At 37.0% G+C, this 115,343-nt stretch carries 126 protein-coding genes (2 of these 126 running past the window's edge); 49 read left to right on the forward strand and 77 right to left on the reverse strand.

What is annotated here, in order from left to right; genetic code table 11:
• From R2Q84_RS14420 to R2Q84_RS14430, 3 genes are all read right to left on the reverse strand, one after another.
• Positions 1 to 784 carry the 5' end (the start) of a SusC/RagA family TonB-linked outer membrane protein gene (locus R2Q84_RS14420; RefSeq protein ID WP_316817269.1) on the reverse strand. It extends 2,741 nt beyond the left edge of the window, so 784 of the gene's 3,525 nt are visible here — the first part of the coding sequence; its start codon is at positions 782 to 784; its stop codon lies beyond the left edge, outside the window.
• A gap of 229 nt (positions 785 to 1,013) precedes the next feature.
• On the reverse strand, positions 1,014 to 2,192 hold the full coding sequence (locus R2Q84_RS14425) for a FecR family protein (RefSeq protein WP_316817270.1): 1,179 nt from the start codon (positions 2,190 to 2,192) through the stop codon (positions 1,014 to 1,016).
• An 83-nt stretch (positions 2,193 to 2,275) separates the two neighbouring features.
• Complete coding sequence (locus R2Q84_RS14430; RefSeq protein WP_316817271.1) at positions 2,276 to 2,836, reverse strand: RNA polymerase sigma factor; 561 nt, start codon at positions 2,834 to 2,836, stop codon at positions 2,276 to 2,278.
• 324 nt (positions 2,837 to 3,160) lie between these two features.
• Between R2Q84_RS14430 and R2Q84_RS14435 the strand changes: the two genes are divergently transcribed.
• The gene (locus R2Q84_RS14435) at positions 3,161 to 4,873 is read left to right on the forward strand and encodes a HAMP domain-containing sensor histidine kinase (RefSeq protein ID WP_316817272.1); all 1,713 of its coding nucleotides are present in this window, start codon (positions 3,161 to 3,163) and stop codon (positions 4,871 to 4,873) included.
• Positions 4,874 to 4,938: 65 nt separating this feature from the next.
• Here R2Q84_RS14435 and R2Q84_RS14440 read toward each other — a convergent pair whose 3' ends face one another.
• The 13 genes from R2Q84_RS14440 to R2Q84_RS14500 form a co-directional block, all read right to left on the reverse strand.
• Positions 4,939 to 5,520, reverse strand: a complete 582-nt coding sequence (locus tag R2Q84_RS14440; protein WP_316817273.1) for a DUF4199 domain-containing protein — start codon at positions 5,518 to 5,520, stop codon at positions 4,939 to 4,941.
• Positions 5,521 to 5,528: 8 nt separating this feature from the next.
• Positions 5,529 to 6,200, reverse strand: a complete 672-nt coding sequence (locus R2Q84_RS14445) for a hypothetical protein (protein WP_316817274.1) — start codon at positions 6,198 to 6,200, stop codon at positions 5,529 to 5,531.
• Positions 6,201 to 6,367: 167 nt separating this feature from the next.
• The gene (locus R2Q84_RS14450) at positions 6,368 to 6,724 is read right to left on the reverse strand and encodes a hypothetical protein (RefSeq protein WP_316817275.1); all 357 of its coding nucleotides are present in this window, start codon (positions 6,722 to 6,724) and stop codon (positions 6,368 to 6,370) included.
• Positions 6,725 to 7,165: 441 nt separating this feature from the next.
• Positions 7,166 to 7,579: a phage holin family protein gene (locus R2Q84_RS14455; RefSeq protein WP_316817276.1), complete on the reverse strand. Its 414-nt coding sequence runs from the start codon at positions 7,577 to 7,579 to the stop codon at positions 7,166 to 7,168.
• A gap of 49 nt (positions 7,580 to 7,628) precedes the next feature.
• Positions 7,629 to 8,072 carry a lysozyme gene (locus R2Q84_RS14460; RefSeq protein WP_316817277.1) on the reverse strand — a complete coding sequence of 148 codons (444 nt, stop codon included), beginning with the start codon at positions 8,070 to 8,072 and terminating at the stop codon, positions 7,629 to 7,631.
• Complete coding sequence (locus R2Q84_RS14465; RefSeq protein ID WP_316817278.1) at positions 8,073 to 10,115, reverse strand: hypothetical protein; 2,043 nt, start codon at positions 10,113 to 10,115, stop codon at positions 8,073 to 8,075. It abuts the gene before it with no gap.
• Complete coding sequence (locus R2Q84_RS14470) at positions 10,115 to 12,595, reverse strand: tape measure protein (protein ID WP_316817279.1); 2,481 nt, start codon at positions 12,593 to 12,595, stop codon at positions 10,115 to 10,117. Before R2Q84_RS14470 ends, R2Q84_RS14465 begins: the two co-directional genes overlap by 1 nt.
• Before the next feature lie 56 nt (positions 12,596 to 12,651).
• Positions 12,652 to 12,933, reverse strand: coding sequence for a hypothetical protein (locus R2Q84_RS14475; protein WP_316817280.1), 282 nt, complete (start codon positions 12,931 to 12,933; stop codon positions 12,652 to 12,654).
• 20 nt (positions 12,934 to 12,953) lie between these two features.
• Positions 12,954 to 13,337 (reverse strand): hypothetical protein, encoded by a 384-nt coding sequence (locus R2Q84_RS14480; protein WP_316817281.1) that lies wholly within the window; start codon positions 13,335 to 13,337, stop codon positions 12,954 to 12,956.
• Positions 13,338 to 13,361: 24 nt separating this feature from the next.
• On the reverse strand, positions 13,362 to 13,781 hold the full coding sequence (locus R2Q84_RS14485; protein WP_316817282.1) for a phage tail tube protein: 420 nt from the start codon (positions 13,779 to 13,781) through the stop codon (positions 13,362 to 13,364).
• Between the two features lie 160 nt (positions 13,782 to 13,941).
• Positions 13,942 to 16,455, reverse strand: a complete 2,514-nt coding sequence (locus R2Q84_RS14490; protein WP_316817283.1) for a phage tail tube protein — start codon at positions 16,453 to 16,455, stop codon at positions 13,942 to 13,944.
• 1 nt (position 16,456) lies between these two features.
• On the reverse strand, positions 16,457 to 16,897 hold the full coding sequence (locus tag R2Q84_RS14495; RefSeq protein WP_316817284.1) for a hypothetical protein: 441 nt from the start codon (positions 16,895 to 16,897) through the stop codon (positions 16,457 to 16,459).
• Between the two features lie 263 nt (positions 16,898 to 17,160).
• Positions 17,161 to 17,610: an HK97 gp10 family phage protein gene (locus R2Q84_RS14500; protein WP_316817285.1), complete on the reverse strand. Its 450-nt coding sequence runs from the start codon at positions 17,608 to 17,610 to the stop codon at positions 17,161 to 17,163.
• Positions 17,611 to 17,702: 92 nt separating this feature from the next.
• On the opposite strand from R2Q84_RS14500, the gene R2Q84_RS14505 reads away from it, so the two are divergent.
• Positions 17,703 to 18,692, forward strand: coding sequence for a HEPN domain-containing protein (locus R2Q84_RS14505; protein WP_316817286.1), 990 nt, complete (start codon positions 17,703 to 17,705; stop codon positions 18,690 to 18,692).
• A gap of 5 nt (positions 18,693 to 18,697) precedes the next feature.
• Here the strand turns inward: R2Q84_RS14505 and R2Q84_RS14510 are convergent, their stop codons facing one another.
• The 6 genes from R2Q84_RS14510 to R2Q84_RS14535 all read right to left on the reverse strand — a co-directional run bounded on the left by R2Q84_RS14510 (position 18,698) and on the right by R2Q84_RS14535 (position 23,900).
• The gene (locus tag R2Q84_RS14510) at positions 18,698 to 19,783 is read right to left on the reverse strand and encodes a hypothetical protein (RefSeq protein WP_316817287.1); all 1,086 of its coding nucleotides are present in this window, start codon (positions 19,781 to 19,783) and stop codon (positions 18,698 to 18,700) included.
• Positions 19,783 to 21,303, reverse strand: coding sequence for a hypothetical protein (locus R2Q84_RS14515; protein ID WP_316817288.1), 1,521 nt, complete (start codon positions 21,301 to 21,303; stop codon positions 19,783 to 19,785). Before R2Q84_RS14515 ends, R2Q84_RS14510 begins: the two co-directional genes overlap by 1 nt.
• A 5-nt stretch (positions 21,304 to 21,308) precedes the next feature.
• Complete coding sequence (locus tag R2Q84_RS14520; RefSeq protein WP_316817289.1) at positions 21,309 to 21,683, reverse strand: head-tail adaptor protein; 375 nt, start codon at positions 21,681 to 21,683, stop codon at positions 21,309 to 21,311.
• Positions 21,683 to 21,970 carry a head-tail connector protein gene (locus R2Q84_RS14525; RefSeq protein WP_316817290.1) on the reverse strand — a complete coding sequence of 96 codons (288 nt, stop codon included), beginning with the start codon at positions 21,968 to 21,970 and terminating at the stop codon, positions 21,683 to 21,685. Before R2Q84_RS14525 ends, R2Q84_RS14520 begins: the two co-directional genes overlap by 1 nt.
• A 73-nt stretch (positions 21,971 to 22,043) precedes the next feature.
• The gene (locus tag R2Q84_RS14530) at positions 22,044 to 23,141 is read right to left on the reverse strand and encodes a phage major capsid protein (RefSeq protein WP_316817291.1); all 1,098 of its coding nucleotides are present in this window, start codon (positions 23,139 to 23,141) and stop codon (positions 22,044 to 22,046) included.
• 15 nt (positions 23,142 to 23,156) lie between these two features.
• Positions 23,157 to 23,900: an HK97 family phage prohead protease gene (locus R2Q84_RS14535; RefSeq protein WP_316817292.1), complete on the reverse strand. Its 744-nt coding sequence runs from the start codon at positions 23,898 to 23,900 to the stop codon at positions 23,157 to 23,159.
• A gap of 79 nt (positions 23,901 to 23,979) precedes the next feature.
• On the opposite strand from R2Q84_RS14535, the gene R2Q84_RS14540 reads away from it, so the two are divergent.
• Positions 23,980 to 25,008, forward strand: a complete 1,029-nt coding sequence (locus tag R2Q84_RS14540; protein WP_316817293.1) for a hypothetical protein — start codon at positions 23,980 to 23,982, stop codon at positions 25,006 to 25,008.
• 7 nt (positions 25,009 to 25,015) lie between these two features.
• Here the strand turns inward: R2Q84_RS14540 and R2Q84_RS14545 are convergent, their stop codons facing one another.
• The 5 genes from R2Q84_RS14545 to R2Q84_RS14565 form a co-directional block, all read right to left on the reverse strand.
• On the reverse strand, positions 25,016 to 25,255 hold the full coding sequence (locus tag R2Q84_RS14545; protein WP_316817294.1) for a hypothetical protein: 240 nt from the start codon (positions 25,253 to 25,255) through the stop codon (positions 25,016 to 25,018).
• Positions 25,256 to 25,267: 12 nt separating this feature from the next.
• The gene (locus R2Q84_RS14550; RefSeq protein WP_316817295.1) at positions 25,268 to 26,950 is read right to left on the reverse strand and encodes a phage minor head protein; all 1,683 of its coding nucleotides are present in this window, start codon (positions 26,948 to 26,950) and stop codon (positions 25,268 to 25,270) included.
• A 33-nt stretch (positions 26,951 to 26,983) separates the two neighbouring features.
• Entirely contained in the window at positions 26,984 to 28,333 is a 1,350-nt protein-coding gene (locus R2Q84_RS14555; RefSeq protein WP_316817296.1) for a phage portal protein, read from the reverse strand.
• Positions 28,334 to 28,402: 69 nt separating this feature from the next.
• Complete coding sequence (locus tag R2Q84_RS14560) at positions 28,403 to 29,704, reverse strand: terminase large subunit domain-containing protein (protein WP_316817297.1); 1,302 nt, start codon at positions 29,702 to 29,704, stop codon at positions 28,403 to 28,405.
• Positions 29,704 to 30,111, reverse strand: a complete 408-nt coding sequence (locus tag R2Q84_RS14565) for a terminase small subunit (protein ID WP_316817298.1) — start codon at positions 30,109 to 30,111, stop codon at positions 29,704 to 29,706. Before R2Q84_RS14565 ends, R2Q84_RS14560 begins: the two co-directional genes overlap by 1 nt.
• 458 nt (positions 30,112 to 30,569) lie before the next feature.
• Between R2Q84_RS14565 and R2Q84_RS14570 the strand changes: the two genes are divergently transcribed.
• Positions 30,570 to 30,851: a hypothetical protein gene (locus tag R2Q84_RS14570; protein ID WP_316817299.1), complete on the forward strand. Its 282-nt coding sequence runs from the start codon at positions 30,570 to 30,572 to the stop codon at positions 30,849 to 30,851.
• A 9-nt stretch (positions 30,852 to 30,860) separates the two neighbouring features.
• The gene (locus tag R2Q84_RS14575; protein WP_316817300.1) at positions 30,861 to 31,067 is read left to right on the forward strand and encodes a hypothetical protein; all 207 of its coding nucleotides are present in this window, start codon (positions 30,861 to 30,863) and stop codon (positions 31,065 to 31,067) included.
• A 35-nt stretch (positions 31,068 to 31,102) separates the two neighbouring features.
• Here the strand turns inward: R2Q84_RS14575 and R2Q84_RS14580 are convergent, their stop codons facing one another.
• From R2Q84_RS14580 to R2Q84_RS14590, 3 genes are all read right to left on the reverse strand, one after another.
• Positions 31,103 to 31,471 (reverse strand): hypothetical protein, encoded by a 369-nt coding sequence (locus R2Q84_RS14580; protein WP_316817301.1) that lies wholly within the window; start codon positions 31,469 to 31,471, stop codon positions 31,103 to 31,105.
• Between the two features lie 4 nt (positions 31,472 to 31,475).
• Complete coding sequence (locus tag R2Q84_RS14585) at positions 31,476 to 31,679, reverse strand: hypothetical protein (protein WP_316817302.1); 204 nt, start codon at positions 31,677 to 31,679, stop codon at positions 31,476 to 31,478.
• Between the two features lie 64 nt (positions 31,680 to 31,743).
• Positions 31,744 to 32,211: a hypothetical protein gene (locus R2Q84_RS14590; protein WP_316817303.1), complete on the reverse strand. Its 468-nt coding sequence runs from the start codon at positions 32,209 to 32,211 to the stop codon at positions 31,744 to 31,746.
• An 84-nt stretch (positions 32,212 to 32,295) separates the two neighbouring features.
• Here R2Q84_RS14590 and R2Q84_RS14595 point away from each other — a divergent pair, with 84 nt between their 5' ends.
• Positions 32,296 to 32,436, forward strand: coding sequence for a hypothetical protein (locus R2Q84_RS14595; protein ID WP_316817304.1), 141 nt, complete (start codon positions 32,296 to 32,298; stop codon positions 32,434 to 32,436).
• A gap of 143 nt (positions 32,437 to 32,579) precedes the next feature.
• Here the strand turns inward: R2Q84_RS14595 and R2Q84_RS14600 are convergent, their stop codons facing one another.
• From R2Q84_RS14600 to R2Q84_RS14610, 3 genes are all read right to left on the reverse strand, one after another.
• Entirely contained in the window at positions 32,580 to 32,747 is a 168-nt protein-coding gene (locus tag R2Q84_RS14600) for a hypothetical protein (RefSeq protein ID WP_316817305.1), read from the reverse strand.
• Positions 32,748 to 32,810: 63 nt separating this feature from the next.
• Positions 32,811 to 33,305 carry a hypothetical protein gene (locus tag R2Q84_RS14605; RefSeq protein WP_316817306.1) on the reverse strand — a complete coding sequence of 165 codons (495 nt, stop codon included), beginning with the start codon at positions 33,303 to 33,305 and terminating at the stop codon, positions 32,811 to 32,813.
• Positions 33,306 to 33,444: 139 nt separating this feature from the next.
• A complete protein-coding gene (locus R2Q84_RS14610; RefSeq protein WP_316817307.1) occupies positions 33,445 to 33,957 on the reverse strand; it encodes a hypothetical protein in 513 nt (170 codons plus the stop codon).
• 169 nt (positions 33,958 to 34,126) lie between these two features.
• Between R2Q84_RS14610 and R2Q84_RS14615 the strand changes: the two genes are divergently transcribed.
• On the forward strand, positions 34,127 to 34,366 hold the full coding sequence (locus R2Q84_RS14615; RefSeq protein WP_316817308.1) for a helix-turn-helix transcriptional regulator: 240 nt from the start codon (positions 34,127 to 34,129) through the stop codon (positions 34,364 to 34,366).
• Here R2Q84_RS14615 and R2Q84_RS14620 read toward each other — a convergent pair.
• Entirely contained in the window at positions 34,363 to 34,635 is a 273-nt protein-coding gene (locus R2Q84_RS14620; RefSeq protein ID WP_316817309.1) for a hypothetical protein, read from the reverse strand. The two genes, R2Q84_RS14615 and R2Q84_RS14620, sit on opposite strands and share 4 nt — an antisense overlap.
• A gap of 124 nt (positions 34,636 to 34,759) precedes the next feature.
• The gene (locus R2Q84_RS14625) at positions 34,760 to 35,671 is read right to left on the reverse strand and encodes a hypothetical protein (RefSeq protein WP_316817310.1); all 912 of its coding nucleotides are present in this window, start codon (positions 35,669 to 35,671) and stop codon (positions 34,760 to 34,762) included.
• A gap of 671 nt (positions 35,672 to 36,342) precedes the next feature.
• On the opposite strand from R2Q84_RS14625, the gene R2Q84_RS14630 reads away from it, so the two are divergent.
• A complete protein-coding gene (locus tag R2Q84_RS14630) occupies positions 36,343 to 36,525 on the forward strand; it encodes a hypothetical protein (protein ID WP_316817311.1) in 183 nt (60 codons plus the stop codon).
• Positions 36,526 to 36,694: 169 nt separating this feature from the next.
• Here R2Q84_RS14630 and R2Q84_RS14635 read toward each other — a convergent pair whose 3' ends face one another.
• The gene (locus R2Q84_RS14635; protein WP_316817312.1) at positions 36,695 to 37,249 is read right to left on the reverse strand and encodes a hypothetical protein; all 555 of its coding nucleotides are present in this window, start codon (positions 37,247 to 37,249) and stop codon (positions 36,695 to 36,697) included.
• Positions 37,246 to 37,554, reverse strand: a complete 309-nt coding sequence (locus R2Q84_RS14640) for an SHOCT domain-containing protein (RefSeq protein WP_316817313.1) — start codon at positions 37,552 to 37,554, stop codon at positions 37,246 to 37,248. Before R2Q84_RS14640 ends, R2Q84_RS14635 begins: the two co-directional genes overlap by 4 nt.
• Positions 37,555 to 37,622: 68 nt before the next feature.
• Here R2Q84_RS14640 and R2Q84_RS14645 point away from each other — a divergent pair, with 68 nt between their 5' ends.
• From R2Q84_RS14645 to R2Q84_RS14660, 4 genes are all read left to right on the forward strand, one after another.
• Positions 37,623 to 38,123, forward strand: coding sequence for a hypothetical protein (locus tag R2Q84_RS14645; RefSeq protein WP_316817314.1), 501 nt, complete (start codon positions 37,623 to 37,625; stop codon positions 38,121 to 38,123).
• Positions 38,124 to 38,484: 361 nt separating this feature from the next.
• A complete protein-coding gene (locus R2Q84_RS14650; RefSeq protein WP_316817315.1) occupies positions 38,485 to 38,910 on the forward strand; it encodes a hypothetical protein in 426 nt (141 codons plus the stop codon).
• 20 nt (positions 38,911 to 38,930) lie between these two features.
• Complete coding sequence (locus tag R2Q84_RS14655; RefSeq protein WP_316817316.1) at positions 38,931 to 39,287, forward strand: hypothetical protein; 357 nt, start codon at positions 38,931 to 38,933, stop codon at positions 39,285 to 39,287.
• 147 nt (positions 39,288 to 39,434) lie between these two features.
• Positions 39,435 to 39,770, forward strand: coding sequence for a hypothetical protein (locus R2Q84_RS14660; protein ID WP_316817317.1), 336 nt, complete (start codon positions 39,435 to 39,437; stop codon positions 39,768 to 39,770).
• 12 nt (positions 39,771 to 39,782) lie between these two features.
• On the opposite strand, the gene R2Q84_RS14665 is transcribed toward R2Q84_RS14660, so the two are convergent.
• The 4 genes from R2Q84_RS14665 to R2Q84_RS14680 all read right to left on the reverse strand — a co-directional run bounded on the left by R2Q84_RS14665 (position 39,783) and on the right by R2Q84_RS14680 (position 46,154).
• Positions 39,783 to 41,174, reverse strand: a complete 1,392-nt coding sequence (locus R2Q84_RS14665) for a hypothetical protein (RefSeq protein WP_316817318.1) — start codon at positions 41,172 to 41,174, stop codon at positions 39,783 to 39,785.
• 73 nt (positions 41,175 to 41,247) lie between these two features.
• Positions 41,248 to 42,510 carry a dihydroorotase gene (locus R2Q84_RS14670; RefSeq protein WP_316817319.1) on the reverse strand — a complete coding sequence of 421 codons (1,263 nt, stop codon included), beginning with the start codon at positions 42,508 to 42,510 and terminating at the stop codon, positions 41,248 to 41,250.
• Positions 42,507 to 44,555 carry a BatA domain-containing protein gene (locus R2Q84_RS14675; RefSeq protein ID WP_316817320.1) on the reverse strand — a complete coding sequence of 683 codons (2,049 nt, stop codon included), beginning with the start codon at positions 44,553 to 44,555 and terminating at the stop codon, positions 42,507 to 42,509. The genes R2Q84_RS14670 and R2Q84_RS14675 overlap by 4 nt, the downstream gene beginning before the upstream one ends.
• A gap of 21 nt (positions 44,556 to 44,576) precedes the next feature.
• Entirely contained in the window at positions 44,577 to 46,154 is a 1,578-nt protein-coding gene (locus tag R2Q84_RS14680; protein WP_316817321.1) for a L,D-transpeptidase family protein, read from the reverse strand.
• A gap of 222 nt (positions 46,155 to 46,376) precedes the next feature.
• Between R2Q84_RS14680 and R2Q84_RS14685 the strand changes: the two genes are divergently transcribed.
• The 13 genes from R2Q84_RS14685 (at position 46,377) to hisIE (ending at position 61,496) form a co-directional block, all read left to right on the forward strand.
• Entirely contained in the window at positions 46,377 to 46,946 is a 570-nt protein-coding gene (locus R2Q84_RS14685; RefSeq protein WP_316817322.1) for an RNA polymerase sigma-70 factor, read from the forward strand.
• Between the two features lie 84 nt (positions 46,947 to 47,030).
• Positions 47,031 to 48,122: a FecR family protein gene (locus R2Q84_RS14690; RefSeq protein WP_316817323.1), complete on the forward strand. Its 1,092-nt coding sequence runs from the start codon at positions 47,031 to 47,033 to the stop codon at positions 48,120 to 48,122.
• 220 nt (positions 48,123 to 48,342) lie between these two features.
• Positions 48,343 to 51,723, forward strand: coding sequence for a TonB-dependent receptor (locus R2Q84_RS14695; RefSeq protein WP_316817324.1), 3,381 nt, complete (start codon positions 48,343 to 48,345; stop codon positions 51,721 to 51,723).
• Between the two features lie 57 nt (positions 51,724 to 51,780).
• Positions 51,781 to 53,313 carry a RagB/SusD family nutrient uptake outer membrane protein gene (locus tag R2Q84_RS14700; RefSeq protein WP_316817325.1) on the forward strand — a complete coding sequence of 511 codons (1,533 nt, stop codon included), beginning with the start codon at positions 51,781 to 51,783 and terminating at the stop codon, positions 53,311 to 53,313.
• 299 nt (positions 53,314 to 53,612) lie between these two features.
• Positions 53,613 to 54,464, forward strand: a complete 852-nt coding sequence (gene hisG / locus R2Q84_RS14705) for an ATP phosphoribosyltransferase (protein ID WP_316817326.1) — start codon at positions 53,613 to 53,615, stop codon at positions 54,462 to 54,464.
• 193 nt (positions 54,465 to 54,657) lie between these two features.
• Entirely contained in the window at positions 54,658 to 55,947 is a 1,290-nt protein-coding gene (gene hisD, locus R2Q84_RS14710; protein ID WP_316817327.1) for a histidinol dehydrogenase, read from the forward strand.
• A 126-nt stretch (positions 55,948 to 56,073) separates the two neighbouring features.
• On the forward strand, positions 56,074 to 57,141 hold the full coding sequence (gene hisC, locus R2Q84_RS14715; RefSeq protein ID WP_316817328.1) for a histidinol-phosphate transaminase: 1,068 nt from the start codon (positions 56,074 to 56,076) through the stop codon (positions 57,139 to 57,141).
• A 21-nt stretch (positions 57,142 to 57,162) separates the two neighbouring features.
• Positions 57,163 to 58,296 (forward strand): bifunctional histidinol-phosphatase/imidazoleglycerol-phosphate dehydratase HisB, encoded by a 1,134-nt coding sequence (gene hisB, locus R2Q84_RS14720; protein ID WP_316817329.1) that lies wholly within the window; start codon positions 57,163 to 57,165, stop codon positions 58,294 to 58,296.
• Entirely contained in the window at positions 58,296 to 58,889 is a 594-nt protein-coding gene (gene hisH, locus R2Q84_RS14725; protein ID WP_316817330.1) for an imidazole glycerol phosphate synthase subunit HisH, read from the forward strand. The genes hisB and hisH overlap by 1 nt, the downstream gene beginning before the upstream one ends.
• A gap of 1 nt (position 58,890) precedes the next feature.
• Positions 58,891 to 59,640: a 1-(5-phosphoribosyl)-5-[(5-phosphoribosylamino)methylideneamino]imidazole-4-carboxamide isomerase gene (hisA, locus tag R2Q84_RS14730; RefSeq protein WP_316817331.1), complete on the forward strand. Its 750-nt coding sequence runs from the start codon at positions 58,891 to 58,893 to the stop codon at positions 59,638 to 59,640.
• A gap of 3 nt (positions 59,641 to 59,643) precedes the next feature.
• Complete coding sequence (gene hisF / locus R2Q84_RS14735; protein WP_316817332.1) at positions 59,644 to 60,399, forward strand: imidazole glycerol phosphate synthase subunit HisF; 756 nt, start codon at positions 59,644 to 59,646, stop codon at positions 60,397 to 60,399.
• A 3-nt stretch (positions 60,400 to 60,402) separates the two neighbouring features.
• The gene (locus tag R2Q84_RS14740; protein WP_316817333.1) at positions 60,403 to 60,915 is read left to right on the forward strand and encodes a GNAT family N-acetyltransferase; all 513 of its coding nucleotides are present in this window, start codon (positions 60,403 to 60,405) and stop codon (positions 60,913 to 60,915) included.
• Positions 60,906 to 61,496, forward strand: coding sequence for a bifunctional phosphoribosyl-AMP cyclohydrolase/phosphoribosyl-ATP diphosphatase HisIE (hisIE, locus tag R2Q84_RS14745; protein ID WP_316817334.1), 591 nt, complete (start codon positions 60,906 to 60,908; stop codon positions 61,494 to 61,496). Before R2Q84_RS14740 ends, hisIE begins: the two co-directional genes overlap by 10 nt.
• Positions 61,497 to 61,579: 83 nt before the next feature.
• On the opposite strand, the gene R2Q84_RS14750 is transcribed toward hisIE, so the two are convergent.
• Genes R2Q84_RS14750 through R2Q84_RS14765 form a run of 4 tightly spaced genes read right to left on the reverse strand, consistent with a single transcriptional unit; the run spans position 61,580 to position 64,289 of the window.
• Complete coding sequence (locus R2Q84_RS14750; RefSeq protein WP_316817335.1) at positions 61,580 to 62,293, reverse strand: hypothetical protein; 714 nt, start codon at positions 62,291 to 62,293, stop codon at positions 61,580 to 61,582.
• Positions 62,290 to 62,673, reverse strand: coding sequence for a GntR family transcriptional regulator (locus R2Q84_RS14755; RefSeq protein WP_316817336.1), 384 nt, complete (start codon positions 62,671 to 62,673; stop codon positions 62,290 to 62,292). Before R2Q84_RS14755 ends, R2Q84_RS14750 begins: the two co-directional genes overlap by 4 nt.
• Before the next feature lies 1 nt (position 62,674).
• Positions 62,675 to 63,451, reverse strand: a complete 777-nt coding sequence (locus R2Q84_RS14760) for a hypothetical protein (protein ID WP_316817337.1) — start codon at positions 63,449 to 63,451, stop codon at positions 62,675 to 62,677.
• Positions 63,452 to 63,458: 7 nt separating this feature from the next.
• Positions 63,459 to 64,289, reverse strand: a complete 831-nt coding sequence (locus R2Q84_RS14765) for an ABC transporter ATP-binding protein (RefSeq protein ID WP_316817338.1) — start codon at positions 64,287 to 64,289, stop codon at positions 63,459 to 63,461.
• Between the two features lie 155 nt (positions 64,290 to 64,444).
• Here R2Q84_RS14765 and R2Q84_RS14770 point away from each other — a divergent pair, with 155 nt between their 5' ends.
• Positions 64,445 to 65,344 (forward strand): WD40 repeat domain-containing protein, encoded by a 900-nt coding sequence (locus tag R2Q84_RS14770; RefSeq protein WP_316817339.1) that lies wholly within the window; start codon positions 64,445 to 64,447, stop codon positions 65,342 to 65,344.
• A gap of 25 nt (positions 65,345 to 65,369) precedes the next feature.
• On the opposite strand, the gene R2Q84_RS14775 is transcribed toward R2Q84_RS14770, so the two are convergent.
• Positions 65,370 to 66,152, reverse strand: coding sequence for a C40 family peptidase (locus tag R2Q84_RS14775; protein ID WP_316817340.1), 783 nt, complete (start codon positions 66,150 to 66,152; stop codon positions 65,370 to 65,372).
• A gap of 127 nt (positions 66,153 to 66,279) precedes the next feature.
• Between R2Q84_RS14775 and R2Q84_RS14780 the strand changes: the two genes are divergently transcribed.
• Positions 66,280 to 66,735: a universal stress protein gene (locus tag R2Q84_RS14780; protein WP_316817341.1), complete on the forward strand. Its 456-nt coding sequence runs from the start codon at positions 66,280 to 66,282 to the stop codon at positions 66,733 to 66,735.
• 171 nt (positions 66,736 to 66,906) lie between these two features.
• On the opposite strand, the gene R2Q84_RS14785 is transcribed toward R2Q84_RS14780, so the two are convergent.
• A complete protein-coding gene (locus R2Q84_RS14785; protein WP_316817342.1) occupies positions 66,907 to 67,257 on the reverse strand; it encodes a 4Fe-4S dicluster domain-containing protein in 351 nt (116 codons plus the stop codon).
• 77 nt (positions 67,258 to 67,334) lie between these two features.
• Between R2Q84_RS14785 and R2Q84_RS14790 the strand changes: the two genes are divergently transcribed.
• The 7 genes from R2Q84_RS14790 (at position 67,335) to R2Q84_RS14820 (ending at position 74,202) form a co-directional block, all read left to right on the forward strand.
• A complete protein-coding gene (locus R2Q84_RS14790) occupies positions 67,335 to 68,354 on the forward strand; it encodes an acyl-CoA reductase (protein WP_316817343.1) in 1,020 nt (339 codons plus the stop codon).
• Between the two features lie 34 nt (positions 68,355 to 68,388).
• Positions 68,389 to 70,335, forward strand: a complete 1,947-nt coding sequence (locus R2Q84_RS14795; protein ID WP_316817344.1) for a gliding motility-associated C-terminal domain-containing protein — start codon at positions 68,389 to 68,391, stop codon at positions 70,333 to 70,335.
• A gap of 47 nt (positions 70,336 to 70,382) precedes the next feature.
• Complete coding sequence (locus R2Q84_RS14800) at positions 70,383 to 70,586, forward strand: hypothetical protein (RefSeq protein WP_062547218.1); 204 nt, start codon at positions 70,383 to 70,385, stop codon at positions 70,584 to 70,586.
• 3 nt (positions 70,587 to 70,589) lie between these two features.
• A complete protein-coding gene (locus R2Q84_RS14805) occupies positions 70,590 to 71,273 on the forward strand; it encodes a cell division ATP-binding protein FtsE (RefSeq protein ID WP_316817345.1) in 684 nt (227 codons plus the stop codon).
• 128 nt (positions 71,274 to 71,401) lie between these two features.
• Positions 71,402 to 72,016 carry a nucleotide exchange factor GrpE gene (locus R2Q84_RS14810; RefSeq protein ID WP_316817346.1) on the forward strand — a complete coding sequence of 205 codons (615 nt, stop codon included), beginning with the start codon at positions 71,402 to 71,404 and terminating at the stop codon, positions 72,014 to 72,016.
• Between the two features lie 6 nt (positions 72,017 to 72,022).
• Positions 72,023 to 73,192 carry a molecular chaperone DnaJ gene (gene dnaJ / locus R2Q84_RS14815; protein WP_316817347.1) on the forward strand — a complete coding sequence of 390 codons (1,170 nt, stop codon included), beginning with the start codon at positions 72,023 to 72,025 and terminating at the stop codon, positions 73,190 to 73,192.
• 104 nt (positions 73,193 to 73,296) lie between these two features.
• Positions 73,297 to 74,202 carry an exopolyphosphatase gene (locus tag R2Q84_RS14820; RefSeq protein WP_316817348.1) on the forward strand — a complete coding sequence of 302 codons (906 nt, stop codon included), beginning with the start codon at positions 73,297 to 73,299 and terminating at the stop codon, positions 74,200 to 74,202.
• On the opposite strand, the gene R2Q84_RS14825 is transcribed toward R2Q84_RS14820, so the two are convergent.
• From R2Q84_RS14825 to R2Q84_RS14890, 14 genes are all read right to left on the reverse strand, one after another.
• On the reverse strand, positions 74,199 to 74,768 hold the full coding sequence (locus tag R2Q84_RS14825; protein ID WP_316817349.1) for a Maf family nucleotide pyrophosphatase: 570 nt from the start codon (positions 74,766 to 74,768) through the stop codon (positions 74,199 to 74,201). The genes R2Q84_RS14820 and R2Q84_RS14825 overlap by 4 nt on opposite strands.
• A 98-nt stretch (positions 74,769 to 74,866) precedes the next feature.
• On the reverse strand, positions 74,867 to 75,274 hold the full coding sequence (locus R2Q84_RS14830; protein WP_316817350.1) for a hypothetical protein: 408 nt from the start codon (positions 75,272 to 75,274) through the stop codon (positions 74,867 to 74,869).
• A 114-nt stretch (positions 75,275 to 75,388) separates the two neighbouring features.
• Complete coding sequence (locus tag R2Q84_RS14835; protein WP_316817351.1) at positions 75,389 to 75,916, reverse strand: HAD-IIIA family hydrolase; 528 nt, start codon at positions 75,914 to 75,916, stop codon at positions 75,389 to 75,391.
• A 3-nt stretch (positions 75,917 to 75,919) separates the two neighbouring features.
• Positions 75,920 to 76,162, reverse strand: coding sequence for a Fe-S cluster assembly protein IscX (gene iscX / locus R2Q84_RS14840; protein ID WP_316817352.1), 243 nt, complete (start codon positions 76,160 to 76,162; stop codon positions 75,920 to 75,922).
• A gap of 25 nt (positions 76,163 to 76,187) precedes the next feature.
• Positions 76,188 to 76,520 carry a 2Fe-2S iron-sulfur cluster-binding protein gene (locus R2Q84_RS14845; protein ID WP_316817670.1) on the reverse strand — a complete coding sequence of 111 codons (333 nt, stop codon included), beginning with the start codon at positions 76,518 to 76,520 and terminating at the stop codon, positions 76,188 to 76,190.
• A 42-nt stretch (positions 76,521 to 76,562) separates the two neighbouring features.
• Positions 76,563 to 77,321 carry a Rossmann-like and DUF2520 domain-containing protein gene (locus R2Q84_RS14850; protein WP_316817353.1) on the reverse strand — a complete coding sequence of 253 codons (759 nt, stop codon included), beginning with the start codon at positions 77,319 to 77,321 and terminating at the stop codon, positions 76,563 to 76,565.
• 80 nt (positions 77,322 to 77,401) lie between these two features.
• Positions 77,402 to 79,873: a heme lyase CcmF/NrfE family subunit gene (locus R2Q84_RS14855; RefSeq protein ID WP_316817354.1), complete on the reverse strand. Its 2,472-nt coding sequence runs from the start codon at positions 79,871 to 79,873 to the stop codon at positions 77,402 to 77,404.
• A gap of 6 nt (positions 79,874 to 79,879) precedes the next feature.
• Positions 79,880 to 80,332, reverse strand: coding sequence for a cytochrome c maturation protein CcmE (locus R2Q84_RS14860; RefSeq protein ID WP_316817355.1), 453 nt, complete (start codon positions 80,330 to 80,332; stop codon positions 79,880 to 79,882).
• 174 nt (positions 80,333 to 80,506) lie between these two features.
• Positions 80,507 to 81,928 (reverse strand): Glu/Leu/Phe/Val dehydrogenase, encoded by a 1,422-nt coding sequence (locus R2Q84_RS14865; RefSeq protein ID WP_316817356.1) that lies wholly within the window; start codon positions 81,926 to 81,928, stop codon positions 80,507 to 80,509.
• Positions 81,929 to 82,076: 148 nt separating this feature from the next.
• Positions 82,077 to 82,295 carry a CcmD family protein gene (locus tag R2Q84_RS14870; RefSeq protein WP_316817357.1) on the reverse strand — a complete coding sequence of 73 codons (219 nt, stop codon included), beginning with the start codon at positions 82,293 to 82,295 and terminating at the stop codon, positions 82,077 to 82,079.
• 2 nt (positions 82,296 to 82,297) lie between these two features.
• Positions 82,298 to 82,957 carry a cytochrome c biogenesis protein gene (locus R2Q84_RS14875; protein WP_316817358.1) on the reverse strand — a complete coding sequence of 220 codons (660 nt, stop codon included), beginning with the start codon at positions 82,955 to 82,957 and terminating at the stop codon, positions 82,298 to 82,300.
• A gap of 90 nt (positions 82,958 to 83,047) precedes the next feature.
• Positions 83,048 to 84,130: an efflux RND transporter periplasmic adaptor subunit gene (locus R2Q84_RS14880; protein WP_316817359.1), complete on the reverse strand. Its 1,083-nt coding sequence runs from the start codon at positions 84,128 to 84,130 to the stop codon at positions 83,048 to 83,050.
• Between the two features lie 71 nt (positions 84,131 to 84,201).
• Positions 84,202 to 87,474, reverse strand: a complete 3,273-nt coding sequence (locus R2Q84_RS14885; RefSeq protein WP_316817360.1) for an efflux RND transporter permease subunit — start codon at positions 87,472 to 87,474, stop codon at positions 84,202 to 84,204.
• Between the two features lie 12 nt (positions 87,475 to 87,486).
• The gene (locus R2Q84_RS14890; protein WP_316817361.1) at positions 87,487 to 88,860 is read right to left on the reverse strand and encodes a TolC family protein; all 1,374 of its coding nucleotides are present in this window, start codon (positions 88,858 to 88,860) and stop codon (positions 87,487 to 87,489) included.
• A 153-nt stretch (positions 88,861 to 89,013) separates the two neighbouring features.
• Between R2Q84_RS14890 and R2Q84_RS14895 the strand changes: the two genes are divergently transcribed.
• Entirely contained in the window at positions 89,014 to 90,033 is a 1,020-nt protein-coding gene (locus tag R2Q84_RS14895) for a sensor histidine kinase (RefSeq protein ID WP_316817362.1), read from the forward strand.
• Positions 90,030 to 90,719, forward strand: coding sequence for a LytTR family DNA-binding domain-containing protein (locus tag R2Q84_RS14900; RefSeq protein WP_316817363.1), 690 nt, complete (start codon positions 90,030 to 90,032; stop codon positions 90,717 to 90,719). Before R2Q84_RS14895 ends, R2Q84_RS14900 begins: the two co-directional genes overlap by 4 nt.
• Before the next feature lie 89 nt (positions 90,720 to 90,808).
• Here R2Q84_RS14900 and R2Q84_RS14905 read toward each other — a convergent pair whose 3' ends face one another.
• Together R2Q84_RS14905 and R2Q84_RS14910 are read right to left on the reverse strand one after the other, a co-directional pair.
• Positions 90,809 to 91,279 carry a hypothetical protein gene (locus tag R2Q84_RS14905; protein WP_316817364.1) on the reverse strand — a complete coding sequence of 157 codons (471 nt, stop codon included), beginning with the start codon at positions 91,277 to 91,279 and terminating at the stop codon, positions 90,809 to 90,811.
• 24 nt (positions 91,280 to 91,303) lie between these two features.
• The gene (locus R2Q84_RS14910) at positions 91,304 to 91,840 is read right to left on the reverse strand and encodes a dihydrofolate reductase family protein (protein WP_316817365.1); all 537 of its coding nucleotides are present in this window, start codon (positions 91,838 to 91,840) and stop codon (positions 91,304 to 91,306) included.
• Positions 91,841 to 91,920: 80 nt separating this feature from the next.
• Between R2Q84_RS14910 and R2Q84_RS25250 the strand changes: the two genes are divergently transcribed.
• The 5 genes from R2Q84_RS25250 to R2Q84_RS14930 all read left to right on the forward strand — a co-directional run bounded on the left by R2Q84_RS25250 (position 91,921) and on the right by R2Q84_RS14930 (position 95,500).
• On the forward strand, positions 91,921 to 92,319 hold the full coding sequence (locus R2Q84_RS25250; protein WP_410478428.1) for a DUF4258 domain-containing protein: 399 nt from the start codon (positions 91,921 to 91,923) through the stop codon (positions 92,317 to 92,319).
• 58 nt (positions 92,320 to 92,377) lie between these two features.
• Positions 92,378 to 92,839: a GNAT family N-acetyltransferase gene (locus R2Q84_RS14915; protein WP_316817366.1), complete on the forward strand. Its 462-nt coding sequence runs from the start codon at positions 92,378 to 92,380 to the stop codon at positions 92,837 to 92,839.
• 25 nt (positions 92,840 to 92,864) lie between these two features.
• Positions 92,865 to 94,094, forward strand: a complete 1,230-nt coding sequence (locus R2Q84_RS14920; protein ID WP_316817367.1) for a TlpA disulfide reductase family protein — start codon at positions 92,865 to 92,867, stop codon at positions 94,092 to 94,094.
• 640 nt (positions 94,095 to 94,734) lie between these two features.
• Positions 94,735 to 95,301 (forward strand): DUF6934 family protein, encoded by a 567-nt coding sequence (locus R2Q84_RS14925; protein ID WP_316817368.1) that lies wholly within the window; start codon positions 94,735 to 94,737, stop codon positions 95,299 to 95,301.
• 22 nt (positions 95,302 to 95,323) lie between these two features.
• Entirely contained in the window at positions 95,324 to 95,500 is a 177-nt protein-coding gene (locus R2Q84_RS14930; RefSeq protein WP_316817369.1) for a hypothetical protein, read from the forward strand.
• Positions 95,501 to 95,525: 25 nt separating this feature from the next.
• On the opposite strand, the gene R2Q84_RS14935 is transcribed toward R2Q84_RS14930, so the two are convergent.
• Genes R2Q84_RS14935 through R2Q84_RS14945 form a run of 3 tightly spaced genes read right to left on the reverse strand, consistent with a single transcriptional unit; the run spans position 95,526 to position 97,871 of the window.
• A complete protein-coding gene (locus tag R2Q84_RS14935) occupies positions 95,526 to 95,861 on the reverse strand; it encodes a gamma-glutamylcyclotransferase family protein (protein ID WP_316817370.1) in 336 nt (111 codons plus the stop codon).
• Between the two features lie 9 nt (positions 95,862 to 95,870).
• Positions 95,871 to 96,530: a heme exporter protein CcmB gene (locus R2Q84_RS14940; protein ID WP_316817371.1), complete on the reverse strand. Its 660-nt coding sequence runs from the start codon at positions 96,528 to 96,530 to the stop codon at positions 95,871 to 95,873.
• A 15-nt stretch (positions 96,531 to 96,545) separates the two neighbouring features.
• Positions 96,546 to 97,871 carry a polysaccharide lyase 6 family protein gene (locus tag R2Q84_RS14945; RefSeq protein WP_316817372.1) on the reverse strand — a complete coding sequence of 442 codons (1,326 nt, stop codon included), beginning with the start codon at positions 97,869 to 97,871 and terminating at the stop codon, positions 96,546 to 96,548.
• A 153-nt stretch (positions 97,872 to 98,024) separates the two neighbouring features.
• Between R2Q84_RS14945 and R2Q84_RS14950 the strand changes: the two genes are divergently transcribed.
• A complete protein-coding gene (locus R2Q84_RS14950; RefSeq protein WP_316817373.1) occupies positions 98,025 to 98,540 on the forward strand; it encodes a DUF421 domain-containing protein in 516 nt (171 codons plus the stop codon).
• A gap of 5 nt (positions 98,541 to 98,545) precedes the next feature.
• Here R2Q84_RS14950 and R2Q84_RS14955 read toward each other — a convergent pair whose 3' ends face one another.
• Both R2Q84_RS14955 and gldC read right to left on the reverse strand, forming a co-directional pair.
• Positions 98,546 to 98,971, reverse strand: a complete 426-nt coding sequence (locus R2Q84_RS14955; RefSeq protein ID WP_316817374.1) for a hypothetical protein — start codon at positions 98,969 to 98,971, stop codon at positions 98,546 to 98,548.
• 6 nt (positions 98,972 to 98,977) lie between these two features.
• Positions 98,978 to 99,313, reverse strand: a complete 336-nt coding sequence (gene gldC, locus R2Q84_RS14960; RefSeq protein ID WP_316817375.1) for a gliding motility protein GldC — start codon at positions 99,311 to 99,313, stop codon at positions 98,978 to 98,980.
• Positions 99,314 to 99,363: 50 nt separating this feature from the next.
• Between gldC and R2Q84_RS14965 the strand changes: the two genes are divergently transcribed.
• Complete coding sequence (locus tag R2Q84_RS14965; RefSeq protein ID WP_316817376.1) at positions 99,364 to 99,495, forward strand: hypothetical protein; 132 nt, start codon at positions 99,364 to 99,366, stop codon at positions 99,493 to 99,495.
• Between the two features lie 118 nt (positions 99,496 to 99,613).
• On the opposite strand, the gene R2Q84_RS14970 is transcribed toward R2Q84_RS14965, so the two are convergent.
• Positions 99,614 to 100,936, reverse strand: coding sequence for a DEAD/DEAH box helicase (locus R2Q84_RS14970; RefSeq protein ID WP_316817671.1), 1,323 nt, complete (start codon positions 100,934 to 100,936; stop codon positions 99,614 to 99,616).
• An 82-nt stretch (positions 100,937 to 101,018) separates the two neighbouring features.
• Between R2Q84_RS14970 and R2Q84_RS14975 the strand changes: the two genes are divergently transcribed.
• From R2Q84_RS14975 to R2Q84_RS14990, 4 genes are read left to right on the forward strand one after another with little or no spacing between them, the layout of a single operon-like run.
• Positions 101,019 to 102,353 (forward strand): dihydroorotase, encoded by a 1,335-nt coding sequence (locus R2Q84_RS14975; RefSeq protein WP_316817377.1) that lies wholly within the window; start codon positions 101,019 to 101,021, stop codon positions 102,351 to 102,353.
• Between the two features lie 18 nt (positions 102,354 to 102,371).
• Entirely contained in the window at positions 102,372 to 103,457 is a 1,086-nt protein-coding gene (locus R2Q84_RS14980) for a DUF3810 domain-containing protein (protein WP_316817378.1), read from the forward strand.
• Between the two features lie 55 nt (positions 103,458 to 103,512).
• Positions 103,513 to 105,378 (forward strand): molecular chaperone DnaK, encoded by a 1,866-nt coding sequence (gene dnaK / locus R2Q84_RS14985; RefSeq protein ID WP_316817379.1) that lies wholly within the window; start codon positions 103,513 to 103,515, stop codon positions 105,376 to 105,378.
• Between the two features lie 39 nt (positions 105,379 to 105,417).
• Positions 105,418 to 106,374, forward strand: a complete 957-nt coding sequence (locus R2Q84_RS14990; protein WP_316817380.1) for a zinc dependent phospholipase C family protein — start codon at positions 105,418 to 105,420, stop codon at positions 106,372 to 106,374.
• Here R2Q84_RS14990 and R2Q84_RS14995 read toward each other — a convergent pair.
• The 6 genes from R2Q84_RS14995 to R2Q84_RS15020 all read right to left on the reverse strand — a co-directional run bounded on the left by R2Q84_RS14995 (position 106,371) and on the right by R2Q84_RS15020 (position 112,094).
• Complete coding sequence (locus R2Q84_RS14995; RefSeq protein ID WP_316817381.1) at positions 106,371 to 107,078, reverse strand: DedA family protein; 708 nt, start codon at positions 107,076 to 107,078, stop codon at positions 106,371 to 106,373. The two genes, R2Q84_RS14990 and R2Q84_RS14995, sit on opposite strands and share 4 nt — an antisense overlap.
• Before the next feature lie 101 nt (positions 107,079 to 107,179).
• Positions 107,180 to 107,896: a DUF4397 domain-containing protein gene (locus tag R2Q84_RS15000; protein ID WP_316817382.1), complete on the reverse strand. Its 717-nt coding sequence runs from the start codon at positions 107,894 to 107,896 to the stop codon at positions 107,180 to 107,182.
• A gap of 82 nt (positions 107,897 to 107,978) precedes the next feature.
• Complete coding sequence (dnaN, locus tag R2Q84_RS15005) at positions 107,979 to 109,103, reverse strand: DNA polymerase III subunit beta (protein WP_316817383.1); 1,125 nt, start codon at positions 109,101 to 109,103, stop codon at positions 107,979 to 107,981.
• Positions 109,104 to 109,137: 34 nt separating this feature from the next.
• Positions 109,138 to 110,814 carry a gliding motility-associated ABC transporter substrate-binding protein GldG gene (gene gldG, locus R2Q84_RS15010; RefSeq protein ID WP_316817384.1) on the reverse strand — a complete coding sequence of 559 codons (1,677 nt, stop codon included), beginning with the start codon at positions 110,812 to 110,814 and terminating at the stop codon, positions 109,138 to 109,140.
• Positions 110,808 to 111,536 carry a gliding motility-associated ABC transporter permease subunit GldF gene (gene gldF / locus R2Q84_RS15015; RefSeq protein ID WP_316817385.1) on the reverse strand — a complete coding sequence of 243 codons (729 nt, stop codon included), beginning with the start codon at positions 111,534 to 111,536 and terminating at the stop codon, positions 110,808 to 110,810. Before gldF ends, gldG begins: the two co-directional genes overlap by 7 nt.
• 39 nt (positions 111,537 to 111,575) lie before the next feature.
• Positions 111,576 to 112,094 (reverse strand): hypothetical protein, encoded by a 519-nt coding sequence (locus tag R2Q84_RS15020; protein WP_316817386.1) that lies wholly within the window; start codon positions 112,092 to 112,094, stop codon positions 111,576 to 111,578.
• Between the two features lie 326 nt (positions 112,095 to 112,420).
• On the opposite strand from R2Q84_RS15020, the gene R2Q84_RS15025 reads away from it, so the two are divergent.
• Positions 112,421 to 113,062 (forward strand): DUF6266 family protein, encoded by a 642-nt coding sequence (locus tag R2Q84_RS15025; RefSeq protein ID WP_316817387.1) that lies wholly within the window; start codon positions 112,421 to 112,423, stop codon positions 113,060 to 113,062.
• A gap of 86 nt (positions 113,063 to 113,148) precedes the next feature.
• Here the strand turns inward: R2Q84_RS15025 and R2Q84_RS15030 are convergent, their stop codons facing one another.
• Positions 113,149 to 113,667 (reverse strand): hypothetical protein, encoded by a 519-nt coding sequence (locus R2Q84_RS15030; protein WP_316817388.1) that lies wholly within the window; start codon positions 113,665 to 113,667, stop codon positions 113,149 to 113,151.
• A 145-nt stretch (positions 113,668 to 113,812) separates the two neighbouring features.
• Positions 113,813 to 114,520, reverse strand: a complete 708-nt coding sequence (locus R2Q84_RS15035; protein WP_316817389.1) for an ATP-binding cassette domain-containing protein — start codon at positions 114,518 to 114,520, stop codon at positions 113,813 to 113,815.
• A 172-nt stretch (positions 114,521 to 114,692) separates the two neighbouring features.
• On the opposite strand from R2Q84_RS15035, the gene R2Q84_RS15040 reads away from it, so the two are divergent.
• Positions 114,693 to 115,343, forward strand: partial view of a glycine--tRNA ligase gene (locus R2Q84_RS15040; protein WP_316817390.1) — the beginning only. Its footprint extends 834 nt past the window's final position; only the first 651 of its 1,485 coding nucleotides appear in the window; the start codon lies at positions 114,693 to 114,695; its stop codon lies beyond the right edge, outside the window.

The raw sequence follows: 115,343 nt of genomic DNA on the forward strand, positions 1-115,343 counted from the left end.
AACCATCCAATACAATTAAGGGTTGTTTTACGGCATCAAAAGTAGAGACCCCTCTAATGGTAAGCTCTCCACTTTGCGAATTGTATACCAGACCAGGAACCTTGCCCTCTAAACTTTCCAGGAAATTACCTGTAACAGCAACTCGTTGCTGATATTGCTCCTCGTTCAAAGTTGACGCAGCACCAGTAATCTGATCTTTTTTAATTTTCTGATAACCTGTACTCACTACGCCCACCTCTTCCAAATTTGCGTTGGCAGGCTCAATACTGATATTCATGATCGCTTTTACCGGAACTTCTTTCGTTTTATATCCTAAGTAAGAAATTACCAATACCGCCTTTTCATCAAGACCTTTTAATAAAAAACTTCCATTAACATCAGTAATGACCAGCTTATCCTGACTTTTAACTTTTACTGTCGCGCCTGGCAATGGCCTTCCCTGCTCATCTGTCACTTTACCCCGAACATCAATTGTAGCAAAAAAAGAACTCACCCTATCCACTATTGTTTGTTCTTTCATCGCAACAATTACAGCATCTTTTTTTAAGGTATAAACCAATTGCTGATTGGCAAACATTTGCTCCAAAACTGTTTCCAATCGCTGTTGCTTTACATTAATGGTTACTGGTCTGGCCATTTTCAGCATTTCATCTGAGTAAAGAAAATCATAACCAGTTTGTAAGCGTAATTCATTAAACAACTGCAACAATGGAGCATTCTTTGCCGATATCGTAACTCTCTGCGCTGCACTCTTAGCGCTTACCTGTACAAATAAGGCGGTCATTATGATGATGGTTAACCTCATAATACGTATTAATTGGCCCTTTCGATAGGTTTTAAACCTATGATGGGTTAGATCATAAAAATTCATAAATTTGTTTAGTTTGGGTTGTGTTGATAATTATTGTTTAGTCGCAATTCTGTTGACTGTTTCCCGAACACTAAGCCAGGGGCCTCTCACCGCCTCTGGTTTTTGTTCCTCATTTTTTTGGTATTCGCCTATTCTGGTAAATTTATTTCACTATAATCTTCCTCCCTTCCACTTTAAATGTCACCAATTTTGTTGATTCCAACATTTCGAGTACATCAGCCACATTCTTATTTCGGCTAATGGTACCACCAAAGCGATCTTTACTAAGCTCTCCCTCATATACAACCTCTACATCATACCAACGTGAAAGCTTACGCATAATAGAAGAAATAGATTCACTGTTGAACTTAAAATATCCATTTTTCCATGCTAATGCCTCTTCGGTATCCGCGGGTATAATATTCATTGCTCCATCTGCCAAAATAGACTGCTGACCAGGTTTAAGAATGCCGAATACCGGGACAGTCTGAGCCGGGGCTACAAAACCGACCCTGACACTTCCTTCCAGCAAAGTGGTTTTTATCCGATGCTCATCAGTATAGGCATTCACATTAAAATGCGTACCCAATACTTCAATTTTCTGCTGTCCGGCTTGCACAACAAAAGGATGCGACTTATCTTTTTTCACCTCAAAATAAGCTTCACCATTTAACTGGACTTTACGATGACTAAGGCCGGAAAAAACAGAAGGAAAACTAATACTGGAAGCTGCATTTAGCCAAACCTTGCTCCCGTCTGGAAGCACAACTTTGTATTGTCCGCCTTTCGGGGTACTTACCGTATTTAAATGTCCATCATCACCCGCCGTACCTGTTCTCCCTTTTATTTCGTATACCAATTGTCCATCAGCTGCTTTGGTTATACTTAACCCGGGCTCCTTCACTAACTGCCCATTTAGAGCTGCTGATAAATCTATCTGTCTGCCATTTGCCAAAGTTAAAACCGCCGTATTTTTCCCAGCAGTTATATTTCTGCCATCGGCCAGGTTATCCTTAAAAAAACCAACTGTTCCTGTGGTATAAAAATACATTGAGCTACCAGCAACAAGAAGTATTGCCGCAGCTGTAGCGATACGGTACCAAAGACGGCTGCCAATATTTTTATAGTGTACAGGACTACCATCAAAATCAATTTTCGCCTGTATACGCTCAAACAATCTGGATTTAACCTGTTCAGCGTTTTCCGGCTCTGAAGTAAAGACTACTTCGGCTTCCTCATCATTCGTCAAAGCAGACCAGCCATGCAGCTGCTTTTTCTCTTCAGAAGTTGCTTTTCCCTCTAAAAACTTTTTTGCTAAACCTGTTGCTTCCTCTTTGTTCATAACCTAAAATTGGGCGTTTGAATGTATAGAGTATGGATGAAGCAATTTACCCTTAGTGCAAAATAAAAATATTTTAAAATATGCTAAAAAAGCAGGTGCATCACATCTCCCATATTACCTCTAATGGTTTTTAGCGCTTTTGTTAAGTGTGCTTCTGCAGTTTTCTTTGAAATATTTAGTTCTTCAGCTACATCTGCCAACGCCCTATCCTCCAATTTAACATACTGAAATACCAGACGGCACTTCTCCGGCAGTTGATTAGAGAGGTTTTCGACAATCTCCAATAACAATTTATTTTCCAAATCAGTGTCAATTGAAGCAAAATCTGTCAAAGTTGTCTGATAGGCCATTTCGTTTACCTTGTCTTTCTTATCCTTCGCTACATGCCGATAAACTTCATACCTAACCATTGCTGCCAGGTAAACAGGCAAAGACTGAATTTCAAGTATCCTCCGCTTTTTCCAAAGCAGTACAAAAACATCTTGCACAACCTCTTCAGTAGCTTCCTGTGATTTTAAAATCCTATGCGCTATATAATATAGCTTGTCCCAATACCGATTGTAAATTTCCTTATACACGCCATCTTCTCCATTTTTTAACATGGCAGTCAACTCACTATCACTAAAGGCTGTATAAATAACCATAAGATCTCCGCACTAAATTTAGACAATTCATATAGCAATCCTAACGATTTATTAAAATCTCTACGTAACTCCACATACCAATAGGCTTTCCGCTACTGCTCCGTTCCAATTCTACTCCTTGCTCCTCCATACTTCTGCACCCAACTTCTACATCCTGCTGAAACACCCTGCTTCTACATCCCGCTAAAACACCCTAATTCTGCATCCTGCTAAAACAAAAATCAGTTTCTCAGAAGAGGCCTCAGGCGCTTTTGCTTTTTTCAGCAAAAGATGCCAGACTCTGAAGAGAATACTTATTTTTGTTCCCTCTATCACATGCTATAAATGAAAGTAACCTATACCAAGACGCTCGCACGAAAAGTAATACTAACATTCCTTGCATTTGTCATTATTCTTGCAGTGGCAGCTATTTTTGTCCGTAGCTCTATTACTAAAAAACTAGAAGACATTTCTAAGTTAGCCAGCAGTGTAGAACATCGACTAAAACCAGAACAGGCACTCCTATTACTTCACCAGGCTGAAGATGATTTTCAAGAGTCATTGTTAGACATTAACGGACCAAAAAGCAACGACTATAAAGTAAAGCTAACACTGGCTTTTAACAAAATAGACACCTTATTAAAAACAAACACCGATACCACACAGTTAACTGCTGCGCAAAGCGATCAGGTTCGGGTATGGTATAAAAAGAAGCTGGAATTATCGGACCGCCTTTTTAACCTGAAACATAATTTTGACTCCCTTCTTACTGTTTATGCTGCTTTTAATAATCAAAGTGATTCAAAAGCTATAACAGAAACCAGTACTAATTTCAATACCAGAAAAAAGAAAACGAATAGCAAAACTGATACCATAAGAAAAGAAATATCAAAAGAGAAAAAAGGTCTATTCGGGAGACTAAAAGATGCCATCTCCAATAAAAATGGTACAGCAAGTGGCGTCGTAGAAATCAACCATAACAACAATACAAATATTGCTGACCAGATTACTCAAAAAATTATAATAAAAGACAGGGCTGACAATGCACAAAAGCTAAAACAGCTGCAGGAGCATAACGTAAAGCTGCTTGCTATGCAACGAGAGCTGATCTCGTTAAACACACACATCAGTAGTGAACTGGAACGGATTGTAAATGACTTGAAGGACCTTAATTACAAAATGGCAGATGAACTGAAGGGAATGGCATTTAAAAACTACCAGGAAACTACCTCTCTTCTTAACAAATTTTATCTGACTGCCTTATTCCTGGTATTACTGTTTGCAACCCTGCTTATCATCTTTATCAGACAGCTAAACAAATCTGAATTACTCCTGTTAAAGGAGAATGACAGATCTGTAAACATTGCAAGACAAAAAATGGAACTACTGACACACATGACCCATGAGATCAGAAATCCATTAACGGCCATCAAAGGTTTCATCCATGTATTTGGAAAAACGGAACTTACACAAAGGCAAACAGATATGCTACAATCCATTAAGGGTTCGTCAGAAATGTTGCTACGAACATTGAACGATACCCTCGATGCTGCAAAAATGGAAAATAGCGAACTAAAAATAGAAAGTGACCCCTTCAACCCATATACAACCATTAAAGAAGTGATCGAAAGCATGAGTTATAGTGCCACAAAGAAAAAACTCGAACTCATTTACAACTTTACAGGTGATAAAGAAGCTATTTTGCTTGGAGACGGTTTCAGACTGAAACAAGTGATGGTCAACTTGCTAAGCAACGCCATAAAATACACTAACGAAGGTCAGGTTACAATCAACGCTGAATTGTTAAAAGAAGATACCCGCCTGCAAATAGACGTTACCGATACCGGCATGGGTATTAGTGTTGATCAACAAGCAAATCTGTTCTCGCAGTATTATCAGACCAACTCTTCAAAAGGACAAATAGGAACAGGGTTGGGGCTTTTTATCTGTAAACAACTGGTAGAAATGCAAAAGGGAAAAATTAGTGTTAAAAGTGAATTAGCTTTGGGCACAACTTTCAGTTTCTTTATTCCTTATTTAGAGAAAGAGAACGCATAACATTTATCTTTACCTGAATACAAAAAAAGGAAGCTGGCGCTTCCTTTTTTTGTATGTTATAAATACTAGTTATCCTTGGGATATAAAGGCGCTTCCCTCTTAAATAAAGCGGCAAAAAGCAAAGCAACCACAAATACTATAATTATTCCAATAACATGTCCTTGTATAGTCTGCATTATTGTCCCCTGATTTTTTTGTTCAAAATCACGGTTCATATCTTCAACCTTTTTATCGATTAAATCTTCGTCCATGCCCTGACCTTTCATCATTTCGGTTGTCGCGTTAACCACCGTAGTTTGAATTCTCGTAGTCATATCTTTTTCAATAAACTTATTGAAAAACACATTGCCAATATTAGATATAACATAGGTAACCAAAAACATGATAAAAATACCTGAAGCGGCCTGCCGGAAATTCCAGTATCCTCCTATTTTCTTTCTCAAGTCAAAACAGAAAAGAACTGCTATAACAAGAGGAATAATTAAGCCTACTCCTATAGGAATAAGAAAAACAGACATCATCGATTCACTACCAACCAACAGATAGGCAGAAAGTATTCCGACAACCAATGAGAGCAGCCCTAATCCTATTCCATTTTTTGCGGCTTCTGGTTTTAAATTCTCTAAAGTTTTTACGTTAGCTTCCATAACTTAATTTAAGCAATATTAAATGCCGCAATCAATGAATACACGGCAATATCAAATTCTTTATTGTTACTATATGTGCCCAAGTCTTTAATCACTTCTTCATTGGCTTTTGGCTGATGGAAGAAAACCATGAACGGCACAAAAAGCTCTTCCATTTCTTCACCTAGCTCAATCATGCCAGCATGACTACAAATATCCTCAACACTGCTATCAACCAATTGCTGGTTGCTGATCAGATCTTCATAGATATGAAATTCATCCTGAAACTCATCTTCCTCAACCAATAAGAATTCTTTTAAGAAATCGTCCAGTTCGGGTTTAATTTTTTCATCATGACACTCATTAATATATAACAACAGATTTAACAGCTCTGTTCCCCTATCAATTGTGTCCTCCTCAATATCGGCCCATTCTTCCGAATCCAAATAGTCTTCTTCCAGTTTTTTCACATCATTGGCGAAAAAGTTGATCATCAACAAATCAAAGAAAACCTCTCTTAATTCGTCAAAGGCCGGATACTCATCAAAGACAGCGTCAAATTCTGCTACCTTCTCTAAAAAGCCCAAATCTTTACTAAACACTTCAATTAAATTGTCTTTAAGTTTAACTGAGTCTTTTCCTGATGCTGTTGCAAACTTATCCAGTGATGCGGTCAGCGCAGCCTTTACATGATTATCCATCTTATTTTTATAAAATTATTTTTTAACACCACCTTTTAAATATGTTTAAAGGCGGTTTTCGCTTTTTAAAAAGTTAAAAAATCACATACTTTTTCCCTTTTTTTTCCCTTTTTTACTTAAGAAATATTAGAATTAGATTTGATTTCAGGTGTAAAGTTAAAATAAAACTAAACAACTTTAGACAACAATTCATATTGAACCTTAACACTATGAATTGCACCATCAAAGTGAAACTTATAAGTAATCAGAAAAACCTTAATCCTATTAAATTGGATTAATGAAAATATCTCAAATTCCATCTTATTAAGTAGACCGACACAATAAACATGTAAATGAGGTCGAATGAACCTTTCTCTATATGATGAGTTAAATAAATTCAGGTTAACATCTATTGTTGCTGTTTCGTAAGTATAATTAAATAGTCTATTACCTTCGAGATTGTTAGAGATGTAATTGTTATGGCGCACAAAATCGGTTAACCTGTAGCCTACCTGATATTCCATATGCTTTTTATTATCTCTCATTACACCAACAAAATTACTAATATTTTTAGCAAAACATAAATTGTTGAAAAATGTATATTTGTGATTTCTCCTATTAATTGCTCGAATATGAACCTAGAAGAACTACAATTAGATTGCCAACAAAAGGCCAAAAATCTACAAACTGCTTTGGACTCAGTAGTTAATTATAATTTCCAATCTATCTTTTTGCTACAAAATTATATCCAGTGTAAGAAAGAAAGCATTCAGTCTGTTGAAAAACTGATCGAATATATGGAGGCCAATGAATAAGAAAGGGGCGTAAACATGCCGTTTACAACCCCTTAAATTAACGCTCTCACGATAAAGATAAGAATTATTTTATAAAATCAAAAAACCCCACACTAACCAAGTGCAGGGTATGCAACGGTTTCCTCAAACCGTCAAATTTAACGCTAGTCTAATATAGCATTATAAAATTAACTAACCATTATTATCAGAATTTTCCTTTTCAACCTTCATTATTTTTGCTTTAAAAAGTGCTATTACCTGATCCTTAACAGCTATCCAAATATCACGACCAGTAAGGATTGATATATTTTCCATCAGCGATTTAAACTCGGTTAAAGTGATATAACCTGATATAATTTTGGTCAATAATAATGAATCTGGTGCAATCATAACCTTATCAATCTGATATGCTGCAATGATCCCAACGCTGTAGTAAACGAATTTAATAATGGATAATCTAAGCTTTGCAGCAGTTATCTTTTCCTTCAATTTTATAGCTTTTCCAACACCTGAAAAAAGATCAAATGCCAATAGTAGATAGACAGTGATTAGTATACTGTGTATCGGTGTAATGTATATTATGATGAAGGCCAGAGCCTTCATCATGTATGAAATCGCTTGTTTTATAAGGTCGATATAGAACATTGATGAGAGGTTAATTTGTTATATATAATGCGTATTCACGCTTACGTCTGGCTAATAAAATAGGTTTACCACCTGCATTTTTCCATACACATAACCACTTTTCAATTTCAGGTAATGGTGATTTAGTATTAATCTTTTTCACCAGTGTCGATGATGCAAACGCAGCACAACCAATATTAAAACACAATGAAACAAGTGCATTAAACTGGTTTTGTGTTAACACAACTTTGATTGATCTATTAACAGCTTCTTCGTAAAGCTTAATAATTTCTTTAAAAATTAAGTCGCATTCTACCTGTGTGATTTTGTCACCTTCTTTTACCTTTCTACCTGTATTTGGAAAAAATGTAAACCCAACACCAATAGTCCATACATCTGCACTACATTTGTATGCATTTAATAATACTCCTTCTTCTTTATATATAAAGTCCTTTCCTTGTTTGTTAATGTTCATTTATAATATGTAACTACCACCTCTACGTGGTCTTCCAGGGTTTTTAACTGGTGCATCACCACCAGTAGCACCACCAGAAGTTGATCCAAAAAACTTTTGTTCATAAGCGGTATATTCACCGTCTTTGAAGTTTTCAAATCTTTTGTATTTATCTGACAATGAGTCAGCATCATTTAATAATTCAAAAAAATCTACTCTATGAGTGTCAAATTTTAAATCACTATTTACCTTGTAAGGCATGTGTAGACCTTGTAAGGTCTCAATTTCATAAACTTTGGTGTAGTCGAATTCACCAAAAAAACTGCCTGAAAATAATCTAAATGGGGTTCTATATTGATTTAAAATGGATTGAATACCTATTTGTAGTAATGCTTTATTTTCGGCTTTACCATCTCTATACCAAATCTTTGTATATGTTCTGCCCGTTGGAGTATTTATTAAAATTTGATTAGATAATCCTGCATTATTAAATTCAGAAAAAAATGGATTAAAATCTTCATACGTTTCATTGTTATTTTTAATACTATTAATCTGATAAGTATCTCCATTTGATCTTGCTGCTACACCTGCTTTGATTGTAGGTGTAAACTCCCTGATGTAACAGGCACTACTATCAGTACCAGTAAGAAAGTAAGAAGGCATTAAACCAAAAGTTATATCTGTTGTACCTAGTGGCAATAACACCTCAACCTCGTCAACTTCCCAAGATATTTCATCATCAATCGGTAACCTACCTGCACCGAAGTAACTAAACTTCACATTGCTTGGAGTAGTAGTAAACCAAGCATCATAACCAACAACACCACTTTCAGTATAACCACTAGAATTCAAGTAATGTACAGATGTAGGCGTTGTAACCTTCACAATAAATCGTGTATTACCTCTATGTGCTACTTTGATGTTTAAACTATCCTGACCAGTAGACAAACCACCTTGGAATGAAGTCTTTACAGGAGTTAACATGTTTGTTGAATAACTGATATCTGCATCAGCTACCCTATCCTTAATCCACAATGCATCACCACTGCGTGATATAGGTACTTTAGCAATATCGACAGTACCTAACTTATTGAAGTACAAAGGAACATTAGCAGTATCATCCCAATGCCTTAAATAATTATTTATCACTAAGTTAAGTGGTGGGATTATTGAAGATTCTGTCTTTACCTTATTATATGCAGCAGCAAAAGTTGAGTTCTGGTCATTATTTATGAAACTTAATAATCCATTTCTTTCAATTTTACCCCTGATATTTTCTGTTGAAAAAACTGGCAAAATCGACTGTTCACCGTTGAAATTGATATTGTAAGTGCGTCTACTTATAGTTTCATTTATTTTGTAATTAATCCGTTCAATATGATATTTACCTCCTTTATAATAAATGTAACATTGGAATAATTCTAAGATAGACCTGATAACTTCATCACATTTTTTAACATTTAATTCATTCTTCAAAAAAACAAATGGATTAACAGTTAATGAATTAAATGCTTCATTTGTAGCCACGTTTCTGTCAATCCTAGCTTCAAATACATCATTAGATGTCACTAACTCGGCACCATTATTAAGTAAGCTTAAACAGTTTATAATGACCTCTACGAACGTCATATTATTTAAAAATATTGAACCATTTTCTTGTGCAAAATCAATTAGTTTCAAATCTCCCAAACCATCAGTAGCACGTAAAGACATTGGATAAGGAGCAGATGCAAAAGGCTCATTATAATTATCCTGAATAATATAACCCTGCCAATGCAGTTCATCATTTAATAGTATCTGCACAAGAAAATCATTTTTATCTGCGTACATTATTTCAGCAAACTGACCATCGTATTCACTAAAAAAATTAAGGACACATTCAGAACCCCTAATGATTTCAAATTTATTTTCTGATCCATTTGTATAGTTTATCTGAATTGGATTACCACCCATACGTAAATCGTAGATAGCAGAATCATATTCCTTTTGCAGGATATAAATTTTGTAATCTAATCCCTTGATAGATGTAAACTCACATTTATATTTTATACCATATCCTACCATTAATTCGTTCTAAAATCTCTTTTGTTGTGGTTGTTCAAAACAGCCACTAATGCATCGCCTCTAACAATAAATTCCGCTGTACCTCCACCGAAGCCACCAATATCACTCAACATGCCTTTAAGGTTATTTAATGGTGTTACTACCTCAGGATTTCCCCTACCTGCACTTGGATATTCGCCAAAAACAGCATTTGTTGGTGAACTAACTATACCACCTTTAGCAAATGGAGTTCTGCCAGAATCACCTGTATCACCACCAGTAGCTTTAGCAATACTTCCTTTTACCATTGCTCCTAATGTCATCAATGCAACACCTGCTGCAATTGCTGTGAATGGGTTTTTAAATGCTGCTTTGATTCCAAGCATAGCAACACCAGTAGAGATTGCAATCTTTCCAATTTGTTGTGCCATATCACCTAGAATTCCTATCAGTCCTGACACAACACCACCCATTGTCATAGTACCAGATGCCATCTGACCAACCATATCAGCAAAGCCAGAACCCATTGAAGCAATCCCCTGATTTAATGAACCTGTAATACCCTGATTCATTTCATCCATAAGCTGCAACACTTTGATTTTTTGATCGGAAATAGTTTGCACAGCATCACCTACCCTAGTTGTAGCATCAAATTTTGCTTCTGGTCTTTTTTGACCTTTTTCTAAAGGTGCAACGGCTGATACAGTTTTGTTATAGGTACCTAAAAGGTTATTATTTTGTTGTAGAGTTTGTAATTTCTTAATTGCTTCTGATGCAGGATCGACCCCATTTTTAATCAGGTTATTAATTGCTTGCTGATATTCATCAATACGCTTCTTTGCCTTATCATCAAAAGATGTCCCAAATAGAGAATCTATTTGTTTTAGACCAACTTCTAAATCTTGATAGACCTGAGCAATTTTATCTTTATTCTTAGAATCAGCTTTAGAAGTAGCTTTTGTATCAGTTTTTTTAGTTGATGTAGATGTTTCACCAACCCCTAATAACTCCTTTTTGAAGTCCTTAACAGTTTCCGTTGCCTTTTGAACTGGAATTTGCAAAGCATTAAACATTTTGGATATTCTGCCATTGGCGTTTTCTGCTCCTGCTGCAAGACTATCAGCACCAATCATTTTAAAGAAGGCTGCCATAAGATTTCCAACCTGTAGAACTGAACCTTTGATCACTGATAGAATACCATTCCATAATGAAGTGGTTAATGTTTTAACACCTTCCCATACACCTGACCAATCACCTTTAATAACTGATGCAAAGATTTTTACATAACCAGAAATCACACCTAACACTGTACTTATTACACCTTTAACAACGTCAAATGCACCACTTACAGAAGCTATAACATTGGTTCCAATTGTTTTCCAAACAGATATTAAAGTGGCCTTAACGGTGTTGAAAATGAATTTTAGATTATCCCATAATTCATTAGCATAACCCACTACTTCATCCCAAAATACTGAACCTTCCCCTGATGTAAAATAAGCTGATACAGCATCCCAATTCTTAACAATCATTACAGCAGCACCTGCAATAGCTACTACCACTAAACCAATTGGACTTATCAACGCAGCAAATCCTGCAATTAGTGCAGGTAAAACTGTAGACATTAATGCACCTAAACCAACTAATATTGGTGGTATTACGATTGCAAGACCTGCAAAAATTAATGTTGCTTTTTGAACTTCAAGTGATAAGTTTTTAAACCAATTTGTAATAGATGATATACCATCTACTATCTTATCTGATAAAGCAGATATATCGAGATTCTTATTAATGATCTCTCCAACCTCGGCCAAATTAGTGAATACACCATCTTTCAAATTTTCGAATGCAGCATTTACCCCACCAGCTACAGGGGGTAATTTCGATAAGCCATTAACAATAGCATCAACTACCTGAGCAGATGAAACACCCATTTCTTTTAACTCATCAGAACGTGCTGAACCAAAAGCTTCTTTTAATAATGGGGTTACTTGTGGAATTGCATCTTTAATGATGTTAAGGTCTTCACCTAATGGAAAATCTGTGTTTGCTAATTGAGCTAAACCATAGGTTGCTCTTTCAAATTGCTCTCTGCCACCACCTACCGTTGCAACTGCATTACCGAACGCACGAATACTTTTTTCAGCTTTTTCCGCAGTAAAACCAATAACCTGTAAATTGATAGAGCCTTTGGTTACTTCCTGTAATCCAAGTCCAGGCAATTTAGCCAGTTCAGTTAATCTTTTAAATTGCTTTTCAGTTTCTGCTGCTGAACCCGTAACAGCAGTTAAGCCATTCTTAAGAGATTGGATATCACCAAAAGCCTTTATAGCAGCTCCACCTAAAGCAGCCAGAGGTAAACTAACATAAGTAGATAAATCACCACCTATATCTTTCAGTTTATCACCAGTTTCTTTAAGTCCAGATTGTACTGATTTAATAGCATTTTGAAATGCTGAGATATCTGCACCAAATACATAATTAAGATTTTCGTTTGCCAATGTGAGCGTTATAAAAAAAGCCCCCTATCTGTTTAGGGATAAGGAGCTTGAGAGTGTTATTCCTTGCGGTATTTTGCCACTGCACGATCAAATTCTTCTCGTGTTGGAGTGGGCTTTTTCTTTGTTATCAATTTGTCAGATGGTAAGGCAAATAGTTGTTCAGGTGTGATATGTTTATCTTTTGGCATTTGAACATTGATTAAGAGTGATGCAAGCATTCTAGTTCTTAACCATTCACGCTCATCTTTGCCCATATAAGCTTTAGCTACATAATGATATTCGTTGTAGGTTAATCTGTAAAAATCTATAAGACTTAAACCGATTTCACCCACTGCCATACCTTGCAGCTCATCGAATGTTAAGCTTTTTTTTTATCTTCTGGTTCTTTGTCCATCTCATCAGTAGATGCAGATAATGCCTGACCACTAATCTGTGTTTCCAGAAATGCTTTAAAAATTTTCTCGTATTCAGATTTGTCAACATCGCCAAAGTCATTGTACAATTTGTAGTAGTTAACCTGTGAGTTATCACCATTAATCAAATTGTAATTACTAATTCCTGCCCATAATAGATCAACCATTAAGTCAAATGATTTCACTGGATCGGTATCTACTCCTGTAAACAATTCAGATAGATCATTTAAGGTGATACCTCTTTTTTCAGTAAGTAATTTGATTGCATACATCCCGAATTGAGCATTCTCTTTTTTACCACCAATATTTATTTCTAATAATCCTTTCATATTTCTCTCTCTTATCTTGAATTATTAGGCTGTAGCTATATTCAGTTTACCGCTGCCTTTAAGACTTAATTTGTAAGTAACACCATCTTCCATTGGAGCTTCGATGTCTAGTGATTCGATATATGCAGTACCTGAGTATACCATTGTGGTACCTGAAACGACTGTTGAAGGTTTGAATGAAACATGCAGGGGTGATCTGGTATCGAATGCAGCTACGAATTGTTTGATATTTTCATTCCAAACTCCTAACCCATCAGCATCCACAGACCAAGATTTAGTTGTTGGAATACTTTCTGTGTAACCTTCGTTAGTTTTTGTTGTGGCATCAGCCATATTAGTACTCAAAGAGATTGAGCAATTACGTGAATATCCTAAAGCTGTAGCAGTTTGACCTGTACCTAGATACACAAGTAGATCAGAGCCATTTAAAAAATTGTTTGCCATTATTTATTGTAAATTTTTATTTGTTTTTAGGCTCCCACATGTGGAAGCATTTACAGATAAATAGCTTGCTAAATGGCTTTTACAGATAGATAAAACTTAATATTATTAGTTTATTAAGGCATAAAAAGGGACTTATTCAGGGCTGTTCAATTCTTATATTTTAAATTACTACCCAAACATTATCAGGCTGATAATATTGAAACCTAATTACTCCACCTGATGTAAGATTAATTGAAACCACTTCGGTATTTGTTGTAGTTAAAATGCCTCTTCCAGTTGTTTCCGCTGCTGAAATGGTAATGGTTGATGAGCTTCTATTTTTTACCGTTTGCATTTGCCCATCATCAGGATATGTATACAAATTACAGTTACCTGTAACTATTGCTAAACCAACATCAGACAAAGAACCACTATCAGCTAAAACACTTGTTTGCAAATTTTTAGCTCGTATATAATTAGTAAAATATCCATAACCTCCAATTTCAATATCGCCAGTTCCGTTTATTTTATTTTTCGAAATTGCCATATGTTGACCAGACAAATCTCCTACTCTAAGACCTGCACCATATATAGGATTTTGTTGACCGTTATACCCCAGAAGTACACTATCATCATCCATTTCAATCAGGATATTACCACCTGCATCTAAAATCCTAATATTGTTGTTAACACTATCTATTTCAACCCTTTTTCCAGTAGTTGATGTTTTCAGATTTTTAGTGATAATATTTAATGCCTCAATGTATTCTGCCTTTAATAAAGCAATTCTTGCATACATTACATCAAGACTGAATGACATAATATTACCATTCTTAACGATAGTTACACCTGAATTTCCAACCTCTTGAATGTCAGTGAATGCCATTGATTTCAAATTGGAAACTAATGCATTATGCAAGTCAGTAGCAGCCATACCATATAACGCAGCAGCGTTGGCCTTATTCGTTGCATCGTCTTTTGCAGCCTGTAAGTTATTTTCTGCTTGTGTTATTCTGGCCAGTTCTTCTGCTGTAACAATACCATCAGCATGTGCAATGGCAGTTTCTTCTGCCAAAATTCTTTGTGCATTAGTATACTCAGATGCAGCTAATATTGCAGCCTGTTTTGCTGCTTCACTTTTTGCAGTGGCATCAGCTTTTGCTAACAATAATGTTGTGGTATTAGCAACATTCACTACCGTTGTTGCTGATGCAATAATGGCATTATTGTTTTTAGTTATGTTGCTGTAATAGTCCTCGGGTGCAGGTGTATAGTCTAAAACCTTGTTACCTTCTACTACCATTATATTTTTTAGCTGTACACCACTCACAGATACAGCACCAAATGGTGTAGGAAAACTATATGGAAAACCTGATGATAATGAAGTTGAACCAGATGATGAGGTTAATACCCTACCATACAATATTGGATTATCTAAACTCTTTGTAACCGCTGTATATCTAGTCCAACCAGATGTAACTAAGAATTCCTTGCTTTCAGATGCATCAAATTGAAGATATAATGTATTAAAGGGGTCAATTGATCTGGCGTAAAATGATAAACCTAAATCACTATTTATAGGATAATTACCATTTTGTATTGTTTGATTAGTGGTCTGACTAATTGTTATAACCTTTTCACCATTCAAATGATAATTTCGAGAACCAATTTTGATGTTATTAATTTTTGCATCATTGATATTTTTCATCAGAATGATACGTTGATCGTAGTACGCCCTAAACCAATCTCTTAATTCAAATCCTTCAATATCACTGGTTGTAACCATTGAAACCAAAAGTGGTTCTACATACAATTCCAACTCATTATATGATACCTCATAATTAATTGTGTCCAATAAATATTGAGATGCTTGTTCTAATAATTTGGGTTTCTCATCCTGAATTATCTGCCATTCCTTTAATACATTAAGCTTTTCAGCAGGTGATAATTTGTTATCATTTGCGATGTTATAAAGCAATTGATTTGCGGTATCAGCAGCACTTTGTGCATTGGATATTAAGGCATCAGCTTGTGATTTAGTATAGAATCCAGATAAGTCAATAATTGGTTGTGGTACTTGGAAAGATGTTGAATACTCGTTACCATCCTTAAATTTTAGCTTTAATGTAGTTATGTCATCAGCAGTGGAAAACTTGATTTCACTAACAATTTTGTTGTTAGCCTCATTCCATTTAGCCTTATCTGCATCAGTAATACCATAGGCAGCTGATCCCCTGAATACAGGATCAGATTCTGTTTTAAGATATCCTGATTGTTCTGGTGATCCCTCATCTGTGAAACTTAGATTTCCAATACCCTTTAATGATCCAGAATAAGATACTATTTCACCATCATTAGCAGTTTGATCAATGCTCTGAATATGAACCTCACCATAAAATGCATGTGTGAAATTATCCTGTAAAACACCAAATCTGATAAAGAATGGCTCACTATTTTGGAATTTATTAACGAAATATGATGAATTAAAATCATCACCGTAACTTACTAAACCTTCAAATTCAATACTCCAATCCTTTAATCCTACTATAAATTCAGACCAAGAATCTGAATTCTTTGTGGTAACATCAGTTAGACTATTATTTATTTTGATAGCACAATTCGTGCTGTAAGCTACTGGTTCATTGTCTATGTTATAAAGCAAGAACTCACTACCTGTAAGTATGTTTCTCTGCATATTATAACTGTTGGATGTTATTATTGAAGGTGATCAGCTTACGGATCACATAACCACCATTAGATTCACTCTCTATGTATCTTGTGGATTCTAGTTTACTGGTGTAGATATTCCAATCTGTATCAGAATAGAAATTATCTCTAGTTAATATTTTCTGAAAAATCAGATTACTGATGTCATCGCACAACTTTTTACCCCCATTCGAATTAGTGAATCTTGTAACTATGTCAATTACAATTGACGCTTTAAAACCGTAACCAGTGGTATTAAGAATGGGGGTTAAAGTGATGTTAGAGAGGATAACAAATGGAGCTACCGCATCATCAGGTACCCGATCATATACAGGTATAGTTTTACCTGTAATTACAGATAACTGATTGTATAGCTTATCATAATAAGCCTTGCGGTAAGTATTGGAAGGGTCTAAAGCGTGTATATTCATTACCCATAAATAGCTCTGAAACATGCATATTAGCTCTGAAATAACTTAATAATATTACTATATTTATGTATGGAAACATTTAATCAAAAAACTGCTATTAGTCAATTAATCCGCAATATTATACTCTGGGGAAGTTTGGAAGTACTCTTTTTGAAATATGTAATAAATGCACCTTGGGTACTGATTATAATATTTGTAATGATTTTTATTGTTGCTCAAATCATTAAATTTTTTATAAAAAAATATCAAACAATTAAATACGGTTAAGGCTTCTTCAAACTATTCTGTAGCTTTCTTTTTAAGTTTTCCAATTCACTTTTTAACGCAGGATGGAAATATGGTGATGGTTTAATATTAACCAGTCTTTTGTCGTCTCCTTTAAAATTCCACGCATAATCTTCAAAGCCTGATGGCACATCTACGTTTTGCCCAGTACCATATTCAATATATGGTGCGTAATGCTTATTAAATCCGACCTCTGCACCCATTCGATCTGCTCTATAAAGTATATACCCAGACTGAGCAATACCACCTACTGAATCTATAAACCCTGTTGCAGCTAAATTTTCTTTTGCTTTACGTTCGATATTTATGGCTGTTTCAGCGATGGCTTGTTTAACTGCGGATTCATTATGTTTTGCTAATTTGGCTAAGTTATCTAATGACCTGTCTAGGCCATTTATTCTTATGTTGAAATCGTTTCTTGTTCTCATTCATATAAATAGTATGGAATTATATAAATTGCGAAATAGCACTATAAACCAAAATTGCTTTGTAGTAATAATATTTTAATTTAAAAAATGATATGAATGTTAGAATAATTGTACCGATGGAAAACTTCGCCTTGGATCAAGACACCATCATCGAATTTGGTCAATTCCGAATTTTTCACGGCTCCAGAATCAAAAGTGATTTAGAGAAAGATAAAATTTTTATGGAGAAGGTTGGGACTAAGTCCGCTGAGAGAGTAGTCAACAGGTACATAATTTTTTATGACGGCAATATCTTTGACCTTACGGATAACAAAGATTTAACTCCCGAACAGATATTCAAAACCATACTTCATCAATTAACGACCTGCTTTGCATTTTTGTGGGCGATTAAAGATAACTGTGTAACACTGAATTCATTTTTTATGCACATGTACGAGAAAGATGATGTTAGTATTATGAGGACAAATCTTACATTCTCAACCTACAGTGGTGAGTTAGTAAATAAGCCTTTTTCTAATGAAGATTTGAGTCTATTCGGTTTACTACATCCAAAGTTAGGAACTATAATGAGTTGGACTGACGAACAAATCAAACAGATTGAAACTCAAAATCCTCAGGATTCAATAATTACTACTCCTGCCAATTTCTTAGAATATAATAAGAGTAGAGTAGCCCGAGCAATGGACTTTATATTATTAGCAAGATCAATCAGCTTTTTAATTAGCAAGATTAGTTTCAACATAAGTGCATTCGAATGCCTATTTACTTCATATCCAACTGAAGTTACACACAAAGTCTGTGAAAGGGCTTCAATTTTTATTGGGGGAAATGCTGATGAAAAAATTGCAAATTACGAAGCAATTAATGAAGCTTATACTGTCAGATCAAAGTATTTGCACGGCAATATAATAAAACACACTAGAGATAAGCTTATTGCCTTAAGCGCCAAAACAGACGAACTATTAAGGTTTTGTATCGTAAAAATAACAAATGAAAATGATGAATTGTTCCAGATGCCAGAAACAGAAGGAAACATCAAAAAATTTGAAAACCATTTTAAAAATATGCTATTCAATCAATAAAAACATTACCAACTCTTATTTTGTTTAAACACATTCACTAACCCTGTAGTAGAATTGAATGAAGCACTATCACCATCTGTTGTAACACTTGCAATTGTTGCATCAGATGTGATGTTGTAACTTAAATCTTTCCATCTATTTTTAACGTCTAATCCCGTTAAATCCATTGATATAGTAAGCGTATCGCCTGATAATACCTGATTAATCGGCTGAACCTTCATCTCATCATATTCCAACCATTCACGTGTTGAAGAAACTAAAAACTCATCACCTGAATTCGCTACAAGGAAATCTACTAAATCTTGAAATGCTGTAGCATTGATTGTATGTGATCCAACCCTAAAAAACTTACCTGTTGCTGCCTTTAATGTAGTAACCATATTTTGAAGACTGGTTAAACTACCAGACCAATTATCAGTAAAATCCCTTCTTAATGGTGCAAACCCAGATGGAACATTAGACCATTGCCCTGGAGGGGCATACATCCATTCTGCTGTAAATGAATCAAAAGTACCTTGTGACGTACTATATAAATATCCTAAATCTCGGGCGGCTGTAGCGTGACCTGCATAATTTGTGGGCACAGCCTTACTTCTAGTCCAATAATTCAATAAATTCTTTATATATGTTTGCATTCTTTGGGTATTCTCTAATGGCGTTACAGATGCACCGAAGCCTACAGGATCGTGAAAATAACTATGATCAGACATTTCCCATCCTGCTGTTATCATAGCTAACATGTTGGCTTTACTCACTCTACCATCGCCACCTGCATAGGTGTATTCTAATCCAGATGTTTCATTTGCTCCATTAAATGCAAGTGTACCCGAGTAATTAATATTGTTGCCACAACCATCTGTGTAAAAAGCATTATTAAGAATATTTAATCCTGTTACAGCCCCACTAGTGGCATCATCCCACTCAAATGCCCAATGATTCTTTTTATTGAACTTTCTATTTGCAATAGTTGCTGTAGCATTGGAAGGAGCAGAAACAAACTTAATAGTTGTAGTAATTCCAGTAATAATAGGTTCTGGATCAGGAGGTACTACTATAGTACCCCCGATCGTATAATACCTTGCTACCTTCATTATTTAGCTATATTTGTCTGTTCAACAACGACTAATGACACCAATGCACCATAGTTACCTGATACTCTATTAAATGCAATGTCAACTGCTGATCCAGTTATATTATTGAAAACAATAAACTCAGGATCATTCAGCCCGTTACCTGCAACACCGAATGTCGCCAACACCGTAGTACTTGATGTTTTATTTTTTGTAACGCCATTAATCGTGGCACCACGTGTAGTACCAGTTGTATCACTTGGCATAAGCACATATATTTGATAGAATTTTGTAGGGTCTAAACCTGATAATCCAATACTTGCATTAGTACCTCCATTAATCGTCCAAGCAGTATTAACTACATTATTTGGAAAAACACCTGTATTACCCCCACTAGCCTGCGCCCCTGAAATCTCCGCAGTTTGACCTGCAAAGGCACCTTTTTGTTGGAAAACAATTGATGATGCAGCATTAGTATCATCAATAAATGATGTTGATGTAAAGCCTGATGGTGACTGGATAACTGATTGTGTAGGATTGAAACTATTGTAATATGGAGCGCTGTTAGCAGGTAAATTTCCATACTGAGATGCTAAATTAATTCTAAATGTTTTCTCCACTAAATAAGTTCCACCACCAGTGCTAGTATATGCTGTAGCATTAAATAACCAAGCTGACACATTACGACCAGAAGCAGCCTTAATCCTTACACCTACTTGTCCTGCTGATTTTGCTATGTCTCCAACGTTCACTGGCTTAACGGTAACATTATTCACTGTTACACCACCATCTAAAGTATATTCATAATCATTTACTGATGTATATGTTGGGTTATTTGTCCAGTCTGCCGTGTTATTTACATCATCTACAATAAATGCTGTTGGTGCAGATGGTGTAGTTGCTCCTGCTGTATTGGTTGTGGCACTTGTACCCGCATAATTGGAATCATTATATCCATTAGCTGTAGCTTTGACTCTGTAGTAATATGTAGTAGAAGCCGTTAACTCACTGTTATTGTATGATATTGCACTACCTGTATATATTGTCGAAGCATCACTATAATTACTTACCGATGCTCTCTGTAACATGTAGCTAGTAGCATTTGTAATTGCTCCCCAAGATAAATTTATTTGTGTTGTAGATGCTGCTGTAGCAGTTAACGAAGGAGTTGATAATGTTGGTGTAACAGTACCACCAGTACCAGTTAAGCCTAATGACATTAAATAAGAGGTCTTTATTCCAATGCTTCCATCTTCTAATAATTCAAATTGGTTAGTAGATAGGATTGCATTTGGTAGCTGATTAAGTGGTATGATACCCGCAACCAAATCAGCTTTAGTTGCTAATGCACTTACATTAGCTTTACCTGCTAAGGCACTGACATCAGCCTTTAAATCTAAAGCAGTGATATCTGCTTTTAAATCCAAAGCTGCTGCATTAGTATTGATTACATTCTTTATTTCATTAGCATCATCTGCGTTCCAAAGATTGGGATCGTAATTGTCCTCTTGTGATTTGTCTATATATGTTATGAGAGCCATTAATTTTATTGGTAATTTTCATAAGGGTTTTCATTTTTGAAAACCTCTATGTTATTGTCTGATTCCGAAGCAATCAGCTTTATTTCTTTATTTAGTTCATCGACATTTATAATGCTGTGAATTGTTAAAGACTTATCTTTTAGTTTAATCTGGTGGGATTTAAGAATGGACATATCTGATCTATACCTTAAGTATATTTCAAATAGTCCTTCCAGGACTATTTGTCCTTGTTGATTAGTTTTGGTTTCATCCTTTGTTACCACACATGCATAATCTTCAAAATCTAATTCATAACTACCATAAGAACCACCTTGACCATTGGAAACATTATTTTCTTTCCAGAACTGAATCAGTTGGCTATATTTCTTTGCATTTTTCATTAGTAGATTACAACCTTCCTGTATTGATTAAGAATTGAAATAGTACCATTACTAAGGATTAAACCACCGTTTTCTGCATCTAAATAGTTTTCCCTATGCATGTAATTTGTAGCAATATCTTTTAATAGTGCTAAATCGATCAGCTTCGAATCAATCATCCCATCTTGCCCAATTAATTTGGATGCTTGTACCTCCGCAGCATCAATTAATAGTTGTATTAATTCATCTTCTGTAGTATTTGTGGGATGAATATTTAAGTATTGCTTTGTTAGATTAAGTGTTATCATATTTTTTGGTGTAAATAAAAAAGGTGATGGATATTTCCACCACCTTCATTGAGTATAATAATCAGGTCAATGATTATGATTTTAGTTTTGCCATTGCTGATGTGAAATCCCCTGCAACGAATGCACCATTGTGATATACAGGTAATGCTAAACGCTCTTCTGCAACGATGGTAATTAAACCTTTTTTAGCATTTTCACCATCTGATGGGTAGTAAGAGATTGCAACACCTTGGCGCTCTTTAATCTCTGCTCCATCACGGAATGATCCAACTAAGAATTTTCCTTCGGTAATAGCATTTGATTCTACAATTGGAACACCTGCAACGCTCATGTTACCACTTGGAAATAAATATTCACCAGTGCTTGATTTTGCTAATTCTAATTTTGTTTTGTCTGTTGGATTTACCATAATGGCTGATGCTGTGTAATCAGCTTTAGCAATCATATTGATAGCAACCCTAAGTACATCGTATTGATTTGGAGTTGAACCTGTACCCAATGTCAAAGTAGTTCCACTAAATTGAACAGCAGTTACCGCTACACCTTTGATATCACCAGTACCATACAATAATTCTTGGTCTTCTTTCTCTGCTAATTTCGCAGGTATCCTATTTTGTAGATAGCTTGAAATTCCTGAAACATCATTCAACATCTCTTTTGAGATAATTAAGTGAGTAGAGATAGTTTTTACTAATGCAGTTTCTTGGTTGATAGCAAAGCTAGATTCACCAGATATAACACCTTCTTCTTTTATAGCTGCACCATTAACATAACCAGATTCCTTTACATACTTAACTGCATCACTCGATGTAGAGCCAATAGCAAATAACTGTCTAGCATTTACTTTACGGTTTGCATAGCCAGTAATACCTTCTCTGTATTCAGGATTGATATCCGCTTGTGGCTTTAATACTGATGCCTTTAATTCAAATTTGAATCCTTTAGCTAATACATCAGGACTAGTTGAACTGAATTGATTTTTCAACTCCTCACCAAAGGTTAATCCTTTAGCAGTGATATCAGCATTCTTTGCTGTTAATTGGTCGAATTGACCTTGTAATGCATCTAATTGAGTTTTTACCTCAGATTTTAATTCTGTATTTGACTTTTCTAAGTCTGTTTTAATTGTAGCACCTAATTGCTCTAATTCATTTTTAATGTTTAATTCCATTATTGGATTGTATTCTTATTTTTTGTTGTATTTATAGCCGTTTAAAAAGGCTGATATAAGTTCTAAATCATTGTTTTTTACCTCTACAACCTCATCTATAACCATCGGGTTATCTGTGTCCAGACTGTCTTCTAACGGGTCTGATTCATCAGCAACTGACTTTTCGGTAAGATTGAGATGTGTGGTTTTTACTTGATTTAGAAATATGTTAAGTTGATCTAAAGTGTCATTGGTGACCTCTGATTTCAACATTTTCATCATTTTATCGCAGTTTTCAACGATTGAATCTGATGCAAACTGGCTTTTGAATCCTGTGAATTGTGCATGTGAATTTGAACCCCAAGTAACTGAGCTAAATTCAAATAGCTTTACTTCTGAAATCTCATTATAAGAACCTCTATTAGTTGATTTAACTGCCTGAAATCCTATCGAATGCTCTTTGATGACACCCTCTTTATATAGATTTAAGACTTCATCACCTAATTGCGTTTTAGCTATTGTAGTTTCAAAATACAAGCCTTTTTCATCCTCTACTAAGACAGTTGGTCTACCCAATAGCTGTACTGGATTGTGTTGATACAGGTGTACTATGCGGTCTTTGTTCTCGAATAGAGATTTTTTGAAACTCCCCTGCTTAATGAGGTCACCATCGGAATCTATAACATTGAATACAGAGGCATAACCACTGATGGTTCGGCTATCAACATCTACCTGTAGGTCAGAAAATTCGTAAGATTTATGTAAGAGTTTTTTGCTCATTTATCTGCGTTCTTTCAGATAAATAGGCTGCTAGACGAGAAATAACAAGATTGAAAACTTAATATTATTATATTTGGAAATGAGCGTAGAGCCAAAAGTAACAACGTATTTATTAGGAGCAGGAGCTAGTGCGCAATGCCTACCAGTTGTTTGTAATATGGCAGCAGGTGTAAAAGAAGTACACGATATATTCTATAACCCCTCCTTCCTTAAATGTAAAAAAGCATTACATCCACAGCTTAAAATTATTTTTAATGAACTTCGCCAGTTAGAGGAAATATGTAAACGAAACTATAGTATAGATACCTATGCTAAAAAGTTGTTAATTTCTGGTAAGACGAACGAGTACGAAAAATTGAAAGACATACTTTCAGTGTACTTTACATTGCAACAAAAAGTTAAGCCATTGGACAATCGATATGATAACTTCTGGGCTGCATTATTAACTAGGAAATACGATCTACCAGACAATATCAGAGTAGTCTCTTGGAACTACGATTCACAAATAGAATTATCGTACCGAGAATTTGCAGGGATAGAATCACTTTCAGAATCTTACTCGAGGTTAAATATGGTTAGTCCACATACTGATCACGATTTTTTTAACACAGAAAAATTTTCAGTAATAAAACTAAATGGGTCAGCAAAATATAAAGAGGATAGTTTTCTAAAAAGTGAGTTTAAATATCTTTCTGAAGACTATTCTAATCAAATTGATGATGAAAATTTCTATGTTGATTTGTTGGAAGCCTATGAAGATTTGGGAACTATTGATAAAAAGCAAAAGAAAAGATTCAATAAAAATGAACTAACTTTTGCTTGGGAACATAAATTTGACAGCCGATTTAATAAAAAAATCAAAGAATCCTTGAAAAACACTACAGTGATGGTAGTAATTGGATATTCATTTCCAATCTATAACAGGAAAGTTGATAAAATGATAATCAATGACTACATGCCAAATTTAGAAAAGGTTTACCTGCAAGCGCCAGATGCAGTTGATCTAGAGGAACGCTTTGTAGCTCTTAATTCTACAATTGACCCAGAACAAATCATACTAAAGAAGGACATTGGGCAGTTTGTGTTTCCAAATGAACTTGATATATAAAATTTTATTAATCCTCAATAATCATATCATTCCACTGCTCTAAGTCACTGGTATCAATACCACCATCTTTCAGGAATTGAATCTTATCTAAGAAAACATCATCTCCCATTTGTTCAGGGAATTTTGAAACATGCTTTATTTTCCCTGATAGAATCTCATTTGGGATACCATTTGGAAATGCTACGCATGCGAAATCATCACCATTAAAATTGATGCACTTACTACAATATTTTATGTCTTTATTCATATTCATAAATACTTACATCTTTGTTAAAGTGAAAAATTTATCAAAATAGTTACTGATATACACAGGTAATTCTGGGTCTTTTGCCATATACATTACAAAGGTCTCACTGAAAAACTCACGATGATTCTCTGATCCATAAGCTGAAACCTTATAAATATCGCCATTTTTTTTGGCAAGTCTATATATTTCAATCTGTTCATTGTTCAATTGCTCAGCCATTTGGATATAGCCCTGTTTAACCTTACGTGCTTCTGATAATACCCTAGCGCCATTAATGCCACCTGCTAGTTGATCGTGCAAAATATGACCAAATTCGTGATGGATTGTGGTTTCCAGATACTTCTCTGCACCATATTCCACTGTCCATCTTTTGTATTTAACATGCTCTTCGTACTCCTTAACTATATTTAACCATCGATAGCTTTTGGTACTTTCATAATTCTTTCTGGCAATTTCCAAATTACTCAGCATTCTTTCCTGATATCCATCTGGAGATGTCTTTTTGAAATTGCTTTTTATAATGTTGTTAGTCTTCCAATATGAGTTTTTGACACTTAGATTCCTGTAATTAGCACTCATCAATGCACTACTTTGTTTAGGGTTATTACCAATCTGCAACAGTGAATCAAAACCAAATCTATTTTTCAGATCAAAAAGCGCCCTGTTCATCTCATTTGCTACATTAACATCCTTTATCCAATTGTAATTTACCTCTTTAGTAATTCCATTATCTACAACCCATTTCGCTGCTTCATCAATGGTTGAAGCAGGTTTAAATACGTTAACATCTTCAATTACAAGAGGTTTATCAAATAATTCGGGCTGTCTTACAATAGGTTTTACAGGCTTGTTAACATGAGTATTTAAACCTTGCTGAACTAACTCACTTGCAGGCACAAATGCAACTGTACATCTGCAATTACATATATTATGTGCTTTAGCCCCTAGTGATGAATCACCAGGTTGCATCATCTTTTCATCACCAACAATAAATGCCTGATCCATTGGAATAGGTTTAGAATCAATCATCCCAATATGTGAATCACGTGTACGATTATCACCACTTCTGGCAATCCATTTTTTGTATAAAACTAAACCACTGCTTTTGGCTGCAAAAATGGCTGCTTTATTACTAGCCACTGCATTTTCAGTTCTGGCAATGAGCAATGCACGTTTCTTAGTATCAATAGCATCAGCCTTTTCCAGAATTAATTTTGCTGTTTGCTTATGTGATAACTGTTCCAATACTGATTGCTCCATCACCTTCCTGATCTGCTCCTTTGTGGTTTTGGTAATACCGCTTACTTTTTTTGCGCAATCCTTTGATTGGGTGAAACGTAAAAACTCTTGTTTCCAGTAGTTGATATGATCTGGTGCAGGTTCTGGAGTAGGTTTATATTGGGATGGTTTCTTGGCTTTTGTTTGTAATATTAAACCTGCATGCTTCTGTTTCCGTAAACTATTATATACCATAGATGCAGCAGCCAGACCAACACTATTATATATATGTATAAGAATATCTAATGTATCCGATTCAGATACCAGTAAATCAACATGTATTGATGGATTATTTAAATATTCTTTTGCTGCCTTGTGGAAAATGTGTTGAAAACCTCTTAAAAGAATCTTATAGCTTAATCTTTCGTGTTTTTTCATCAGGTTACTATAAGCCCTGTAATACTGCTTTTCATTCATAACCTAAATATTATGTGATGGCTTTGAATAACCTTATTGGTAATCAGACAGGTCTTGTTTACCCGTATCTATTATTATTGATTGCTCATCAATTGGCACTAAATTATTAGGAATGTATATTTTATCCATTGCAGGATCAGGAAGAGTACCAAATTTAACAGCAGCTCTCTTCTCATTGGGTGTTAACCAATATTGACGTTCGAGCTGATCAATCAATTCATTAATATTCTGTGCTAATTCTGGCAGAACAGTAATATCAAAATCTATATAATATTGTTTACCATCAGCTTTTGAATATGGACTTACGAACCATTTATTGAGGTTATCTCTTAACTCGGTTAATAGCGGTACACAGGTGTTAAACACCATTTGCTTCGCTGCCTCTGAATAGTTACTATATGTTTTATCATTTGTGTTTCCAAGTAAAAGTGAAGGAAAACTATATATATTACATAAGTCTCTAAGATTAATATCCATCGATTCCAATATCTGTAACTCATCTGATGGTTGTCCAAATTGTGTCCATTTAAGCTCGGATGCTACGATCATTATCTCTCCAGTCTCAGCATTTTTGAACCTATCTTTTAATTGTTGTAATTGATCTGGAGTCTCACTATCAGTTGCAGATAACATACCATAAGCACCTCTATTTGCCATCACATTAGCTTGTGCATTGTAAGCCTCATTATTTAATGACATTACCTTAAGTCCTGCTCTTAGCGGTGACATGCCATATACATTCTGTGATGATGAGAAGTCAGGATTCCAATACTTCAAATGCAAAACATTCTCCTTTTCTAACCTCTGATTGTTACCAATTAGATTATAATATTCAACTTGATTATTACTTGCTACAATGTTCATTAATTGAGCAGGTAAAGGTGTTAAACTGATTATCTTATCTCTATTAACTCCAAATTCTGGTTTAGCTCCATATATGTAACTATTACCCGTCACAAGCTTATAACCCACAACTTCTTTGACAAAATCACTCCATCCTTGTGTTGGATTAGGCTGTTCCAGTATGTTCATAATCGGATGGCTATCCACTTCAACCATTGATGATGTTTTGCATTTGAATGCTTCCACACTCATCAGGTTATTACTGGTAGAGAATGACTTATATCGTTTAAAATCCTTTTGTTTATCCTTTTCTACTGTATATAGATAAAATGGCACTGCTGCAATCTTTTGGGTGATCTGGTTTACTATTGAAAATATTACAGGGTTGGATGTATATCCGTTTGTAATGTACTGAGTACTATTGTCCGTGAACCAGTTAACGCCATTGCTGATCAATGGATATACTACTGGTGCTGTTTGTGCCTTTTGTTGTATTGGCTCAGGTTTATTATTGTAAAAAAATAGGTCTAAAAATCCCACGCTTCATTTGTTTTAATTTCTTTTGTTATCCATCATGTCAATGATGGTATATGTATATAAATAGTCTGCTTACACGAAAAAGAACGGTTGTTTCAATTCGAGGTATTCACGCATTATTAACGAATCTGAAAAATCGGGTGAATGACCAATGATAGATTTGATTACATCCTTAGAAACCACCTCTAATTTGCCTGTATCATTATCTTGATTACAGCGTTTAAGCTGTTCTAACTCAACTATTATATCTTGTTTGTATCGTTGATCTTTTATGTAATAACCACCTGATGATGCTCTTTCACAAAACTTGTAAATGCATTGAGTCTTAAGGTTTTTATAATTTTCATCATTCAATGCCCTGCTACCATTCTTAAATGCTTTTGCTCCTTGTAGAAAACCACCAACAAAGTTTCCAACGCCATCAGCATCGTATACTATTCTGCTTTTCTGGATTCCAAATTGATTAGCCATTGATTCTATTGCATCTATGACTTCTTTACCATTTGATTTGGCTATCACGTTAAACTGTTGAACTACATAACCTTCCCACGCACAGATGATAAATTTATCTGCCCCATCTGTGGCAATGTCACATGTAAGAGCTTTCTTTGTAGGATCAGGGTTAACATGCTTATTGCTGAATAGATCAATGATCTGATCATAGCTTAGTAATGCACTTGGATCATTGTCATATTGCCAGTTTCCAAATAGTAATCTTTGTCTGGTTGCTTCATCAGGATTCTGCTGTAAACTCTTTATGTAATGCTGACTGATATATGGGTTGTCAGTCACTAATGCCTGAATGAATCTCTTATGAGGTTCTAATGTACCATCATTGGATTTTTTGTAGAATTCACTATATACCCAATTTTTAGAGGGGTTACAACTACCCAATAATTTGGGAATTAATCCATATTCATCTAGCTTGTACCTGATCCTTGTTTTTAGAATATTCCAACACTTATCGGTGATCTGGTTGCACTCATCGACTGCTGCGCCTGTTAATTCAATACTACCTAAACTGTCAAAATTGGGGTCTGATGGATAGCTAAATAGGTCTTTAAGTATGATTTGAGAGCCATTGGTAAATGTGATAATATTGGATTGTTGATTATAATTATAGTGTTCACCATTAACCAATTGTAATATCTTACAGACATCAAAAAAAGAGTTTAAAGTACTTTTCTTTAACGCTTCTAGTTTTGATCTACCTAGTAACCATCTTGTTTCTGGATATGTGATACAGTTATTAACTAACCATAGACAGATAATAATACTCTTACCACCACCTGCTGCACCACCATAGATTATCTCAGTAGTAACACTATCCTGTAGTAGATCAAATACCTGTGTTTGTTTAATTGTAAGATTCACTAGTTGGAATCTCCTTCACTATCTGATTTATAAGTTTTTGTAATATTGATTGTAAATGGTTGTCCTGCTGATGTGTGATCAATCTCCTGTTTATCGGACATCCTGTGCTTATTTTTCAGAATGAAAATTGCACCTGCTGCATTGCATTGGTTATTAAGCAATCGGGTAACTAAGTTGGCTTCAATTTTTGACTCAATCCTTTTTATCAGTCGAGAAACTTCATCTACACTGTCGAATTTTGTCTTCCAATCTGCCCAGATATCACTATATAACCCCAAATTGGTTAATGCTACAGCCAGATATACTAATTTGTTTTCCTCTACATCCTCAAAGATTTGCTGTAAATGATCTAAGACGACTTGTTTAGTCCATTTTTCTGCATATTTGTTGCCCTTTTTCGCTGCCATTATCTGATTGTTTACAGATAAATAGCCTAACAATTGTACAACTACATCATAAATATCTTAACCTTATTCAGTTATATAATAGACGACAGGAATCACACACAAACAACTCATAAACAGATAGATAAGAAGTATTTTTCAAAAAAAATAGGATATATCCACAAAATATGCTAAACTTGTGTACCACCGCACCCAGAATGATAGAGCATCACAAACTAAATGTGATAGCTATGGTCAGTTCAGATTTCAATAAATATATTTTACCTGCAATTGTTACTGGTCTGTTTTTAATAGCTAGTCTAATTATTAGTTATTGCTTAAACAAAGATGACAGTAGATTGCTATCCCGAGAAAAAACAGAAACAAGAAATGCTGACGGTACAATTACCAAAAGGGAAATGGAAATTTATAAATAATTTATATATTTAATCGACCTCTAAACCAAAGGTTAACCTCTTATAATGGATATATTAATTACGTATGACGTTAAAACACCCTATGTAGGTGATTCTAAAAACAAAGCTGTTAAGGACGCTATGAAAAAAATAGGTTATTTTGATTCTTTTACGATTGATGGTGAAGAATATTTTTTACCAAACACGTCACTCTGGAAAAAAAATATTACAGCAGCCTCAGCAAAAGCTGACTTATTACGAGTAGCTAAAGAAAATTCCGCTACTATTGAGAGGCTATTTGCAACGCAATTTGTGAACTTCGACTATATAAAGGGAGAAAAATTTTAACAAAAAAATATGGAAAATTTAATAGAAGCAGGGGATAGAGTAAGACACAAAAACCCGCTAATAAATGGCGGTTTAGAAACTACAGTTATTGACGCAGAAAATGGTAAAGCATTATGTGGTTATTTTGATCAGGAACTAACACATAAAGAAAGTTGGTTTGAATTCTCAGACCTCCATCTAATATCAAAATCCGATGGATCTTTTTTTGATATGTGATTATAAAGGGCTGCATCATGATGCAGCCTTTACAACTAAATCAAAGGCTTCAAAGTCACATTGTGGTGCATCTTTAGCTTAACCATAAGTTTCTGAATTTCCTCATAATAAGCCTGATCAACACTGACATAATCCCAACATGTGTAGATGAGCATACAAACCCACTCATTATTCACATGCAAATATTTTGCTATAATATCGCCTGATATATTATAGAACATGCGTCCTAAAAATGCTATCTTGCGCCTAGCTTCACTAATTATCCTTTTACGTGTTCTGCTGAACAATTCATCTCTATTTATCTGGTATTCATATACTATGAAATCGGTAATTAATTCTAATCTGGTTAGCTGTAAATCAGCACTGTAATTTTTTATATTTTTATATTCTTTTAAATTTTTCATTTCTTTAATTATTATTCATCTTATCATAATCAATGGCTTTTTCCCATTGAATATTATCCCCATCGAAGGGTATTTCCTGTACTAATTTCCCTGTAACCTCTAGTCCTTTAATGCTTGCTTGATATTCTGCATCATCCCAACATATTGCATTTATGCGCTCTCCTGACCACTTTTGGCCATCGATGTAATAGTGTGTTGTATACATCATTACTTTGCATTTATTATTGCTGCAATGAATACCACTGCTATTATTATACATCCAATTACTCCCATTACTTATACTTTTTATTAGCTGCGAATAATGGTAGATGAATCACATCTTTTAATACTTTCTGTGTAGTGTAATCGCCTATCGTTACATCGTTCATCCATTGTTGTTGGATGGCATATTTCTCTTTTACATGTGTAAGGTCAAACAGGTAGGATTTACCATCAGTGTAGGTAACAAAGTAGAATGCTTTACCATCATTAATTTCTGCGAAGTCTAACATATTATCTAATTTTTTTAATTCTAGGAATGTAGTACCGTACTCATTTGATGGTATATTTCGGCCTTTAGTTTCGATGAATTTATTCTTTACAATTCCATCTGATGTGGTGGTTGCTCCGCTTAGGTCTACTACAGCGTAACGATCTTCATATTCTGTCCAAGTGGAACCTGAATGAATGGAAATGAATTTATCTCTAGCGTATTTTTCTTGGGCAGCTACTTTTGCTGCTGTATTTTTACTATTATACATAACTTAATCTGTTTATATAAATAGTAAGTAGTTTGGGAAAGTATCAATTTCCGAGAAAATATATTTATCTTTACATCAATGAGCATGCAAGACTATATAGATATTTCAACTGCTATCGTCAATACTGGCGGTATCGGTGGTATTGTATATGGCATATTCAGCTTTTTTAAAAAAGCTTACGATGTTGAAAAATTGCATAATTTATTGTTAAAAAAAACGAATTAAATTCATTACGTTTGCCCCCCGCTTTTCAGAAGTACAAAACCCTGTTTAATAGCATTCTAGGGTAATAAAATTATTAAAACAATAAAGCCCCTGATTCATCATCAGAGGCAGTCAATATTTTTTCATAATTAATTTAAAGCAGATTAATTATTGCTCAATCTCTCCTGTCTTCGCTGCTCAGCAAATTGCTTCATCATATCCAACATTACTGGTTGACTTATAGAATGTTCTTCGCTTTCGAACTGATTCAAATGTTCATCAATGTTTTCGTCTTCTCCCTGCTCCCCTTGTGGTTTGTTTTCTATGTCCATATTTCTGTTTTTTTTTGCAATGTGGAGGAATTTTAAAGCTTTAAAAAATTTATTTTCAAATTATTAATAAACATCATCTTTTTTTGGCTCTTGTTTTACCTTCACCATATTTTCAGCACCACCTAAATATTGAATATCCGATCCAAATGATGCAGCCAGAGCATTCATAGCTTTCCAACTTTCACCCCATAATCCCATCTTTCGATTAACGATTTGCATAAATGGATCGGTATCTTTAACTAATGTATTCAACTCTAAACCTGTGTTGAAATAACCAGATAACTGTATTGAATTATCTTTGCAGAATACCACATAATAAGCCCCTGCACCGTGCTTTGTTACAGGTGTGACACCAGTTTTAATCTGGCAAATATCTTTGTCTGTAGAGGCTATTTCAATGCCTTTTTCAGCTAAGATCAATTTGACTGCTACAAAGTTTTCTGATGCTGTTTTATCATTTTTTATGAGAATTTTATCAGCTCCTTTTGGAGCTTGCTGCTGTGCTTGCACACTGTAACATGCAAACAGCAGGAATAATAATGTATATATCTTTTTCATAATTATAAATATTTAGTAACCGATTCGTTTCCTTTTTTCATAGTAAACTTTATCTGATGTTGCTCCATTAGCTATGTAATAGCAAACTACACCTATAAGTGTCATCACAATAAAGAGCGTTATAAATATTGTCCTCATTTTAATAAGTATTATTTTCATTTTTTGCTACAGGATTAAGCAATATTCCTTCTTCTTTATCAGTGATTTTAAGCCAATCTAATCCATTAATTTTCACCACCGATGCAATGTAATCGGGGTACTGATATTGAAGATTCTGATGCATAATGACGAACAAATTATCTGTAAGATGTGATGGCACATTCAGCTCATAACAGTACCTTTTGTTTAATTTTTCAGGCTCCCTAACATCGATCAATATCCTATTTGAATGGAATGTGCTACCTGCTCCTAATGCTACAGCATATAACTCTGGCAGAGTCTGATTATAACTTATTATTCTTCGCCAGTCAGAAAAATTGGATGGGGTAACCTTTGTATAGCTCTTGTAGCCTGTCTTAAATGCGCTAAAACCATACTTATACTGTGTTACGCTATCTTTCTTGCAGGTTATATTTTTTAATCTCTTTTGGCTGAATGCAGTAAAATTTAGGCAAAGCAATACCATTACGCTAAGAATCGTTATTTTTTTCATTATCAAGTATTTAGATAATGTAAAAATACATAAAAATAACACTTGTGCCTATATTAAAAATAAGAATCACCTCATTAAATCGTTATCTATCTGTTAATCAACATAATAAAAATAGGCACTTGTGTCTATAATAAATTTTATAATTATCGGGTGATTTGTGGTGATGGTAGTGAATGAGAAAAAAAAGAATCCTGAAAAAAATGAGAAACTGATTCAGGTTTTTGGCGAAAACGTGCGTAAATTCAGAAAGGAGCGCAATTTGAGTCAAAAAGAATTGGCTGAGCTGTGTGACGTTGATACCATTACAGTTAGCAGAATAGAGCGTAATATCAGCAACACTACCATTAGCACCATTGCAATCATAGCTGAAGCTTTGAGAATACCACCATCTAAATTACTTGAAGATTAGAGCTTGATTAAAACACCTAAGGTCAGTGGGTATAACCAAATACTTTGATCTTCTTCACTTTCAAGTATATGATAACATATATCACCCTCATTCTGGTCTTTTTTTAAAATATCAGAAACTCTAAAATTAGATGATACGCTTTTTGCTAGGTGAATTGTGGTAATCTTTTTACCATCACCATCAACAGCTATTATTTTTCTTTGTTTATAATTTAATTCCTTGGCTCCAATTTCATTCAGATAATCCAGAATTGGTATATGTTTTCTCATATTCCAATGTAGTAATTTTTATTACTAGTTTTAAATTAAAAGGTGATAAACACATGTTACCACCTTTATTATATATCCTACCTGCACCTGATCACTCTATATTAAAATTGGAAAATTTAAAGTATTAAGCCACTTCAACGTAATTAATATTATCATTGAAATCCCAATGTTTAAGTATCGTAACATTACCATAAAAGATGCTTTCTGGTTTATGCGTATTGCAGTCATATATTTCTTCATAGATTTCTTCCATCGAAACATCTGCATCTTTATTTTCTAATAATTTATTCCAGTTTTTTACAACAAATTTTTCATTGGAAAATGTAAATGAATAATCAATTTCACTAACATTCTCATGAAGCTCCGCTTCATGAGCAGTAATAATATCTGGTGTAACATCTTCTATTTTATTTTTAGAAAATTCATTACTTACTACTGGCTGAAATACCATCTCATTAGAAGCTATTACAGGAGCTGTATCATTCGCCTGACCAGTTGTGTCAACCTTGGACAACAAGCCCTGCAAACGCTCTATTTCAGCTTTTAATTGCTTTATTTCAATATCTTTATTTGATTCACTTTTTGTTGAATTCTTGGCATCCTTAATCCAGTTTGTTGTTTCTCTGTTTTTCACTATACCACCGTCAGCAACATACTTTTGTACCCACATTGGAAACTTTACCTGACCATCATAATAGTTGATTCTGTAGCAGTTTTCATTCTTATAATCGTAAGGTTTCATTAATGAATATGTATTGCTTTTGTATCCAATAGTATAAGACTCTGATATTTTAAGTATAAAAATTTTGTTTACTAATCGATGTAATATCTGACCAAGTTCACCTCTATTTTTGAAGCCGTAAAACCACGTGTGATTAGTACTATTAACCTGATAATTATTATTTTCTTTGTTTATTTTAAAATATAAGAAGTATATTTTTTCTAATCCTGCTTTGGAATATTCTTTACCAAATTCAGCGTCTATTTTGTTTTTAATCTCTTTAGGAATAGAGATAATTAAATTCTTGTGTTGCATTCTATTAATTATTATTATTTAGCTTTTATCCATTTTTTAAATTATATCAGCACTTCAAAAGCTAATGGTGATAGTTTGGATAATTTGAAGTATTCCAAACCACCACCTAATAATTAAAAAATGTAAATCGTTTATTAATAAATACTCCCATAGTTGAAAAGTGATCAAACTATTTTCATTTATTATTTTAAAACTTATAATGCAATAATAAATCAGGTTTCCAAAAAGTCAAGTTGTTTGATATAATTCATTTTAGATATGGGGGTAAAATACCCCCACATTGTATAAATACCAACTATGTTACCCTTCGGGGTTGGAAAAGAAGAAAGCAAGCTTTTACCCACCCATAGACTAAAACAAAACTATGGGGGTAAATAAAAGTACCCTACACATACCTAATAATAGTATTATTAATTTTTATTTTCTCTTTATATAATTAGTAAATAGTAACTAGTAATTAGTTATGTGTAGGGTAACTATGGGGGTAACCTTGTAGGGTAAGTATGGGGGTATAGAAATTATTCATCTTCCAACATCCGTAGGATTAACTTTATTAGTGTTTAGTCGATGTGGGGGTATTTTACCCCTGATACATGTTAAATGAAAAAATTATAAAATTTGTTATCTTTAATGTCACACAATCAGTTGTGCAATTTCTTAATTTCAATATTATGATCAGACGAGAAAAAAAGGACGAAATTAAAGAAACTAAAACTACAATCTTCTGGGAAACAATTTTCAAAGAAAAAATTAAGCCAGAGGATTCCAACGAAGTTGAAAACTACGTAGAGAAAACAATAATCAAAGAAAGGGCTGAAAAGAAAGAAATAAAAAAAGAACAGAGACCGAAATAAATTATAGTTTTCTAGGCATTTCTTCAGTAAGTATTTTGCGGTGATTGAAAAAGTATAAAATTTATAATTCCAACCCCGAAGGGTAACATCTGCTGATGAGTTATTGAAGGTGGAGAAAATGTTTCTCCACTATGTAAGATTAGAGAAGTAATTAATGAATAAAAATTAATTAAACAAGCGTAGCAAGATATCCCAGTAAACCAACTAATACAAATACACCGAGGATCGCAAGTATAATTAATGCTATCTGCTTGTTAGTTACACTAAACGTGGCTTCCAATTCTTCTTTAGTTAATGTTTTTGGCTCTACACATTGAACTGTGGGCTTTTCAACGTATTTTTCTTTTAAAAATTCATTAACAGATTCAATTGAGTTCAAACCACTATTAAACTTGGATTCGGTAACGAAAAAGGCATATTCATTTCTACCATCGACTTTTAATGCCAAAATATTTTCATCGAAAAATCCGTGTCTGAATAATATCGAACTATCACCTACATCCAATAGTAGAGAATCATTGCTTATCAACTCCCACTTTCCCTTTTCAACCTGTCCATCAGTAGTAATTAGCAACTCACTATTTCGTCTAAAAATATACATGTGTTTTTGGCTGAGTAAAGGATTTAATGCTACCCAATGCTTTTCGGCTAACAAAGTAAGGTTAGCTAATTCCTTACTGTACTTACCTAGACGTGGTATTATATCGGATATGTATGTTTTCATTTTAGCAGTCTAGCCTTCTGAGATTGATATTCTTCTTCAGTGATTGCACCACTATCCAATAATTCCTTATATTTTCTCAATTGTTCTGGTGCATCAGCAACTACAAGATTATCAATCTTAGGGAACAGATAAACAACAAGTAAACCCAAAAGATTAAGGAGCAAAGCTAACAACAATCCAAAACCTCCTCCTATTGTTCTAACTGATCCAAGTTTATACCCCCAGAAAGGTACACCAACTAAAAATAAAACTATAAATAAGAGTAGTAAAATCTCACCTCCTCCAAGTCCAAATGCTAATAACATAATAACAGCGATTAATTTAATTAAAATTAAATGTACAGTATAATTTAAGTTTTTACAAAACCTAGTATATGCATTTAGGAAATGGCACTTTCTTTATAATTTATATATGTAGTGGATTAAACATGTATATTTCCAATCAACTTAAAAAAAATATGAACAGTAATATTAACAAATTCAATAATGAGGGCAAAAAAGATAATGAATGGAAAGAATTCGATGGAGATGGCAAATTATTGGCTTCTGGTTCTTACCTCAATGGGAAAAAAATAGGTCAATGGGAAACTTTTAACACCGATGGTACACACATGTGCTACGTTGATTATGACGTTATTAATGCAAAGGCAGAAACCGATAAATATAAAAAATGGTATGACGAGACCTATATTATTATTAAAAGAGATCATACTGATATTTGGCAAAAATATAAAGGGTATGTAACAGTACCCCAAGACAACATGTGCGAAATTGAAGTTACTCCATATGAAGGAAATAAAAACCAACAAAAAGAATATGACACTTATGTTCAACTTGTAAGAGATACTTATCAAAACGTAAAATATAAGGGATAATTAATTCTAACTACACATGTTAACAAATGACCTGCTTGTAGTGGGTCTTTTTTATGCTCTCACCCCCTCCAATGTCATTAAATTGTAAACAGAGCATTAATATTGAAAACAATTAAATTACATATTTCTTATAACGAAACAACAAATTTAATACTCAAAAAAGAGGAAATCATCGTTTAAATCGTTTAATCAGCGAAAAATAAGAGATTATTTTTAAATCTACAAATAAATTGTTACCTTAGAAAGTATTTTAATTAACAATAAAATACACAAATTGCATAATAATTAATTTTGATCTATATTTGTATCAGCAACAAAAACAATTGCAGACTACATATAAGTATAAACAAATTAAGTTATTATGAAAACAGACACAACAACACAAACAGAAAGCACACTAGATGCAATAAAAGATGCCCACCTAAGAATGATAAGCTACCACCGAGGCAGAGGTGTATTATTCATTAATAGATCAAAGGACTGGAAAGATATCGCAAAAGACAAATACGTTAAGGAGAACTTTAATATATATACAGTAAAATGTTCTAAAAGGGATTATTCTATCCATAATATATCAGACTATGATGAAATAAATAAAAGCATTTATGTTATGCACATAGTATTGCAGGAAGAAGAGCTTTCTGGGAAGTCTCAAAAACCTAACGCCCCATTATTCCCAGACGAATTACGATCAAAAGATTATACAAAACCCATTATTTTCTTTACTGGAAGAGGGTTTCCAGAACTGAAACTGGAAGAGGAATTAAAAGAATACTTGTACAACTAAATATTAATCAAATTAAAATTATGAAAACAGAGACTAAACATAACGTCACAATCCTAATTAGGACTTGGAACGCATTCAAACATCAGGTTGCCCTGATCCATAAAAAATATGACAGGGTTAATTACACTGTGTCGGGACAAACCATAACCATCAATGATGCAATCATACAACGAACCGCAAACAGTCTTACATTAAACAATTTAAGCCCTCTACCAATCCTTAAAGAAATATTAAGGATACAGGATCGTTTTAGTGATGGTCATAAGAATATTGAAGAATCATATGAATTTGAGGAGTATGTTTTTGCTGTGGCAACTAGAAATGAACCTGAATTCAGCACTGATGAATTCTTGAAGGAATGGAGAATGAGTTGCTAAAGGGGGTGCCCCTGCAATCACTTCAAATCAAAACCCACACAATGAGCGGATGATAATAGTGCTGTTAGATGCGCTTAGAATCGCTGAAAATGAAGAGAATTATGAAGCATGTGAAATGCTTCTGACAAGATTAAATGAAATAAAAAAATGAATGAACTTATACAATTACCACAATACGATCTCGAAGGAATACGCATACCAGATAGTGCTGTTTACTGGTGGCACAACACCACCAAAGATGAACAAGATAATATCAGGCTGAAAATGCAGGTGGACATGTTGATACAGGCAAATACTGTTATTTCCAATTTAGCAGCAGATTTAAAACCAACTATTAAATTTTTTGGTGGAACAAAAACAGATGAACCAACCCAACCGAAAAAACGCATCAGTAAAAAAGAAAGGGAACGTTTAGAATTTGAAGCGTATGAAAAGCGATTAGAATTAAAGGCCCTGAATGAAATAAAAAATGGGGGTAAATAACCCCCACCATATTTAAAAGTTTGCCTTTTCCCTCTTCTTCTCAAACATCAGATTATGCTTTCTAAGGTAGTTTTCTGTTTCGTCAAATGATTCGTGTCTAGCGTGTTTTTGCATTTTCAATATTACTTCTGCTGCTGTTAAATCCTTACGCCTTATCAATGAATGAAAATATGCTGCAAGCCCATTGTGTTTTAACGCATAGATATTTTTCATAAATAGCCCTTCATATTGAGTACGCAATTTCTCTCTGAAAATATCCCAATTACTATTAAAGGTGCGGTAGTCTGTTGGTAACCAAATCTTAGTCTTATGGGGAAAAAGAAAATCTTTACCCGTGTAGCCATTAGGATATCTAACAGCAATCCACTTTTGTAACGCAACAATTAATGCATCAGGAATGTCCATATCTATTATTTCATTTGGGCTGTGCTTTCTAGCAGCTTTGGTAAGTTTGGCAGGAATTAAAAATTGTTCATTTTCAAAATCCACCATATCTACAGTTACCCTGAATATTTCTGATTTTCTGATTGCAGAATAATAGATGCATTTCCCAATGGTGGAATAATATAATAATTCCATATCATCAGTATCAGCAAAAAATATATCCATTTCCTGTTTAGTCCAAAGTTCAAAAACATCTTTCTTTAAATCAGGTATAATTATTTTTTCAGAATCTCTTTTTATTTTTACTCCAAAGCAAGGGTTAACAGGAATTAAATCTTTGTCTACAAGCACACTAAATAAAGATGATATTGTAGCTTTAGCTGTGGTACAACTTTTGGAAGTCCAGTTTTCAAATATTCTCCTACCTTCCTTTTTACCTTCAGTATATAAATATTTGTCTGAAGGGTTGAAATGTAATTCAATATAGTTTCTGATATCAGCTTTGGTAATTGCCCTTAAATCGGATTCCTTACCAATCAATTTGCAGTAACGCCTGAAGTCATTGTTGTAGATACTTAAATAACCTGCTGCTGTAATTTCTTTACCTGCTGCAATCTTGTTACCAGAATAACCTTTAGCATCTTTAAGCAATTTGATGGCATCATCTAAACTAACTTTAGCTTCTTCAACTTTTTGAGCCTCTTTAAGCTTTACCTCTTCAACTGTGATTCTAAGTTCTTTTGCAAATTTAGGGTCGATACCTTCAGCTAAATCTTTTTTAATCTTTGTAAGTAAAAGTTTACCATTGATACGCTGTTCATCTTCATCACCACGCACCAGACTGATGTCATAATTTTTTAAACCGTTTTCTTTTCGGTAGTGGGTTTTCTTACCTTCAAAAGGTTCATCAAAAGAGATTGCGTAGTAAACATATTTTTTAACGCCAATCTCTTTTTTGTCTTTATCTCTAACAATTTCAGTCTTAATTTTTGGTTCAGAAATCACTTTGAAAGTAGCCATAATATTTTCCCTATTTTTTCCCTTTTTTATAAATTATAGGTCAAATATAGACTAAAACAACAGTACTACACTATTATCCATACGATTGTAATTGTTTGTTATTATATACCAGCTTTACTTTACCGGTTAATTTCTTATTTAATAATGGTGAGTTTGCAGACTTGGACAAATTGTTCTTGGCATTGTAGATCCACTCTTCAGTTGGACTATATACTGTAAAATTAGCCTCAGCTCCCTTTTCTATTACCGGAGCAACTATGCCAAGTACAGTTCGCGGATTGATGGCTAATTTCTCCGCAATCTGCCCCGCATCCAATCCCGCTTTAAGCAATAAAGGCAATACAGTTTGTAAGGCAATAATACCATATGAGGCAATTTCAAACTCCACATCTTTGAATTCAATTTCATGTGGACGGTGTTGCGAACTAACGGCATCAATCACACCATCTTTTAATCCTGCTAACAATGCCTTTACATCAGCTTTACCACGCAATGGGGGTTTTACCTTATAATTACTATCAAAATCGCTTAAAAGCTCCTCTGTAAACACAAGTTGATGGGCTGCCACGTCGCAGGTAATCTTAATTCCATCCTTCTTCGCCTTTTTAATAAGCGCTACCGCTCCTGCTGTAGATATATTGCTGATGTGAATTGGCGCATCATGATATGTTGCCAAAAATATATCCCTGCTGATGTGCATTTCCTCAGCTAAAGCTGGCAGACCTTTCATTCCAAGCAGTACACTATTTTTACTTTCGTTAATCTGAGACTTTCCGGCAATAGATTTATTTTCAGGATATACCATCAATAAACCTTTAAGACCTTTTGCATATTGAAGCGCACGGCTCATGAAGCCATCATCTGTAATCGGTTTTGTGCCATCCGAAAATGCTACTGCTCCGGCTTGCTGCATATCGTACAGTTCGGCAAGTTCTTTACCTTCCAGATCCTGGCTTATTGCGCCAACAGGCATTACATCTACCAAATTACCTTTTGCTTTGTTAATGATATAAGCTACCTCACCTTTAGAGTGAACAACAGGTTTTGTGTGTGGTAAAACTGCCAGGCCTGTAAAACCTCCGGCCGCCGCTGCTGCTGTAGCAGTATAAACGTCCTCCTTTGTTTCAAAACCAGGATCTCCGATCGAACAGTTCAAATCAAAAAATCCAGGAGAGAGTATCAACCCCGCAGCATCAAATGCAGTCTCACCTTTTAAAAGACTTAGTTTACTGTCAATGTCCGTTATCTTACCCTGCTCTACCCGTACATCACATTTCTGCTTGTTAAATTTACTGTTGGGATCGGCAATCGTTACGCCTGTGATGAGAAGATTCATGTTGTCTGTATATTTTTTGTAGGATTAAAAAATCTGATCAATGCTATTTCAATGGCAAAAAAAACAACAGCCAAAATTAGGCAAAGTTTCCATAACTCGCTGCTGTTATTTTTTAACTCCACATTCATAGATAAGGCGTCTTTCTCAGAATTGTAAAACGCAATATTTTGTTTGCCAAATAGGGCTTTAATTTCATTTTCATCTGCATAGTGCATATCCGACTCGGTACGGTCATCATTAAATGCGGCTACGGATAAAAGATCTTCTCCTTTTTTCAGCTCATAAAAACCAGATTTCTTTACCTGGTCGGCCACATACAATAAAGTTTTACCTGGCACCTGTCTGATTTCTGGAATAACTTCAAACCCTTCTGATACGAGTTTTAAAGATTGATTACCCGAAAGGGTTATTCTCGCGCTTTCCAATAAGTTGTCTTTACCCGTGGTATAATAAAGTGGTTGCTCTTTATTACCCGCAAAAGCTATTTTAAACATCAATGGCACAAAAACCGGATGCCTCGCTATATTACCATCTTTATCATTCAATGAACTGGCAGATAAATAAACTTTTCCTGCACCAACATTGTACCTGGCAAAAAGAAACCTGTTAAGCGGTAGTTTTAAAATATTCTCTTTATTAGTTGAACTTCGTTCTACATAACTGAAATACCTGTTAACAACAGGCAGATCAATATTTTGGGGAACATGCTCAAAAACATCTTTAAATATTGAATTTTTAAGATCGATTGTGCTCGCAATAGCCGCGCCTGCATTCAACTCTTGTACCGCCGGTAAAGTTAAACCTGTTAAAAACGGTGTATAAACAGAAGCGTTTGCATCAAGATCAGGAAAAACTACTACAGAACCTCCGTTATCCACATACAATTTTAATTGCTGCGCTAATCCTGATGAAGGCTCTTTTAATCCGTTTAGCACAATCAAACTATAATCTGCAAAAGCAGAATACCTGATATTCGACTCAGGCATTTCAGTAAGCTTAAAGTAAGGATCGGTAGCGAAAAGTGAAGAGATATATCTGTCAGAACTGTTGCCGCTAATGCTGAGCACTTTCAAATCCTGTGCTACCTTAAAACTAAAATTCAGTTGATCATCAAAAGTCAGTGGAAAATCTTTAATAACAATTGTTCCTTTTTGCCAACCGCTGCCCAGTCCACTAAAGGACAAAGTATCTTTTAACGTTTTACCGGCAGCAACATTCACATTTCCTATTGCCTTTTGCTGTTTGTTAATCATTAACTGTAAAGGAACATCGTTGGCATCCTCTTCCCCGTAATTATGTAGCTGAACAACAAATTGCTCTGACTGATTGGGTAAATGAACTGGTGAAAGGCTCCAAACACTATCTACGGATATATTTGGCAGACTATTCGCATTGAGTTTTATCAACGAATAATTGATATCAGCATTGGTTTGCAGTTGCTGCTTACTTACAAATGTCTGTTGAAAATCGGACAACAGATAAGCCACATCATTTCTATTGGCCGAAGGGTCAATTTCGATCCTGTTGATGATTTGTTGGAGTGACCTTGCGGCGGGCGAGATTTTAATCCCGTCCAACAAGCTAATAAATTCTTCTTTACTAACTGCTTGTTGGTGTTTACCTTCAAAATCATTAGTTACTAACTTGAATTGATCGGTCAATGCGTAGGCTCCTGCAATTTCTTTTGCTTTGCGCTTAGCTTCCTCCAGCAGACTACCTTCTTTGTTCAGACTTTCCATACTGTACGAATTATCAATATACAGCGTGACAAGGTTTCCAATTGCCTGATGGTTATTCTGATTTGATGAAGGAATAAAAGGTCTCGCAAAAGCAAAGACAAGAAAAACAATTGCTAATATCCGGCTCAGCAAAACCAGTAAGTGTTTTAATTTTTCTCTGGTTGAGCTTTGCTCTTCAACAGCAGCGAGAAACTGCACATTACTGAAGTAAACTTTCTTAAATTTCCTAAAATTGAATAGGTGTATTACAATAGGAATCGCTATTGCCAGCAGTGCAAAAAGAAAACCTGGATATAGGAAATTCATTAAAAACCAAAGTTAACACTTTTACATGAATTTCTTCATAGCTGTATACAAAGTTTCATCCAAACCATAAACATCAGGTCTGTATTGAATAACGCCATTTTGTGGCCATGCGGTAATATAATTGATAATCAGTGGCACCGGCTTTTTCGTACCAAACCACTTCGGTTTTAATTTAAATATATTTAATGTATCTGCCTTTTTTGCTAGCTTTTTCCTGTAAACCTCCATTTTGGTGGTATCAATAGGTGGCAAATTCACTTCCATTCTCAGGTTATCGTATTGATATTTGTCTTTAACCATCATTTCGGCAAATTCCAAAGGTTTTTCTACCCGCACACAACCATGACTCATCGCTCTGTTTGCACGTGCGAAACCACTTTTATTATTGGTATCATGCAAATATATACTTGATCCATTGTCGAATATAAACTTAAACTTACCAAGCGCATTGCCTTCGCCCGAACCTTGTTTAAACTGAAAAGGAAGTTTCTCACGAGGATATTTACTCCACTGTATGGTATCAGGATCCATTACCTGCTTACCTTTGTAATATACTTTAATATTGTTGTTGGAAAGATAATACGGATCTCTAACTGCCTGCCAGTAAATCTCACTTCTGGCAATGCTAACCGGAATATTCCATATTGGGTTTACCTGTATAGAGTTCAATTTACTGTATAAAATAGGCGTTTCATGATTTTTAGGTTTATCATCAAGACTACCCGATTTGAGGTATGTCTTTAATTTTTCGGTATATCCTTCTTCCTTTGCCGCACCTACACAAACCTTCATATGACTTAATGTATCCTGATTGCTAAACCAGGTTAACGAAAAATCAGGAATATTTACTTCCACATACTCCTCTCCAAGATCGGGTAATTTCCACCTCAATCTTTCCATATTCACTTTTATGGTTCTTAACGCCTGATTATCTCCATTACCTTTCTGCTCCTGTTTTAACATAGCAACTTGCAATTCACGATAATTTGCTGAAGATGGCTGAATATCTTGCAACAATTTTTTAAGATCTGCTGTCGCCAGCACTGCAGTCATACTTGCACTATCAGGCCTTTTTACCGGCACATAATATCTTGAAAGCAGTTTACGTGGATTTAAACTGCCATAATAAACGAAATTATTGTACTTAATTAAACTCTCAGCGGCGTTAAGCTCCAGATCGGCCACCACGGGATAGACTTCTGAAATAGAACTGAATTTATTAGCTGCCAGCTCATCAAGCAACATTTTAAGCTTCTTATAATGGAATACCTTAGGGTTAAAGCCATGTTCCTCGCTCCTGCCGATATAGTCCCTAAGCGTATCTAAAGCACCATTAACAAAATACTTGGTAACCAATTTCGGTTCGTTATTGTGCTGTAAGTAATAAGCTTCAAGTGTATTTGGATTCGAAAAATTGCCTTTTAGCGAATCGAAGTGCTTTTTAAAAATCAGATTATATTCGGCTGTATCAAACTTTTTATAAAGCTTATTGTCAAAATGTTCTGCCAGCACTATTCCAACTTCTGGTGTTTCTTTGAACCAGTTACAGGCATGAAGTGTTAAACAAAAAGGAATTAGTAAAAATAGGAGTCTTTTCAAAATGGTAATATTGGCTGCAAAAATAACGTTATTTCAGATTATTAATGCATTTAATCAAATTAAGTGCCAACTTCCACCTCCCCAACATACAAACCGTCAACTGTCATAAACTGGGATTGTTTTACAGTAATACTGCAATTAGTTTACAATTACTATAAAAAAATAAAAAACGAACTTGGAATTGTAATATTTATGATATATTTATATGTGTACTGAACAACTATGAAAACCTATTCTTGTTTTACGGATTCGGAATTGACGACCTTTATTCATAACGGTGACAGGCAAGCTTTTACAGAACTGTACAACCGGTATTGGGAACAGGTACTGTATTTTGCAATTCAAAAAACCAGTGACATCGGAGTAGCGGAAGATATTGTTCAGGATGTCTTTGTCTCATTATGGAAAAGAAAGGCCGAGCTAGAAATCAGTTCAGAATTCAAAAACTACTTAATTGTTTCTATAAAGTACCGGGTACTGAGATTTTTAAGTAGAGAAAGGACTAAGCGGTTAGCCGAGGAAAGTAATATGCTCGACTATGACGTGCTTGATGATTCTACACAACAGTATCTTGACTTTGAAGAACTTCAGACTACACTTCAGGAAATGATAAGTAAACTTCCTGAACGAAGTGCCCTCATCTATCGCATGAATAAGGAAGATGGCATGAGCCATAGAGACATCGCTAAAGAGATGGGGATGTCGGAAAAGGCCGTTAATGCCAGCCTGGTGAGAACCAAAAAAGTTCTTCGTGCCGGCCTGAACACTTTCCTTACAGGCTTTCTGCTTTAAGGCACAAAAATCATCTTATTTTTTTATTTCTTTTGTGTCATTTGGCTGAGTTGTGATACTTGTTAATATACACCAGTTCAAAAGATGGCAAAAACATTGGATAAGATCAGACTTCAGGAACTCGCTCATAAATATCTTAACGGTAATCTTACCAAACAGGAAAAAGATGAGTTTGATCTTTGGTTTAGTCAAACCACAGATAAACCTATAGAAATCTCCAGCCTGTACGCGGAGGAAGTGGAAGTACACAGGCAGATCATTCTAAATAGGATAAACAGCGAACTTGATGCCACCTCGACTAAAACAATAACCTTATGGAGAGGAATTGCCGCTGCTATATTCATTATCTTTTCTATCGCTGCAGGATTGTGGTATTTCAAATCTGATCAACCTGCTGTCATACCAACTGCGAATGTGCTTAAAAATGATATTGCTCCTGGTAACCGTCAGGCAACATTAACCCTTGCAAACGGTAAGCAGATCTTACTCAATTCAAAAGATAAATCTGTTTACAAACAAATAGCTGATGAGAGATCAGAAAAATTAGAATTCAACACATTAACAACGGCCAAAGGCGAGCAATACCAGTTGATTTTACCCGATGGATCGCATGTCTGGTTAAATTCAGCATCTTCAATTAAATTCCCTGTTAGTTTTGCACCCTCTAAAGAGCGCAGGGTCATCGTTACCGGCGAGGCTTATTTCGAAGTAACTAAAGATAAAATTAAACCCTTCAAAGTGGTTTCAGATGGACAACTGATAACGGTCTATGGAACCCGCTTTAATGTTAACGGATATGAGGATGAAGTTGGAACAAGAACTACACTTGTTGAAGGAAGTGTAGACGTAAACGGAATACGATTAACGCCTGAACATCAAGCCGTAAATGAAAAAGGAGAGATAAAAATAATCCCGGTTGATATTGAAAATATAATTGCCTGGAAAAACGGCTATTTCAGATTTAAGTCTGAAACGCTCGAGAGCATTATGCGAAAAGTTTCAAGGTGGTATGATGTTGATGTAGAGTTCCTGTCTCCCGCACTTAAGGATATTAAATTCGGAGGAGTTATGACAAAATATGTAAATGTATCCAAGGTTTTAGAAATGCTGGAACTTACAGATGAAGCTTCATTTGAACTTAAGGGGAGGACGATAATTATTAAGAATAGAAAATAACCAATTAATTAACCAAATAAAACGAAACGTATGAATAAAAACAGACCCTATCCTTAGCAATTGGAGGTGTATGGTTTTAGGAATTAATCAGAGGCGAACGCACGCCCCTGATTTGTTCTGGCAAACCGAAAACAATTGAAATCAACTATTTCCTGCTAATTAGAAAAGTGTTCATAAGCCTTGGACAGCTAACGCTTTTCGCTATTAACCAAAGAACCAAATGTATAAAAAATATGCTAAAGATTTTTGTATGCCTTATGGCTGCATGCTTAAAATTCTGCTGACAATGAAGTTAACCGTTATTGTTTTAATCGCAGGTATGTTGCAAGTTTCTGCTGCAGGCTTCGCCCAACGCTTTACCTATGCAAAGAAAAACGTCTCGTTATCACAACTCTTTGACGAGATTAACAGACAAACTGGATATGATATTATCTGGTCAGAGAAAAAACTGGATAACATCACGCCCATTAATGTCGATTTTCAGAATGCTACCCTGGAAACAGTGTTTAAAGTGATCCTGAAAAATCAACCTTTAAATTATATCATTAAAGACAAAACCATTGTCCTCCGTGAACGGCCCATTATATCAATCAATGCTGATATGGCCGCAGCTATAGATATCAGGGGAACAGTTCTTGATGAGAACGGTAATCCTTTAATCGGTGCAACAGTAAAAGTAAAAGGAAGCTCAACAACGACTATTACCAATGAAAATGGTACGTTTTCTTTAAAAGGGGTTAGTGAAAATGCCGAACTTATAATTTCATTTTTAGGATATAGTACGAAACAGGTGAAAGTGACCTCCGGGAACATGGTTATCAGTTTATCGTTAATGCTAAACGACCTGGAAACCGTGGAAGTTTCAGTGGGTTACGGCACGCAAAAGAAAGTTAACCTTTCCGGTTCTGTAGCAACGGTATCTGGAAAAACCATAACAGAGCGTCCTGTTCCCAGCGTACAAAACTTATTGCAGGGGCGTATTGCGGGACTAGATGTAGTACAATCGACCGGAGAACCGGGAAGAGACAATGGGGGTACTTTAAGAATACGGGGCTTTGGCTCAACCGGTGCCTCTCCTGCTCCACTTATCCTCGTTGATGGAATAGTAGGGACCATTTCCAATCTTTCGCCTCAGGACATCGAAAACGTAACCGTACTTAAAGATGCCGCTTCAGCATCCATATATGGATCAAGAGCTGCCAATGGTGTAATTTTAGTAACCACAAAAAAGGGTAAAGTAGGCAGCAACGATATAGAATACAGTGGTAACTGGAGCACCAGCGAAGCTACAAAATACCCCGAACTGATCACCAATTCGGTTACTTACATGGAGATGTACAACCAGGCCAGAGCAAGAAGCGGACAGCCAGCCCAATACACCCAGGCACAAATTGATGCTTACAAAAACAATCCTAATAGTGATCAATACCCAAATTTCAACTGGCTCAAACATGTTTTAGGTAAAGGCCCTATACAAAACCACAACCTTAGCTTTTTAGGTGGCAATGAAAAAAACAAGTACAACGTTTCCTTCAATTATCTTGACCAGAAAAGTATAACTAAAGGATATCTTTACAAAAGATATAATGGTCTCCTGGATTATTCTACCCAGGCACATAAGAGAATAGTAGTCGGCACTAACGTTAATTTTTCTTATGAAGATTTTAAAGCGCCTTGGCTAGTTAACGATGATCTATTGTTATTGGCTTATGCATCTGCACCAACGTTTGCACCATATTTACCCGATGGTAGCGGCAGAATAACCAGCAGAGATTACGTTTCAAGTGGAGGAACAAACAGAACCGTGGAGGAGGTGTATAGTACCGGTGGGCAATTTACTAAAAACTACAATGTAAATGCTCAGGCTTATGTGGATGTTGATCTTGCAAAGGGTTTAAAATGGTATTCAAAAGCTGCTTTTACTTTTTTCAACCAGGAGTATAAGCAACGTCAATTTGCTAATCCTTCATTTGCTTTCCAGCCTAATGCAACGGGAAATTATCAACAGGTTAGTAATGGCAACCCTTCCTTTTTCGGTCTCAGACAAAGTTCAGCCAGAAATATTACCAAAGTATTTTACAGCACATTTAACTATCAAAAAACAATAGCAGACAACCATAACATCAATGTGTTGGCGGGGTATGAACAACAGGAAAACAGAAATACAAACCTGGGTGCTAACCGATTTGATTTCCCTAACAATACCATCATGGAGCTGGATGGAAGTTCACCAAAAGACCAGTCACTATTTGGTAATTCTAATGAACTGACTTTACAGTCTCTTTTTGGAAGAGTCAACTACGATTACAAAGGCAAATATTTTTTGGAAGGTAATTTTCGTTATGATGGCACATCACGGGTAGATCCAAGGTACAGATGGGGAACATTTGGTGGTGGATCTGCAGCTTGGCGACTCTCGGAAGAAAGTTTCATAAAAAATAAAATATCCTGGATTGACAATTTAAAACTAAGAGTCTCTTATGGGGTACTTGGTAATCAAGAGATGCGAGATGGAACTACTCCAATTTATTATCCATATCAGGATATACTTGACAATACCACTTATCCATTTTCTTCAAGCACTTTAAGCTCTGGAGTACAACTAACCAGATTAACCCAAAAGAATTTGAAATGGGAAAAAACAGCCATTACTGATGTCGGTTTAGATGTTGACTTGTTCAAAGGATTATTTGGAGCAACCGTTGACTGGTATTATAAAAACACCACTAACATATTGGCGAGACGTACAGATCTACCAGCGAGTGTGGGTCTAACCGCACCTATCGTTAACGCTGGCGCCATGGTGAACAAAGGAATAGAGATAGAGTTAAGACACCAGAACCAAATCGGGGAGTTTAATTATGGAGCCAATTTCATATTTAACAGATACAGAAACAAAGTGACGAAAGTTTTAGCAGAAACTGTAGGGACTTTTGAAGTTGGCCAACCTTATGATAACTTTTTTCTGTACGACTGGATAGGCATTTTCCAAAGTCAGCAGGAAATAGACAATTCCCCAAAACAGCCAAACTCGGGAGCACTTAAGCCCGGGGATCTAAAAATCAGGGACGTAAGTGGAAATGGTACCGTAGGTCCTGAAGACAGGATACGCATCAGTCGTTTCCCAAATTACACCTACTCTTTCAGTGTAAATGGGGGTTGGAAAGGGTTTAATCTTACTGCTTTTTTCCAGGCCGTAGAAGGTCAAAAAGTACAGGTAGCCCAATGGGGATACGAGCCATTTATGCAGGGTTCTGCTCCTCCAACAAGGTTTTTAAATGCATGGTCGCCAACCAATCCAAGCAATACAGTCCCTGCTGTTTACCTTACCGGTTATTCAGGAGTAGCAGGATACACGTCGACCTATTTTCTTCAGGATGCTTCTTATCTAAGACTGAAGAACCTGTACCTTTCTTACACAGTTCCTGAAGCGATCACCAAGAAAATTATGGCAAAAGGAATAACAGTATATGTATCGGGTGATAATTTAATTACATGGACCAAATATGAAGGTAATGATCCTGAAAGAGCTGGATCTGGCAGATTTGCACAGTTTCCTCAATTAAGGATTTATACAGCTGGTTTAAAAATTAAATATTAATCAGCCAGGTAAAAAATAATGATCACATGTATTGTATTCAATAAAAAATTTTATAAAATGAGAGCAAAACAAACCAGCATATACCTAATTATTGTAACAATAATTAGCATGCTAATTTCATGTAAAAAGGACTTTCTCGATAAAAATCCTACAGACAAAATTGCCAGTCAGGAATTCTGGAAAAGCGATGCAGACGTACAAATGGCTTTAGCCGGCGTATACAGACGATTACAAAGTGGCTTTTATGGTAATAGAAAACCATGGCTGGATACTTACTCTGACAATGCGTTAGACAGACATACGTTTTATGGTTTCAATAGCAATTTAACATTAGGTGTCGTAAACCCGACCAATATTCCGGGAGACTTTTACAATGCTCCTTACGCCGGTATTGGGGGATGTAATTTCTTTTTAGACAACGTGGACAAAGCCCCTATTAGCGATGCCGTAAAAACAAGTTACAAAGCTGAAGTGAGATTTATAAGGGCGATGTTTTACTTTGACCTGGTGCAGGCTTACGGAGGAGTTATCTTGTATAAAACTGCCCCACCGACAGTTGACGACGCAAAAATAGCAAAGAGCTCAAAAGAGGATGTTTTGGCTTTTGTACACAGCGAATTGGATTTTGCAATTGCTAATTTACAGGATGTAGCTTACACTGGGCATGCGGTTAAGGCTAGCGCACTGGCTTTAAAAGCCAGAGTTTATCTTTTTCAACAGAATTGGCCATTAGCTGCGAGTACAGCAAATCTGGTTATGACAAGTGCTGGCGGATTTAAAATTTACCAGGGTGGCTATGCAAACTTATTCCTGACCGCAACCCAGCAAGGCAATCCGGAAATTATATTCTCTACCAAATATCTTGCGCCAAACAACCCACAGGGTGGCGAAGGTGTTTTGGTAGAAATAGGTTGGTATGGTTCTATTGCCCCCTATCAGAATTTAGTTGATGACTATGAAATGGCCAATGGAAAAATGATTAATGAAGTTGGTTCTGGCTATGATCCGGCAAACCCTTATAACAACCGGGACCCTCGTTTAAAATTCACAATCAAAGTACCTACAGAAAAATATATCAACCCTGATGGATCAACATTTAATGAATCTGATCCACTTTTGACGACCTATTCACAGAAAAAATATATCGATTTAACTAAACTCCCATTTGACAGGAGTAAGACACCGCTTACCGATCAGAATATCATCCACATTCGTTATGCGGATGTGCTATTAATGTATGCGGAAGCAAAGAATGAGGCAACGGGACCTGACGGGACCATCTATGCAGCTTTGAACGAAATCAGGCAAAGAACGGGTGTTAATCTACCTCCGGTAGATCAAACCGTATATGATACCAAAGACGAACTAAGAGAGTTTATCCTTCATGAAAGAAGAATAGAACTGGCATTAGAGGGACATCGTTATTATGACCTAAAACGTCGGAATTTAATGGAAAGCAAACTTGCACTCGTAAAAAATCCAGGTGGCGTACAACTAAAATTCGGCGAGAAAAACAATGTGTTGCCATTTTCACAAGCTGAGCTGGACAGAAACAAAAAACTGGAACAAAATCAGGATTACCCCAAGTAATAAATCAATCATTTAAACGCTCATTACCACTGGCTAATAAAATAGCCAGTGGTATTTACCCAAATTATCTACTAAAATTGTATAAATTATTTGGATTTGTAATTTCAATCCATATATTTGCAGCTCCTCATAATGCTAGTCATTGTTGATAAGGAACTTAAGATAATATATGAAACACCTTTTGAACCATCATTTACATTTGCACCATCGCCAACTGGCGATGTATATGTAATGTTTTGTACTTCAAAACTTGTTTCCGAAATATTTTCTTGTTCAATCAATAATTCTAAAAGCACTAAGTGAAAACACTAAAAATTGCTATCCAGAAATCGGGTAGGCTAAACGAAAAATCAGTAGAGATCCTTAAAAATTGTGGTTTATCTTTCGAAAACTACAAAAGTTCATTAATATCAACAGTTACAAACTTTCCTTTAGAAATCCTTTTTCTTAGAGATGATGACATCCCGGAATATGTACAGGATGGAATTGCAGACCTGGGTATAGTTGGCGAAAATGTAATTGTTGAATCCGGTGCTGAAGTTACGTATTTACAAAAACTAGGCTTCGGTAAATGCACCTTAAAAATCGCTATTCCTAACGAAAGTCAGATTACAGAAATTGCTCAATTAAGTGGCAAAGCTATCGCTACTTCTTACCCGGTAATCCTTGAAAAATACCTGAAAGAAAATCACGTAAATGCTGAAGTTCGGACGATTTCCGGATCGGTTGAAATTGGTCCCGGACTTGGACTAAGTGATGCGATTTGTGACATCGTTTCGACCGGTGGAACTTTAAAAAGTAATGGCCTGAAACCTTTCTCTGAAGTGATGAAATCTGAAGCCGTATTGATCGGAAAAGAAGGCTCAGATTTGCTACCCGAAGTTCAGGAATTGTTACAACGTATACGCTCTGTACTCCGTGCAAAAGAGACCAAATATGTCGTACTAAACGTGGCAAAAATCAACCTCAAAAAAGTAGTGGATTTATTGCCCGGTGTAAAGAGTCCGACTGTCGTTCCACTGTTTGATGAAGACTGGGTTGCCGTACATTCTGTAATTGCAGAACACGATTTCTGGGAGAAAATCAATAGCCTGAAAGCCGCCGGTGCTGAAGGTATCGTGGTAATGCCAATTGAAAAAATCATCGCTTAATATTGGAATTTTAACGCGGTACTTTAGCTCCCCGTCATCCTGAATTGATTTTGCTTTGCAGCTGCTTCATGGTCGGGATTTCTACAAAGCAAAGAGTGATAAAAAGATCAGATTTGCGAGGTTTTCCAGGTAAAAACCGACTTAAAAGACAAAAAACACCATTAACCAATAGTTAAACCAAAAACATAAAACGTTGAAAATCTATAGTTATAACAACTTAACTAAACAAGAGATTGAATCAATCTGTTTACGACAGTTAGAAGACGACGCTACCATCGGTGAAAGGGTAAAAAGCATAGTCGACCGGGTAAAAGCAGAAGGTGATGCAGCATTATTTGATTATGCATTGGCTTTCGACAAGATCCAGCTTCAACAACTTTTCATCGAAAAAGCAGAAATCAAAAGCATAGCGGAGACCATCCCTGTTGAGGCTAAAACAGCGATTGATACCGCTTACCGGAACATCAAAGCTTTCCATGCTTCGCAACTGCACAGAGAGGATAAGGTAGAAACCATGCCTGGCGTTACCTGCTGGCGTGAAACAAGGGCAATTGATCGCGTAGGTCTTTATATTCCAGGAGGAACGGCTGTATTACCAAGTACGTTTTTAATGTTGGGCATACCAGCTGTATTGGCGGGCTGTAAGGAGATTGTGGTGTGCTCTCCCCCACAAAAAGACGGCAAAACCAATTGTTTCCTGGCCTATGTGGCCGTATTGTTAGGCATTGAAAGGATTTACCTGGTTGGCGGTGCGCAGGCTGTTGCAGCGATGGCTTATGGTACTGAAAGCGTACCGAAGGTTTACAAGATCTTTGGACCAGGGAACCGTTACGTAACCCAGGCAAAGCAATTGGTACAATCGGCTGCAGGCACTGCAATCGACATGCCCGCTGGTCCATCAGAGGTTTTAGTACTTGCTGATGAGACTGCCAATCCGTCATACATCGCTTCCGACCTACTTGCACAAGCAGAACATGGAATTGATAGTCAGACTATTTTAGTCACCACCTCAAGAAAAACAATAGATGATACTTTGTTTCAGATCGAAGCGCAATTAAAGGCTTTACCCAGACAGGACATCGCAACACAGGCCATCGAAAACTCCTATGCAGTGCTTGTAAACAGCCTGGAACAGGGTATGGAATTCAGTAATATTTACGCACCTGAACACTTAATTCTTTCCGCAGAACGTTTCGAACAGCTGATCCCTTTAATCAGCAATGCAGGCTCCGTATTCCTTGGTAATCTGACCCCTGAGAGTGCTGGAGACTATGCCTCCGGAACAAACCATACGCTCCCTACCAGCGGTTTTGCTAAAGCTTATTCGGGTGTATCTCTGGATTCTTTTGTGAAGAAGATCACCTTTCAACACATCACGCCAAGAGGACTAAGAAACATTGGAAACACCGTTGAAATCCTTGCTAACGCTGAAGGTTTGGGCGCACATAAAAACGCAGTAAGCATACGTTTAAAATCATTATAATGAAACAACTAAGACGATTGTCCTCCTGAATTACTTTCAGTACCCTGTATCTGCAAGGTTTTCCTTTCTAATCCAGGACAAAGGCATACGCCGATATGACGATCAATATTAAAATAGACACTGAAAATGGATATTAATAAATTACAAAGAGAAAACATTAAAAACCTTCGCCCCTACTCTACCGCCAGGGACGAATATAAAGGGCAGGCCAGTGTATTTCTGGATGCCAACGAAAACGGTTACGGATCGCCACTTACGGCGACTGATACCGCTGTAAAAAATTACAACCGTTATCCGGATCCGCTGCAACTGGACCTGAAGGATGCCATCGGAAAAATCAAAGGCGTACCCATCGAAAACACGTTCCTTGGCAACGGCAGCGACGAGGCAATTGACCTCCTGTTTCGCGCCTTCTGCGAACCGGGAAAAGACAACGTAATTATCCTTCCGCCAACCTACGGAATGTATGAAGTATCGGCAGGAATCAACAACGTTGAAGTACGTAAAGTGAACCTGCTTCCGAGCTTTCAATTAGACCTGGATGGCATTGCGGAAGCTATTGATGAAAACACAAAACTGATCTTCATCTGCTCTCCAAATAACCCTACCGGGAATTCAATTATACGTACCGATATTGAAACCGTTTTGGCCAACTTTAATGGCCTTGTTGTGATCGATGAAGCTTACATCAATTACGCAAAACAACGTACCTTTATCAAAGAACTAACGGAGTACCCGAACCTGGTTATTTTACAAACTTTTTCGAAGGCATGGGGCCTTGCAGCACTTCGTTTAGGAATGGCTTTTGCAGCACGTCCGGTTATCGATATACTGAACAAAGTAAAGCCTCCGTACAATATCAACCAGGCCACACAAGACATTGCTTTAAACGCACTGCAGAACATTGAGCAGGTGAACGGATGGATCAGAACTACCGTTACAGAAAGAGAAAGCCTGAGCGAAGAACTTGCGGCACTAGCTATGGTGAAAAAGGTGTATCCATCGGATGCGAATTTTATACTAATTGAGGTTGAAAACGCGTTGAATACATACAACTCATTGGTAGACGAAGGTATCATCGTCAGAGACCGCTCTAAAGTCGCGCTGTGCGAAGGATGTCTACGAATTACGATAGGAACCCCGGAAGAAAACAAAATGCTCTTAGAAACGCTTAAACGCTTTCAAACACTTTAATCGACAAACCGAACCTTAACAATGAAGAAAGTATTATTTATAGACAGAGATGGGACTCTGATTACTGAACCTGACGATGAACAGGTAGATTCTTTTGCCAAACTTGAATTTTATCCTAAATCACTGTTTTATCTTGCAAAAATAGCGAAGGAACTGGATTACGACCTGGTAATGGTCACCAATCAGGATGGTCTGGGCACAAATTCACATCCGGAAGAGAACTTTTGGCCGGTACATAACTTTATTTTGAAAACCTTCGCCAGTGAAGGCGTGACATTTACTGAGGTGATTATTGATAAAACATTTGCTCATGAAAATGCTCCTACCCGTAAACCAAATACAGGTTTATTACAGCATTTTTTAGGAGAAGGGTACGACCTGAAGAACTCTTTTGTGATCGGCGACCGCATTAACGACGTGATACTAGCAAAAAACTTAGGTGCAAAAGCCATTTGGTTACGCAACAATGATCTTTTAGGTGCCAACGAAGTATTGGAGAAAGTAGATACACTTGGCAATATCATCGCTTTACAAACTCAGGACTGGGTAGATATTTATACTTTTTTAAGAGCCGGAAGTCGTGTTATAGCACACGAACGCAATACCAATGAAACCAAAATCAGCATCAACATTGATCTTGATGGCACAGGAAAAGCAGATATCCATACCGGATTAAACTTTTTTGATCACATGCTGGATCAGATTGCCCGTCATGGTAGTATTGATCTAAAAATAAAAACAGTTGGCGACCTTCATATTGATGAGCATCACACCATTGAAGATACTGGAATTGCACTAGGAGAAGCCTTTGCGAAAGCTATTGGCAACAAACTAGGCCTTGAACGTTACGGTTTCTGTCTGCCTATGGACGATTGCCTTGCTCAGGCAGCTATTGACTTTGGTGGTCGCGCATGGATAGTTTGGGATGCTGAATTTAAACGTGAAAAAGTTGGAGATATGCCTACAGAGATGTTCTATCACTTCTTTAAATCGTTTAGCGATGCCGCCAAATGCAACCTGAATATTAAAGCTGAGGGCGATAACGAACATCATAAAATTGAAGCTATATTTAAAGCTTTTGCAAAAGCAATTAAGGTAGCGATTAAACGCGACCCCGATAAGTTAGTCTTACCGAGTACAAAAGGGATATTGTAATGATTGGAATAGTAAATTACGGAGCTGGCAACATCTTTTCGCTGACATCAGCGCTGGAAAGATTGCACATTCCCTTTGGTATGGTCAATACAGAGGCTGATCTGGATCAATATACCCACATCATTATTCCTGGCGTGGGGCATGCTGGAGCAGCCATGAGCAAACTGGAGCAAACCGGATTGGTAGCACCAATCAAAGCATTAAAGAAACCCGTATTGGGTATCTGTGTTGGGATGCAGCTACTAACCGAGCATTCTGAAGAAGGAGATGCCACATTAATGGGCATTGTACCTGTACAAACGAGGTTATTCAATAAGGATCAAGGGATTAAAATCCCACACATGGGATGGAATAACATTGAACATCAAAACAATTTGTTATTTAAAGGTGTTAAGAGTGGCACACAGTTTTATTTTGTGCATTCGTACTTTATTGAATATAACGCTACTTTTGACATTGCGACTGCAAACTATGGAATGCCATTTTCTGCAGCCGTACAAAAAGATAATTTCTACGGCGTTCAGTTCCACCCAGAGAAATCTGGTATCGCCGGAGAGCATTTATTAAAGAATTTTTCAAACTTAAAACAGTAAAATGTACATTATTCCTGCAATTGATATTTTAGATGGAAAGGTTGTTCGCCTTACAGAAGGTGATTATAACCAGAAAACAGTATACGATGTTTCCATCGCTGAAATGATAGAGACCTATCGGTCTAATGGCACAGAGTTTATACATATCATTGATTTAAATGGTGCTAAAGGAGATTTTAGCAACCAGGCAGCCCTATTCGAGGTGATTAAAAAAACCGATATGCGGGTTCAGTATGGAGGCGGTATCCGTACCATCAAACAGGTTACTGATCTATTGGATGCCGGAATTCATCGCGTAATAGTAGGTACACAAGCCATTACCAATCCTGATTTCCTACAAGAACTAAGTACTGAAGTCGGCAAAAAATACGATTATGCAAACCGTATTGTAATTGCTATTGATGTTTTGGATGAAGTGATCAAATATTCGGGATGGATGGAGAGTTCACCTATAAAGCTGATGGATTACGTTGATAAATGCCTGCAACTGGGCTTTTTCCGCTTCTTGTGTACCGACATCAATAAAGATGGTAAACTTGGTGGCGCGGCAATGGATTTATACAGAAAGCTACTTGACCATTCACCATTCATCAAACTGATCGCTTCTGGCGGCGTAAGTTCAATGGCTGATATTGAAGAGCTGGCTACACTTGACATCCGCTCTGTAGTAGTTGGTAAAGCTATTTATGAAAACAGAATTACCATCGAAGAGATTAAAGACTGGAATTTAAAGCAAATGACCTCTCTTTAACAGATGCTGAGTAAACGTATTATCCCTTGCCTGGATGTGAAAGATGGGCGTACTGTTAAAGGCGTAAACTTTGTTGACCTGAAAGATGCTGGCGATCCGGTTGAACTGGCCTGGCAATATGCACAGCAAGGTGCCGATGAACTGGTTTTCCTGGACATCACTGCTACGCATGAACGTCGTGGTACAACCATTGAAATGGTAAAGTCTGTTGCACGACAATTGAACATTCCTTTTACTATTGGCGGCGGTATCACCTCTGTATCCGATGCAGAAGCACTTTTAAACTCAGGTGCCGACAAAATCAGCATCAATTCCGCAGCGGTTAGAAATCCTCAACTGATTGAAGATTTAGCCAAGGCTTTCGGTGTGCAGTTTGTTGTGCTTGCTGTAGACACCAAACTTGTAGACGGTTGCAATATGGTGCACTTAAACGGAGGTAGATTAATCACTGAACTGGAAACTGAAGACTGGATATTGAGAGCTACAGACCTTGGTGCCGGAGAAATTCTCCTCACCTCTATGGATCATGATGGCACGAAAAACGGATTTGATTGTACTTTGCTCGATAAAGTTGCCCGTTCGATTAATATCCCGGTTATTGCTTCAGGAGGAGCTGGGAAAATGGAACATTTTACGGAGGTATTTCTACAAACAGGCGTAGATGCAGCATTAGCGGCATCGGTTTTCCACTTTGGTGAAATTCCTATTCCGGTTTTAAAAGACGAATTAAAAAAACACAATATACCAGTAAGGATATAAATTATGGGAATAGCATTATCATCTGAGAGACTGTTGTTAAGGGAAATGATCATTGCTGATGCGGAGAACTTGTTTCTGCTAAACAGCAACCCCGAAGTAATCCAGTACACGGGCGATGTGATGTTTCATAGTGTTGATGACGCACTCAACCTGCTCAGAAACTATGATCAGTATGAGAAATATAAAATGGGTCGCCTGAGCCTGTTTGATAAAGCCAGTGGTGAATACATTGGTTGGTGTGGTTTAAAATATCTGGAAGAAATAGACCAGGTAGATATTGGTTATCGCCTGCTAAAACAACATTGGGGTAAAGGTTATGCAACCGAAGCGGCACGTGTATGTTTAGATTACGGCTTTAACACGTTAAATTTAGGAGAAATAATTGGCACGGCCATGCTGGAGAATACGGCTTCGATAAATGTATTCAAAAAGCTAGGGATGAAATATGACACAGATGAGCCTTGCGGCGATATGCCCGGGGTCATTTACAAGATTAAAAAATCAGAATGGAAATAGATTTCGAAAAAACACAGGGTTTAGTACCTGTAATTATACAGGATGAACAAACCCTGGAGGTTTTAATGCTGGGTTATATGAACCAGGAGGCCTGGAAAAAAACACAGGCAGAGGGTAAAGTGACCTTCTTTTCGCGCAGCAAGAACCGCTTATGGACGAAAGGCGAGGAAAGTGGAAACTTCCTTTTTGTGAAAGAAACACACATTGATTGCGATAAGGATACCATATTGATTAAAGCGAGTCCCGTCGGCCCAACTTGCCATACAGGTTCCCGCAGCTGCTTTAAAACAAACTATAACCAGAACTTTATTTTTGAACTGGAACAGATCATTAAAAGCCGTTACGCAAACCCTTCAGAGGAATCGTATGTAAATAAACTACGGGAAAAAGGACTAAATAAAATAGCACAGAAAGTTGGTGAAGAAGGTGTAGAAACTGTAATTGCCGCACTAAACGAAACTGACGCTGATTTTGTAAACGAAAGCTCTGACCTGATTTTCCACTTGCTTGTCCTGTTAAGAGAAAAAGGGAAAACACTTGCCGATATAGGTTTGAACCTGGAAGGCAGACACAAGAAGTAACCACAGTAATCGTGGTAAATTATTAATTCTATTAATCAAAACGAGCCTATCATAAATTATGATAGGCTCGTTTTGATTAATAGTTATTTCACCAGCAACTGACGGTCTTTAAGATTAACAGCCACATTTGAACTATCAATAACGTTGCTTACCGTCTTAATGATCTTAGCCCCATCCAAATTCAGTGAGCCATTTGTTCCTACGTTGAAATTCGCGGTATTGACGCTAGTATTATAAGAAACCTTAAGTATTGCCCTTCCCGGATACTGATCTCCTACAGTAGCATTTAAGGTATTAATCCGAATGTTATCCAGGTTTACCGTTAAATCTGAAGAAACCTGCAAATCAAGTTTATCAAGTTTATAATCCTCTACGACCAATTGTCCCCAGGGATGGTCATATTCTGGTTTCATTTCAGTATGTGCAGTCATGATACTGTTCATTTTCTTTGTGATTACAACAACCAGAGGCCCCAGACTTCGTCTTTGATTTTCTATTGCAACATTAAGAAAATCAATGTTCAATACGTCCCCTGAAGCGTCTAGCTTTACATCTTTTTTAAACTTCTCACCAACCCAAACCCCTTCTTTATCACCCTGTAACACTCTTATATTCATCGCATTTGCAGATTGAACATTAAGCTTTTCGATACCCGATAATGGTGTAAATACCATTCCATTGTAGGGATTTCTATAAGATTTAGTATCATACATCCCTTTAAGTTTAAAATTATATGTGATTAAAGATCCTAGTATCACCAATACAGCACCCAGGATTAATATACTACTTGTTTTCATGATTGATCAGATTGAGGGTTAGCTAATGTAAATGCTTCAAAACGTTTTTTAATTTCGTCCATGCTGATGTCTAACAAAGAGAGATTTCTAAAAAATCCAGGCAGCTCTTGCCCTAAAAAACGTTCTTTTCTATAGCTCTTTATTTTTTCCTTTGCACCATTTTCTACGAAAAACCCAATCCCGCGTTTATTCATAATCACACCTTTTCCTTGTAAAAACTCGTATGCACGCATTACGGTGTTTGGATTTACCTGAAGTTCAACGGCAAGATCACGAACTGAAGATATCTTTTCATTTAAACTCCATTTACCAAGTAATATATTTTCACCTGCATAATCTGCTATTTGCAGATATATAGCTTCATTCTCTCTAAACTCCATATTAAACTTGTTTTTCTTTCAATTTAAAATACGCAGCTGTCCACAAACATACTGCACTAACCGAAAGCATCAGCGTTAAAACGAAAGGCATAGAAGTATGAGTATCTATGTAATAGCTTGAGTTGCCTTCTTGAACAAAAAGATGCGAGAATGGCAACTTTACAGAAACCTGATCACCTATAATTAAAGCAACCAATCCTTGATTAATGACGATTAAGATAATCAGCGCTAAAAAAAAGACTAACGCAGTTCCGGTAAAGTGCTGTTTCTTAAAAAATATTGAACCTAGAAAGGCTACTGAATGTAGAAACCAGAAAAACAAAAACACGATATAAAGCTTTGTTTCTTCAGAAGTGATATCTAACAATTTGGTTGGGACTGTTGAGTAGCGGTTGCTAATATTAAGTACAGTTATGTCAACCGCATAAAAGGAAACCACAAAAACAATTTGAAAAATAACAAAAGAATATATCCAGGCCACTAAAAAACGTTCAAATGTTGAGACAGGTAATGTAAGAACAGATATTGCATTACTTTTGTCGCCCAGATTAGAGAATGTTAAACTAGCGAACAAGGCTCCTGAAAAGGTTAGAGAAAAAGCAAAAAAAACTTCCTGCATCTCATTATTCCTCAATCCGCCAAAATAAGCGACCCAACCCAAGGCAACAGACAAAATAGCTACAAATAAACCTGTATACATTAAATAGGATTTATAGTTCTCTTTGGTATGTTTACTAAACAGCCACAAAAAACGCTGCATATTAAAAATATTGTTCATAACTATTTTATTTAAGAATATCGATGATAGATTGATTACCAGAGGTGATAGCATTAAAAAGTAGTTCCATATCTACTTTACCAGATTCACCATCAGTATTTACACTTATAGTATTCACACCTAAGCCCGAATCTCCGGTATACAATACCTGAGCTGCGTTAACCTGTGAAGCGCTGGTAAACTGCAAGCGGTCGGAGATTACATCAAGCCCATTGTTTAACACTATGTCCTGGTCCTGAAGTACAATTAAAGTATCAATCAAACTATCCAGATCCCTCACCTGATGGGTAGATACAATGATACACCTTTCATCAGTTAAGGCCGATGCCAGAATTTTGCGAAACTGAACTTTGGATGGAATGTCCAATCCATTGGTAGGTTCATCTAAAATAATAGTTGCGGTATTGGTAGCCAGACCAAAAGCAATCATGGCCTTCTTTTGCTGCCCAAATGACAAGTCTTTTAGTAAACTATCTGCGGAAACATTGAATTCACCAAGCATTTTAAAAAATGCTCCTTCATTAAATTTAGGATAAAAATGCGCTGTACTTTTCATAAACTGCCTGGCCGTTACATCAGGCAGGAACAATTCTTCGGGGATAAAAAACAGTTCCTGTAAAAAAGAAGGTAAGCGATCGCCAGCTTCATAACCTTTTACCTTACAGCTCCCCTCGATGGGATAAACAAGTCCGGCCAGATTTTTTAACAGTGTTGATTTCCCTGCTCCATTCTTCCCTAATAAACCATAGATATGGCCCGCCTCCAATTTTAAATTCAGGTTCTTAAACAACAATGATTTTTTACTGTAGCCAAATGTCAAATTAGTTACTTCAATCATAATCAAGAGTTTTAGTGTACTAGTTATATAATACACTACAAATGTATTGAAGTATTTATATTATCCAATTTTATTTTAAAATAATTTTACAAAATACGGTACAGGCAGACATTAAATTAATCAGCATCTTTGTGTAAAGCAATACACATTCTCTTATGATCACACACCTACATACCCTTAGTGGACACCAGAACCCAATTTATGCCTTAGCAAATTCAAACAAAATGGGTGCATTTTTTAGTGCCGGTAATGATAAGGGAGTCGTAGAGTGGTCACTCGAAACGATGTCTTTTGCAAAGATCATCCTACCCGTACAAAGCTCCGTTTATGCTTTACACATTTATAAAGACTTGCTTTTTATAGCGCAAAGAAGTGGATTGATCCAGGTATTTGACCTTTTGGAGCAGAAAGTAAAAGCCACATTAAGCCATCACCAAAAGGGTGTCTTTGATGTCAAAACTATTGCTTATAAAAATGAAATCATCAGTACCGGAGAAGATGGCACGGTAGCCGTATGGTCATTAAACGATTTTTCGTTATTATACAACTTTCCAGTTATACAAAACACGGTCCGGACAATTGCTTTAAATAAAAATGAAAAGGAAGTAGCCCTGGGTTGTAAAGATGGGATCATTAGAATTTACAACTCGGAAGACTATGCACTGATCAAAGAACTGGCAGGACATCAGTTTGCTGTTACCGCTTTGCAATACTCACCTGATGATACTTACCTGATTTCAGGCAGCAGGGATGCGCAATTAAAAATATGGAACTTACCTGATTACAACTTACTGGAAACTGTTCCAGCCCATATGTTTAGTGTATACGCCATCGTCTTCCATCCCACACTACCTTATTTTGCCACCTGCAGTCAGGATAAAAGCATTAAACTGTGGGACAGCAGGAATTTTAAACTTTACAAAATACTGAGCCTGGAAAAAAACACACCTGGTCACTCTCATTCTATAAACAAGCTGATATGGAGTTATGATGGCAAATACCTGATTTCGACTGGTGATGACAGACAAGTAATGGTATGGGAGTTGATACCGTAACCATTCCATAAAACTAATATAATTATTATCCAAACCGTTTAATAATCCGTAGTTTATGGGTATACCGACCTAGTTCAGCGTTATAAATCCCCTGGTTATCCATAGGATCTATTCTTACTTTTCCCGAAGCATGTATAATTTCATTGGCATTCAGCATAATTCCTACATGGGTAATATGTCCTGCATCGTTGTCAAAAAATGCCAGATCTCCAGCTTTCACTTCAGGCAAAAAATCGACAGTAGTACCCTGTTCCGCCTGTTGCGATGCATCACGATTGATTTTAATCCCATTTAGCTTAAATACAATTTGGGAAAATCCAGAACAATCAATTCCAAATAATGTTCGCCCCCCCCATAGGTAAGGCGCATTTCGAAAAAAAATAGCTGTCGCAACAACCTTGTCCATGGAAACTAGCGCATCAGGCTGTTGTGGAGTAAATGAAACGTCGAACCTTTCATCCCCCAGGTAACAATGCCCATTTGCATATAGAGGAACATTACATCCTGCCGGTAAATAATACTTACTACCATCGGCAGCAGTAATTCCATTTACAACCTGTGCAGGTGCGAGAAAGTGGTTTTCGTTACACTTGGCAAACTGCTCTGCGCTAAGATCTGCAAGCTGTTTATAATCCATCCAGCCCTCATAACCATCATACGCATTGCGTACCTGCCACCATTTTTCTGTTTTTCTTATGATTTCCACATGATCACCAAATAACAGCTGAGAGATAATCTCTGCCTTATCCGACTGATCTGCCCTTAATGGCGATACAGCAACTCTGCAAATCCCATAATGTTGTTCCATAACGATAAAATCAATGGTATAAAATTAAACTTTTATAAGGTTAATTTGTTATTTTTATGAGTATCATTTACTTTAAATAGTAATGAAATACCGCAGATCACATATATTAAACCTTTAAATCAAGCTCATGAACCTCAAAAAGATTTTAATTGCTGTAGACAATAGTACCTGCTCGGAGAAGGCAGCAAAAACAGGTTACGAAGTGGCAAAAACCTTTGGCGCAGAGGTTGCACTTGTAAATATAATAGAGCCTATTCCGGCTAATATCAACCCTGATTTGACGCTAGCTCCTGTTTTTTTAGAGGCTTATGACAATAGTGAGGAAAACAGTCATATACTATTAAAAGAGATTGAGGGCAAATACAGCCATGGCATTCCAACTACTTATTTAAGTGTAATTGACAGTGCTGCTCATGGGATTATTAAACAATCTGACGAATGGGGATCTGACCTGATTGTAATAGGTACTTACGGCCGTACAGGGATTTATCATTTTCTAATGGGAAGTGTAGCCGAACATGTCGCCCGAAAATCAGCATGCCCGGTCTTAATTGTCCCCAATAAATACGAAGAAAAATCTTAAATCGGGTTTAACTTAAAGACCCTGTTACAGGGGCCTTCGTGGGGCATTAGCGGGGTGTTGATGAGACACTGCCGGGGCTATCGACGCAATAAATACTAGATAACAGTTCAGAAACAACGAAAAAAAGCCAGTTCTATATAGAACTGGCTTTATAAATTATACCTATTAAGCTTAATTTTCCTGATGTAACCAGGCTTTTTTAGCTAATAATTCTTCTTCGGTTTCACGAACATCTTCATCATCAACACAACAATCTACAGGGCATACCGCTGCACATTGAGGCTCATCATGAAAGCCTTTGCATTCCGTACATTTATCGGATACGATATAATAAACTTCATCTGAACCTGCATCCTGAGCAGCTTCTGAATCTATCTCTTTACCTCCAAAATCGATAATACCATTTAAACTGGTACCATCAGAAAATCTCCAGGCCGTGCCTGCATCATAAATTGCATTATTTGGGCATTCAGGCTCACATGCTCCGCAGTTAATGCACTCGTCTGTTATTTTAATAGCCATGTCTTCGTCTAAATCTATTGCTAAGATTACCTTTGCATCAGCAAATATAACACATAAACTTTAAAATCATTGGAATTATGCCAATCCTTAATAACGAAAAACTAATTATTGCATTAAAAAAACTTAGCGACTTCATGATTGAACCCAGCGAGGAGTTCAAAAACCTGATTTCCTCTGCATCAAATAACAATGCTTGGTTTACTGAAGAAGAAGTGAAAAGAGCATTAAATTCTCTTCATAAAATGCTGAACCAGCAAGATTTGGAAACTTGGTTTGCAAACATTAAAATAACTGAAGAACAAAAAAAAGTTGGGTTAATATTAGCTGGAAACATCCCTATGGTAGGTTTTCACGATGTAATTGCAGTTCTTGCCACTGGAAATATAGCATTGATCAAACTCTCGTCATCCGACGATAAATTGGTTCCTGCCCTACTGGCGGAACTGGTTAAAATAGAGCCATTACTTTCAGATCGTATTATATATGTAGAAAGACTCAAGGATTTTGATGCCGTAATTGCCACAGGGAGTAACAATACATCAAGATATTTTGATTTTTACTTTGGTAAAGGTCCTAATATTATCAGAAAAAACAGAAACAGCGTTGCTGTGATTACAGGAGACGAGAGCAAAGAAGAGCTTGCTCAACTAGGTCATGATATATTTGATTATTTTGGATTAGGTTGCAGAAATGTGTCTAAACTATATATCCCGGAAGATTATGACATTAAGAATTTCTTTGAACCATTAGAAGGTTTTAAAGATATCATCAATCATTTCAAATACAATAACAATTACGATTACAATAAATCTATTTACCTGGTAAACCTGAAACACCATTACGATAATGGCTTTTTATTGTTAACAGAGGGCGAAAGTCTATCTTCTCCGCTAGCAGTATTATATTATGAAACCTATACAAATTTAGAACAGGTAGAAAAACTGTTAAAAGATAAAGCTGAAGACATTCAATGTGTGATAAGTAAAGCTCCTTTAAAACTAAAGACCCCTGTATTAGGGTTTGGGAAAAGCCAAAGTCCTAAACTATGGGATTACGCAGATAATGTAAATACGATAGAATTTTTGAATAGCTTATAATTAAGAGTATATTGAGTGGCTAATATAGTTCGTTTTGCAATTCAATAACCTAAGTTACAAGCTCATATTATTTATTACTATTCTCTTTTGTAATACAGGGAAGGCTCAGACTATATTATGTAAGGGTTCCTTAGGTGATCCAATTAAAAAGATAGATTTTGGAAATGGTATCCGTCAACATGGGCCGCCAATCTCTGAAACCTCTTTTAATTTCCAATCAACAGGAACTCCTTCTGATGGATGGTATACCATTGCGAAAAGTACAGTAGGAATGCATCCCGAAAGCTGGCATCAGATTGGCAATCATACAACAAACGATCCTGATGGATATATGATGATTGTAAATGCATCGAATGCACCCAGTGTATTCTACGAAGCTACCATTTCGGGCCTCTGTGCTAATACCACATATGAATTTGCGGCCTGGGTAATCAACCTAATGACCCATACAGGTAATAAACCAGATCTAACTTTTACCATATCAACTGTTCAAGGAGTACTACTGGCTGCCCCATACAATACTGGGAAAATTCCTGAGGGTTCTGCTACGGACTGGTTACATCCTGGCTTCTTATTTACTACCCCTTCAGATGTAAATGAAATTAAAATTAGTATCCGTAATAACGGGGAAGGCGGCGGTGGCAACGATATTGCAGTAGATGACATCACGTTCAGTCCCTGTGGCCCGATAATCACTCCTTCAGTTAATGGCGTAGTAACTGCCGATAAAAATCTATGTATAGGGGATTATAAAAATTTTGTTTTATCAGCGGAGGTAACACCTGGTGTTTATACAAATCCTCAATACCTCTGGCAAGTTATGGGGCCCAATGGACTTTGGCAAGATATGTTAGAGGAAACAAGCTCCCAATACACTAAAAAATTTGAAGGTGCAGCAGTTGGCAGTTACAAATACAGACTTTTAGTTGCAGAAAATGGCAATATCAACTCACCAAACTGCAGGGTAATCTCGCCGCCATTTGAACTCAATGTACAGCCGTTACCTACTCCTACAATCAATGGTCCAACAAAACCAGTATGTATAGGCGAACCAATCCAATTAACTGTTAGCGATGCAAGCAACTATCAATGGACAGGACCAAATGGATTTAGTTCAACAAGCCAATCACCAGTTATTCCTAAGGCTACGGTGGAAATGGCAGGCACTTATTATGTTACTGTAACCAATGAAGCAGGATGCGTGGTTAATAAAGAAATAGAAGTTTTTATTGTTCCTAGGCCTGTAATCACAATCGATGCCGTTACTCCTATCTGCAAGGGTTCATCAGTGACATTAAATGCCAGAGCAGACACTGATATTGGTACGACCTACAGTTGGCTCCCGGACGCAAGTTTATCTGCAACTGACATTCCAAGTCCTGTTGCGACTCCCGAGAAAACCACCACTTATACCGTTTATGTTTCTAATGGTTCATGTAGAACTTCAATGGATGTTACCGTACATGTATTGACTCCTTTACAGGCTAATGCCGGCCCCGATCTAAAAATCATAAAAGGTAACAGTATCAGGCTAAAAGGCTCAGTATCCGGTGAAAACCCAGGAGATGTATTATGGACACCATCAGATTTCCTCGATGATCCCACTAAGCTAAACCCAATAGCTAATCCTCCATTTAGTATGAACTATATTTTAAATGTCACGTCCTCCACCGACTGCGCTCCTGCTTCCGATCAGGTATTTGTTAAAGTGTACGATAAACTGGTCGTACCTAACAGCTTTAGTCCGAATGATGATGGCATTAACGATATATGGAATGTTATCGCCATAGATACTTACGCAAACCCAACTGTAAAAATAATGAACCGATATGGACAATTGATGTTTGAAGGTAAAGGTGATAAGACCGCCTGGGACGGAAAACGCGGAAATGAAGATGTTCCCGTAGGTGTATATTATTATATGATAAATCTGGAAACCGGATTAAAGCCACTCACCGGATCATTAACCCTCATCAGATAAATAGGTCTCATGCCTTATTTCTCATTTTGAAATACTATTTTTGAACGATGTATGTTATAAAAGTAAAAGGCATAGCCAAAATTCCGGATTATGTACAGTTAAGAGATGATAAATTCACCCTACTTGCTTATTTCAGAGTAGACAGACCCGATAAATCATTGGAAAAATTAGGCTTGGGTGATAAACTACCATACATTATGAATTTTGTAAATGATTTGCCTTTTGGACAAATTGCTAAATTAGATATCTAAACCATGACAGGAAGCACAGTTATAAATTTAAAAAATGTAGATGTATTTCAGCAAAAACATCTGGTTTTGTCGAACGTAAACTTAAATATCGACAAAGGTGAATTCGTTTTTTTAATCGGCCAGACAGGCTCCGGAAAGAGTAGTTTGCTTAAAATTATTTATGGTGACCTTCATATTGGTAATGGAGATGGACAGATAGCTGGTTTCGACTTAAAAAAACTAAGTAGTAAAGAAGTTCCCTTTTTACGCAGAAAGCTAGGTATCGTATTTCAGGATTTCCAGTTACTTACAGATAGAACAGTAGAGAAAAACCTGGAGTTTGTCCTTAAAGCTACTGGTTGGACAGACAAAAGCCTGATCAGTGAGCGCATTAAAGATGTACTGGAAAAAGTCGGACTACGTTCAAAAATTAAGAAAATGCCTCATGAATTGTCTGGTGGTGAGCAACAGCGTGTAGTTATTGCACGCGCACTATTAAACAATCCGGAAATTATACTTGCTGATGAACCTACTGGTAACCTGGATCCTGATACTTCTGAAGAAATTGTAATGTTGTTAAAACAAATCAGTCAGGGCGGAACAGCTGTATTAATGGCCACCCATGATTATCACATTATTAGAACATTCCCTTCAAGAATTATTAAATGTGAAAGTGGTGTTGTACATGAAGATGCACAGATTGTATAATATAATTCACTGACAAATTTTTACTAATCGGCCATTCTGTTACTTGTTTTTTATTTAAAACTGACAGCATGACGGATAATCCCTATTGGCAAACCTTTTGAGTTCATAATCAAAAATTCTACTATACTATGTTTAGCAAGAAGAAAAAACACAATAATCAAGATACGACTATGCAAAATCAAGACCCTGCAGCAGAAAATATTGCTGAAGATCAATTGATAGATGATACAAAAGAAGCGAATACTGAAGCTGCTGAAAAGAACGAAGAGACTGCCGAAGCTACACCGGAATTGTCTGCAGAAGAGAAATTACAACAAGAGAACGCAGCTTTAAATGATAAATATATAAGGTTGTTTGCTGAATTTGACAACTACAAACGTCGCACACAAAAAGAGCGTGTTGAATTGTTGCAAACTGCAGGAAAAGATGTAATTGTTTCTTTATTACCTGTACTGGATGATTTCGACAGAGCTAATAAAGCGATGGAAAATGCAACGGATATTAATTCTATCCGTGAGGGGCTTATCCTTGTACATACAAAATTAAAAAATACACTTGGCCAGAAAGGTCTTAAAGAAATAGAGAGTATCAATACTGTTTTTGATACAGACAATCATGAGGCAATTACTAAAATACCTGCGCCAACTGACGATTTAAAGGGAAAAGTAGTAGACGAACTGGAAAAAGGATATACTTTAAACGACAAAGTTATACGCTTTGCCAAAGTAGTAGTAGGTAGTTAATATTTTATGAGCAAAAGAGATTATTATGATGTGCTTGGTGTATCCAGAAGTACATCTGCTGACGAAATTAAAAAGGCTTATCGTAAACTAGCCATTAAGTATCACCCGGATAAAAACCCGGATGATAAATCAGCTGAAGATAAATTTAAAGAAGCAGCTGAGGCTTATGAGGTGCTAAGCAATCCTGAAAAAAAACAACGTTATGACCACTATGGTCATGCTGGCGTTGGCGGTGCTTCAGGAGGCGGTGGCTATGGCGGCGGCGGTATGAACATGGAAGATATATTTAGCCAGTTTGGTGATATCTTTGGTTCTGGCGGTGGCGGCAGTCCTTTTGAAAGTTTCTTTGGCGGTGGACAGCAATCACGTGGTGGCAGAAGAGTATCAAAAGGTACCAATCTACGCATCAAGGTAAAACTTACACTCGAAGAAATTGCTAACGGTACCGAGAAAAAGATAAAAGTAAATAAGCAGATTGTCTGCAAAACCTGTGACGGCAGTGGTGCAAAAGACCGGTCATCGGTAAGTACTTGTAAAACCTGTGGCGGCAGCGGTGCTGTACGCAGGGTCACCAATACCATATTGGGACAAATGCAAACTACCTCTACCTGCCCGACCTGTAATGGAAGTGGTTCTCAAATCACTGCTAAATGTGGTTCATGTCATGGTGAAGGTGTAGTAAGAGGTGAAGAAACCATTACTATAAACATTCCTGCTGGTGTAAGTGATGGCATGCAATTGAGCATGAGCGGTAAAGGAAATGCAGCACCAAACGGCGGTATTCCGGGTGACCTGATCATTTTAATTGAAGAAATTCCACACGAAACACTTAAACGCGAAGGTAACAATGTAGTTTATGACCTACATGTTTCTATTATAGATGCGGCCCTGGGCTATAGTGCTGAAGTACCTACCATTGATGGTAAAGCGAAAATCAAGATCGAGCCAGGTACACAGAGCGGTAAACTATTACGTTTAAAAGGTAAAGGTATTCCTGAAATCAATTCTTATCACCGTGGCGATGAGATCATCCATGTAAACATATGGACGCCTAAAGCCTTAAGTGCAGAAGAAAGAGGAATACTGGAAAGACTCAGAGAATCTCCAAACTTCAAACCTCAACCTGGTAAGAACGACAAGAGCTTCTTTGAAAAGATGAAAGAATATTTTGATTAATTAATTAATTAATTAAATACCTTAAAGCCGCTTCAAGCGGCTTTTTTTTTGCATCTTTTATTTAGCTTTATCACATCCTTAAACATTCATTTTAATCACCTCATATGACCGTCGCTGTTATTGATCTTGGCACCAACACCTTTCACCTTATTATAGCCGAAGTATCTGATCGTTCCGTAAGCATTCTATTTAAGACCAATGAACCAGTTAGATTGGGACAAGGGCGGATCAATGAAAATATAATTGTTCCTGAAGCTTTTGAAAGAGGAATAAATACACTTAAAAACTTCAGACAGGAAATCGAAAAGCATAATGCAGGAATTGTTAAAGCAATTGCAACATCGGCCATACGTAGTGCCGACAATGGTGCAGACTTTGTAAAAGCAGCACAAACAGAAGCTGGGATTACTATAGATGTAGCCTCAGGAGATGAAGAAGCAACTTACATTTATAGTGGAGTTAGAGCTACCGGAACAATAAATGGCATTTCACTAATTATGGACATTGGCGGTGGCAGTACAGAGTTCATCATCTGTAATGACAGTGCTATACTTTGGAAAAAAAGCTACAATATTGGTGCAGCACGATTAATGCAGGCTTACTTTAAGTCAGATCCTATTAGCCATCATGATCAATCGGCAATTGTCAATCATCTGGATATCGAACTTCAGGGGTTAAAAGAGGCTTGTGCTGTATATCAGCCAGAACATTTAATTGGTTCTGCCGGGGCTTTCGAAACCTTCGCACAAATGCTATACAAAAACATAGATTTAAAATCAATTAAATCAACTCCTATAGCACTAGTTCAATATAAAGAGCTCGCCAAGCAATTACTAGCTTCTACACATGCAGAAAGAGACCTCATGCCCAATCTTATTAAACTACGGGTAGACATGATTGTTATTTCAGCAATAATAACCAATTATGTTATTGCTAACTGTCGGATAAAAGAACTCAGTCTCTCTACCTATGATTTAAAAATGGGGGTTTTGTACCAATTGGCCGATTAAAAGTTTAGTAATGCTCTATACAGTTTCTCTGTTGGCAGGCCCATTACATTGGTATAGGAACCGATGATCTTCTCTACCGCTATAAAGCCTATCCAATCCTGAATACCATAAGCACCGGCTTTATCAAGCGGATTGTAATTTCGGATATAATGATCAATTTGCTCGGCTATAAGCGTATTAAAAAAAACTTCCGTTACATCATAAAAAGAATGAATTTTATCACCATGGGCAATACTAACGCCAGTGTACACCTGGTGATTGGTACCAGATAGTTTAGTTAGCATTTCTTCCGCGTGGTGTGCATCCTCCGGCTTACCGAGTATTTCTTTCTTATAAGCAACGATGGTGTCGGCAGTAATTACCAAATTTCCAACTGCCTCGTCTTTAAAAGCAGCGGCCTTTTTCTCTGCAATGTAAATTGCGATTTCGGCTGGGAAAAGATCTTCCGGATAACTTTCATCAACCTCCTTTAATACCACCTTAAAATCCAGATCCATTAATTTCAACAGTTCTTGTCTGCGTGGAGATTTTGAGGCGAGTATGATTGGAAGCTTTTGTTTATACATGAGTTTATTGCTTTTAAGAAAAAAAAGGGAATTTACCTTCGCGCAAAAATAATAAAAGCGACCATAAGCCGCTTTTATTATTTCAAATGATTTGCTAATTACTGTTTAGCCTCTCCACCCTGACCTCTGCTTTCCATTCTCTTTTTCATCATTTCTTTACGTTCTTCTTTCCAGATCTCAAATGCTTTTTTCTGGTCATCATTTAATAAAGCTGTAATTTTAGCATTGCTTTCCTCATTGGCTTTAGCCATAGAAGCCATCATTGCTGCCCTATCCCCTTTTGCCTCTTCACGAAGCTTAGCCATACTTGCACCTTGTTCCGCGTAGATAACAGCTACTTTTGCTTTTTGGTCCTCTGTTAATTTTAACTTCTCGGCCAGCTGCTCAGTCTGTCTTTTTGCTCTCTCTTCAGGAGTACCGCCTCTTCCCTGTCCTTGTCCACCTTGCGCGTTTGCAAATGTGATTGTACTAAATAACAATCCGCAAATGATTAATAATTTTTTCATGTGTTTATATTTTATGGTTCGCAAGCTATTGTAAGCTCAGACATTAGAGACCATAAAGCACAAATAGGTTTAACCTACCTATGTAACATAATTGTTGCAATAAGAAATACTGGTCTATTTGCCTGAATCGGCAGCAGATGGATTTTCGTCAAACCACTTTTCTTGTACTTTAAGTACTTTTTCAATGATATCCCTTACCGCAGTTTTACCTCCGGTGTAAGGTGAAATATAATGAGAGACTGCTTTAATTTCCGGGACGGCATCTGCCGGACAGGTAGCCAGTCCTACAAGCTTCATAATCTTAAGGTCAGGAATATCATCGCCCATATAAAGTACTTCGCGCTTTTTAAGCTTATATTCCTCACATAAACGACTATATACTGCTACCTTATCAGAAACTCCCAAAAAAATGTTGTTTATACCAAGCCCTTCGAAACGTTTTTGCATGGCCTGACCTTTACCTCCCGAGATAATACATACGTGATAACCTCTTTTAACAGCTAGTTGCAATGCATAACCATCTTTGATATTAAAAGTCCGTAAAAACTCGCCCGAATCAGACGCGATGATATCACCGTTAGTCAATACGCCATCAATATCAAAGATGAGGGTAGTAATATGCTTTAGCTGTTCAAGAAACATCGCTTACTTTTGGTTATCTCTCCATTCGTAAACCCAGGCCGACTGGATCTGCTCCAGGTGTCCTTCGCTACTTTCTTCCTTAGTTCCTTTGAAGTTAGGCAAGGACAATACCCATTCTAACAATTCTGTAAACCTGATACGGTATATTTTAGCTTCATTAAAATCATCACCAAATTTCTCATATAATTCCTGAGCAATATCCTCATGATCATTCCAATATATTGGTAGGGCAAACTTATCCTGCATGTTCTAATTTATTTATCTATTATTATTAATGTCCTAAAAACTCAGACTGATCAGGTATGGTTACCTCAATATCACCGCTAATCACTACACACTGACAGCCTAAACGAGATGTAATCCTTGGGCGCACGGCTCTATCAATAAAATCTTCTTCTTTATCCGATATTTCCTGGATATTATCCATTCCCTTAGTCACATAAACATGACAGGTACTACATCCGCATACGCCTCCGCAGTTATGCTGCAATTCTATTCCGTGATCATGGCAGACATCTAAAACAGACTCTCCGCCAGCAATAGGTAGTTCAACTGTTTCTTTTCCTTGTTCTTCGAAATTTATCTTTAATTTAAAAATACTCATAATTCGGTTCAAAAATAAGCACCAAAAACCGCAATTACATTATTAATGCGTTTTTTTAATGCTATTACTTAAATTTTTATAGATCTCCTGCAAATGCGGCATTTTCTTCAAGAGTTCTTCGTGTTTTAATATTGTCTTTTTATCGTTTCTTATAGCCGGACCAGTCTGCACATCTTCAGGTAAAGCTTCCTGAACCTTTACTGCAGTTTCCATAATTAAGGGTCTCAACATCTCAAAATCAAGTTCGTTCTTTTTTAAGATTTGATGACTCAACTGATACATGTGATTCACAAAATTACAGGCAAAAACACCTGCCAGGTGTAATACTTCACGTTTTTTGCTATCCACCTCATAAATCAAAGGGCTAAGTTTCATGGCTGCCAATTGTAACAGGTCCATGTTCTCTTCAGTATTTGCCTCCAGGCATAAAGGAACATGAATGAAATCTATCGGTTGCGACTTAGAAAAAGTTTGCAATGGATAAAACACACCATGCTGTTTATGATCTTGCAATACATCCATTCCAGTTGCACCGGAAGTATGGACCACCAGACCATTTACATTTTTTAAAGCTTTTGAAACTTTAGCAACTGCGTCATCCTTTACTGCAATCAGGTACAAATCAGCATGCTCATCCACTTCCTTTAAATCAGAAATAGCACGTGCGCCAATGTCATTCGCTAACGCTTTGGCATTTTCCAGATCTCTGCTCCATACCTGGGCAATATCAGCACCATTGTCATTAAAAGCATTAGCCATGTGGGTGGCTACATTACCAGAACCTAAACAAACAATCTTCATAGGGATACAATTATCATTTTATGGTTATAAAGCAATCATTAATAAGCCTGGAACTGTTCTTTTAGGCATACTCACAATTATTAAGCTGCTTTAACTTCTTTTTGTCTTCTAAATATAGAAATTACAAATCCAATAACCATTACAATTGTTCCAACCCAATAAAGATTAATGTATGGGAATTCAATTGATTTAAATACTACCCAATCTTTAGCCTGTTGCGGCTTTTCATAAACCTGTAGTTCTACTTTTTGCTGATCAGGAAGCACTTTGGTAAACCTTAACCTTAAGCCAAGTTCATCAATATTACGTGCGAAATCAAAGGTATTGTTTCCTTTGATCAGGAATATAGGTTCAGTTTTATAAATCTTACCGTTCACATCCACTTCAATAGGCAGACCTACTGCTAGATCGCCGGGAGCCAGCACCAGACTTTTCGCTTTAGGCTGACTATTTAAAGCTTTAACGGTAAGTACTCCGCTGCTGGTATGCAAAGTATCACCAGTAGATACATTTACAATTCTCGGCGCTTTATAATTTTCTTCCTCACTATGCCCTTCGTGATCAGCATGATGATCTTCCTGCTTTTCCGGAGCGCTGGTAATGTGGGTATAAATATCATAAGTAAGGTAATGTTTCGTATCCGGAGAAGCGATAAGCCCCATCTTTTCATTTACCTGAACATGCGGGTTCAATTCAAAATCTTCTTTTATCTCACCACTCTTTTCATCAATAACTTTAAAATTCAGCTTGTAGAAAGTGTTTGGCTTAACCGTAGTATCACTCACATAAGTTACTGTATAACGTCCCATTTTTTTAGGCTCGTTTTTATATAATACGATATTCTCGCCTGGTTTCTCTACTTTCTCGAAATCCTTAACAGGAATAAAGTTTGACACATTAAGTGAGATTGGTCTGTTAGTAGCAGCAGCAACTAAGGCACCAAGCAACAACATCGCAAAACCTATGTGAGCAACCGCAGCACCGGCAAGTTTACGTTTACCACCAAAAGCTTGTCCCAATATCCTTGCATTAGATAAAATTGCGAATACACAACTAAAGGTTAACAGGATATACATCAGGTTATGATAAACATTTGTGATGTAAACAAATCCACCTGTAACTACAAGAGAGAATACTATTGAAGCAATAAGACTGCTATAAAATTTTCTTGCATCTGTTCTTTTGTACTTCATGAACTGTGCAAAACCAGATATAATAGTAACCAGGATAGCGAAAGGTGCCTGCCATTGGTTATAATATTTTATTGCATCAATTGGTGGAGCAAACTTAGTACCGAAGGCTTGGTTAAATACTGGGACAGAAGTCGAGAAAATAACTTGTATACAGGCCACAGTAATAACCAATGCGCCAATAAACATCCAGAATTCCCTGGAATAAGTTTCTTCATCTTTATTCGTAATTGGCAATTCTTTCCATCTGCATATCAGTAGTACGGTAGGAATCGTTAAGAAAACTACATTATAAAGGATAAGATGCCAGAACATTCCCAGATCGGTAAACGAGTGTACAGACGTTTCACCAAGCACCCCACTTCTGGTTAAGAAAGATGCATAAAGCACCAACACAAAACTGATGAATATCAATACAATTGCGGTAAAGAACGCATGGCCTGTATTTTTAAAGGCAATCATTACGTGTACACCTGCAATTAAGGTTAACCATGGAATAATAGATGCATTTTCTACCGGATCCCATGCCCAGAAGCCACCAAAGTTTAAAGCTTCATATGCCCAGAACGACCCCATGATGATTCCTGTTCCCAATATCATTACAGCAAAAAGTGCCCATGGCATTGCAGGTTTTACCCATTCTTTGTAGCGTTTCTCCCATAATCCTGTAATTGCATAAGCGAAAGGTACAATCATACTGGCGAAACCAAGGAACAAAGTTGGCGGGTGTATCACCATCCAGTAGTTCTGAAGAAGTGGATTTAATCCTTTTCCATCAGTGATAAACTTAAGGTAATTTTTATAGTTTTCCGGATCGCCAAAAACAACCGGAGCCATTTCTTTTAAATTTACCGCATCTCTAAGTAGAATGAATGGGGAACTACCTATACGTTCGCCAAAAATCTCAACCCCAAGCAACATCGAGGTTAAAAAAACCTGCGAAAATGCAACTACAGTCATTACACCATTTTCCCAGGATCTGGCTTTCCAGATAAGAATCAGACCAAGCAATGCTTGCCAGAATGCCCATAACCAGAAACTTCCCTCCTGTCCTTCCCAGAAAGCAGAAACAATATAATATACAGGAAGTTCTTTTGAAGAGTGTGAATAAACGTAATAATACTCGTTATAATGATTTAAAATCAGATAAAACAGTGTAGCTCCTATCCCCAGGATACTAACCCAGTTGATGATAAAAGATATACGGCCTAAGCGTGTCCAGGATTGATCCCCGATTTCTTTATTTCGTGTAGCGAAGAAATAAGCTATGGTTGATAGTAAAGAAGCGGCAAATGCCAAAACAATAAAAAACTGGCCGATTTTACCGGGAAGGAGGTTCTCTCCAATAAACTGTATATCCATTAAAAATTAGTTGTATTTTTCTACTTTGCCATCCTGCTTTATTTCAGTACCATCCTGATTTTGTACAGTACCGTCCTGCTTAACCTCCACAAGGTCATTGTTATATTTAGATGGGCATTTCATCAGTATTTTAGAAGCGTAAAAAGTGTCTTTATCCATTTTACCTATCAATACCAATTTTTCCGAACGCTCAAAATCCTGAGGTTTGGTTCCTGCGTATACTACTTTATTCACTTCCCCTTTTTCGTCTTTCATAAAAAACTCAAAACGGTTAGCATCTTTCAGGGCATCATAATGCATGCCTTTTTCCTTTTCCCAATAGCCCATTACATGAAATTCTTTTGGATCTTTTGCAGCTTCACTAAAGGTAGAATAGGTATTTGTATCTGCGTTAAGACTTACTAAAAAACCAACACATAATGCTATAGTTATCAAACCAATAATTGCACTTTTTCTCATGGACTACATAAATTTTAAAAGAAACTTCACAAATATAAAAAATATAAGTCCCCAAAACCCGTTGAAACCATTCAAAACGCTTTGATGACAGTTTATTGATAGTTCTCTGACAAATGCGCAAAAAAAATCCGCGATGTTTTTACTACATCGCGGACGAAATAAGATGATTAAATTTTATGGCCAAACACCAAGGTTCATATAAGAAACCGCTATCTTGTCAATAGAACCAACAAAAGCTGCAGTTCTCAACGTTTTAATTCCTGGCTTATTCATTAAAGTCTCCCTGATTTCATGGTAAGAATGGATCATGGTATCTTCCAGACCAGAATTCACTAATTCCAGCTCAGAAGCCCCTTTAACAATCATCATACGATGCTCAGCAGGAATACTTTTACCAGTAAGACTCTCCAGTGTATTAATTAAGTTTCTGTTAGAGTTTTCAGCATAACGATTTTCCATACGGCCAAAAGCTACGTGTGATAAATTTTTCAACCACTCAAAATAAGAAACCGTAACACCACCAGCGTTACAATACATATCTGGAATAATGATACCGCCCATCTCTGTGAAAACCTCTTCAGCTTCAGGCGTACAAGGTCCGTTAGCACCTTCAGCAATAATTCTGGCTTTGATATTTCTGATGTTGTTTACTGTGATCTGATTTTCAAGTGCAGCAGGAACCAGGATGTCACATGGCTGTTCCAATCCTTCCATAGAATTTTTGAATTCAGTAGCTCCAGGGAAGCCTAAAATAGAACCAGTCAATTTGCGATGCGCAAATACTTCGTCAATATTTAAACCATTTTCGTTGTAAATTGCACCTTCAAATTCGCAAAGGCCAACTACCGTTGCACCAAACTCCGCGAGGAATTTAGCTGCATGATATCCCACATTACCTAATCCTTGTACAATTACACGTTTATCACCTAAACCAGCCTTAAGGCCGATTTTTGCCATGTCTTCTGCAACATTTACACATTCCCTCACTGCGTAAGCAACACCGCGACCAGTAGCTTCCTTACGTCCACGTATACCGTGTAACGCAATCGGTTTACCAGTAACGCATCCAAGCGCGTCAAGCTGACCAGGGTTCATGGTCATATAAGTATCTGCAATCCAGCTCATTTCACGTTCACCCGTTCCGTAATCAGGAGCAGGAACATCAATACCAGGGCCGATAAAGTTCTTTTTAATTAATTCTGTCGTATAACGACGGGTAATGTTCTCTAACTCACCGATAGTGTAATTCTTAGGATTGATACAAATCCCACCTTTTGCACCGCCAAATGGTACGTTTACAATTGCACACTTGTAAGTCATTAACGCTGCAAGTGCCATTACCTCATCCTCATTTACCATATCGCTATAACGGATACCGCCCTTTGTTGGGTTCATGTGCTGCGAGTGTTCTACACGCCATGCATCAATCACCTCGAACCCATTACCCCTGCGAATTGGGAACTGGAAACGATACACACTGTTACAAGCTTTAATTTGAGTTAACAAACCTTCCGGATGGGAGGTGAATTGTGCGGCATTGTCAAAATTCTTGCAGACATCTGCAAAGAATTTTGTCTCATTTGCTGTATTAGCCATTATTTGTTTTTTATGAATTTGAAATAAGTCTCAGTTATGAGCACAAAATTGCACTAAAAAAAACGATTAATACAAATGAATAATCACTTAGTGTACGTGAAACACCACGTCAAATTACAGGCAAAAACAGGCATTAAACGATTTAAAATTAGTTTTTGGCAGCAGATTTTTCTTCTAATTTTTTTAATCTTTTTTCGATAGTGAACAGAAAAAAAAGCAGACCTAACAAAATTAAGACGACGCAAGCCACAACAACATATATTTTACCAGAAGCATATATGCTATCAGTAATGGTAGATCCACCATTTTGTGCAAACAATTGCAGGGATAATACCAACATTAAAATGGTAACTGAAAATTTCTTCATGGTTATAATGTATTCTTTTTTTCTAATGAACGAACTCTGTATAAAATAGTATAGATCCAATAGCCTATTATAATCCAACCCAAACAGGCAGGATAAAATACGGCACGCATACGGCTATCCAAATCGTATGCATTGAAACCTGGATTCCCCCCATTTCCCGGATGCAGGGAATCTGACAAACGTGGCAATACAAAAAGTAATACCACCATCATCGGAAAGGCAAATATGTTATATATAGCAGATATTTTAGCTCTTTTCTGTTCCTCATCTATTGCATTGCGCAATACCAGGTAAGCAAAGTATAATAATAACGAAATGGCAGCAAAATTCTGCTTCACATCAAAACTCCATGCTTGTCCCCATGTAAATTTGGCCCAAATCGCACCAGTTACAATCCCCAGTACACCATAAATCACACCAACATTAATGCTTTCTACAGCCTTAAGATCATGTTCAGGGTTAGTGTTGCTTAAGAACTTAATACTATGATAAACAGATACGCTAAATAATACAATCATTCCAAACCACATTGGCACATGGAAATAAAGGTTTCTTATACTTTCATATAAAATTGGCAGTTCAGGCACGCCAGATAAAAAGCCGGCAATGGTTGAATAGATAACCAACAAAGCCCCTAAAATTTTCCACCAGTTCTTGTACATTGTATATGTTTAAATTCGGACAAAGGTAATAACTGACGGTTATATTTTTATCATAAAGATGTAAATCAGGTTTGGAGGTCATTTTTCAAGTCATTTTAACTCCGTTCCGTCCTTAATTTCTTCAGAAGCCGATTTCACCAACATAGTTTTCGCAGTAAAAGGACCAAAAATCTCAATTTTATCTTTAAACTCTCTTCCTTTCTGAACTTTAGTCCTTACAGTCTTATTATTTTCAACCGCGACAACAAATATACCTTCACTCGACGTTACAACAGCCGATTTTGGAACCACGTAAGTACTATCTTTAGCATTTAGTAGCAACATCACTTCAGCTACCATTCCTGGCAACAATATATTGGCGGAGTTGGACACATCCATTTCTACCTTTTCCGAGCGTAGCTTAGTATCCAGGGCGCCAGATTTACGGGCAATTTTGGCACTGAAAGTCCGCCCCAATACAGATCTGACAGTAAAGTGCATTTCATCTCCTACACTTAAATACCCTGCATATTGTTCCGGCACTAATACTGACAACCTTAATTTACGTTGTTCCTGAATCGTAAACAAAGGTAATTCTGATCCTTTTCCTGAAGGACCAACATATGCACCTAAATTAACATTCCTTGAAGCAACCACTCCGTCAAAAGGCGCGCGGATCTGAAGATACCCTAACATTGTCTGAACTTCTCTATAACTTGCTTTTGCTGCCTGCAACTGTGCAAAGTCTGCATTTTTTCTAGCTTCAGCCTGTTCCAGGTCGTTCGAGGAAATTGTCCCTTCTACCTTACTCGTTTCCAACAACCTATTATAAGTACTGTTGCTCGCAGTATATACTGATTGCTGCGAATGCAAACGCGATTCAGCAGCAGTAAGCTGAGAACTGGTTTCAGGCGCATCAAGCACGACCAGTAACTGCCCTTTTTTCACCTGGGCGCCAATGTCTACTTTTAACTCTTTTACAAAGCTTGCTACTTTAGCATATAAGTCAACCTGCTGAAACCCCACCAACTCCGCAGGCATCATCAGCTCTGTAGACAGTTTTTCTTTTCTTACTTCAAAAGTCTCTATTTTCGGAACTGCTTCAACGGCTACATTTTCTTTCGGCTTTTCGGCACAACTTGATAAAAAAAGAGCCGTACTTAAAACAGTTGTAGTGATATATATAGGTTTCATCTCGTTATTTATTTATTGTTTTTTAATTATTAGACGGCGTCTTTGCAGGGCACATCTTCTTGTAATGTATTTTATGCATGTGGTAAAGTAGAAATATAATGTTTGCTCTCTTCATCTTCCGGGTCGAGAGATACTGATTCGGTGGTCGACTTACCCATTACCCAGGCAAAAATCATTGGTAGCACAATCAAAACGGTAAATGTAGAAAACAACAATCCACCAATTACAGCTCTTCCCAATGGAGAAACCTGCTCACCACCCTCACCGTGTCCTATTGCCATTGGTAACATTCCGGCAATCATGGCAATACTAGTCATGATGATTGGGCGCAACCGCAATGATACCGCTTCCCTGGCAGACAATACCGCATCACCATTATGTTTCCTGAGTTGTTCCGCATTCGTAATCAGCAACACTGCATTAGCAATAGATACACCAACAGACATGATGATTCCCATATAAGATTGTAAATTCAGGGTTGAGCTGGTTAGCAACAGGAGAATCAGCGAGCCCAATACAACCGCAGGCACAGTAGTAAGGATGACGAAAGAGATTTTGAACGACTGGAAATTCGCAGAAAGCATCAGAAAGATCACCACTACAGCAACCAGCAGTCCCGATTCAAGACTATTCATCGTTTCAGATAACACTGTACTCAATCCAATAGGTTCAATAAACAAACCTCTAGGTAAAGTCCCCAGCTCTTCAATACTCTTACCTACCTGTTTTGCGGCAGTTCCAAGATCTGTATGGTCAATATTAGCTGTTACTGAAAGGTATGGCATTGCTCCGATATTGTCATTCTCCCCGTAGGTAACAGAAGGAACTATTTCGGCGACATCGCTCAGCACAGGTCGAGAATTATTTTTTAGTAAAGGTATTGCGCCCATATCATTTTCGGTCATCATCTTTTCTAAAGGAACCTGTACCTGTACACTATAGGACAAACCTGCTTTTTCATCTATCCATGTATTTTTCTCCGTATATCTGGATGAAGATGTAGATGCAATCAGTGATCTGGAGATATCGGTCATATCTACCCCTAGCTGAGCAGCACGAACCCTGTCTATATTAATTTCTAATGACGGATAATGAATCGGTTGTGCGATTTGAACATCTCTGAAGTAATCAACCTTGTTTAACTTTGCAATGATCTTATTTGCATACTCCTCGTTCAACTTCTTGTTCTTTCCGGCAATTCTGATTTCAATAGGCGTTGGCGATCCCTGGCTCAACACTTTGTCTGTTAACTCAATCGGCTCAAAAGAAATCTTCGTATCAGGTAATAATTTCTTTATGCGCCTTCTTAAGTCATCTTTAAAAGTGTCCATATCAGTATGGTAATCTTTCAATGCAATTTGAAAAACGGCTTCATGAGGCCCGGCAGTAAACAGGTATATCGGAGAAACAGAAAACTGTGCCGGATGCTGACCGATATACACTGAAGAAATGGCGAGATGTTCTTTTCCGACCATTTTTTCTAAATCCTGAAGCACCAGCTTTGCCTGGTCTTCTGTTCTTTCCAGTCTCGTTCCATCTGGTGCCCTTAGCCTCATTTGAAACTGACTTGAGTTTACCTTTGGAAAAACATCCTGCCCGATAACATTCAAAAGAACTATGGCTATAGCCGAAATTCCCAATAGATAGAGCAATGTAACGGGCTTCTTAAAATTAAACAATCGGTCTATCATCGCGATAAACTTCATCCTAAATCTATCATAAGGGCCTATTTTCCCATTGTTGTTCAAGTCATTACGCACCAGTATTTCCTTCTGCATAATGATATCTTTTTCAGATTCAGGCGTTAGTCCAGAAGCATTAAACTCTGCTTCATCATCAGTTATACCTGCCGGATGTTTTATTTTCGGATGCGTTTTCATCAGCCAGTTGGCCATAATTGGCACAAAGGTCTGCGACAATAAAAAAGAAACGAGCATCGCACAACCTATAGCCAGGGCCAAAGGTAAAAATAGTGCTCCTGGTATACCGGACATTACAAATGCAGGTGCAAAAACGGCCAGAATACATAAAAGGATCAACAGTTTAGGCAATGCGATTTCCTTACAGGCATCCCATATCGCCAGCGCTTTAGGTTTACCCATATCCAGATGCTGGTGTATGTTTTCTATGGTTACCGTGCTTTCGTCGACAAGGATACCAATAGCTAAAGCAAGACCACTTAAGGTCATGAGGTTAATCGTTTGTCCGAAAAGTTTCAACAGCAATACAGATGATATTATAGAAATAGGAATTGTGAGGATCACAATCAAGGCGGCACGTCTGTCGCCAAGGAACAACAGTACCATTAAACCGGTAAGAACTGCCCCTATGGCCCCTTCAGTAACCAAACTTTTTACAGAGTTGATCACATATACCGATTGGTCAAACTCATAAGAAAGCTGTACATCATCAGGTAAAGTGCTTTGTATAACAGGGAGCTTTTTCTTTAGTTGTTGTACTACTTCCCAGGTAGAAGCATCTCCTGCTTTTGCAATACTCACATAAACAGAACGTTTTCCATTTACTAAAGCATAACCAGCCGTCACGTCTGCACCGTCCTTAACAGTCGCTACGTCACCCAGGTAAAGATTCTGCACGCCACCTTTAAACAAGGGAATCCTTTCAAAATCTTTTACCTGCTTAATTGTATTGTTAGTCGGTGTGATATAGTTTTTATCCCCTATCCTCACGTTTCCGGAAGGTGCAGTCTGGTTATTGATCCTGATTGCCTCAACAATCTGATCAGGTGTTAAATTATGTGTCCGTAAGGTTACCGGATCAACATTGATCTCTATCGTTCTTGGACTTCCCCCAAAAGGTGGTGGAGAAAGCAATCCGGGTACAGAAGTAAAAGAAGCCCTCACATAAACGTTTGCAAGATCCTGCAATTCATTGTTACTTTTGGTTTTACTACTCAATACCAGTTGTCCAACCGGAAGTGAGGAAGCATCAAAGCGAATGATAAAAGGAGGCTGCGACCCAGGAGGAAAAGCTGCCTGCATGCGGTTCGACAACGCACTCAGTTCTGCTGCAGCCTGCGCCATATTAGTATCCTCATAATAACTGATCTTCATCAATGTGAGACCCTGAATATTTTTCGATTCAATAGATTTTACGCCATTGGCAAAAAGAAGAATGTTTACATAGTTTTTAGCGAAGTACGACTCCATCTGGTTGGGTGTATAACCACCAAAAGGATGTGCCAGGTAAATCACAGGCAGGTTCATTTTTGGAAGGATATCGACTTTTATAGTCCTCATAGCACCGATTCCGAAAAAGAATAGTCCGGCAACCAGCACTAGGATGGAAATAGGTTTACGAAGGGCAAAACGTATTAAATTCATTGAGTTACGGCATTAAAATTCATTAATAAATAAGGCGAAATCCCCGTAGGCAGCTGCCTTCATCAACAGTGACTGCCAGACATTGGTGTAGATGATATCGCTATCAATTTCTGCACGATTCAGTGCATAAAGGGCTTGCGTAACATCAACCAGGTTTGTCAATCCATTTTTATACAAAGTTGTTTTTTGAAGATAAGCCTGCCGGGCAGCACGTACTTGTTTAGGTGCCTCATTGTAATTCTCCAGCGCAAATTTGACCTTAGCCTCTGCAGCATCCAGTTGCGTTTTCAGTTGCTGATCAACTACATCATACTCATCCTGCAAACCCGATACGGTATACTGTTGTGCATTTACTTTCTTGCCCGTTTTTGCTATGGAGGTTAAATTCCAGGTCAGACCAACGCCAAACAAGTAATTCTGCCTGCTGGGATTAATGCCGTCCAGGTAATTCTGTGAAAAAGCATGTTGATTCGTTGCATAATCAGCACTAAAACCGGATCCCCGGGTCTGATAAATACCAATCAGGTTCACTGTTGGATAATATTCCCTTTTATACAATTTAAGTGATTGTTTTCCGACATCCACCCGGCTTTTATAGTACTGGAGCACAGGATTCAGTGTAACGGGATTAGATAAAATCGCCTTTGGAACACGTTTTACAAAACTGCTGTCCAGTACAAAGTTTTCAATACCCACTCCCATTAAAGCAACAAGCTTATTGTTCTCTTCTTTAGCACGGTCTTTTAGCTGATTCAGTGCAATAACCGCTCTTGAAACCTCGGCATAGGTCAATGTAGAATCTACGCCTGCCAGCAATCCATTTTTCACTCTTGTGGCTGCGATGCTGTGAAAAACAATTGCCCGTTCCAGGTTTTTCTCCTGTGAAACAATTAACCGCTGATTTACCAGCAGGTTTAAATACGCAGCTGCAATTTTTATCTTTTGCTGAAAGATTTCCTGGTCCAGATCTCTGGAATAACGCTCCGACTCTACCTTAGAAAGATTAACTCTTTCCCTTATTCTGCCAAAAGAAAAAACTTCCCAGTTTACGTTTATCAGATACAGCGCACCAAAGGCTGCGTTCCAATTTTGCTTTGGCAACGGCAATCCTGATGATGACACCCCATATCCACCAAAACCATATAGTGGTCCATTTTGTCCGTTTACAGTTCCATAATCCTGTTGGGCAGACAAGGTTACATTAGGTAAATAATCTGCCTTTACCTGCTTAAACGTCTCCTTTGCTGCTGCAAGATATTTGCTTTTTGCTTTGATTGTACCATAGTTGGAAACACACAGTTCAATAGCCTCTTTTAAAGTGAGGGTCTGTGAATAACTGTGAAGGGAAAATAATAAAAGGAGAAAAACTGGCCACTTTTTAAACATCTGATTCTTTAGTTTGAACTCAAAACTAAGTTGAAACAAGGGGATAAAGATGTCTTAAATGATGAATGAACGTTATAAATGACCAATTGAATTCGTCATTTATATAATTATGTTACATGATTATATCCTTACTTTGTATTCTTTAAGATTAAGATGGGTCCAAAAAGTATATTAGAGAGCAAATGGTTACAGGAGATTTTCATATTGATTTTCTCTTTCCTGCTATTTACTGTGAACGATTGGATTTTTATCACGAGCTGGAGAAGCTTTCTTACAGGCACTGTCTACTTTTTTATTCTGTACAGTCATGCACAGCTCAACCGTTTTTTCTTATTACCAATTCTTTTAAAAGAACATAAGCCTTACCTCTATTTACTGTTAACGGCCATCTTGTTATTTGTTTTCTCTATTCTTTTATATGAGGTATCCACCGAATTGCTTTACAAGAATTGTTTCTTATATAAATCATCGTATCAAAAAACCTATCATTTTCAGTTAGGGACTCTTGCCGGAACACTACTTTGTATTCTAGGTTCCATCCAGATCCTTGAACATTACCGGGAACAGAAGAAGCAAACCAGTAAAGAGCTGTTACACAACCAGGCACAACTTAATGTGTTAAGGGCGCAACTCAATCCCCATTTCCTGTTCAACACTTTCAATACACTTTATGGTGTCAGCTTACAATACCCGGAACGTTCATCAGAACTGATCATGCAGGTTTCTAAGTTGTTACGCTACCAGGTTGAAAACAACACTAAAGAGTTTATTCCTGTTGATGATGAAGTTGAATTCATTTCCAGCTATGTGGAATTGGAAAGAGAAAGAGTAGGTTATCGGTGTAAAATTGATTACAATTATCAAACAGACAACGGGAATTATAAAATCGCACCTATGTTGCTCATCACCTTTATTGAAAATGCATTCAAACACGGTGCCTGTTCTATTGAACATTGTTTTGTGGATATTGACATTAAAGTTGAGAAAGATGTACTGTACATGCAAATCAGGAATTCGATTCCAGAGAAAAAGAAAAAGGTGGTTTCCACTAAAATCGGTTTGAAAAACACTATTGAAAGCTTGAGAATCATTTATCCCAATAAACATCATTTAGATAGTTTTGCAAATGGCTCTGAATATAACGTAAACCTGAAAGTCGAACTGAGCTCATGAATACGCCTAAGAAATGTATTATTGTAGATGATGAACCTGCTGCACATTATGTTCTGGTTAATTATATCAATCAAAACCCGCAGCTTGAACTTACACACCAGTGCTACAATGCGATAGAAACACTTAACGTATTACGGAACAACGCTGTAGACCTGATGTTTCTGGATATTGATATGCCGGAAATCTCGGGGTTGGAATTGCTGCAAACCTTAAAAATTATTCCGAGGACTATCCTTACCACCGCCTATTCCGAATTTGCGCTCGAGAGTTACGAATATGGTGTAATTGATTATTTATTGAAACCAATTTACTACCCTAGGTTCGTCAAATCTATAGAACGTTTTCTGGCTTTAGATCCTGTGGAAAAACCAACCTCTGCAGGCGGCAGCATCTCAGTTAAAGTAGACAGTGTCATCGTGGAGCTATCCACAGAAGATATCTTCTATGCACAGAGTTATGGCAACTATGTAAAAATCTTTACTTCAGATAAATCTTACCTTGCCTCCATCACCACCAATCAACTGGAAAGCTTACTTCCCCAGGACCACTTCGTACGGGTACATAAATCTTACATCGTGGCTGTAGCAAAGATAGCACAGGTTGAACGTGAAAATATCATTTTAAACAATGAGAAAATACCTATTGGAATCACTTATAAAAGAAACCTGAGCCGCTTTTTAAGCTAACAGCTCATCAAAGATTGTTATCAATCCGCTACAACTATCCCGGAGGTAAGTTACCGTGCCGTCCAGCGTTTAATTCTAATTAACAGGCATTAAGGAATAAAAGATCTGAAATCAGGTCGACTGGTTAACGGCGAGAATGACCAGGGGATCGAAGTCAATATCAGCAATAATCCTATGGTAAACCATAACGCCATAGTTTTATACTTCTGCTGATCATCGCTTATTTTACTTACCTTATCCGATCCGATAGTAATTACGGCTACTGCAATTACCATCACGGTAATATGTTCCATTCCAAAAAACCTGATCTCTCTAAGGTGGACAGCCTCTTTAAAATTATTAAGGAAATATCTCACTATTGGACTTAGTAAATACAAACCAACTCCGATACAAAACTGGATCTGTACAATCTTTACAGTTATAATCCTAATCGTGTTATCAAAATTTGAAAAGGAAGCCTTTTTAAACTTCCCACGATATGCCCTGAAAATAGCGAAAAGGAGAATAATCAATACCAACCAACGAAACATCGAGTGTAAAGGAAGTAGTATTGGATACATAGTTACGAGTTTTCGTTTTATAATTTAGTCCTTATCGATACTATAACGGAGCGATATCAAGCCTGTTTCGTAAGTTTTACTTTCCAGAAGTGTTAGTTTAGTACGGTGGTCTTGCTTGTTGAACAATAGTTTCCCGTCCCCGAGAAGTATGGGGTGCACCGACATCCATAATTCATCCACCAGGCCTTCTTTCATAAATGCATCGGTCAGCGAAGCACCGCCAAAAAGCCAAATATCTTTGCCGGGCTGCTCTTTAATCTTTCGTGCTTCGGCAATACTATTATCCGAAATAAGTTTCGCACCTTCCTTTACTGACTTTAAAGTTTTCGAAAAAACGTATTCAGTCAATGCCGGCATCCCGGGTACCACTTCTCCATTATTGCTATCAGCATGTTGCTGGGCGATCTCATAGCTTTTCCGACCAATAAATATAGCATCTATACGGGCAAAAAAATCGTTCAAACCATAGTCCTGATCTGTAAAGCACCAATCATATTCACCTTTAGGCCCTTCAATGTACCCATCTAATGTTACCGCTAGCCCCAATATTAATTTTCGCATAAACTATCTTTCTACTTACCTGATTATCCTTAAAACGGAATTGTTAACTTTAAAAAATAAAGTTAACAAAATAACAGATGATGTCATCCCCTTCTCTTTTTTCGATACTTTTAATAATAGCAGTGTTCTCCACCGGATGTGGCAACTTAACCCAGAGTACAGAAGGACTAAACTTCGATACAAAGGAGAATACATTCAATAGAAATCCTCATAAAATTATCTTCACTAAACATGGTAAATGTAGAATGAATTGTCGTTCTATTGACTCTTTAGAAGTAGATGAAATTCTTAAGAATGGTAATATTAATTACATTAAAAGTGATACATCCTCTACAAATCCCTGCCGAAAAAAATATGCTTTAGAAGGAAAAACCAGAGATAATCAGCAAGTCAGAATCATCTTTTCTCCTTGTAAGGATAATCAAACTGTCGTCACAGTCATTGATATGGATACAGATTGGGTTTGTGATTGCAAATGATCGTTCCCAGTCATTCACTTACAAAAGGTAGATTAATTAACTTTTTTTAAAAAATTACATGATGCTTTCTGAAATTATAATAGCAAATAAAATAACAACTGATCAGTTTAATCAAATTAATAACCTCTGGAACCAGGAGTATCCTAAAAATTTGAATAACAGGTTCGGCAAACTCCTTGATGGTATAAATACCTATGAACATCACCTATCGGTTAATGATACTAACGAAATAATAGCTTGGGCTGTAGTATTTTTAAGGGATGAAGAATTTTGGTTCTCCATTCTCGTGCATTCAAAACATCAAGGCAAGGGATATGGGAAAATGCTTATAAACAGCTTAAAACAAAAACACAATAAACTGAATGGATGGGTAATAGATCACAATAACGATTTGAAAGTAAATGGAGATCCCTACCGTTCACCGATGCAGTTTTATTTAAAAAATGGATTTAAAGTAATTCCTGAAGAAAGAATAGAAGCAGATATTATATCGGCCGTAAAAATTTGCAACTTTGCTTAATATCTACAGATTTAAATGTAAAATTATGATTAAGAGGACCATATTCATTGCTCTATTCGTATTGTCTGTTAAAACATTATGGGCCCAAAAGCAGCCTATTTTAAACCCCGGTAAATGGCATGCCTCATTATTACGAACGGATGGACGCCACATTCCAATTCAATTTGAAGTTAAGGAAGAAAGCAAAAAGTTAGCTATTTATATTGTCAACGGTACCGAACGACTCAAAACAGAGCCGATACTTATGGCCAAAGATTCAGCAATTATTAAAATGCCTGTTTTTGAGTCTTATTTCAAAGTCAAATTTATTACGAAAGATAGCATCAATGGATTTTGGATTAGAGTAGCAGAAAATAAAGAAATCATCATGCCCTTTGCAGCTTCAACAAAACTTAAGCCCTCAGCAAATGTATCTCAAAAAGTAGCTGTAAACATAGCTGGGAAATGGACGATAGAATTTACCCGGGCTAATCAAACCAAAAGACCTGCGATTGGACAATTTGTTCAGAACAAAAATTCAGTTTCAGGTTCTATTTTAACTCCATCCGGAGATTATAGGTATTTAAACGGAACTGTTTCAGGTGATTCCTTTAACCTTTCTACCTTTGATGGGATTCATGCCATGTTGTTTGAAGCCAAAGTTGAAGGAGACACGATTAAAGGTACTTTGATATCAGGAGCCTCGGGGACCGAGACCTGGATAGCCACAAGAAATGAGCAGGCAGTATTATCGGCTACTCCGTTAACTACTGTAAAAAAAGGTAGCAACGGTATACCTGATTTTCAATTTAAAGACTTAAATGGCAACGATGTATCCATTAAAGATGAGCGCTATAGGAACAAAGTAGTCATCCTACAAATCATGGGATCATGGTGTCCCAACTGTATGGATGAAACTGCCTTTTTAAGTGAATACTATAGAAAAAACAAACATAAAGGCATAGAAATTATTGCTTTAGCTTATGAGTTAAGCACGGATAACGAACGTTCAAAAAAGAGTCTTCAAAAATTCCAGACCAGGTTTGATGTCCAGTATCCCATCCTGCTCACCGGTGTAACCGTATCCGATCCAAAAAAGACAGAAAAAACCTTACCGCAATTAACAGATATAAAGGTTTTCCCAACCACAGTTTTTATAGATAAAACTGGAAAAATAAGTGGTGTAGAAACTAATTTCTTCGGACCAGCTACAGGGCAACACTATTTGAAATACAAGGAGGAATTTGAAAAAACTGTTAATCTGCTATTAAAGTAAATAGAGGAGCAACAGACATATCCATCTTCAAAAACCTATTTAGTTTTTCTACTCTTTAACTATGGCAAACTCGAACCAACTCAATCTAAAAAAGAATTTAGACAAATACCTATAACAAATATCATAACAAGTACAACAATACCTGCCTGTTTGTTCTGACTTAAGTTAAATCCTGAAATTTTCTCCTTTTTTAGATAAGATATATTGGCTTCCTTTAAGGTACCTGAAAAAAAGAAATAGTACATCCTTCTAACCAAATAACCAAAGCCCTCTAAAAGGATCTCAAAGACTAAAAGAACTAAAAAATCGGCTAGTAAACTAAAAATGAACCCCATTTTAACGTTTTACAACTAATAACTTGTATAAATATAAAAAATTGTTGCAATGATTCTAGAATGTAATACTCGACAAACCATATCTCACAGTATAACATTCTGTTTAGCCTTATTCATAACGCACGCTGCAAAATTAAATAGAAACTAAATTCAATTTAGCTGCGATTTCAATCAAATTACACAAAATAAGAAAGCTTTATTATTGATCTAATTACGTTTGTTCAAACATTTTAGAAGCTAGAATATCAAGCTCGTAAGTGAACTAGATGCGACATAACTAAGTATTCTTATGATTTTAAAATCAAATGATGACTATTAAAATAGATTTCGAAAACACCTACCCACCGGTAAATCTAAATCATGATTTTTCAACCATGACTTTTGAATCACCACAAATGGATGGTTCCACCCAATTGCTACTAGTTAAGATTGATCACAAACACGATCCATTCTTACCTAATGTTTGCAACCTAGGCTTTGGTCCCCCCGGGGGCAATGATAGCTTTATAGACAATATCCGATTGAAACATGCAGATATTCATAAAGTCTTCTCAACCGTTTTATTTCAAGGATTAAGTTTTTTAGAATTACATCCTGAACTAACGATAGGAATCGATGGTTCTGATGATTTAAGAGCAGCTTTATATCATAGAATATTCCGTTCAAATAAAACATATTTAAGGCCGTTATTTAACTCAATTGGAGTAGATTGGTACGTTCGTATATTTAGAGATGGTAGCTATGAGCAGGATACACAAGGTTACTATATTGCAAAACCAAAACCGGAACCATTTGATTATAAACGCACAAGACATGATCTTTATAGATATTACATGTTTACACTTAACCGGACGAATGTTTTTCGGGACTAATTCTTTTAATTATACTTATTTTATGGATCCAAAAATTCAAAAAAAACTAGATGAATACAAAAAGCTGGTTACCACCCATTTTAAATCTACTAGCTCCGGAGTCAGCCAACCAGATAGTTTGCGTCAACTAATCCGATCAAAAAAAGATGCTGATGATTTTATGGCAGAATTAGAAAATGCAATCAGAAGATCTAACTAGATTTCTATATTAGTAAAATTGCACATTATGACGCAACGTAAATCCAAGCTTCCTGTCCCGATGCAAATTGTAATTTAACCCTTTTATAAGCATCAGTCTCATACCCATCCGCGGCAAGCAGCTCTTCATAAGTAATTTCGAAGATAACACCATCAATTCGATCAGTAGCTACTTCAGAAGGTATCGCCAGAAGATGGATTTCCTGCTCACTTTTAGCAAGGACATCTTCATCGACAATCACAACGGTTGAAAGTTTATAGCCGTGTAGTGTATCGTTGGAACCGTTCAATAACCTACCAAATGTTTCCAGCTGTACCTTATCTTTTTGTAGCGTGCCGTAAGAAAAAAGATATTCCTTCATAGTGTAAATTTAATCTCTCCACAAATATGGGAACAACAATAAAGACACCGCCATCACCAATACATTGATCACCAATAATATACCTACTTCATCCCAGCTTACACTCCTATCAAGTCCATCAATCGCATTTTTTGTCAGCTTGATCAACACAACTAATACAGGAATTATGATCGGAAAGCCAAGGATAGCCATCAGCATCCCCCCATTACCCGCTTTTGACGCAATGGCAGAAATCATAGTAAATACGGTTGAAAAACTCAGGCTACCTAAAACCGTAGCCAAAAAGTACATAGGTAAATCCTGAGGAACCCTACCAAACACCATCATGTGAAAAGTTAGCGCAATAACTGTAAGCACAAGCATCAATAGTACATTATAAACAGTTTTACTGATAATCAATGCTATCGGACTTGCGATGGTATAAATATATAACTGCTTACCTTTACTTTCCTGTAAAAAGCTCTTTGAAACTGCATTTATTGATGCAAAAAGCATAATAATCCAAAACAACGCATTCCAGGTAATAAGATCAATACTTACAAAGGATAGGAAACATACAAAAATGGTAGATACTACATACAACAACACCCCATTTAGAGCATATTTCGAGCGCCATTCCAGCAGCAATTCTTTTTTAATTAAGTGTTTTACCTGGCTTGCTAAATTCATTCAATGGCAAAGATACTATTTAGCTTTATATCCCACTAACTCGGCAGTCAAAATCCCGGCTTTTTGTCCGTCCATATCAGCAGTAATTAAGGGATAATTACCTTTAGTTCTTAATGCTACTTTACCGGTGTCTTTAAGATGAAACGTTCCTGTAGCATCATGAACCAATTCCGGATCCAGCATTTTAAAACTACCTTCAGGCATACTGCCTGGTCCTTTAACATTATAAATCACATTTCCTTCCCATTTAGGGTTCACGAATGGCCCATTAATTAAAGCAGCCTCCTCACCTCCCTGTATTACATTATTAGCAATAGTGATGTCTACAGCGCCCAGTCCTATCGGACTTCTCGGATTCAATACGATGTTCTTTTTATTATTTATCAAGGTGTTAAAAGCAATCAATACCCTGTCCGGACGATCATGGGAAGTAAGTGGCGCACCATCGGCAACTTCAGCACCACCATTACCGATGTTAATTGCTGGGTTACAGTTTTCAAAATAATTACTGTAAATCACATGATCATCTCCAAAAATTCTTAAACCTGGAGTATTTATAAAGTAGTTACCATATACCTTATTAAAGTTACCATGCCTTAAAGTGAAATGGGCTTTACAATCGCGTACTGTATTATAACGGACTGTTAACGCCGAAGATTTAACAGAGAGTAATTCATTCTCACCATCACAATTTTCAAACAGATTATACTCAAAGATGCTGTTAGTCGAGGAAAGACTAAAACCACTCAAACCAAACTGTACAGCCTCTGCCCCATTGCCTGTCTGCTGAGAAAAGTTGTGAAAATAGTTATGATGAATCCATAAACGCTCAGCAATCTGTTTGCCCGTTCCTCTAACACCGATAAACTTACCCATCGAATGCTTATTCTGGAAGGTGTTACAATCTACCTGATGGTCATTCCCAATAATAGATAAGTAATTCCCATCACCAGTCGTCTCAAAAATATTCCTGGTAAACCTGCAAAAAGTAGCTCCGGCCCCAATCTCGTTCTTTCCCGCGGCATTGCTCAGTTTAAGTCCTTTCACGATAACGTAGGCTGCAGGTTTTTGAATGCTAATTCCACCAGCTCCGGTTATTTCAGCTCCACCGATATTTTGTGCTGCAATAGTAATCGGCTTTGCAGCGGTTCCAATACATTTAATCAGAATATTATCCGTACAGATATAAATACCGTCCTTCAGCAAAATCACATCTCCGGCATTAGCCCTATCTATTGCTTTTTGCAATTCCGGTAAAGAAGCAGCTATAATCGTCCTGGCAAAAACAGTAAACGAATTACTCGCCAATAAAAAGAGTAATATCATTAATCTGCTTGCCAAACATTTACATCTTTGTTTTGTAATTCTTAAAGTCATAATTTGGTAGTTCCGATAAGATGAACAAGTTAGTCTTTCTATATGTATATGAAGTCAACTAAATATTCATTCTACTGTACAATAATGGCAAATAGAAGTATATAATTTTTTAAGCAAATGAACCAATACCTGGATATAATACTTAGAAGTCTGGCAGTGTATGCTTTTATGCTTGTTGCCATCCGCTTAACCGGTAAAAAAGAACTTTCACAATTAAATACAACCGATGTTGTACTGATACTGTTGATTAGTAATGCTGTGCAAAATGCCATGGTCGGAAATAACACGAGTTTATTGGGTGGACTCGTAGCTGCCGCAATCTTATTTTCACTCAATTACATCCTCAAAAAAGTGATGTTTAAAAACAAGAAGATACGGGATTTACTTACTGAAAAGCCTGAAATCCTGATTCACAATGGAAACCTGGATTTCGCCATGCTCAGTAAACTAGGTATTACAAATGAAGAATTAAGAGAAGCCATCCGTGAACATGGCATAGAAAAATATAAAGATGTTAAGCTTGCCATCATGGAAGCCGATGGAAACATCAGCATCATAAGTGGAGATGACAAGCTTAAACAAAGCCAATACAAGCGTAAAAGACACCACAAAACGCTTGGAGACCTAAACTAGGATACCTAAACCAGCGGTTTGTTTTGTACTGGAACCTGAGCAGCTACCAATACTTTTGGTTTCCTTACGGTAATCATTACAAATGCCCCGGCAGCAATTACATACCAGCCCCATTTATATTTAACTAAACCAGCAGCAAGGTTTATAGCCTTTTTAAAATGTAAAAAGCCAAAAGAGTCGTTTACCTTAAAATACACTCCGATCAGGGTAATGGCAACCAATACAATACCCGCCCAGCCAGCAAATTTAACCAGGCCGGCCTTCGCAGTAAATGCACCGATCAAGCCAACAACCACCAGTATGTAAAAGGCAATAGCCAACCTTTGATCAAGATCAAAATAATTCCAGTTTCCCATAATTGGTACACGGAGCAGCGGACACAAACCACCTACTGCCATTGTTACAGCACCAATAATTCCTTGTGTTCTCATCAAAATCTATCCTTGTGTATTGATACCCATTTTATCAGCAAAATGCGCACAATAGTCACGCAAATCTTCTACAATCAGATTTTCGCCTGTCGCTTTTAAAAAACTATCACCCATAGTCTGCAAAGTCTCGTAGAAAAACCTTTTCATCTCATCAACAGGCATATCCTTAGTCCACAGATCTATACGCATCGAGTTTTTATAATTATGATCCCATAATGCTAACATCATCGATTTTACCGGCACTTGCTCTTTAGTTTCCGCATCTGTAGATTCCCACATGATATTTTCCGGCACATTATTATCATCCAGTTGAACTGTGATTTTGATTTCTGCTTCTTTCATTAAATTATATACTAACTTTTATTAAAAATATTAAAACGACGATAAAAACGATGAGTACGCTTTCTATGATCCATAACTTCTTAAGGCTTGGAACAAATTTTCTGAAGATCAGATCAGATACGAAAGCAATAACTGCAGTAAGCAAACAAAAACCGGTTAAAATGCCGGTTACGTTAACGTAGCTGTTGTATCCAGCGGGTCTCTTTTCCATCAGTAGCCAAGCGGCCAACACCAGACAAATGGAGGATACAATATTTAGCGGGGTTAACTTTACTTTCAATTCCTTGTCGCTTTTAAAACCTATTTCTTAAACTTCTTCTTTTTCCAGGCAGGCTGTTTATTCGTCTTGTTCCTGGCTGCAGCAGCAATAGCAGCCGCATGTTTTTTCTCGTGGAAAGCTCCTTTAAAATCAGGATCTTCTCTACGTTTCTGATCATCTATTGCACGGGCAATAGCTTGTTTCTCCTCGTAAGGGGTTTCTTCTACAAAAACTTCAGCTGGCAAAGGTACAACAGGAATCTGTTGTCTAATCAACTTCTCTATTTTCTGAATGTAATATTTCTCACCCGGACTACAGAAAGTAAGCGCATCACCTTTGGCATACGCCCGTCCTGTTCTGCCAATTCTATGTACGTAATCTTCAATAACAATCGGTACATCAAAATTGATTACATGGCTCACCTCGCTAACGTCAATTCCCCTTGAAGCAACATCAGTAGCAACTAAAACCCTAATATTCCCTTCTTTAAAAGCATTAATAGAATTAATCCGTGTATTTTGTCCTTTATTGGCATGAATTACCCTCACCGCATCTTCACCAAAACGACGCACAATAAAGCTGTTGATGTTATCTGCAACAGTCTTGGTTTTACAAAAAATGATCAGCCTTTTAAACTCCTCATCATTTTTCAATAAATGCTGTAGTAAATTGATCTTGGTTTTAAAATTGGGAACTTCATACAACACCTGTGTTACTGTAGCGGCTGGTGTAGCCTGTTCCCCTACCTCTATAATGGTAGGATTTTTCAGAAAATCTCCGGCTATTTTCTGTACAAGATTGCTCATTGTAGCAGAGAACAACAGATTTTGTCTTTTTCGTGGAACGATCTCCAAAATTCTGTGTATAGAGCCAATAAAGCCCATATCCATCATTTTATCAGCTTCGTCCAATACCAAAAATTTAAGATATTGTGTATTGATATGTCCTGCTAAATAAATATCCAGGAACCTTCCAGGTGTAGCAATAATAATGTCTACACCGGCTTTGATTTGTTCAATCTGTGTTTTAGGGCCAATACCACCAAATACCACTACCGAGCGTAAATCTGTATAAGTAGAGAACATCTTTACGTGTTCAGCAATTTGCATGGCCAGTTCCCGGGTCGGTGCCAATATCAATGCTCGCGCAGCATCCCCCTGGGCATACTTCAACTTCATTAAAATCGGCAAAACATAGGCAGCAGTCTTACCTGTACCTGTTTCTGCAATCCCAAAAATATCCTGCCCGGATAAAACGGGTGCAATTGCTTTCTCCTGTATCGGGGTAGCAGCAGTAAACCCGGCATCCGCCACAGCGTTTAATATCTGCCTGTTTAAATTAAATTCTTCGAAGCTCTTCGCCATATTTCGCAAAGGTAGCGAATTCCTTTTACTCCTTGATCTTTTATCCTTGCTCCTTAATCCTGAAAAACATAGCTTTGACATTATGAATACCATTCTGATAAAAGCTGCTTCAATAGTGAACGAGGGGCAAATTATAGTTGCCGACCTGCTCATTAAAAACGGACTAATTGAAAAAATCGCCCCGAATATCGACGTTCCTGCCGATCAGGAAATCAATGCCGAAGGTTTACACCTGTTTCCTGGAATGATTGATGACCAGGTGCATTTCAGAGAACCGGGACTAACCCATAAAGCAGATATTTTTTCAGAAAGTATGGCTGCTGTTGCAGGCGGTATTACCTCATTCATGGAAATGCCAAACACAGTACCTAATACCTTAACACAAGAACTGTTGGCTGATAAATATGCAATCGCTTCAGAAATGTCGCTTGCCAACTACTCCTTTTTTATGGGGGCTTCCAACAACAACCTCGATGAAGTTTTAAAAACTGATCCAAAAAACGTTTGCGGTATTAAAGTATTCATGGGCTCTTCAACTGGAAATATGCTGGTTGATAATGAAAAAGTATTAGAAAACATCTTCAAAGAAGCCCCAATGCTGGTCGCGACACATTGTGAAGACGAGCAAACCATACAACATAACCTTGCTGAATACAAAGCAAAATACGGTGAAGACATCACCATAGATATGCACCCACTGATCCGAAGTGCCGAAGCTTGTTATAAATCCTCTTCATTAGCTGTGGAACTGGCAAAAAGATATCAGACGAGATTACATATCCTACATATTTCAACCGCAAAAGAAGTTGCCTTGTTTGACAATACAACTCCACTTGCAAATAAAAAAATAACAGCAGAAGCCTGTGTTCACCACTTATGGTTTGACGATCGTGATTATGCCACAAAAGGCAACTGGATAAAATGGAACCCCGCGGTAAAAACAGCAACAGATAAAGATGGTATCCTTAAAGGGATCTTGGATGGCTATATCGACGTCATCGCTACAGACCATGCACCACATACTATTGCAGAAAAGGAACAACCTTATTTACAAGCTCCTTCCGGTGGCCCATTGGTACAACATGCATTACCTGCTTTGTTCGAAATGTACCATCAAAATAAAATCTCCCTGGTACAAATCGCTGAAAAAACAGCACATAATGTTGCTACCTGCTTTAATATCGACAGAAGAGGCTTTATCAGAGAAGGCTATTGGGCTGATTTGGTATTGGTAAACCTGAACGACCCTTTCAAAGTAACGCGCACCAATGTATTGTACAAATGTGGCTGGTCGCCATTTGAAGGTCAAACCTTCCAGGCCGAAGTTACCCATACATTTGTATCAGGAAATCTAGCCTATCAAAAAGGCAGGTTTACTACGCAGGAAACTGGAAAAAGATTATCATTTAACCGTTAACGAACAATATAACGGCTAATGAATAGCGTATACCTGCCTAAGCTAAAGCAATTCATATTGCTTTTCGTGCTATCGGCGCTGGTATACACCATTGGCTTTAACAGTAATTGGGTTGAGCATTTTTATGCACAGGGGCTCTACCGATATACTTCTGTTATTCAACGTTTCATCAGCAGCCTTGTTCCTTTTGCACTTGGTGACTTCCTTTACCTCCTACTGATTCTTTTTATACTCAGGAGCATCTATCTGTTTTATAAAAAGATACGTCAAAAAAGGTTGTACAAGACTGACCGTATCAACCTTCCGCTACAGATTATCAATTTTGCATTAATTCTGTACCTAGTATTCAAAATACTGTGGGGGCTTAATTATTCGCGTTTACCCATCGCTAAACAATTAAAAATTAGCGATGAGAAATATACTACAGAACAATTGGTTTCCCTGGGACAGTACTTTATTGCCCGTCTAAATGACCTTCAGCACACCAAAAAAGAGGATTATAATATTCAGCAATTGCGAGAAAAAGCGAAAGTGGCTTACGACAATATGCAGCAAAAAAACACCTTTTTTAAGTATACCCGTCCAGCTGTAAAATCGGTATTGAATAGCTGGGTCGTAACCAAAATAGGTATTGAAGGATACTACAGTCCCCTATCTGGTGAGGCCAATGTAAATATGCGCCTTCCCCGCACCTCCCTTCCGTTTGTCACCTGCCACGAAATTGCACACCAATTAGGCGTAGCCAGAGAAGATGAAGCGAACTTAGTAGGATACCTGGTTGCCAGTAACAGTAGTGATCCTTTTTTCCAATACTCTGCATCCTATGAAGTTTTTAAGAATATCTTTTTCGAGATCAAAATCAAATCTCCGGAAGACTATGAAAAACTTTATAAAACCATTAATCAGGGTACTATAAATGATCTAAAGGCTGATAGGGATTTCTGGCAAAAGTACAACAGCGATATGTTTGCATATATGGATGTAGCATTCGACAGGTTTCTAAAGCTAAACAATCAATCCAAAGGAACTGACAGCTACCAGGATATTGTTTTATGGTTGTATAACATCCATAAAGGAGAACTCTTTAATGCAGCGGTACATTAAAACATTGCAACATTCCAACAAAAAAGACCCGAAACATTCCTAAATTTGCCAGACTATGGCAAAGATATCCATTAACCTGGCGACAGGTTCCCTGCAAAAAGAAGAAATCATCGTTGGAATTGATTTAGGCACCACAAATAGCTTAGTAGCCTTCATCAATCCTGATAAAAACCCCGTTGTCATTAATGATACAGGAAAAGGCCTTCTTGTGCCTTCAGTTGTTCATTTTAACAAACAGGGTGATACCCTTGTAGGTAATGAAGCCAAAGAATTCCTGACTACAGATCCGGAAAATACGATATTTTCAGTAAAACGTTTATTGGGCCGCTCTTATAAAGATGTAGCTGGTCATCAGGACACATTTTCTTATAAAATAATTGACGATGAAAACGCGGGGAACGATTCATTGGTAAAGATCAAAGCGGCTGATAAATTTTACACCCCAATTGAACTATCTGCTGAAATTCTAAAAGAACTTAAAGCACGTGCCGAACATGCATTAAAAACGCCTGTAAACCGCGCGGTAATTACTGTTCCTGCTTATTTTAACGATAGTCAGCGCCAGGCAACCAGAGATGCTGGTCGCTTAGCCGGATTGGACGTTTTAAGGATCGTAAACGAGCCTACTGCAGCCAGCCTTGCTTATGGTATTGGCCTTGACCCTACTCAGCAAAAAACCATTGCGGTGTATGATTTAGGTGGTGGCACATTTGACGTTTCTATTCTTTCTATCCAAAACGGCATATTCGAAGTACTTTCCACCAATGGCAATACATTTTTAGGTGGTGATGATTTCGACCGCGCTATTTTGCATTACTGGATAGAAAAAAACAAACTAAATGCAGCAGAATTAGCTAAAGACGCTGCTTTGATACAGTCCTTAAGACTGAAAGCAGAAGCAGCAAAAAAAGCACTTAGTACTCAAAATCTATTTAACGAGCAGTTAGGTGAAATCTGGTGCACATTAGATAAACAAACATTTGAAGAACTGATTGCACCTAAAGTTCAGGAAACCATCAACTCCTGCAAACAGGCATTGAGCGATTCGAAACTAACCGTAGCCGATATTGATGAAGTAGTATTGGTCGGTGGATCAACACGTACGCCTTATGTTAAAAAACAGGTGGCCGATTTCTTCGGCCGTCAGCCTCATGACCAGATCAATCCGGACGAAGTCGTTGCCCTTGGTGCCGCTATACAAGCTGATATCCTGGCTGGTAACCGTTCAGATATCCTCCTCCTTGATGTAACACCACTTTCCCTGGGTATTGAAACCATGGGGGGCTTAATGGATGTCATCATCCCAAGAAATGCCAAAGTACCTACTAAAGCAGGCAGACAATACACAACTTCAATAGATGGCCAGGTAAACATGAAGATCTCTGTTTTTCAGGGAGAACGCGACCTGGTACAGGAAAACAGGAAACTCGCGGAGTTCGACCTGAAAGGGATCCCTGCTATGCCTGCAGGCCTGCCAAAGGTAGATATCAACTTCATACTCAATGCTGATGGTATCCTTACCGTACAAGCAGTAGAATTGCGTTCGGGGGTAAAACAGGAAATAGATATTAAACCAAGTTACGGCTTAACAGACGATACTGTTGAAAAAATGTTGATAGACAGCATTACCCATGCCAAAAGCGATGTGGAACAACGGATGTTAATCGAAGCAAGAAGCGAAGGCGAACAACTGGTTTATACGGCGGAACGTTTCATTGAAAAGCATGCAGAATACCTTACCGAAGCCGAAATTACTGATACAAAAACACATATTGAAGCATTAAAAGCTGCTTTAGCTACCGTTCAGAAAGATGAAATCCTTAAAAAAGCGGATGAACTAAATGAATTTACCCGCCCATTTGCCGAAAGGGTAATGGACGTAGCGGTTTCTGCTGCTATGAAAGGAAAAAGCATAGAATAAATTACCAGGCAATAGCCTAATTTATATAGACTTACAGTAATGAAAAATATATTTATTACTGTAAGTCTGCTTGCCATTTTTATGGTATGTAGCGCATGGGGGTTTTATGCCCATATGCGTATCAATCATCTGGCGGTTTTTACCCTTCCCCCAGGAATCAATCAGTTTTATAAGAAGCATATAAAATACATATCAGATCATTCGGTTGATCCTGATAAACGACGGTATGCCGATACCGCAGAAGCTGCCAGGCATTACCTGGACGTTGAATTGTATGAACCTCACATAGATAGTATACCATTCAAATGGAATGATGCATTAAAAAAATATGGATGGGCCAAGTTAAACCAAAACGGCATTTTACCCTGGCAAATTGAGAAGAGTTATTACAAGCTTGTCAATGCGTTTAAAGAAAGGGATTCTTTAAAAATACTCATTTATTCGGCCTACCTGGGACACTATATTGCCGATGCCCATGTTCCGCTTCATACCACACAAAATCACAACGGACAACTCAGCAATCAGCTTGGGATCCATGCCTTTTGGGAAAGCAGGTTACCCGAACTATTTGCAAAGAAGTACAATTATGTAGTTGGGTCAGCCCGATATATAGAAAACCCATTAAAAGAAGGCTGGAAAATCGTAAAAAATAGTCATAAGATGGTGGATACCGTACTGGGCTTTGAAGCGAAACTTAGCGCCAGCTTTCCTGCTTACAGAAAATACAGCTATTCAAAAAGAAACAACCAGGTGGTCAGACAACACTCTTTAGCCTTTTCGAAAGCTTATCATGATGGAATGGAAAATATGGTTGAGCGCCAGATGCGCTCAGCCATATTCTATATAGGATCTTATTGGTATACTGCCTGGATTGATGCAGGACAGCCAATTCTAAAAAACATGACAACGTCCAGGAACATCAAGACAACAGAAAAAGAATTAAAAGAAATAGAAAAAGCCTACCGTAAAGGAGGCACTATAAGTCGTGAGCCTTAACTAACTTTTTGCTCTTGTTCTTTCTCTTCAGTAAGTACTTCATCAAGCACTTCAACAACTGGTTTCTTCTGAAATTTCGATTTAAGAGCTGCAAATACTGCCGGGAAAAACGTAACTACCGCAATGACAACAATCACTATATCGAAGTTCTTTTTAACAACAGGAATTTGTCCCAGTAAATAACCAGCAAGCAATAAACTGGCAATCCAGGCTACACCACCAACGATATTGAAAAATGTGAACCTTGCAAAAGGCATTTTTGCTACACCAGCTACGAAAGGCGCTATAGTTCTGAAGATAGGTAAGAACCTGCTAAAGATGATCGCTTTACCACCATGTTTTTCAAAAAATTCATGTGATTGGTTGTAATATTCGAGCTTAAGGATTTTATTCCCCGGTTTAAATACTTTTACGCCAAAAAAGCTACCTAATTTATAATTTAAAGAATTTCCTAAAATAGCTGCAACAATCAACAGCAACATCATTACCCAAATGCTAAGACCTGTATTTCCTCCTGCGATAAGTGCCCCCATAGCAAAAAGCAAGGAATCACCCGGCAAGAATGGCGTTACCACAAAGCCTGTTTCGGCAAAAATGATTAAAAAAAGAATGGCGTAAGTCCAGGTACTGTAATCTCTGATGATCTCTTCCAGATGCTTGTCAATGTGCAGGAGGAAGTCTACTAAAAAACTAAAAAATTCCAAATCTTATAAATTTAAGCCCCAAAAATAAAAATATCATGGCAATAACCATGATATTTTTATGAATAGAAATGTCATAATAATTCTATACGGTTGTATAAAACTTAATTTTGTACTACTAAATGTCCAGTTAGATTGGCTGCAGAAGTCCCGTCAATCCAAATCGTATAGATTTTATTTGCAAGGATAGGTCCGTCGAATGCTGCACCAGCTGTAACACCAGTTGCCGTAAAATTGAACTTAGATCCAGGATCAACTTCTTGATAAACAGACAAATTAGCAAAAGAAAGGGAAGGAATCAGTGTCCCAGTACCTCCATCAATACTAATAGCAATCGGAATTGAAGTCTCTGCACCTGTCACCATAAAATTATTTAAGTGTAGAAATCTTACTTTAGCCTTACCCGTTGCAGGATTTGTCGTTGCATTGTCAATAAGCCCAGCTCTTAATTCTCCACCACCTAATTTATAATAATACATAGCAGCTTTAGCCCCAATAGGAAGGCCTGACTGCAATCCGGCATTCGCTGTAGCAGTAGTACCTGTATTATAAAACCCCAACGTACTGTTTCCTGAAGTTACTTTCACATAAGCAGTCGCTTCACCGTAGCTCACTCCCGTAATCTTAGCAACACCATTTATCAATAAATCCTGATCTGCAGATCCACTTACTGTATTTACAGCAAGAATTTCCAAGTCACCTACCGGCTCAGGTACCGGATCATATTTTTTGCTACAAGAAGCAAAAGCCACTATTAAGCCTAAACAAGCTATCACCGAAGTCATCCTAACCTTTGATGATGATAAAAATGATGTTTTCATATCTTTTATTTTTTAGATCAGTCAAAAACAAAATGGCTCGGTCAAAAACCAAGCCACTCTTTATTCTATAAATTTACAAAAATTAATTGTAATTATTTAACATAACTGGCATTACCAGCATCAATACATCTTCATTTTCATCGTTAGTCTGAGGAATCAATAATCCTGCACGATTAGGTGTAGAAAGTTCTAAAGTCACTTCTTCTCCACTTAAGTTACTCAGCATTTCGATTAAGAATTTAGCATTAAAGCCAATCTCAAGATCTTCACCTTCGTATTGGCAACTTAAACGCTCATGCGCCTCATTTGCAAAATCAAGATCTTCTGATGAGATATTCAACTCACTACCGTTAATTTTTAACCTTACCTGATGAGTTGTTTTGTTAGCAAAAATAACAACCCTACGTAATGTGTTTAAAAACAAAGCTCTGTCAATAACCAGTTTATTAGGGTTATTAGCAGGAATAACAGCCTCATAATCCGGGTAACGTTCATCAATTAAACGACAAACCAGGTTAATATTCTCAAATTTAAAAAAGGCACTGGTTGCGTTATAGTCAACAGAAACATTGATATCAGTTGAAGGTAAAGCTGCTTTTAATAAAGTCAGCGCTTTTTTAGGCAAAATAAAAGAAGAACTCTTATCTGCTTTGCTATCCATACGTCTGTATCTTACCAATTTGTGTGCGTCAGTAGCTACAAAAGTAATGTGCTGCTCAGAAAGCTGGCAAAAAACACCAGTCATTGCAGGACGAAGCTCATCACTACTTACCGCAAAAATAGTTTTTGTAATTGCTTCCGTTAAAACAGAAGCAGGCAAGTTTACGGAAGAAGCATTTTCTACAACCGGAATTTTAGGAAAATCGTCGCCGTTTTCTCCACTCAGTTTATACTTACCATCACCTGCACTAATCTCAATAGAGAATGTACTGTCATCAATATTGAACGAGATTGGCTGATCAGGTAATGTTTTTAAAGTGTCTAATAATATTTTAGCCGGCACTGCAACTTTTCCACCTTCTTTAGATTCTACAGCCAAAGAAGTAGTCATGCTAGTCTGTAAATCAGTAGCAGATATCGTTAAATTTCCGTCTTTAATCTCAAACAGGAAATTTTCCAGTATAGGCAAAACAGTACTGCTGCTTGATGCACCGTTAACTGTTTGCAAATGTTTTAAAAGCGTTGATGTGGATACAATAAATCTCATAGTATGATCTAGTCAGTTCTCAAAAATATAAAAATTACCTTGTATACTTGTGTTTACGGTAATAATGTTGAAAAATTGCGAATGATATTAACAATAGCAAAGGTGCAAGTATATTAATCAGCTGCCATTGCATCTTTTCTGCACGCAACTTTGCCTTATCCAATAACCTGATTTTAACCTCTTTATTGCGCAGTTCGATTAAATTATCATCATTAGCCAGGTAATCAGCTATATTTAACAACAATGCCTTATTCCCGAAGTTTCTTTGTGTATACCGGTCAAAACCCAATGGAAAAGCAGATCCATCGCGTCCACTCACCTGGTTTTTGAAGATATCACCGTCACCAATTACAATCATTTTAGTCGGTTTACTTTTGGCTGGCAAAGTATAGGCCTGATCAATCCCCGCGGGTAATCCCCTATTCAAAAACACTGAAGGGAAACTTCCTTCAAGTAGCACCCCCACAGGATGTGGTACACTCGCATATTCACGTGGATCAGGTTGTTCGGCTACCATCTGCAAAGACAACATCTTAGGGGTATTAAACACCTTGTTAAATCCCGAACTGTGCAGGATAATTTTCTTAGTAATCCCCTTAACACCAATGGTATCCACTGTACTTACAAACTCACTTTTAACGTTGTCTATATTTTTCACCAGATAACTCGCTGAATCAGGCATCAATAAAGGATAATATATCCATGGTGCCATCTGAATTTGCCCTTGTGCCCCTCCCATCACCAAAGGAATTTCCGCACAATTCGCATCAGCTACAAGGTTATAATTGATACGGGCGCCATACATAAACAACATATCATCAAGGTTAAGCGACCTGTTAAAAGCCAATTGCTCTCCCCCTTGTAAACTGTCAAGCTCTGCACCTACCTGATCAACAGACCAGACAACCCTTCCCCCGTTCATTACAAAATAATTGATCTTGTATTTCTGAGCCTCGGTAAATTCTTTTTGTGGTTTAGTAACAAACAAGACTTTCAGTTTATCCAGACCACTCTTGTCAATCTTATCCAGATTTACCCGGCCTACCTCATAACTTTCGGAAAGGCTTTTAATGGCGTCGTGCAATAACAAGTCCGACAACTCCCCATTAGCTTCCGTAAAACCTATACGAGGATGCTCACCACTCAGTACTTTTTGAATGCCGGAAGTAAACAGGTATTCCAGATTTTGAATAGAATTATTAATATTTTCTTCATAGTTACCCGTTACATCCAGATTTTGTAACAGCTTAACGGGAAAGCGTTTCCCATCTGCAGCAATCATCGCCATTGGAAAAATGGTCTTTTGTGCAAAACCATTATCGTTCTTAATATTAAGCGTAGTTGCTTCAATTCCTGCTTCGTAAAGGTTATTGATCGCTGTATCCTGCTCCGCAGCAGATAAGCCAGCAATAGGATCCACAAATATCACTTTGATATCTGTCCCTGCATAAGCCTTATAATCCGTCAGCAAATCCTTTGTCGAATTTCTCAAACGCTTAAAAGCCGCTGGTAAATCTCCTTCTAAAAAAACAGTAATACTAATAGGACTTTTGGCGCTTTTTAAAATGGTTTTAGATTTATCACTGAGTGTATATCGCTGTTCTTTGGTAAAATCTATCCTGGTATAAAAGTATTGTGCGGCAATGTTCACAAGAACCAGTACAGCAATAAAAACACCTATTTTAAGCCATTTATTGTTGCTATTTACCATTTCCTACCCCCTATTACTAAACGGGTAATCCCCAAAAACACCATTACAAAGCTGATAAAATAAACCAGGTCGCGGGTATCAAGTACACCACGACTTATAGATTGATAATGTTCATTTACACTCAGGTTTAATAATATATTCTCAAAATACTGCAATCCGAATATCTGGCTCATCGCATCAAATCCCTGGAAAGTGATGAAGCAAATAAATACAGCAAAAGCAAAAGCAATTACCTGGTTCCTGGTTACTGATGAAGCAAAAATGCCTATCGCTGTAAATGCAGCACCCAGTAAAACCAAACCTATATAACTACCGGTTACGGCTCCTCCATCTATGTTTCCCTTTGGTAAACCTAATGCCGATATGGAATAATAATAAACTAGTGTAGGCAGCAAGGCGAAAAGTACCAATACCAAACAGGCCAGATATTTAGCGCCTATGATTTGCCAGTCGGTAAGAGGTCTTGTAGCCAGCAATATATAAGTTCCTTCTCTCCGTTCCTCAGCAAAAGAGCGCATCGTAATTGCCGGAATTAAAAACATAAATAAAAATGGTGCTAAACTAAAAAAGCCAGTTAGTTCTGCGTAGCCATAATCCAGAATAGAAGTATCCGGAAAAAACCACAGCAATAAACCTAAGGCTAATAAAAAAATCCCGATGGTAATATAAGCCATCAGCGAATTTAGAAGACTAAATAATTCCCGTTTAAAAACTGCGTACATTCATTCAAATTAGCGACGTCGAAGTTATAAAAATATCCGCTAAAAATTGTACCCAGCTCTTATTCCCGCAAAAGATCTTGTGCTGTTGCTCCTTGCCCAACTTTCATATCTTACACCAATATCAAGAGTTCCAGTCTTCGACACCAGAAATTTCGTACCCAACCCAGGGGTATAAATAAATGCTGTTCCTGAACCATATCCATTGGCAGTAGGAATAGCCACACCGATTTCCCCGGTAAAGAACAATGGCTTCAGCACAAAATATCTTGCCCCTCCTTTTATCGGAACATACCCTTCTTTATATTTTATATTACTGAAAATTGCCGGACCATGGAATCTTAAATACCCAACATTACCAGTGATATTTAAATTCTTGTTAACAGGTTTTTGATACAATAAGGAAACACCGATACCATAGTCTGCAATATTCTTATAATCCCCCACAGGAAAAACGGCATCAAGTCCTAAGCCGATTGTCGACTCCCCTGGTTTAGATTGTGCATTTACCTTGTTAAACATTAAAAATCCGGCAACAGCTATTAACAATATTCTTTTCATTTCTGTCAATTTAAATAGTCTGCGATAATATAAAAAAATATGCAAACTTAAGCCTTACTCCCTATTTCAATCCAGCACTACTATTGCAAAAATTGGTTATTAGACATTGAACACCTCTACTTAAGTCTGAGTTAAATCAGATAAGGAGTCAAACCATATCTAAACCCGGTCTATACAGGGTCTAAACAGGGTGCAAACAGGGTCGTTGACATAGGATACACCTGGTTAAAACATTATAACTATAAAGTAAATTTATTGTTACGCTCCAAACCTAACCTGACACTTACCTGTTGATATTCCAAAGAAAACAATAAAATCAAAAAAATATGGCTAGAATAAAAAATGGGATATTAGGAGGATTTAGCGGAAAAGTAGGAACTGTAGTAGGCTATAACTTAGGTGACGAAAGTCACATGCGTGCGCTCCCAAGACGCCACGCGAAATTTACAGAGAATGAATTGCTGAACATGGCAAAATTCAAATTGGTGCAAGATCACCTTACCCCACTAAAAGATTTTTTGAGAGTGGGATTCAAAGATTACGGGACTAAAATGGGTGGCTATAGAAGCGCAATTTCTTACACCCGTAAAATTGCTTTGGTTTCTGATGATGCAGGATTCTATATTGACCCGGCATTACTTAAAGTTAGCGGTGGAAATTTACCTCAGGCGGTAAACCCAGTTGCAATTTTTGAAGATCCGATGCACGTTAAATTTACATGGGACATTACTAATATATCATCTGAGTATCGAGCTGACCAGGCAATGCTGCTGATTTATGATGTAAGCGACAGGGCCGTTATCACATACATTTTAAGTGGTAATTTCAGAAGTTCCGGTTCGCAAACAGTGGAAATACCGAACACTTTTAAAGGGAAAGAGGTTGATGTTTATATAGGTTTTGTGGCGGCAGACAGGTCAAAACAGTCTGATAGCCAATATCTGGGTAAAATCTCTATACCGCAATAATACATTGTCTGATAAATTAAAAAGGGTTGTCAAACTATTGTTCGACAACCCTTTCTTATTAATCTTTAAAAGATCTTTTACTTCAATTACAAACCGAAGTTATAAGCTAATCTCAAACCGATGAAAGATGGCGCTACCAATGCATCACCTTTAGACCAACCTTCATAACGGGCACCTAGCTCAATAGAACCACCGTCAGAAACAGGAAAATCTACACCGATACCTGGCGTGTAGGCAAATCTTGTTCCAACACCATCTTTAGTACCAATAGCAGCACCAACTTCAGCGGAACCAAAGAAATATTCACCAAAATAGTATCTTGCACCAACTTTTACCGGAACAAAACCTGTATTAATTTTTTGACCTAAAATTTCTTTTGATTGAAAATTCAGATAACCTGCACTACCTGTTACCAATAGATTTTCAGCAACTGGATGTTGATATTGTAACGAACCTCCATAACCAAGATTCATTCCATCACCAAAATCTCCCATAGGGAAGGCAAATTCCGCACCTACGCTCAATTTCGGAGCTTTAGTTTGAGCGTTAACACTTGAAAATGCAAATAAACCTGCAACTGCTGTTAATAGTATTAATTTTTTCATGATTTTATTTTTTTAATTTAATTAACCATTCGATGCAAAAAGGCTGCCAATAGTTACAGAAATATTTAAAAAATCAAACTTTTTTCATACAAACCACTGAATATCAAAACAAAAAAGAAACAAAATAAACAACTAACCTTTTTACTTATAAGGTCATTTTTCTAAAAATATCTTCCAGTGAGGTACCCGAATGTTCCGCTTTCAGTTCGTGAATTGAAGCGTTGGCCACAATTGTTCCCTTATTAATTATGATTACATCGTCGCAAATGGCTTCTACTTCCTGCATGATATGAGTAGAGAGAATAACGGTCTTATCCTTACCAAGACTTTTGATCAGATCGCGGATCTCAGACAATTGATTTGGGTCGAGTCCTGAAGTAGGTTCGTCAAGGATCAGCACTTCAGGATTGTGGATAATAGCCTGCGCCAGTCCCACCCGTTGTTTGTAGCCTTTCGAAAGCATGGAAATCTTTTTATGCTGTTCTGCAGTTAATCCCACTTTTTTAATGGTCTCTTCTACTTTTAATCCTGCATTTTTTAGTTGGTAAGTATTGGCCACAAAAAGCAAAAACTCCTTCACATACATATCCATATATAAAGGTGTATTTTCTGGCAGGTAGCCCATTATTTTTCTAAGTTCCAGGTTTTGCATCTGGGTATCATAACCACATAAACTGGCCGAACCTGATGTTGGGGCTGTATAGCCGGTAAGCATACGCATAGTAGTAGATTTCCCTGCTCCATTGGGTCCTAAAAAACCTAATATCCTGCCAGGCTTAGCTTCAAAACTAATTCCATCAACGGCCTTTTGCTTATCAAAATGTTTGGTTAATGCGGTTACCTTAATGCTCAATTTATTACCTTATTTAATGTATTTACGGGTGGAATAGAAAGCGGCCAAATTAAATAAATAAGTGCTGATATCAATGACAAAAAGAGAATCACTGTCAAATAGCCAAACTAGTGCCGGATTAGCCGAAAATAGGGGTTGAAAATCATCGGGTAACTTCTATCTTTGCATCACTATGGCAAAGAATACTAACGACGAGCAATTTAAGAATGTAATATCACATGCTAAGGAATACGGTTTTGTATTTCAAAGCAGCGAGATTTATGACGGATTAAGCGCAGTATACGATTACGGGCAACTGGGTGCAGAATTAAAAAACAACATTAAAACCTATTGGTGGAAATCTATGGTTCAAATGCATGAAAATATTGTAGGCATCGACTCTGCCATATTTATGCATCCAAAGGTATGGAAAGCCAGCGGTCACGTTGATGGTTTTAATGATCCGATGATCGACAATAAAGATTCAAAAAAACGTTACCGCGCCGATCAGTTATTAGAAGATAAGATTACCCGTTACGAAAAAGACGGAAAAACAGATAAAGCAGCTAAGTTACAAGCTGATATGGACGAGGCTTTAAAATCTGAAGACTTGCAGCAATTGAAAACACTAATTGAAGAGCATGAAATTGCATGTCCTGTTAGTGGTACCAAAAACTGGACAGAGGTCCGTCAGTTTAATCTGATGTTCAGTACCCAGTTTGGTGCAATGGCAGAGGGTTCTGAAGAGGTTTATCTTCGTCCGGAAACAGCTCAGGGTATCTTCGTAAATTTCCTGAATGTACAAAAATCAGGACGCATGAAAATTCCTTTCGGAATTGCCCAA

This window comes from Pedobacter nyackensis (genome assembly GCF_032678475.1).
In the GTDB taxonomy this organism is placed as follows: Bacteria; Bacteroidota; Bacteroidia; order Sphingobacteriales; family Sphingobacteriaceae; genus Pedobacter; species Pedobacter nyackensis_A.

Coding starts and splice junctions, on each gene's coding strand:
- R2Q84_RS14425 (WP_316817270.1), bottom strand. CDS start 2,192: ATGAACAAAGAGGAAGCAACAGGTTTAGCAAAAAAGTTTTTAGAGGGA.
- R2Q84_RS14490 (WP_316817283.1), bottom strand. CDS start 16,455: ATGCAGAGAAACATACTTACAGGTAGTGAGTTCTTGCTTTATAACATA.
- R2Q84_RS14750 (WP_316817335.1), bottom strand. CDS start 62,293: ATGAAAACAAGTAGTATATTAATCCTGGGTGCTGTATTGGTGATACTA.
- R2Q84_RS15000 (WP_316817382.1), bottom strand. CDS start 107,896: ATGAAAACATCATTTTTATCATCATCAAAGGTTAGGATGACTTCGGTG.
- R2Q84_RS14625 (WP_316817310.1), bottom strand. CDS start 35,671: ATGCAACACAAGAATTTAATTATCTCTATTCCTAAAGAGATTAAAAAC.
- R2Q84_RS14660 (WP_316817317.1), top strand. CDS start 39,435: ATGAATGAACTTATACAATTACCACAATACGATCTCGAAGGAATACGC.
- hisA (WP_316817331.1), top strand. CDS start 58,891: ATGTACATTATTCCTGCAATTGATATTTTAGATGGAAAGGTTGTTCGC.
- R2Q84_RS14500 (WP_316817285.1), bottom strand. CDS start 17,610: ATGAGAACAAGAAACGATTTCAACATAAGAATAAATGGCCTAGACAGG.
- R2Q84_RS14860 (WP_316817355.1), bottom strand. CDS start 80,332: ATGAGAAAAAGTGCAATTATTGGTTTGATAACTATAGCATTATGTGTT.
- R2Q84_RS14900 (WP_316817363.1), top strand. CDS start 90,030: ATGAATACGCCTAAGAAATGTATTATTGTAGATGATGAACCTGCTGCA.
- R2Q84_RS14865 (WP_316817356.1), bottom strand. CDS start 81,928: ATGGCTAATACAGCAAATGAGACAAAATTCTTTGCAGATGTCTGCAAG.
- R2Q84_RS14885 (WP_316817360.1), bottom strand. CDS start 87,474: ATGAATTTAATACGTTTTGCCCTTCGTAAACCTATTTCCATCCTAGTG.
- R2Q84_RS15025 (WP_316817387.1), top strand. CDS start 112,421: ATGGCTAGAATAAAAAATGGGATATTAGGAGGATTTAGCGGAAAAGTA.
- R2Q84_RS14835 (WP_316817351.1), bottom strand. CDS start 75,916: ATGTTTCTTGAACAGCTAAAGCATATTACTACCCTCATCTTTGATATT.
- R2Q84_RS14930 (WP_316817369.1), top strand. CDS start 95,324: ATGGATCCAAAAATTCAAAAAAAACTAGATGAATACAAAAAGCTGGTT.
- R2Q84_RS14600 (WP_316817305.1), bottom strand. CDS start 32,747: ATGGACATAGAAAACAAACCACAAGGGGAGCAGGGAGAAGACGAAAAC.
- gldF (WP_316817385.1), bottom strand. CDS start 111,536: ATGTACGCAGTTTTTAAACGGGAATTATTTAGTCTTCTAAATTCGCTG.
- R2Q84_RS14915 (WP_316817366.1), top strand. CDS start 92,378: ATGATGCTTTCTGAAATTATAATAGCAAATAAAATAACAACTGATCAG.
- R2Q84_RS14825 (WP_316817349.1), bottom strand. CDS start 74,768: ATGTATAAACAAAAGCTTCCAATCATACTCGCCTCAAAATCTCCACGC.
- R2Q84_RS14525 (WP_316817290.1), bottom strand. CDS start 21,970: ATGATAACACTTAATCTAACAAAGCAATACTTAAATATTCATCCCACA.
- R2Q84_RS14670 (WP_316817319.1), bottom strand. CDS start 42,510: ATGAATCTTCTCATCACAGGCGTAACGATTGCCGATCCCAACAGTAAA.
- R2Q84_RS14980 (WP_316817378.1), top strand. CDS start 102,372: ATGAATAGCGTATACCTGCCTAAGCTAAAGCAATTCATATTGCTTTTC.
- R2Q84_RS14565 (WP_316817298.1), bottom strand. CDS start 30,111: ATGGCAGCGAAAAAGGGCAACAAATATGCAGAAAAATGGACTAAACAA.
- R2Q84_RS14635 (WP_316817312.1), bottom strand. CDS start 37,249: ATGAAAACATACATATCCGATATAATACCACGTCTAGGTAAGTACAGT.
- R2Q84_RS14850 (WP_316817353.1), bottom strand. CDS start 77,321: ATGAAGATTGTTTGTTTAGGTTCTGGTAATGTAGCCACCCACATGGCT.
- R2Q84_RS14880 (WP_316817359.1), bottom strand. CDS start 84,130: ATGAAACCTATATATATCACTACAACTGTTTTAAGTACGGCTCTTTTT.
- R2Q84_RS14955 (WP_316817374.1), bottom strand. CDS start 98,971: ATGAGAACACAAGGAATTATTGGTGCTGTAACAATGGCAGTAGGTGGT.
- dnaJ (WP_316817347.1), top strand. CDS start 72,023: ATGAGCAAAAGAGATTATTATGATGTGCTTGGTGTATCCAGAAGTACA.
- R2Q84_RS14890 (WP_316817361.1), bottom strand. CDS start 88,860: ATGTTTAAAAAGTGGCCAGTTTTTCTCCTTTTATTATTTTCCCTTCAC.
- R2Q84_RS14640 (WP_316817313.1), bottom strand. CDS start 37,554: ATGTTATTAGCATTTGGACTTGGAGGAGGTGAGATTTTACTACTCTTA.
- R2Q84_RS14665 (WP_316817318.1), bottom strand. CDS start 41,174: ATGGCTACTTTCAAAGTGATTTCTGAACCAAAAATTAAGACTGAAATT.
- R2Q84_RS14530 (WP_316817291.1), bottom strand. CDS start 23,141: ATGGAATTAAACATTAAAAATGAATTAGAGCAATTAGGTGCTACAATT.
- R2Q84_RS14610 (WP_316817307.1), bottom strand. CDS start 33,957: ATGAAAAAAATAACGATTCTTAGCGTAATGGTATTGCTTTGCCTAAAT.
- R2Q84_RS14810 (WP_316817346.1), top strand. CDS start 71,402: ATGTTTAGCAAGAAGAAAAAACACAATAATCAAGATACGACTATGCAA.
- R2Q84_RS14970 (WP_316817671.1), bottom strand. CDS start 100,936: ATGGCGAAGAGCTTCGAAGAATTTAATTTAAACAGGCAGATATTAAAC.
- R2Q84_RS14495 (WP_316817284.1), bottom strand. CDS start 16,897: ATGAATATACACGCTTTAGACCCTTCCAATACTTACCGCAAGGCTTAT.
- R2Q84_RS14770 (WP_316817339.1), top strand. CDS start 64,445: ATGATCACACACCTACATACCCTTAGTGGACACCAGAACCCAATTTAT.
- R2Q84_RS14775 (WP_316817340.1), bottom strand. CDS start 66,152: ATGGAACAACATTATGGGATTTGCAGAGTTGCTGTATCGCCATTAAGG.
- R2Q84_RS14445 (WP_316817274.1), bottom strand. CDS start 6,200: ATGGATAATCATGTAAAGGCTGCGCTGACCGCATCACTGGATAAGTTT.
- R2Q84_RS14620 (WP_316817309.1), bottom strand. CDS start 34,635: ATGAGAAAACATATACCAATTCTGGATTATCTGAATGAAATTGGAGCC.
- R2Q84_RS14780 (WP_316817341.1), top strand. CDS start 66,280: ATGAACCTCAAAAAGATTTTAATTGCTGTAGACAATAGTACCTGCTCG.
- R2Q84_RS14480 (WP_316817281.1), bottom strand. CDS start 13,337: ATGAAAGGATTATTAGAAATAAATATTGGTGGTAAAAAAGAGAATGCT.
- R2Q84_RS14605 (WP_316817306.1), bottom strand. CDS start 33,305: ATGAAAAAGATATATACATTATTATTCCTGCTGTTTGCATGTTACAGT.
- R2Q84_RS14460 (WP_316817277.1), bottom strand. CDS start 8,072: ATGAACATTAACAAACAAGGAAAGGACTTTATATATAAAGAAGAAGGA.
- R2Q84_RS14520 (WP_316817289.1), bottom strand. CDS start 21,683: ATGAAAAATGCAAAGAAATATAGCCAACTGATTCAGTTCTGGAAAGAA.
- R2Q84_RS14440 (WP_316817273.1), bottom strand. CDS start 5,520: ATGGAAGCTAACGTAAAAACTTTAGAGAATTTAAAACCAGAAGCCGCA.
- R2Q84_RS14700 (WP_316817325.1), top strand. CDS start 51,781: ATGAGAGCAAAACAAACCAGCATATACCTAATTATTGTAACAATAATT.
- R2Q84_RS14550 (WP_316817295.1), bottom strand. CDS start 26,950: ATGAATGAAAAGCAGTATTACAGGGCTTATAGTAACCTGATGAAAAAA.
- R2Q84_RS14465 (WP_316817278.1), bottom strand. CDS start 10,115: ATGGTAGGATATGGTATAAAATATAAATGTGAGTTTACATCTATCAAG.
- hisF (WP_316817332.1), top strand. CDS start 59,644: ATGCTGAGTAAACGTATTATCCCTTGCCTGGATGTGAAAGATGGGCGT.
- R2Q84_RS14755 (WP_316817336.1), bottom strand. CDS start 62,673: ATGGAGTTTAGAGAGAATGAAGCTATATATCTGCAAATAGCAGATTAT.
- R2Q84_RS14535 (WP_316817292.1), bottom strand. CDS start 23,900: ATGAGCAAAAAACTCTTACATAAATCTTACGAATTTTCTGACCTACAG.
- R2Q84_RS14430 (WP_316817271.1), bottom strand. CDS start 2,836: ATGGTTATTTATACAGCCTTTAGTGATAGTGAGTTGACTGCCATGTTA.
- R2Q84_RS14760 (WP_316817337.1), bottom strand. CDS start 63,451: ATGAACAATATTTTTAATATGCAGCGTTTTTTGTGGCTGTTTAGTAAA.
- hisB (WP_316817329.1), top strand. CDS start 57,163: ATGAAGAAAGTATTATTTATAGACAGAGATGGGACTCTGATTACTGAA.
- R2Q84_RS14845 (WP_316817670.1), bottom strand. CDS start 76,520: ATGAGTATTTTTAAATTAAAGATAAATTTCGAAGAACAAGGAAAAGAA.
- R2Q84_RS14545 (WP_316817294.1), bottom strand. CDS start 25,255: ATGAATAAAGACATAAAATATTGTAGTAAGTGCATCAATTTTAATGGT.
- R2Q84_RS14820 (WP_316817348.1), top strand. CDS start 73,297: ATGACCGTCGCTGTTATTGATCTTGGCACCAACACCTTTCACCTTATT.
- R2Q84_RS14655 (WP_316817316.1), top strand. CDS start 38,931: ATGAAAACAGAGACTAAACATAACGTCACAATCCTAATTAGGACTTGG.
- dnaN (WP_316817383.1), bottom strand. CDS start 109,103: ATGAGATTTATTGTATCCACATCAACGCTTTTAAAACATTTGCAAACA.
- R2Q84_RS14895 (WP_316817362.1), top strand. CDS start 89,014: ATGGGTCCAAAAAGTATATTAGAGAGCAAATGGTTACAGGAGATTTTC.
- R2Q84_RS14950 (WP_316817373.1), top strand. CDS start 98,025: ATGAACCAATACCTGGATATAATACTTAGAAGTCTGGCAGTGTATGCT.
- R2Q84_RS14475 (WP_316817280.1), bottom strand. CDS start 12,933: ATGGCAGTGGGTGAAATCGGTTTAAGTCTTATAGATTTTTACAGATTA.
- R2Q84_RS14855 (WP_316817354.1), bottom strand. CDS start 79,873: ATGGATATACAGTTTATTGGAGAGAACCTCCTTCCCGGTAAAATCGGC.
- R2Q84_RS14435 (WP_316817272.1), top strand. CDS start 3,161: ATGAAAGTAACCTATACCAAGACGCTCGCACGAAAAGTAATACTAACA.
- R2Q84_RS14830 (WP_316817350.1), bottom strand. CDS start 75,274: ATGAAAAAATTATTAATCATTTGCGGATTGTTATTTAGTACAATCACA.
- dnaK (WP_316817379.1), top strand. CDS start 103,513: ATGGCAAAGATATCCATTAACCTGGCGACAGGTTCCCTGCAAAAAGAA.
- R2Q84_RS14965 (WP_316817376.1), top strand. CDS start 99,364: ATGAGTACGCTTTCTATGATCCATAACTTCTTAAGGCTTGGAACAAAT.
- R2Q84_RS15030 (WP_316817388.1), bottom strand. CDS start 113,667: ATGAAAAAATTAATACTATTAACAGCAGTTGCAGGTTTATTTGCATTT.
- R2Q84_RS14765 (WP_316817338.1), bottom strand. CDS start 64,289: ATGATTGAAGTAACTAATTTGACATTTGGCTACAGTAAAAAATCATTG.
- R2Q84_RS14515 (WP_316817288.1), bottom strand. CDS start 21,303: ATGGCTCTCATAACATATATAGACAAATCACAAGAGGACAATTACGAT.
- R2Q84_RS14450 (WP_316817275.1), bottom strand. CDS start 6,724: ATGAGAGATAATAAAAAGCATATGGAATATCAGGTAGGCTACAGGTTA.
- R2Q84_RS14990 (WP_316817380.1), top strand. CDS start 105,418: ATGAAAAATATATTTATTACTGTAAGTCTGCTTGCCATTTTTATGGTA.
- R2Q84_RS14690 (WP_316817323.1), top strand. CDS start 47,031: ATGGCAAAAACATTGGATAAGATCAGACTTCAGGAACTCGCTCATAAA.
- R2Q84_RS14740 (WP_316817333.1), top strand. CDS start 60,403: ATGGGAATAGCATTATCATCTGAGAGACTGTTGTTAAGGGAAATGATC.
- R2Q84_RS14940 (WP_316817371.1), bottom strand. CDS start 96,530: ATGAATTTAGCAAGCCAGGTAAAACACTTAATTAAAAAAGAATTGCTG.
- R2Q84_RS14785 (WP_316817342.1), bottom strand. CDS start 67,257: ATGGCTATTAAAATAACAGACGAGTGCATTAACTGCGGAGCATGTGAG.
- R2Q84_RS14590 (WP_316817303.1), bottom strand. CDS start 32,211: ATGTATAATAGTAAAAATACAGCAGCAAAAGTAGCTGCCCAAGAAAAA.
- iscX (WP_316817352.1), bottom strand. CDS start 76,162: ATGCAGGATAAGTTTGCCCTACCAATATATTGGAATGATCATGAGGAT.
- R2Q84_RS14455 (WP_316817276.1), bottom strand. CDS start 7,579: ATGATGAAGGCTCTGGCCTTCATCATAATATACATTACACCGATACAC.
- R2Q84_RS14925 (WP_316817368.1), top strand. CDS start 94,735: ATGATGACTATTAAAATAGATTTCGAAAACACCTACCCACCGGTAAAT.
- R2Q84_RS14540 (WP_316817293.1), top strand. CDS start 23,980: ATGAGCGTAGAGCCAAAAGTAACAACGTATTTATTAGGAGCAGGAGCT.
- R2Q84_RS14645 (WP_316817314.1), top strand. CDS start 37,623: ATGCATTTAGGAAATGGCACTTTCTTTATAATTTATATATGTAGTGGA.
- R2Q84_RS14575 (WP_316817300.1), top strand. CDS start 30,861: ATGGAAAATTTAATAGAAGCAGGGGATAGAGTAAGACACAAAAACCCG.
- R2Q84_RS14800 (WP_062547218.1), top strand. CDS start 70,383: ATGTATGTTATAAAAGTAAAAGGCATAGCCAAAATTCCGGATTATGTA.
- R2Q84_RS14675 (WP_316817320.1), bottom strand. CDS start 44,555: ATGAATTTCCTATATCCAGGTTTTCTTTTTGCACTGCTGGCAATAGCG.
- R2Q84_RS14585 (WP_316817302.1), bottom strand. CDS start 31,679: ATGATGTATACAACACACTATTACATCGATGGCCAAAAGTGGTCAGGA.
- R2Q84_RS14975 (WP_316817377.1), top strand. CDS start 101,019: ATGAATACCATTCTGATAAAAGCTGCTTCAATAGTGAACGAGGGGCAA.
- R2Q84_RS14920 (WP_316817367.1), top strand. CDS start 92,865: ATGATTAAGAGGACCATATTCATTGCTCTATTCGTATTGTCTGTTAAA.
- R2Q84_RS14580 (WP_316817301.1), bottom strand. CDS start 31,471: ATGAAAAATTTAAAAGAATATAAAAATATAAAAAATTACAGTGCTGAT.
- R2Q84_RS14630 (WP_316817311.1), top strand. CDS start 36,343: ATGATCAGACGAGAAAAAAAGGACGAAATTAAAGAAACTAAAACTACA.
- R2Q84_RS25250 (WP_410478428.1), top strand. CDS start 91,921: ATGTCATCCCCTTCTCTTTTTTCGATACTTTTAATAATAGCAGTGTTC.
- hisH (WP_316817330.1), top strand. CDS start 58,296: ATGATTGGAATAGTAAATTACGGAGCTGGCAACATCTTTTCGCTGACA.
- R2Q84_RS14790 (WP_316817343.1), top strand. CDS start 67,335: ATGCCAATCCTTAATAACGAAAAACTAATTATTGCATTAAAAAAACTT.
- R2Q84_RS14485 (WP_316817282.1), bottom strand. CDS start 13,781: ATGGCAAACAATTTTTTAAATGGCTCTGATCTACTTGTGTATCTAGGT.
- R2Q84_RS14805 (WP_316817345.1), top strand. CDS start 70,590: ATGACAGGAAGCACAGTTATAAATTTAAAAAATGTAGATGTATTTCAG.
- hisC (WP_316817328.1), top strand. CDS start 56,074: ATGGATATTAATAAATTACAAAGAGAAAACATTAAAAACCTTCGCCCC.
- R2Q84_RS14570 (WP_316817299.1), top strand. CDS start 30,570: ATGGATATATTAATTACGTATGACGTTAAAACACCCTATGTAGGTGAT.
- gldC (WP_316817375.1), bottom strand. CDS start 99,313: ATGAAAGAAGCAGAAATCAAAATCACAGTTCAACTGGATGATAATAAT.
- R2Q84_RS15020 (WP_316817386.1), bottom strand. CDS start 112,094: ATGAAAAGAATATTGTTAATAGCTGTTGCCGGATTTTTAATGTTTAAC.
- R2Q84_RS14910 (WP_316817365.1), bottom strand. CDS start 91,840: ATGCGAAAATTAATATTGGGGCTAGCGGTAACATTAGATGGGTACATT.
- hisIE (WP_316817334.1), top strand. CDS start 60,906: ATGGAAATAGATTTCGAAAAAACACAGGGTTTAGTACCTGTAATTATA.
- R2Q84_RS14875 (WP_316817358.1), bottom strand. CDS start 82,957: ATGTACAAGAACTGGTGGAAAATTTTAGGGGCTTTGTTGGTTATCTAT.
- R2Q84_RS14595 (WP_316817304.1), top strand. CDS start 32,296: ATGCAAGACTATATAGATATTTCAACTGCTATCGTCAATACTGGCGGT.
- R2Q84_RS14510 (WP_316817287.1), bottom strand. CDS start 19,783: ATGAAGGTAGCAAGGTATTATACGATCGGGGGTACTATAGTAGTACCT.
- gldG (WP_316817384.1), bottom strand. CDS start 110,814: ATGGTAAATAGCAACAATAAATGGCTTAAAATAGGTGTTTTTATTGCT.
- R2Q84_RS14650 (WP_316817315.1), top strand. CDS start 38,485: ATGAAAACAGACACAACAACACAAACAGAAAGCACACTAGATGCAATA.
- R2Q84_RS14905 (WP_316817364.1), bottom strand. CDS start 91,279: ATGTATCCAATACTACTTCCTTTACACTCGATGTTTCGTTGGTTGGTA.
- R2Q84_RS14505 (WP_316817286.1), top strand. CDS start 17,703: ATGAATGTTAGAATAATTGTACCGATGGAAAACTTCGCCTTGGATCAA.
- R2Q84_RS14685 (WP_316817322.1), top strand. CDS start 46,377: ATGAAAACCTATTCTTGTTTTACGGATTCGGAATTGACGACCTTTATT.
- R2Q84_RS14870 (WP_316817357.1), bottom strand. CDS start 82,295: ATGAAGAAATTTTCAGTTACCATTTTAATGTTGGTATTATCCCTGCAA.
- R2Q84_RS14935 (WP_316817370.1), bottom strand. CDS start 95,861: ATGAAGGAATATCTTTTTTCTTACGGCACGCTACAAAAAGATAAGGTA.
- R2Q84_RS14695 (WP_316817324.1), top strand. CDS start 48,343: ATGTATAAAAAATATGCTAAAGATTTTTGTATGCCTTATGGCTGCATG.